Below are 82,716 nucleotides of genomic sequence, written 5' to 3' on the forward strand. Positions count from 1 at the left end.
AAACCGCTGCTCAGGGCCTATTCCATCGCCTCGCCTTCCTGGGATGAGGAGCTGGAATTCTACTCGATCAAGGTGCAAGACGGCCCGCTGACCAGCCGGTTGCAGCATATCCAGCCGGGCGATCAGATCATCCTGCGGCCCAAGCCCGTGGGGACGCTGGTCCATGACGCGCTGCTGCCGGGCAAGCGGCTGTGGCTCTTTGCCACTGGCACCGGGTTTGCGCCCTTCGCGAGCCTGCTGCGCGACCCGCAGACCTTTACCGATTATGACGAGGTGATCATCACCCACACCTGCCGCGAGGTCGGCGAGCTGGCCTATGGCGCGGCGCTGATCGACGAAATCCGCGGCGATGAGATGCTGGCCGAGCTGATCGGCGAGGGCTTCGCCGACAAGCTGCGGTACTATCCCACCACGACCCGCGAGCAGAGCCCCAAGATGGGCCGCATCACCGACCTGATGCGCGCGGGCGAGGTGTTCGCCGACCTGGGTGTCGCGCCACTGAGCCCGGAAACCGACCGCGCGATGGTCTGCGGCAACCTGGCCTTCAACCTGGAGATCAAGGAGCTGCTCGAAGGCTATGGCCTGACCGAGGGCGCCAATTCCAAGCCCGCCGAATACGTGGTCGAAAAGGCGTTTCTGGACTGACGGGCGACAGGCCAGCGGGGGCCAGCCCCCGCACCCCCGGAGTATTGCCGCCAAGAAGAAGGGGGCGGCGTTGCCCCGCGACGGGGTGTGGCCCATATTAGGCATATGCTGAAACTCGCCCCCTTCCTTTTGCTGATCCTTTACGGTGTGCTCATGTACCGGTTTTCGGCGTGGCGGACGGCGAAGATGCTGGATGCGCAATCGACCGAGCTGGCCGATCCGGTGCTGAAGCGCCTGACCGACCAGATGGCGCGGGCGCTCGACCTGCCGCGGATCAAGGTGCATATCTTCGAGATCGCGCCGGTCAACGGGCTGGCCGCGCCCGATGGGCGGATCTTCATCACGCGCGGGTTTTACGACAAGTACCAGCAGGGCGCCGTCACGGCCGAGGAACTGGCCAGCGTGATCGCGCATGAGCTGGGCCATGTCGCGCTTGGCCACAGCCGCAAACGGATGATCGACTTTTCCGGCCAGAACGCGCTGCGCACGGTGCTGATGCTGTTTCTGGGGCGGCTTCTGCCCGGGATCGGCGTCTGGCTGGCCAACCTGCTGACCACGGCGCTGGCCGCGCATCTGTCGCGCGGGGACGAGTACGAGGCCGATGCCTATGCCAGCGCCCTGCTGACGAAATCGGGCATCGGGACCGCGCCGCAGAAGTCGCTTTTCACCAAGCTCGAGGCGCTGACCCAGGGCCGTGCGGGGGCCATGCCCGCTTGGCTGCTGAGCCACCCCAAGACCGCCGCACGTATCGCCGCGATCGAGGCGAACGAGGCGCGCTGGCACTCTGCCTGATTATTTTGCGAGGCGCTGCCTCGCGCTCCGGAGTATTTCAGGAACAATGAAAGACTGATCTTCATTGCTCGACAAATACTCCGGGGGAGTCGCCCGGATGGGCGACGGGGGCAGCGCCCCCTACCCGGCCAGTGCCTTGCCCAGACGTGGCAGCCGGGCGCGTTTCAACAGCGCCCGCAGCGGCATGGTTTCCCCCGACATCCGCTGGGCCGTGGCGTGCACATCCCGCACCACGGTCTCGACCGGATCGGGCGTTGCCTGCCAGAATTCCATCAGCAGGGCATCGGGGGCCGCGCGGTCCAGCCCCTCGTCCTGCAGGGTCTTGCGCGGGAAATCCGTGGCGTTGAAGGTCAGGATCAGATCGGCGGAGCCCGCGATGGCGGCGGCCAGCACATGGATATCCGCCGGGTCGGGCAGCCACAGGCGGTCCTCCAGCCCCGGTTTCGGCGGCACCACGGCAGCGGGCCAGTTGGCGCGCAACAGGGCGATTTCGGCGCGCGCCTGTGCCTCGCCCGTGGGGCCGATCTTGCGGGCGGCGCGTGCCCATTCCTCCAGGATGCGGTCGGACCAGAGCGGGGTGTAAAGCCCCTGTGCCGCGACGCCGGTCAGGATTTCGCGCAGCACCGTGGGGTAAAGGACGCAGGCATCCAGCAGGACCTTCATGGGGCCAGCCGGAAGAACAGCGCCTTGAGGTAGCCGCTTTCGGCCAGTTGCGGCAGCATCGGGTGATCAGCGCCCGCGAACCCGGTATGCAGCAGCTGCGCCGACCGACCCGCGCGGCCGATGCCCCGGGTGCTGGCGCCGCGAAACTTTGCCAGATCGGCGGCATGCGAGCACGAGCACAGGCCCAGATATCCGCCCGGCGCCACCAGCGGCGCGGCCAGCCGTGCCACGCGTTCATAGGCGCGCAATCCGGCCTCCAACGCCTGTTTGTTCGGCGCGAAGGCGGGCGGGTCGCAGATGACCATTTCGAACTGCGCGCCCTCCTGCGCCAGCTCGGCCAGCACGTCGAACGCATCGCCGCGCCGCGTGGCGAAGCGGTCGGCCATGCCGCCGGCCTGCGCGCCCTGTTCCGCTAATTCCAGCGCGGCGGCAGAACCATCGACGGCCAGCGCCGATTGCGCCCCGCCCGCCAGCGCGGCCAGGCCGAAACCACCGACATGGGAAAACACATCCAGCACCCGCGCGCCCCGGGCCAGCCGGGCGGCGAAGGCGTGGTTGGGCCGCTGGTCGTAAAAGAGGCCGGTTTTCTGCCCCCCCAGAAGATCGGCCATATAGGTCGCGCCATTCATCGGCACGGGCACAGGGCCATCCAGCGCACCGGTCAGCAATGCGGTGTCTTCGTCCAGCCCCTCCAACACGCGGGCGCGGCCGGTGGCGTTTTTGATCACCGTGGTCACACCGGTCACGTCCTGCAACGCTTGCGCCAGCGGCTCCAGCAACACATCGGCCCAGGCCGCGTTGGGCTGGATCACCGCCGCATCGCCGAAGCGGTCGATGACCACGCCGGGCAGCCCGTCGGCCTCGGCATGGATCAGGCGATAGAAGGGCGCGTCGAACAGCTGCTCGCGCAGGGACAGCGCGGCGCGCAGCCGGGCGGCCAGCCAATTGGCATCGATACGCGCGGCGGGGTCGCGGTCCAGCATCCGGCAGATGATCCGCGAATTGGGGTTCACCGTGACCACGCCCATCGGGCTGCGCGCGTCGTCTTCCAACAGCGCCACCGTGCCGGGCGCCAGCGCCTTGGTCCGGCGGTCGGTCACCAGTTCGTTGGCATAGACCCACGGGAAACCATGGCGGATGGCGCGGGCATTGGCCTTGGGGCGCAGGCGGACGGTGGGGATATCGGAATGCGTCATGCCCGCCCTGTTACCCGCTTGACCACGCCTGCGAAAGGGGTTTCGCCGGGGTTTGCAATCCGGCCCCCGACATGTCACGCTGCAGGGGAGCGCGCCAGATATTTTTCCCTGCCCCTGTTTACATTGTTAGCGCTAACAGATACATCGCCCCCAAGACACCGCTCCTGAAGCCGAGGCCGCCATGTCGCTCCACCCCGTTGTTGCAGAGGTCACTGACCGGATCGTCACGCGTTCGCGCGAAAGCCGGGGGCTGTACCTGGACAAGATCCACCGCGCCGCCGATCAGGGCCCGGCGCGGGCGCATCTGACCTGCGGCAACCAGGCCCATGCCTATGCCGCGATGGGCGATGACAAGGACACGCTGGCCGCCGGACGCGCGCCCAATCTGGGGATTGTCACCGCGTATAATGACATGCTGTCGGCGCATCAGCCGTTCGAGCGTTTCCCGCAACTGATCAAGGACGCGGCACGCGCGGCCGGGGCCACCGCACAGGTGGCCGGTGGCGTGCCGGCCATGTGCGATGGCGTCACGCAGGGCCAAACCGGAATGGAGCTGTCGCTCTTTTCCCGTGACGTCATCGCACTGTCCGCCGGGGTGGCGCTGAGCCACAACACTTTTGACGCCGCGATCTTCCTGGGGGTCTGCGACAAGATCGTGCCGGGGCTGGTGATCGCGGCGGCCAGTTTCGGGCATATCCCGGCGGTGTTCCTGCCCGCGGGGCCGATGACCAGCGGGTTGCCCAATGACGAAAAAGCCAAGGTGCGCCAGCAATTCGCCACCGGAGAGGTCGGGCGCGACGAGCTGATGGCGGCGGAAATGGCCAGCTATCACGGGCCGGGCACCTGTACCTTCTATGGCACCGCCAATTCCAACCAGATGCTGATGGAATTCATGGGCCTGCACCTGCCGGGCGCCAGCTTCGTCAACCCGGGCACGCCGCTGCGCGATGCGCTGACCGTGGCGGGCGCCGAACGGGCGCTGGCGATCACCGGCGCGGGCAATGATTTCCGGCCTGCGGGCCATGTGCTGGACGAAAAAGCCTTCGTCAACGGGATCGTCGGGCTGATGGCGACGGGCGGGTCCACGAACCTGATCCTGCACCTGCCCGCCATGGCCCGGGCGGCGGGCGTTCAGCTGGATATCGACGATTTCGCGGCACTGTCCGAGGTCACACCGCTGATGGCCAAGGTCTATCCCAACGGGCTGGCCGACGTGAACCATTTCCACGCCGCCGGGGGCCTGGGCTATATGATTGGCGAGTTGCTCGACGCCGGCCTGCTGCATCCCGATACCGTCACGATCGCGGGCGACGGGCTGGCGCGCTACACCGAGGAACCCAAGCTGAAAGACGGTGTGCTTCAGTGGGAGAAAACCGATGGCCAGACCCGCAACGACAAGATCCTGCGCCCCGCCACCGATCCGTTTCTGCCCATCGGCGGGCTGAAAAGCCTGTCGGGCAATCTGGGCCGTGGGGTGATCAAGGTCTCTGCCGTCGCGCCCGAACGCCATGTGATCGAGGCACCCGCGCGGGTTTTCCACGATCAGGACAGCGTCAAGGCCGCGTTCAAGGCCGGTGAATTCACCTCCGATTGCGTGGTCGTCGTGCGGTTCCAGGGGCCGCGCGCCAATGGCATGCCCGAACTGCACGGGCTGACCCCCACCCTGTCGGTGCTGCAGGATCGCGGGCTGCGCGTCGCGCTGGTCACCGATGGCCGCATGTCGGGCGCCAGCGGCAAGGTGCCCGCCGCGATCCATGTCAGCCCCGAAGCCGCCGAGGGCGGACCGCTGGCCCGTCTGCGCGATGGCGATATCGTGCGGCTGGACGCCACTGCCGGAACGCTGACGGTTCTGGCCGAGGATTTCGAAGCCCGCACGCCTGTCGTGGCCGATCTGAGCGCCAACAACGATGGGCTGGGCCGCGAGATGTTCGATATGTTCCGCAACACCGTCGGCCCCGCGACCAGCGGCGCCGCGGTCGTGATCTGAGGGGGCCACCATGACACCGCAAGAGGCGAGCCTAAAATCCGCCGAAATCTGCCAGCTGGCGCCGGTCATCCCGGTGCTGGTCGTCCATGACGCGGCCCATGCCGCACCGCTGGCTGCCGCACTGGTCGCAGGCGGCCTGCCCGCGTTAGAGGTCACCTTGCGCACCCCCGCCGCGCTGGACGTGATCCGCGAGATGGCCACCGTCGCGGGTGGGGTCGTGGGCGCGGGCACCCTGCTGACGCCCGCCGATGTGGCGGCGGCGAAAGCGGCCGGCGCGAAGTTCGGCGTGTCGCCCGGCGCGACCGACCGTCTGCTGGACGCCTGCGAAGAGGCCGACCTGCCGCTTTTGCCCGGCGCCGCCACGGCGACCGAGGCGATGCGCCTGCTGGAGCGCGGCTATACCGTTCAGAAATTCTTCCCGGCCGAGGCCTCGGGCGGCGCCCCCGCGCTGAAAGCCATCGGCGCGCCCATCCCGCAGGTCCGGTTCTGCCCCACGGGCGGCGTCAGCCTGAAGAACGCCGCCGATTATCTGGGGCTGTCGAACACGCTGTGTGTCGGCGGCTCGTGGGTCGCGCCGCAAGCGATGGTCGAGGCCGGGGATTGGGACGGCATCACCGCCCTGGCGGCCGAAGCCGCCGCCCTGCCCCGCAGCTGATGATCGACCGGATCGATCATCTGGTTCTGACCGTGCGGGACATCGACGCGGCACAGGCATTCTATGCCCGCGTGCTGGGGATGGAGCCTGTTACCTTTGCCGGAACCCGCAAGGCGCTGCGGTTCGGGGATCAGAAGATCAACCTGCAAACACTCGGTCAGGAAACCCGCAACCACGCCTGTATCGGCGCGGGCGATCTGTGCCTTGTCACTCGCTGGAACCCCGACCGCGTCATCGCCCATCTGCGCGCCGAAAGGGTCGAGATTGTCGAGGGGCCGGTCGCCAAATCCGGTGCATTGGGGCCGATCACATCGGTCTATTTCAACGATCCCGATGGCAATCTCATTGAGGTCAGCAGCTATCCCTGATCCGCCAGAAGACGGCGGTAATCGGCAATCCCGGCCCTGTCGAACGCCGCGATAGCGGCGCGGCGGATCGGATTTTCCGTCTCTGTGTCAGGGACATGCGGCAAAGACTTCAACCGCGCGACATGATCCGCGCCCAGCCCATGCGCCTGCGCGCCCGCAATCACCAGCGCCAGATACCAGTCGAACGGGCGCAGCGCGGCATCCCGCTGCCGCGCGACATAGGTCGCGGCGATGCTATCGCCATCGGCCATCCGCACCGCGAACTCGGCATGAAAGACATAGCCATTGGGGTGACCCGCCCCCTCGGCCGCGTGCAAGGCAGGTTGGTCGGCCAGATCAATCCGATAAAGCACGCCCGGCACCGCCGCCCCCGGCGCGGGGTGCAGCGTGGCCTTGCCGGACCCGTCGCGGCCGGGCTTGGTGAACTCCAACCTATGATCGGGCGCCAGCGCGGGGCCGACCACCCGCGCACTGGGGCAGCGCGCCTGCAACCGCGCGGGCAACAGGTTCGAGCCATAGGCGAAGTACAGGAAACACACCCGCCTAGCGGTCCTGCCGCGCGCGGCTGCCCCCGCGACGGCGCGGCGCGGCAGCGGCATCCAGCCCCGCGCGCAGCACCGCCGTCATCGGGTGATCCGGCGCATCGCCCCCGTATTGCGTCAGCAAGGCGTCGATCGGGCCGCGCGTATCGGCCCCCGCCGGCAGGCTGAGCGCCCAGTCCAGAAAGATCGACCGGCATTCGCCTTCCGTGATGCCGTCGATGCGATAGCTTTCGCGGATCAGACCCTTGGGGTCGGCTGGGGTGTTTTCAGTCATCGGTGGCCTCTGTCTGTGGCGGGCGCATGGGCGCAAGCACGCTGTCGATGGTCTGTGCCGCATCGCGGGCGGCCTGTGCAAGGGTCTGTTGCAGGGTTTCGGTCGTGGCGCAGCCCGTGGCGCGCAACAGAAATTCCAGCCCCGCCTGCCCGATCTGGTCGATTTTCAGGGGGCTGTCGCTGATCAGGCGCACGGCGACCTGCAACCGGCGGAACAGGCGATAGCTGTCGGTCAGCACCCGCGCCTGTTCGCTGTCCAGCACCCCCGCCGCCACACCGGCCGCCAGCTGTCCGGCCACGTCATGGGCGGGCGCGGCCGCGATCAGGGCGGCGGCCTGGGCGATCAGCTCGATATCCTGCGCCCGGCCTGGACCCAGCTTGCCGTCCCAGACATCACGGGCGGGTTTGGCCTCGGCCAGACGCGCGCGCATGTCGATCACACCGGCCAGCACCTGTTCGGGGTCACCCTTTTCCTGCAACAGCACCTGCCGGAAGGCGTCGATGACATGGCCCAGCTCGGCCTCGCCCGCGACGGCCCGCGCGCGGGTCAGCGCCAGATGCTCCCAGGTCCAGGCCTCTTCGCGCTGATAAAGCCGGAAGGCCTCGAGCGAGGTGGCGACCGGCCCCTGATTGCCCGAAGGCCGAAGCCGCATGTCGACTTCGTAAAGCTTGCCCTCGGCCATCGGCGCGCTCAGCGCGGTGACCAGCGCCTGGGTCAGGCGCGCGTAATAGGCCCGCGCCGCCAGCGGGCGCTTGCCATCCGATGCCTCGACCCCCGCAGGGTCATAGATGACGATCAGGTCCAGATCCGACCCCGCGCTGAGCTGCCCCGCCCCAAGCGATCCCATGGCCAGCACCGTCGCGCCCGTGCCCGGCGGGTCCCCGTGTTTCAGCGCGAACTGCGCCACCACCACGGGCCAGACCGCCCCCACCACCGCCTGCGCCAGATCCGCATATTGCGCGGCGGCATCCGCGGGCGACAGCAGGTCGCGCAACAGGTGCACGCCGATGCGGAACCGCCATTCCTTGGCCCAGCGGCGGGCGGTGTCCAGCTGCCCCTCGTAATCGTCCAGCGTGGCCATGCGTTCGGCCAGATCGGCCTGCAACGCCGCCGCACCGGGCCAGGGCACGAAGAAATCCCCGCCGATCACCGCATCCAGCACGGCGGAATTGCGCGACAGGTATTGCGCCAGCGACGGTGACACGGCGGCGATATCGACGATCAGATCGACAAGCTGCGGGTTCGACTGGAAGAGCGAGAAAAGCTGCACCCCCGCCGGCAGCCCCTTGAGGAACCCGTCGAAGGACGCCACGGCCTCCTCGGGCCGGCCGGCGGCCATCAGACGGCGCAGCAGGTCGGGTTTCAGCCGATCAAAAATCTCGACCGCGCGGGCCGAGCGCAGCGCGGGATAGGTCCGCCAGCGCGCGGTGATGCGGCTGATTTCCTCGGGCAGGTCGCTGACCGGTTTCGTCCCGGCATCGGGCGGGGCAAAGAACCCCTCGGCCAGGCCCGCCACCCGGTCCAGCCGCTCGGTCAGTTCGGCGCGCAGCCGGTCGGTGTCGCCCTGCCCCATGAACCGCGCCAGCCGGTCGAAGCCCTCGGGCGTGGCGGGCAGCGCGTGGGTTTGCGCATCGTTGATCATCTGCAACCGGTGCTCGACCTCTCGGTGCGCGCGGTAATCGGTGGCCAGCTGGTCGGCCACGTCCGGCGGCACCCAGCCCTTGTCGGCCAGCCGCGCCAGCCCGTCGACCGTGCCGCGCACCCGCAACTCGGGATCGCGGCCACCGGCGATGATCTGGCGGGTCTGGGTGAAGAACTCGATTTCACGGATGCCACCCCGGCCCAGTTTCAGGTCGTGGCCGTCCAGCACCGGCTGGCCGTGCAGGCGCTTGTGGTCACGAATGCGCAGGCGCATGTCATGGGCATCCTCGATCGCGGCGAAATCCAGATGCTTGCGCCAGATGAACGGCGTCAGCCGTTGCAGATACGCCGCCCCCGCGTCCAGATCGCCCGCACAGGGCCGCGCCTTGATATGCGCCGCGCGCTCCCACGTGCGGCCGACGCTTTCGTAATACCGCTCGGCCGCCTCCATCGCCACGCAGACCGGGGTGACACTGGCATCCGGGCGAAGGCGCAGATCTGTGCGAAAGACATAGCCATCCCCCGTCAGATCCGACATCAGCGCGGCCATCTTGCGCGTCACGCGGATGAAACTGGCGCGCGCGTCATACAGGTCGTCGCGGTCGAAGCGGCTGTCATCATAGAGGCAAATCAGGTCGATATCGCTGGAATAGTTCAGCTCATACGCCCCGCCCTTGCCCATCGCCAGCGCCACCATCCCGCCCGCGCGGTCGATATCGTCCATCGTGACACCGGGCAGTTTCCGGCGTGCGATTTCCTGCCCGACCAACTGGCGCAGACAGGCATCGACGGCGGTATCGGCGCAATCGGTCAGCGCGCGCGTCACCTGTTCCAGCGCCCAGACCCCGCCCAGATCGGCCAGCGCCACGTAAAGCGCCATGCGCCGCTTGGCGATCCGCAGCCCGGGCTTAAGCGCCTCGCCCTCCAGCGCGCGGATATCGGCCAGCAGATCCGGCATGACCGCGGCGGGATCGGCGTGCAATGCCGCCTCCAGCCAGTCGGCCTCTTTCTCCATCGAGGTTTTCAGATAGGGGCTGCACCCCGCCGTGCCGATCAACAGGCCGCGCAGTTCGGGCGCCAGCCCGGCGAACCGGTCGTCCAGTTCGGCCCCGCGTTCGGGGTCAAAGGCGATGGGGCTGCGCGTCAGACGGGATGCAAAACTCATGCCCGATTGATGGCCTGCGGATCGGGTGGGGTCAACGGCCTTGCCTTCCGGCCCCGGCGCGGGAATAGTCCGCCCCAAGCAACCCAAAGGACACCGCGTGAGCAAAAGCATGAAACGGGTGCGCGCCGCATTGGACGCCGCCGGGATCACCGCCCAGATTGTCGAGGTCGGCACCGCCCGCACCGCGCAGGAGGCCGCCGAGGCCGCAGGCTGCCATCTGGACCAGATCGCAAAATCCATCATCTTCCGGGCCGAGGCCACGGACGAGGCGGTCCTGTTCCTGACCGCGGGCGGCAACAAGGTCTGCGCCGACAAGGCCAACGCGCTGGCCGACAGCCCTCTGGGCAAGGCCGATGCCGCCCTGATCCGCGCCCAGACCGGGTTTGCCATCGGCGGCGTGTCCCCCATCGGCCACCTGTCGCCCATCCGCGCCTGGATCGACCCGCGCCTGCTGGAATTCGATGTGGTCTGGGCCGCCGCCGGCACCCCGCGCCACATCTTTCCCATCGACCCGCAGCGCCTGCCGCCGCTGACCGGCGCGGAACCGGCCGATTTCACGCTCTAGGCTGTGAAAAACGGCCCCTGCCGCGGAAATGTGAAATTCTTTTACATCCACCCTTGAACCCGGCCGGTGCAATCCCGATCTATGATATGTGAAAGACATTCACATAAACGCAACCTGATCGGAGACTTCAATGACATCAGTCGCCACCTGGCCCTCTCAGGCCGAATCCTGGCTGGATCAGCGCGGCAAGGGCGCGTGGATCGCCGCCACGGTCCTGAGCTTCATCCTGTTCTGGCCGCTTGGCCTGGCCCTTCTGGCATACATGATCTGGGGGAAACGCATGTTCGGAAAATGCGCACACCGCAACACCAACCACTGGCACCGCGCCCACGGCTTCAAATCCTCGGGCAACAGCGCCTTTGACGCCTACAAGGCCGATACGCTGCGCCGGTTGCAGGAGGAACAGGAAAGCTTCGAAGCCTTTCTGGAGCGCCTGCGCGAGGCCAAGGACAAGTCGGAATTCGACCAATTCCTGGAAGAACGCGCCCGCAAGGCGCAGGACGACACGCCATCCGACGCCTGAGACCGCCGATAACGGGGCGCCCGCAAGGGGCGCCCTTTTCCCCTGCCCCAACGCTGCCTATATCATCCCCATGACACCCAGCATCACCGGATTGCCGGACCCGTATTACAACGCCGAATTCTATGCCGACACGCCGGTCAAGCGGCTGTTGGCCTGGGGGGTCGATACCGGCCTGATCCTGCTGCTCAGCCTGGTGGCGATTCCCTTCACGGCCTTTACCGCGCTGTTCTTCCTGCCGTTGCTGGTGACGGCGGTGGGCTTCGTCTATCGCGTGGTGACGCTGGCCAACAGCTCGGCCACACCGGGCATGCGGCTGATGTCGATCGAGGTGCGCACCCTGGGCGGCACCCGCCTGGATCTGGCGCGCGCCTTCATGCACACGCTGCTTTACTATGTGTTTTTCTGGACCTTCGTACTGCAGATGGCCTCGATCATCCTGATGCTGACCGGCGCCCGGCGCCAGGCGCTGCACGATCTGGTCCTGGGCACGGCGGTGATCAACCGCGCCGCCGGGGATCGATAACCAACCGCGAACCAAGGGCTTGGCGCATCGCCCCGGCTTTGCTAGCGTGGTGACAACAGGCATGGAACCCCGGATCATATGCGCCACACGCTCCCCATCGCTCCGCAATTCTACGTGACGGCTCCGCAGCCCTGTCCGTACCTCGAAGGCCGGATGGAGCGGAAGCTGTTCACCGCGCTGCAGGGCGACTATGCCGAAACGCTGAATGACGCGCTGTCGGCGCAGGGGTTCCGGCGCTCGCAGAATGTGCTCTACCGCCCGTCCTGCGCCGATTGCACCGCCTGCCTGTCGGCCCGCATCCGGGTGGCCGATTTCGAGCCCTCGCGCGGGCAGCGCAAGATCATCCGCCGCAATGCGGGCCTGAAACGCCAGGCCACATCGCCCTGGGCGACCGAGGATCAGTATGCCCTGTTCCGCCGGTATCTGGACGACCGCCATTCCGATGGCGGCATGGCGGATATGGATATCTTCGAATTCGCGGCGATGGTCGAGGAAACGCCGGTCCGCTCGCGCGTGGTCGAATACACCTCTGACCGCAGCAATGGCCAGCGCCTGCGCGATCTGGCCGCCGTCTGCCTGACCGATGTGCTGGGCGACGGGCTGTCGATGGTCTATTCCTTCTATGATCCCGATTACGTGCGCGACAGCCTGGGCACCTATATGATCCTCGACCATGTCGAAATCGCGCGCGAGGCCGGGTTGCCTTACGTCTATCTGGGCTATTGGGTGCCGGGCAGCCCCAAGATGGGCTACAAGGCCAATTTCTCGGCGCTCGAGATCTACAAGAACGGCAGCTGGCAGGATATCGGCGCGCCCGAGGATCACACCGGCGAAACTCACCCCCTGTCGGTCGATCCCATCGCCGAACAGGTGGCCCGCATCTCATTGCCCGACACCCGCGCCAAACGGGGCTGAGCCGTGGCGTTCATCTCGGCGGTGGCGCTGGTCGTCCCCGATTACGATGCCGCCATCGCGTTCTATGTCGGCACGCTGGGCTTCGATCTGATCTGCGACATCCCCCAGGACGGCAAGCGCTGGGTGCTTGTGGCCCCGCCCGGTGCCACCGAATGTCGCCTGTTGCTGGCGCGTGCGGTAACGGGTGACCAACGCGCCACCATCGGCAACCAGACCGGCGGGCGCGTGGGGTTCTTCCTGACCACCGACGATTTCGCGCGCGACCACGCCGCCATGCTGGCCGCCGGCGTCACGTTCGAGGAACCCCCGCGCGTTGAGCCCTATGGCATTGTCGCGGTCTGGCGCGACCCGTTCGGCAACCGCTGGGATCTGCTGCAACCGGCCTGATCCGTGCATCGGCGTACGTTTCCAGCCTAGCTGCCGCTTTGCGGACGGAGCGGTCATTGGCTTGCAGCCGCGTGGTGCCCGACCGCGGGTGGGCGTCGATCCGGTTGAGCGGTGCGCTTTATGGTGCAAAACACGTCTTCGCTCAAAGGTCGGCGCGCCGGTGAAAGGCGCCCGCCCGGGGGGCGGTCGGGCGCCGCGCGGCGGGGCTGACGCCCCTTGATCCCGCGCAAAAGCGCGTATGACCTTTGTCCGGTACCGGCTCAAACCGGACGTTCGCGGCAGTGGCACAAACTTCTAGATGGTCGTGTGCGGGACCGCTACACAAGCACGGGCCATATGCGCTCGGTTCCCGCTCGAGCGGGGCTGCCCAAGCAGCACCGCGAGACAAAACAGCAAAGCCGCGCCCGAAAGCGCGGCTTTTCATTTGATCAGTTGGGCAACAGGTTCGGCACGATCGTCACGATGGACGGGATGAACCACAATATCGCCAGCCCCACCACCTGGATCAGCACGAAGGGCACGATCCCGCGATAGATATGGCCCGTTGTCACCTCGGGCGGGGCCACCCCGCGCAGATAGAACAGCGCAAAGCCGAAGGGCGGCGTCAGGAAGCTGGTCTGCAGGTTCACCGCGATCATGATCGTCACCCATTTGGGATCGAACGTGCCGCCATAGATGACCGGCCCGACGATCGGGATTACGATATAGATGATCTCGAGGAAATCGAGTACGAAGCCCAGCACGAAAAGCACCAGCATCACGATCAAGAACACCTTCAACTCGCTGTCGAAGCTGCGCAGGAATTGCTGGATGTAATGCTCACCCCCAAACGAGATCACCACCAGGTTCAGCAATTGCGACCCGATCAGGATGGTGAACACCATCGACGTGACCTTGGCCGTTTCCCGCACCACCGGCGGCAGGACACCCGACCGCCACAGCACGAAACAGCTGTAGAAGACGCCGAAGATCACGAACAGATAGGCCGCCTGCGCCACCACATAGGCGATGTAATCCTCGGCCGGGACGTTGCCGCGGCCCAGGCGCAGGTCGAAATTGGTGCCCACGAGGATCATGATCACCAGCGCAAAGGCCGACCACAGGATCAGCTTGGCAGAGCGGTTTTCCTCCTGCAGCTTGCGGAAGGCGGCCAGCATGATCGCCCCACCGGCCCCCAGCGCGGCGGCGGGGGTCGGGTTGGTGATCCCGCCCAGGATCGAGCCCAGCACCGCCACGATCAGCACCAGCGGCGGAAAGACCACGCGCAACAGCTCGTTCTGGCCCAGCCGCGCCACCGCGTGACGGCAGCCGTAAAGCACCAGCGCCAGCGGCAGGATCATCCACAGGAAGCTGACGCCCGAACTGGTATCGGCGCGGATGAACAGCGCATCGATGACCAGCGCCAGAACGACGCCCCCCGCCCCGACCAGCAGCGGCCCGGCCGGCGCCGACGGCGCCACACCGCGTGCCGTGGTCAAGACAAGCGCCAGCAGCAGGAAACAGGTCGCGATATAGCTCGACACCGGTGCCGCGCCCGCGACCTTGGCCGCGCGGGCGGCGGCGATCTCTTCGGGGCTCAGCCGGGTGCTGGCCTGCGCCCCGCCCGCGGCATCGATCGCCTCCTGCTCGGCCACCGCATCGTCCCAGGCCTGTTGCCCGTGCAGGTCGATCATCGATGCCTGGCATTGTTCGGACACGTTGGTCCGCAGCGCCGCGGCCTGCGAGGCGTCGGAATAGCTGTCGACGGTGATGTTCTGGTTGCCCACCAGCCCCACCTGCATCGCCAGCACCAGCGCCGCGATCAGCCCCAGCGGCGCGAACAGGAACCAGGTCAGCCCCTCGCCCCGGGTGATGACCTCGCCCGTGCGATCCTCGCTGTGGATCGGGGGCGCCTTGTGCGGCCGCAGCATCGCATAGCCAAAGGCATAAAGCCCGTAAAGCAGCGCCAGCATGATCCCCGGCAGCAGCGCCGCTTGGAACAGCGTGCCCACCGACACCACCGCCGCCTCGCCCAGATAGGTCAGCGCATCGGTGCAGCCCGCAAGCTGCGCGCGCGTTTCCTGTGCCGCCGAATACAGATCCCCCGCCAGCGTGCCCAGCAGCACGATCACGATGGAGGGCGGGATGATCTGGCCCAGCGTGCCGCTGGCCGCGATCACGCCCGTGGCCAGTTCCGGCGAATAATTGTTGCGCAGCATGGTGGGCAGGCTCAGCAGGCCCATCGTCACCACGGTCGCACCAACGATCCCGGTCGATGCCGCCAGGAACGCGCCCACGACCACCACCGACACGGCCAGACCGCCGGGCAGCGGGCCAAAGACGCGCGCCATCGTGGTCAGCAGGTCATTGGCGATCTTCGAGCGTTCAAGCGTGATGCCCATCAGCACGAACATCAGCACCGCCAGCAGGGTCTCGATCGACTGCCCGGCCAGAACGCGTTCGTTCATCCGGTTGACGATGAAGCTGATATTGCTGTTCATCGCCTGTTGCCAGCCGCCTTCGAAGACATGCTCGGCCACCCGTGGCAATTCGGGATATCGGAAGGTCGATATGCTTTCGGGATGCACCCCCTGCGCCACCAGCGCGCGGAATGCCTCCGACCCTGTATCCACCGCCTGGTGAACCAACAGCCCCGCACTGTCCAGCGCGGCGATGATCGCAAAGGAAATCACCCCCGCGCCGCCAATGGCAAAGGCCACCGGGAAGCCGGAAAGAATACCCCCGAAGAGGCAGAGAAAAACGATGATCAGGCCGATTTCGACGCCATCAAGACCGAAAAACATGCGTGTCTGCCCCTGAGATTAATGCGTGCCTTCGAAGGCTTCTTCACCTTCACCCAGCGTGTCTTTGTCCAGATAACGGCCTTCCGACCCCTCGCCCTCGATCAGTTCCAGGTACGAGCGATAGAAGAACGCGATGGCCTGCAGGAAAATCATGCCGGCATAGAAGACCAGCAGCACCTTGAACAGGAAATAGGCGTTGAACCCGTTGGGCGAGAAGCCGATGGTTTCCACGTTCCAGCGCAGGGCACGGGATTTCATCAACAACCGCTCCAGCGTGTCGCTGGCCGACGGGTTGGGCACCACAAGATTGCGCCACATGAAATACCAGCCATACATCCAGGTCAGCACCGCGACCGGCATCATGAAGATCAGGCAGCCCACCATGTCGATCACGCGCTTGGTGCGATAGGACACCGCCGAATAGACCAGATCGACCCGCACATGCCCGCCCTGCACGAAGGTATAGGTCGCGCAAAGCGCCACGATCAGCGCGTTATAGAATTTCAGCCCCTCGGACCACCAGCTGATGTCGAACACCGCCAGCGTGCCCAGCCCGATCCCCATCTCGGACGCCGCAAAGATCCGCTGCACGAAGACGATGACGAATTGCTGCAGCACCATCACCAGCCCGGCCCAGGCCACGAAGCGGCCGACCGAATTGGCGAACCCTTCCAACAGCCGCACCGTGCCCCACAGGATCCCGTTGCGCCAGATCCCCAGACCGGTCAGCACCAGAAACGCGGTGAAGACCACGAAGAAGAATTCGACCGAGCCGCCGTAATAGATGAAGCGCATCAGCGCTTCCTTGTTCGCCCAGTCCAGCCAAAGCTGCGGATGGGTCAGCGCATATCCCAGATTGTAGAAGGCCATGCCGATATTCTGGACCAGCCACCAAAGGCCCTGCCCCAGCTCGACGAATGCGCCCGCGCCGCTTTGCTCTTCCATGGTTCCCCCCGAAGGCCCGTTCCGGTCATGCCATCCCCAACCGGGGCGCATGACCGATGCAAAGACGGGCCCCCCGCCGAAACGGGGCGCCCGAAAGTTCGCTCAATCGCGCTGGATCAGCCGCGCACCCGGTCGCGCTGCGCGCGATAGGCCACCGACGATTGCGCGATCCATTCCGACGAGGTTGCCATCGACGCGAAGTAGTCGTCGTGAATCGACTTGAACAGGTCGTCGCCCATGAACTCTTCATAGACCTTGCCGCTGGCTTCGCCGAACGCGTCCCAGACGCTGTCGGGGAATTCCAGGATCTTGACGCCGCCCGCCGACAGACGCTTGAGCGCATCGGCGTTGTTCATCAGGTATTGCGCCAGGTTCCAGACATTGGCGTGACCGGCCGAGATCTCGATCGCCTTCTGCTGGGCGGGGGTCAGGTCGTTGAACACGTCCAGGTTCACCGCGACCGACAGACCGGCGGCGGGTTCGTGGAAGCCGGCGGTATAGTAGAACTTGGTGATCTCCTGGAAGCCCACCTTCTCGTCCGACCAGGGGCCGACCCATTCGGTGCCGTCGATGGCGCCCGATGCCAGCGCCTGATAGATCTCGCCGCCCGGCAGGTTCTGCACCGACACGCCCAGATAACCCAGCGCCTTGCCGCCCAGGCCCGGCATGCGGAATTTCAGACCCTGCAGATCCTCGGGGCCGTTGATTTCCTTGCGGAACCAGCCACCGGCCTGCGAACCGGTGTTCCCGGCCAGGAAGGATTTCAGGCCAAAGATCTCGCCCAGCTCATGGTGACGTTCCATGCCGCCACCGTGATAGTACCAGTTGTTCAGCTCTTGCGCGGTCATGCCGAAGGGCACGCCGGTGAAGAAGGCAAACGCCGGATGCTGGTTGACGAAGTAATAATCGGCGGCGTGATACATGTCCGCCTGTCCCGAAGACACCGCATCGAAGCTTTCGAACGCACCGACCAGCTCGCCGGAATGCTTGACCTCGACCTCGAGCATGCCGTCCGAGATGGCGTTGATGTTCTCGGCGGTCTTGTCCGCGGCATCGGCCAGACCGGCAAAGCCGCGCGGCCAGGATGTCACCATGGTCAGCTTGCGCTTGCCCTGGGCATAGGCCGGCGCGGCCAGCGTGGTTGCAGCCGCTGCCGTTCCGCCAAGTGCAGAATTCTTCAGAAATGAACGACGATCCATATTGGTCCTCCCGTAACAAAGCCCGGCGCAGGCCGGGCGGATCGTTGATTGTTCGGGCACCGTATCCATCTGGGCCAGACGAGAAAATACCGGATTTTACGTAGACTGCGTATTTTTTGACAAAGCCCCCCGCCGGTTACGCCTGTTTTTCGCCAATCTTGTCTGTATGCTGCGGGATCAGAGGAATTCAGTTGACGACCGGCCGACCGGGCCGCTCCGGAATCATCCATGCGCAAACGGCTTTGGCCCGTCGGGGGCCTGAAATACGGACAGAAGCTTTTCCTGTGGGCCTCGCTGCCGCTGGTGCTGGCGGTGGCGGCCATTGCCGTGCTGGTGGCGCATCAGTCCCGGCAATTGTCCCAGCGCGAGATCGCCGCGCTGGAGGCACAGATGATCCTGGCCAAGCAGGCCGAGCTGAAGAACTATATCACCATCGCGCGCAAGGCGTTCTTCAACATCTATGGCCGCGCCGCCCCCGATGACGCCGAGGCAAAGCTGCGCGTGACGCAGATCCTGGCGGCGATGCTTTACGGGCAGGACGGGTATTTCTTCGTCTATGACTATGACGGCAACAACCTGGTCAGCCCGCGCCAGACCGAGTTCATCAACCGCAACTGGCTGGGCCTGACCGATTCGCAGGGCGTGCCGGTGGTCGACGAACTGCTGGAGATCGCGCGCACCGGCGGCGGCTATCACACCTATATGTGGACCAAGCCCTCGACCGGGGAAACCGAACAGATGGTGTCCTATGTCATCGGGTTGCAGGACTGGCGGTGGGCCGTGGGGACCGGCATCTTCATCGACGATGTGCGCCGCACCGTCGCCGCCACCCGCGCCGCGACCGAAGAACGCATCCGCCGCACATTTCTGTGGATCGGGGCGATCACGCTGGTGGCGCTGCTGGGGGTGTTCCTGTCGGGCGTTCTGCTGAACCTGCGCGAAAGACGGCTGGCCGATGCCAAGCTCAAGGCCCTGACCCAGCGCATCTTCGACACCCAGGAGGAAGAGCGCGGCCGCGTCGCGCGCGAGTTGCATGACAGCATCAGCCAGATCCTGGTGGGCGTGCGGTACAAGCTGGAACTGGCCCGGCGGCGGATGGAAAACGGCAGCGCGGGCGCGCAGGACGACCTGGACACCGGCATCTCGGGCCTGAACGGCGCCATACAGGAGGTCCGCCGCATCAGCCGCGACCTGCGCCCCGGCGTGCTGGACGATCTGGGGCTTGGCCCGGCGCTGCGGGTGCTGACCGAGGAATTCCAGAACCGCACCGGCATCGCGGCCGAGTTCGAGACCGTGGTGTTCCGCAACCGTCTGGACAACGAGGCCAAGAGCGCCCTTTACCGCATCGCGCAAGAGGCGCTGACCAATATCGAACGCCATTCAGGCGCCACGCAGGTCACGCTGAAGGTGCGCGGCGACGAACACGGCGCGGTGCTGCGGATCGACGACAATGGCCGCGGGCTGGCCGCCGCGGCCGAAGATGGCGGCCCCGGCGGGGGTCTGGGCCTGCGCAACATGCAGGAACGGATCGAACAGCTGAACGGCACGCTGCGGGTCCTGTCGTCGCGCAACGGTACGTTGATCGAGGCCCGCGTGCCGCTGGCCCATATGCTGTCCCCGGAAGAAAAGACAAAGGCAAGCGCATGACCACACCCATCCGTGTCGTGATCGTCGATGACCACCCGATGGTGGCCGAAGGCATTCAGGCGATCCTGGAAACCTATGACGACCTGAATGTGGTGGCCGCGCTGTCCAACGGCCAGGAGATCGTCGATCAGGTCGACACGCTGGCGCCCGATGTGATCCTGCTGGATCTGAACATGCCCAATGTGAACGGGCTGACCGCGACCGAGATGATCCTGGAACGCCGCCCCGACACGCGCATCCTGATCCTGTCGATGCATGACAGCACCGAATACATCAACTCCGCGCTCAGCCACGGCGCGCGGGGCTATATCCTGAAAGACGTGCCCACGGACGAGATCCGCGCCGCGATCCTGACGGTGATGGCGGGCCGGCAATACCTGTGCACCGGCGCGACATCGGCGCTGGAAACCAAGCCCGGCGGGATGCGCGACCAGCTGACCAACCGCGAACAGACGATCCTGCTGCAACTGGCGCAGGGCAGATCGAACAAAGAGGTCGCGGCGGCGCTGAACATCTCGGTCCGGACGGTCGAAACCCACCGCAAGAACATCAAGACCAAGCTGGGCATCAGCTCTACCGCCGGGCTGACGCGCTATGCGATGGAACACGGGGTGTTGCAGGGCACCGGCAGCCGGATCTGAGCCCGCGGGACAAGCTTGCGGTAGGGTGGGGTTTCACCCCACCTGCGCAGCGGGTCCGGCGTGGTGGGGTGAAACCCCACCCTACCCCCCCCGATCAGCGCGGCGCGCGCTCAGGCGTCGGGATTGGCCAGAGATTCCAGGATCGGGCAATCGGGGCGGCTGTCACCGGCACAGGATTTGACCAGCCCCGTCAGCGTGGCGCGCATTTCCGACAGATCCGCGATCTTCTGTTCGATCCGGTCCAGGTGGTGCAGCGCGATATCCCGCACCTCGGCGCTGGTGCGGTGTTCATCCTCGTAAAGCTGCATCAGGGCGCGGCAATCCTCGATGCTGAACCCCAGCGCCCGCGCCCGGCCCAGAAAGGCCAGCTTGTGCAGATCGCTGTCGCTGAACGCGCGATAGCCATTGGCGCTGCGCGCCGGGGTGATCAGGCCGATATCCTCGTAATACCGGATCGTCTTGGCGGGCAGGCCCGCGCGTTCCGCCACATCGCCGATATTCATGCCGCCCCCTGTTCCGCCGTTGCGGGCACCCAGCCCGATGCCTGTTGCGCCGCCTTGCCGCCGCCCGCGCGCCGCAGCCGCAGCGCGTTGGTCACCACGAAGACCGACGACAGCGCCATCGCGCCGCCCGCCAGCATCGGCGACAGCAGCGGCCCGCCGAACAGGTGCAACGCCCCCGCCGCCACCGGGATCAGCGCGACGTTATAGGCGAATGCCCAGAACAGGTTCTGCCGGATATTGCGCATCGTGGCGCGGCTGATGTCGTATGCCGTCAGCGTGCCCGCCAGATCGCCGGTCATCAGCACGATATCGGCAGCCTCGATCGCCACATCGGTGCCGGTGCCGATCGCGATGCCGGTATCGGCCTCGGCCAATGCGGGCGCATCGTTGATGCCGTCGCCCACGAAGATCACCGGGCCATGGGCCGTGCGCAGCCGCTTGACCGCCTCGGCCTTGTCGCCGGGCAGCACCTCGGCCTCGATGGCGTCGATGCCGATCTGTTGGCCGATCCGGGCGGCGGTCTCGGCGGTGTCGCCGGTGATCATCGCCACCTGCACGCCTTGGTCGCGGAAGCCCGCGATGACCGCCTCGGCCCCCGGTTTCACCCGGTCGGCCACGCCCAGCACGGCCACGGCGCGGCCATCCTCGGCCACGTAAACCGGCGTTTCGCCCCGCGCGGCAATCGCGTGGCCCGCATCGGACACCGGTGCCAGGTCGATGCCCGCGCCCGTCAGGTGCCGCGCCGATCCGGCCCGAATTTCGTGCCCGTCCACCATGCCCTGCAACCCGTGGCCGGGGGTGATCTGCACCTCGCTGGCCTGCGGGATGCCCGCGCCCTTGTCGCGCGCGGCCGCCACGATGGCCCGCCCCACAGGATGTTCCGAGGCGCTTTCCAACCCCGCCAGCCGCGCCAGAACGGCGTCGGCTTCGCCGGGCGCAACGGCCTCGAAACTGGCCAGAACCGGCTGGCCCATGGTCAGGGTCCCGGTCTTGTCAAAGGCGATGACGGCGGCCTTTTGCATCTGCTGCAATGCCTCGCCCTTGCGGAAGAGCACGCCCAGTTCCGCCGCACGCCCCGTGCCCACCATGATCGAGGTCGGCGTCGCCAGCCCCATGGCACAGGGACAGGCCACGATCAGCACCGACACGCCCGCCACCAGCGCCAGGCGCGGATCGGGGCCGAAGACCAGCCAGACCAGCACGGTGGCCAGCGCCACGGCGATCACCACCGGCACGAAAACGGAAGTGATCCGGTCCAGCAGCGCCTGGATCGGCAGCTTGGCCGCCTGGGCGGTTTCGACCATGCGGATGATCTGCGACAGGACGGTGTCGCCCCCCACGGCAGTCGCGCGCAGGCGCAGCGCGCCCTGCCCGTTCACCGTGCCGCCGATCACCTTGGCACCCGCATCCTTGGCCACCGGCATCGGTTCGCCCGTGATCATGCTTTCGTCGACGTAAGATGTCCCCTCGACCACCGTGCCGTCGACCGCGATCCGCTCGCCGGGGCGCAGTTGGATGATGTCGCCGGTCACGATCTCGTCCAGCGGGCGTTCGGCAAATGTGCCATTGCGTTCGACCATGGCCGTGGCGGGTTGCAACCGGACCAGCGCCGCGATGGCCGCGCCGGTGCGGCCCTTGGCGCGCGCCTCCAGCCACCGGCCCACCAGGATCAGCGCGGCGACCACGGCGGCGGCCTCATAGTAAACCTGCGCGGTGCCCGCGGGAAACAGCCCCGGCACCAGCAGCACCAGCGTGGAATAGGACCAGGCGGCCAAAGTGCCCAAAGCGACCAGCGAATTCATCTCGGGCGATCCGCGCAGCAGCGCCGGGATCCCCTTGCGATAGAACACCCGCCCCGGCCCGGCCAGCAGCGCGGTGGTCAGCACCCCCTGGATCAGCCAGCTTGCCTTGTGCCCGATGGTGCGCCCGATCAGCTCGGCCATGCCGGGCACCAGATGCGCGCCCATCGCCAGCACGAAGACCGGCAGCGCCAGCACCACCGCCCACAGCGTCGACCGGCGCAGCGTGGAAATCTCGGCCGCATGGGCGTCCTCGACCGCCTCGGGCGGCGTGTCACCGGCCGGTTGGGCGTCATAGCCGCCCGCCGTCAGTGCCGCCGCCAGATCGGCCAACCGCTGCGTACCCGACAACCAGCGCACCTGCGCCGTCTTGCCCGCCAGGTTGGCGGTGGCCGACACCACGCCCGGCTGCGCCAGCAGGATCTTTTCGATCTTCGCCACGCAGGAGCCGCAATTCATCCCCTGCACCGCCAGCTTGCCCTCGGCCATCGCGGCGGGATAGCCCGCGCCGTCCAGCGCCTCGGCCAGTGCCCCCGCCGATGCGCCATCGGCAATCTGCACCTGCGCCTTCTGGCTGGCCAGGTTCAGACTGACCTCGCTGACACCCGGCACCGCCTGAAGCGCCTTTTGCGCGCGCCCCACACAGGACGCGCAGGACAGACCGGTCACGGGAAACGACAACATCTGGGTCATGGCAGACTCCTTTGGATGGCTTGTTGCCCCTGACATAGGGCTTCCAGCAACAGGAAGGTCAACAGGGCGAAGATAGTCTTTTTGACAAGCAAGACAAATGCCAGGCCGCGCGGGAAACCGGGCCGGGATCGGGAATGTCTGGTAATCGGATGGGATTGTGGCGGAGAGACAGGGATTCGAACCCTGGAGACAGTTTCCTGCCTACACACTTTCCAGGCGTGCGCCTTCGACCACTCGGCCACCTCTCCGTGAGGACTGCTCCTACGCAAATCCGCTGCGGGACGCAAGGGCTGTCTGCGCGCGCCGGGCCGTCAGTCGGCCAGCACCAGATGCACGCGGCGATGGTCGCGGCCCTTGGCCTCGATCTTGCCCAGCCACAACGGGCCGATCTCGCCGGTGCGGCGGACATGGGTACCGCCGCAGGGTTGCAGATCGACCGGCGCGTCCGCGGGGCCGATCCGCACCATCCGCACGCGCCCGTCGCCGCGCGGCGGGGCCACGTCGCGGGTGCGGATCAGGTCGGGGCGGCTCAGCAATTCGTCATGGCCGATCCAGTCCTGCGTCACCGGCAGATCGCTTTTGACCAGCGCGTTCAGGCGGTCCTGAAGCCCCTGCTTGTCGGCGGGCGGGTCGGGCATCATGAAATCCAGCCGCCCGCGATCGGCCGACACCGCGCCGCCGGTGATCGGCAGCGGGATCACCGCCGACAGCAGATGCAGCGCGGTGTGCACCCGCATATGCGCAAGCCGGCGCGGCAGGTCCAGCCGCTGCAACACCAGATCGCCCGGTGCCGGCAGCGGGCGCGGCTCCATCGGGACCAGAACCGCGTGGCCGTCCGCGTCGCGCATGGTGGTGGCGATGGGAATTGCGTGGCGGCTGTTCCATTCCAGCCAGCCGCTATCGCCCGGCTGCCCGCCGCCCTGGGGATAGAACAGCGGCTGATCCAGCACGATGCCGCCTGCATCGGTGATCGCCAGAACCGTCGCGGGCGCCTCTTTCAGGTAACTGTCCTGATGATAGAGCGGGACGGTCATACGCCGTCCTCCGCGCCCTCCGCATCGGTATCTGTATCGGTGTCGGGTTCGTCGGGTGCGGGCTGCGGCGCGCGGGCCGGTGCGGGCGGCGGGGCCAGCGCCTCGGGGTTGCGCAGCCAGATATCGCGCTGCGCGAACGGGATCTCGATCCCTTCCTCGGCGAAACGCGCGGCGATCTGGTGGTTCAGCTCGGTCCGCGTGGGCAGGCCGAAGGTGATGTCGCGCAGGATCGCGCGGATCTCGAAATCCAGCGAATCCGCGCCGAAGCCCTGAAAGACGACCTGGGGCGGCGGGTTGACGATGACCAGCGGATGCGCCTCGGCGATCTCGCGCAGGATCGCTTCGACCTTGCGGGTATCGGTGCCATAGGACACGCCAACGGTCAGGATGATCCGCCCGGTCAGGTTCTGCCGGGTCCAGTTGGTGACCACGCCCGAGATCAGGTCGGTATTGGGCACGATCACATCGGTGCGGTCGAAGGTCTCGATCCGGGTCGAGCGGACCGAGATATTGCGCACCGTGCCCATGACATTGCCGACCTCGATCCAGTCGCCTTCGGACACGGGCCGTTCGATCAACAGGATGATGCCGGACACGAAATTCGACACGATGTTCTGCAACCCGAAACCGATGCCCACCGACAGCGCACCGGCCACGATGGCCAGCGAGCTGAGGTCGATCCCCGCCGAGGTGATGGAGATGACCCCCGCCAGGAAGATCCCGACATAGCCCAGCCCCGACACGATCGCCTTTTGCCCGCCGGTGTCGATCTTGGTCCGTGGCAGGACCTGGGTGCGCAGCGTGCCCTGAAACAGCCGCGTGGCGGTGTAAAGCACGCCGAAGACCAGCGCGAAGGTCAGGAAATCGGCGGGCCGGATGCGGCTGTCGCCCATCTGGAACCCGTCGGTAAAGGTCGTCCAAAGCTCGGTCAGGTCGGCCACCCGCGCGCCCCAGATCAGCGCCAGTAGCGGCAGCGCCGAAAACGACAGCACCAGCCCCAGCAGCACGGGGATGACGGAATCACCCGATTCCTCGTTCTGGGCGATCATCGTCCACAGATCGAAGATGAACCGCTGCAACAGCATCAGCAGCCCCAGAAGCCACAACGTCGCCATCGCGGGATAGACCAGCGCGGTCGCGGCCTCGGTATAGCCCAGGATCGCGGCCAGCGGCCCCACCACCGCCACCAGCAGCGTCAGCCGGATCACCAGACGGATGATCGAGTTGCGATAGACGCGCGTGTCCTCGGCGCTTTCGGTGTCCAGCCGCACATGCAGCCGCAGCAGCCGCGCGATCCGGTACAGCAACAGCCCCGCCGTCACCAGAAGCGGCAGGTTCAGCACCGCCCGCGCGGCGGGGGCGTAATCGTCGGCATCGGCCACCTGGTTCAGCATCCAGGCCAGCGCCAGCACCACCCCCATCAGGGTGGAATACCAGCGCCCCTCGGCCTTGCGCTCGGCCGGCAGCTCAAAGACCGGGCCGCGCACCGCCAGCTTGGGGAAGATGCGGTTGCCCAGCCACCGCGCCAGCAGCACGAACAGCGCCGCCGTGGGAACCATCCTGGCCACCTGCCCGCCCTGCGCCGACAGCAGGTCGGCCTCGTGCAGCGCCGCCAGCAGGGCCAGAACCCCCACCATCGGCACGATGATCTGCCCCAGCGATACCAGCGACACCAGAACCGACCGCTGCGCCTTGTCCGCCGATCCGACCAGCCCCAGCGTCAGGCGTTCGGCCCAGAACCGACCCCGCGCCAGCAGGACCAGCGCCACCAGAAGGAAAAAGCCGATCGCGGGCAGCGCGGCCTTACGCTCGGCCTGTTTGACGTTGTTGGTCCAAGACGACGTGACCTCGCCCGCGATGGTGCTTGTGGTGCCCTGCAACGCGGCGAACCCGGCCTGCCAGCTGTCGGGCAGCACCGGCGACGGGTCGCGGCGCGTCAGCCGGTTGGCCTGGCGTTCGCGCACGATGGTGTCGATTTCCGAAATCAGCCCGTCGGCCTGGATATAGGCCTCTTCCGCGCGCAGCACCGGCGCCCGCAGCACCCGCAATTGCTGGTTCAGCTCGACCCGCCGGGCGGCGATCTCATCGGTTTCGGTCTCGCCCTCGGCCGGGGCCGGTCCCAGCGCCGCGATCTGTTCGTTCAGATTGGCGATGCGGCTGGCATTCAGCCCCTGCGCGCTCAGGAACCGGGTGCGCCAATCGGCCAGCTCGGCCCGAAGATCCTCAAGAACCCCGGTCGAGGCCGCACCGGCCGTCACCGCGGCCTCGGCCCGTTCCGAGACCGATTTCCATTCGGTGTAATCCAGCCCCTCGGACGTGGTGGCGGTCTGTGCCCGCGCGGGCGCGGCCAGCGGACCGGCGATCTGCGCCGCCGTCAGGGCCAGCAGAACGACAAGAAGAAGCCGCCGGATCACGCCTCATAGACCTCGGGCAGCTGGCGCGGGGTCCGGTCCAGCCATTCGGGCACCGGTAACGCCTTTTCCTTCAGGAATTCGGGGTTGAACAGCTTCGACTGATACCGCGTGCCATAGTCGCACAGGATCGTCACGATGGTGTGACCCGGCCCCATTTCGCGCGCCATGCGCATGGCGCCCGCCACGTTGATGCCCGACGATCCGCCCAGGCACAGCCCCTCGTCCTGCAACAGGTCAAAGACCACCGGCAGCGCCTCGGAATCGGGGATGGTATAGGCCATGTCGGGGGTGAACCCCTCCAGATTGGCGGTGATCCGCCCCTGCCCGATCCCCTCGGTGATCGACGACCCCTCGGCCTTGTGCTCGCCGGTGGTGTAATAGTTGTAAAGCGTCGCGCCCTCGGGATCGGCCAAGCCGATCTTGACGCCCTTGGGTTGCAGCGCCTGCGCCACCCCCGCCAGCGTGCCGCCCGAGCCTACCGCGCAGATGAACCCGTCGACCTTGCCGCCGGTCTGTTCCCAGATCTCGGGGCCGGTGGTTTCGACATGGGCCTGGCGGTTGGCGACATTGTCGAACTGGTTGGCCCAGATCGCGCCATTGGGTTCGGTTTCCGCCAGTTTCAGCGCCAGCCGCTCGGAATAGCGGACATAGTTGTTGGGGTTGCGATAGGGGGCGGCGGGCACCTCGACCAGCTCGGCCCCGGCCAGGCGGATCATGTCCTTCTTTTCCTGGCTCTGGGTTTCGGGGATCACGATCACCGTCTTGAACCCCAGCGCGCGGCCCACCAGCGCCAGCCCGATGCCGGTGTTCCCGGCCGTGCCCTCGACAATGGTGCCGCCGGGTTTCAGCGTTCCGCGTTCGACCGCATCGCTGATGATGAACAGTGCCGCGCGATCCTTGACCGACTGGCCCGGGTTCATGAATTCGGCCTTGCCCAGGATCTCGCAGCCTGTGGCCGCGCTTGGCCCGTTCAGCCGCACCAGCGGCGTGTTCCCGATCAGATCCACCAGATCCTTGCGCTTGTCCATGTCAGCCTCCGCGTCTGTCCGTCATGCCTATCGGCAGCCGCGCGGGAACTCAAGCACCCGCGCGCAGCCGGTCACGGTTCATCGCCAGCCACATCACCGACAGGATCAGCGGCGCATTGTCCAGCTCGCCGCTATCCAGCAGGGCCATCAGCCGGTCGAAATCGACCACATGGCTGCGGATATCCTCGTGCTCGTCGGCCAGCCCGCCCAGCCGTGTGTCCCGCGACGGCAGATCGGCAATCCCGATGAACGAGGTGATGTATTCCGCCTGTGCGCCTGGCGACGGGTAATAGCCCTGAACCTTGTGCAGCGCGCCCAGCTCCAGCCCGGCCTCCTCCAGCGCCTCGCGCCGGACGGTGGTTTCCGGGCTTTCGCCGGGATCGAGCCGCCCCGCGATCGCCTCCAGAAGCCAGCATTGCGCGTCGCCCCGCGCCATCGGGCCCACGCGGAACTGTTCGATCAGCAGCACCCGGTCGCGCAGCGGGTCATAGGGCAGAACGGTCGCGCTGTCGGCGGCCAGAAACGCCGCGCGATCCATCGGTTCGCTCATCGTGCCGTCGAACCGCCGGTGGCGCAGACGGAAATCGCCGATGGCGAAGAAATCGGTATAGGGCTGGTCATAGTTCAGGATTTCCACGTCCCCCGGCCCGGCCGCATGGCGCAGAGTGACGGGAACGTGATCGCGCGCATTGACCCGCGCCGCCGCCCGCGCCCGGATCGTCGGCAGGCGCCCGGCGATGACCTGCGGCGGATGGGTGCCAAAGGCGGCCATCACCTCGTCCGCGGCCAGGATCGACAGCGCCGCCCAGTCGCGCGCCCAGGCGCCGGTGTCCCACGGATCGCCCGCGATCCCCGCGCGCAGCTCTGGCAGATAGGTGCGCGCGGTGCGCAGCCCGCCACCGGCGCGCACCGACATCTGGTGCGGTGCCAGCCCGTAACAGGCCTGGTGGAAATCCAGCGCCGCCAGCGCGTCATCGTCCAGCCCGGCGATCAGCGCCCCCGGCAGCGTGGCACCCGGCACCGCCGCCACCAGCGGCGCCAGCCCGGCCCCGTCGTCGAACGCCGCGAACCCCTCCAGTATCGCGGATTGCCCCGGCGCGACCTGTGCCCGGCGCAGAATGCGGGCCAGGAACGGCAGGTGCGCCAGCCGTCCATACACGAAAAGCTCTGTCATGGATCAGGGCCAGCGCTTCGAGGCCCATTCCGACAGCCACGCCGCCAGAATGCCCCCCACCAGCAGGATCGCGATCACATCGACCGCGCCCAGAATCGCCGCGCCATATTGCGAGACCTGGTCGAAAATGCCGGCCACCGCCTCGGTCGGGTTCTTGTAGCGCATGCGCACCGATTGGCGCAGCATCTCATAGATCGAAAAGACCAGCAGCACATAGAACAGCATCACCGCCGTGGTGCGGATGCCCTGACCGATGGCGGGGCGATAGCCGCTGCCCGCCAGCCGCCCCATGATCATCCAGCCCGACAGCGCGCCGATCACGACGCAGATCAGCACGAATTTGCCCGGATCGGACCCCTCGGGCATCGTCGCCTTGAAGGCTTCGGCGGCGAAGAAGGCCACGATGGCGAACCCCATGGCGGCAAACAATCTGGAGGCGGTCGGCATATCGTCAGTTCAGGTCTTGTCACGGTTCACGGTGTCGCGTCGCAGTTTCCGCTTCGAACCGGCGCCGCGCAAGAGGTCAGATGAAAATTCCCCATTCTGCGGACCCGCGCGCCAACGCCTGCCCCCGCGATTTCGTCTCGCCGCAGGCCGAAGGTTTGCTGCCCGCGCCGCAGCCTCCGGGTCGGACGGTCGGCAAGGCGCGTCGCCGCACGGATGGTAAGACCGGCCCGCGCCATCTGACCGCTGGGCGCCGCTGGGGTGGGTAGGACACCAGTATCAAAGCCATATTTTCAAATGAAATCCAATACTTTTAAGACCTTCTTAAACCAAACTCCCCTCGCAGCGCATATCTGAAACGCCGCGTGGCCACCTCGCCGCAGCCCGCGCCGCAGCCGGGCGAGCCGCCTCGGCCCCTGTGTTTCGCCCAAAGCCCCGAACATCACGATGCTGGCGATCCCGTCGCAGCAGCGCGTTTCATCGCGATAATCCTGCAACACTCTCACCGCCCGTTCGGACGCCCCGGCGGCCGGAATCTGCGCCCCTGTGGGGCGGTGCCGCGCCCGGCAGGGGATCGGCGCAGGCGGCGTCAGCCGGTGGATTTGTACCGCTCATAGGCCGCAAGCGCCCCCTCGCGCCCCTTGGACAGGGCCACCACCGGGTCGGGATAGGCATCCTTGGGCGACAGGTCCCAGGATTGCGGGATCGCGTCGAAATAGGACAACGCGGTATCGGTCGGCGTCTGGCGCCCCTCGGCGATCCAGCGGTCGCGATATGTGCCCTTGGGGTCGAACTTGTCGGCCTGGGTCTCGGGGTTGAAGATGCGGAAATAAGGCGCGGCATCGGGCCCGGAACCGGCGACCCATTGCCAGCCCATCGCGTTCGAGGCCGGGTCCCAGTCGATCAGGCAGTCGGCGAACCAGCGCTGCCCGATCCGCCAATCGGCCAGCAGGTGCTTGGTCAGATAGGATGCCACGATCATCCGCGCGCGGTTGTGCATGGTGCCGGTCACATACAGCTCGCGCATGGCCGCATCGACAAATGGTACGCCGGTTCGGCCCTGTTTCCAGGCCAGCACCTCGGGCCGGTCTTCGTCGGTTTTCCACGGGAAACCGTCCCAGCCGTCGCGCCAGTTATCCGTGAAGATGCGCGGCGTGTGATAGGCCAGATGCCAGGCGAAATCGCGCCAGACCAGCTCCTTCAGGAAATGTTCGGCCCCCGCCGCGCCGTCCGCCTTGGCCCGCTGACCGGCATGCCAGATCGCGCGCGGGCTGATCTCGCCATAGGTCAGGTTTTCCGACAGGCCCGAGGTCGCGGGCCGGGCCGGGAAATCGCGGTCGTCGCGATAGCCGTCGACCGGGCCGTCCAGAAACGCGCGCAACCGGTCCTGTGCGGCCCCCTCGCCCACCTGCATATGGGGTTTCAGCACATCCGCCCCGCGCCGCATATCCGCGCTCAGGTCCCAATCGTCCAGATCGTCCGAGGCGGGCCAGCTTTCGGGCGCCTTCAGCGCGTCGGGCGCGGGCAGCGGGTCGCCCGGATCGCGGTCGCGCACCGCGCGCCAGAAGGGCGAATAGACCTGATAGAACCCGCCCTGTTTGGTTTCGACAGTCCAGGGTTCGAACAGGACAAAACCGGCAAAGCTTTGCGCCGTGACGCCCTGATCCTTCAGCGCGGTCTTGATGGTGCTGTCGCGGTCGATACTGGCCGGGTCATAGGACCGGCTCCAGAACACTTTGTCCGCGCCGGTTTCCTTGATCAGATCGTTCAGGCACTCCTGTGCCGGGCCGCGCCGCAGGATCAGCCGGCTGCCGACCCCGGACAGGGCCGCGCCGAAGCGGTCCAGCGCCGCGCCCAGCCGAAACCGGGGCGCCGCGCCCATGTCTGCGACCTGATCGTCGTGGATGAACAAAGGGATGACCGGCTGGCCGGTCGCGACTGCCGCGCTCAGCGCCGGGTGGTCGCCCAACCGCAAATCGCGGCGCAACCAGAGTATGACGGGTTTCGTGCTCACAGCACCTGATCTAGCGCGCCGATCAGCTTGTCCACCTCGGCCGGCGATGTGTAATGCACGAAGCTCAGGCGCAGCACCCCGCGCGCCGGGTCGATCCCCAGCGCCTGAAGCGCGCGCACCGCATAGAAGTCGCCGCCCCCCGCCATGATGCCCAAGGGGGCCAGCCGCGCCGCGACAGTGCCCGCCGATCCGTCGACCTGCAGCGCCACGGTGGGCGCGCGCGCCGCCGCGTCGGCCGGCCCGACCAGCCGCACGGAATTCTTGCCCGACAGGTATTCCAGCAGCGGCGCCAGCAGCGCCTGTTCGTGATCGCGCATCAGGTCATGCACCGCCCGCCCCCGCGCCGCCGGGTCGTCATGGGCGGCGAAATGGTGGTCGTGCAGCGCATCCAGATAATCGGCAATCCCCGCACAGGCCGCCACCTGCGCGTGATCCGGCCCCGCCGGGGTGAAGCGTTTGTACAGCACATCGCCGTTGAAATAATGCCCCTGGTTCGGCAGCACCGCCCCCAACGGGCGGCGGATCACCATCGCGCCCTGATGCGGACCATAGGTCTTATAGGTCGAGAACAGATAGATATCGGGGCCGATATCGCCCACATGCGGCAACCCGTGCGGCGCATAGCTGACCCCGTCGACGCAGGTAAACGCCCCCGCCGCATGGGCCACGGCGCAGATCGTGGTGATGTCGTTGACCTCGCCCACCACGTTGGAACAATGCGGGAAACAGACGAGCCGCACATTTTCGTCCAGCAGATCGGCCAGGTCGGCAGGGTCCAGATGGCCGGTTTCGGGGTCCATCCGCCATTCGCGGATTTCGATCCCTTCGTCGGCCAGCCGCCGCCAGGGGCCGGTATTGGCCTCGTGATCCTGGTTGGTGACGACGATGGCCTCGCCCGGCTGCATCCACTGGCGAAAGGCCTGTGCCAGGACATAGGTGTTCTGCGTCGTCGACGGGCCAAAGGACAGCTCGTCCGGCTCTACCCCCAGGATCGCGGCCAGACGCGCGCGGGCCTCGTCCATCTCGGCCCCGGCCTTGCGGCTGGCGTCATAGGGGCCATAGGGCTGCACCTTGCGCTGGTGATAGAACCGCGTCAGCCGGTCGATCACCGGCTGGCAGGTATAGGACCCGCCGGCATTTTCGAAAAACGCCTGACCCCTCAACGACGGCTCGGCAAAGGCCGGGAACTGTGCCCGAACGAATTCCAGATCCAGCGCAGCCATGCCCATCCCCCTTGCAGCAAAAAGCCCCGGCGCAAAAGGTCCGGGGCTTTCAGTTAGGCCGGATCAGCGGCCCGGTTCAAGCGCTTATCGGTGCTCGGATGTCAGACCCTTGAAGATCGCCCAGCACATCAGCAAAAGCACCAGTGTGAACGGCAACCCGGTCGAGATCACCATCGCCTGAAGCGCGCCCAGCCCGCCGCCGATCAGCAGAACGATGGCCACCGCGCCCTCGAAGGTGCACCAGAACACCCGCTGCGGCACCGGCGCGTCGACCTTGCCGCCCGCGGTGATCGTGTCGATCACCAGCGACCCGCTGTCAGACGAGGTGACGAAGAACACGATCACCAACACGATGCCGATGACGGATGTGATCGACGCCAGCGGCAACCCTTCGAGCATCGCAAACAGCGACAGCGGCGGGTTATAGCTGTCGATCACCTCGGCCTTAACCGCGCTGCCGGCGGGATCGCTCAGGACCTGGTCGATGGCGGTGCCGCCGAAAACGGCCATCCACAGCACACAGACCAGCGAGGGGATGATCAACACGCAGATCACGAATTCGCGTACCGTCCGGCCCCGGCTGACGCGGGCGATGAACATGCCCACGAAGGGCGACCAGCTGATCCACCACGCCCAGTAAAACGCGGTCCAGCCCTGCATATAGCCGGTGTCCTCGCGCCCGAACGGGTTCGACAGCGGCACGATATCGGCGGCATAGGTGCCAAGCCCGGCCACAAAATCGCTGAGGATCGTCATGGTCGGTCCCGCCAGCAGCACGAACAGCAGCAGCAGCGCCGCGATCCCCATGTTGATCTCGGACAGGACCTTGACCCCGCCATCCAGCCCCCGCAGCACCGAAATCAGCGCCACGCCGGTGATGACCGAAATCAGGATGACCTGCACCGTGATGGAATTGGGGATGCCAAACACATGCTCCAGCCCCGCATTGGCCTGTTGCGCGCCAAAGCCCAGGCTGGTGGCCAGCCCAAACAGCGTGGCAAAGACCGCCAGAGTGTCGATGATATGCCCGGTCCAGCCCCAGACACGATCCCCGAAGATCGGATAGAATGCCGAGCGAATCGTCAGCGGCAGCCCCTTGTTGAACGTGAACAGCGCCAGCGCCAGCGCGACGATGGCATAGATCGCCCAGGGGTGCAGACCCCAGTGATAGATCGTGGCGGCCAGGCCCATGCGCTTTGCGGCCTCGACATTCGCGGCGATGATCGTGCCATCCTCGGCGATCGGGCTGGGCACGCCCAGGGGTTCGGAAATCGCCATGTGATAGACCGGCTCCAGCACGCCGAAGAACATCAGCCCGATGCCCATCCCGGCGGCGAACAGCATCGCGAACCACCCGACATAGGTATAGTCGGGCACCGCATCCTTGCCGCCCAGCCGTACCGCGCCCCAGGGGCTGACGATCAGGAACAGGCAGAACAGCACGAAGATGTTGGCCGAAATCAGGAAGAACCAGTCGAAGGTGCTGGTCAGCGCCGGCCGCAGCCAGCCGAAGAATTCGCCCGCCTGCTCCGGCAGGGCCAGCGCGTAAAAGACAAAGGCCACGATGGCCACGCCCGAGATCAGGAAAACCGGGTTGTGAATGTCAAAGCCGAAGGGCCCGATCTGGCCTTCGACATTGTCCTGTCCGATCTCGTAATCGGTATCGATCAGATCCGCCGGGCCGTCGGGCTCGGGGATGCCTTGGTTGGTGTCATCGGCCATGGCCGACCTCCTTGTTGGTTGTTTTTCTTGCGCGCGTTGGTGGGGCTGCGGCCCTAGTCGGGCCGGACGATCAGGACCGAGGCCCCGGAATGGCTGGCCATGCGCCCGCCATGGGACGGCAACAGGTAATCGGCCACCCCCGGCACGTGGCTGGCCATCACCACCAGATCGGCGCCGACCTGTTCCACCGCCTTGAGCAGGGAATCGTCCATGTCGACCGCCGGGTCAGGGGTGATCAGCGCCTTGGCCGTCGCGCTGTGACCGTGTTTGGCGGCCTGTTCGGCGGCAAAGGCGTCCAGCTTCTGCTGGAATTCTTGCGGGGTGTGGGCCAGCTTGCCCGGTGTCGCGGCGCCGACCGCGACATAGCAGACCGGCGCGCCGTAATGACGGGCCAGATCGGCGGTCACGCCCAACGCCCGCCCCAGCCTTTCGGCATGGGCCAGGTCGACGGGCGCCATGATTTGGGTGAACATCTCTGTCTCCTCTCTTTTCTGTCCCGCGGTCCGGCGGGGCCGCATGTCGCCATGGGCCGGCCGGATCACGCATTGGCGTCTTTTCGAGGCAGAACCCCCCAGAAGCCGGAAGGTTCCCATGGGTCAGCCTAACGCGGGACAGCCTGCCATGACACCCGTGGGCGGCGGATAAAGGGACAAACGCGACCTGATGGGTCGTTTTCGGGGGGCTTCGGGGCCGCCGCCACGGACCGGGCGGCGGCGATGCGCGAACGCGTCAGGCGTTCACATCGACGACGACGCGGCCCTTGACCTGACCGGCCAGGATTTCGGCGCCCAGCCGGGGCAGATCGGCCAGCGTGGCGGGCACGATCATCGATTCCAGCTTGTCCATCGGCAGATCGCGCGCGATGCGCTTCCACGCCCGCAGCCGGTGTTCATAGGGCTGCATGACGGAATCGATCCCCAACAGGTTCACCCCCCGCAGCAGGAACGGAATGACCGTCGCGGGCAGCGCCGCGCCACCGGCCAGCCCCACCGCCGCGACCGACGCGCCATAGTTCATCTGCCCCAGCACACGGGCCAGCATGGCGCCGCCCACCGCATCGACGCAGCCCGACCAGATCTCGGTCTCCAGCGGGCGCTTGACGGTCTCGTTAAGGTCATCGCGGGGCACGATCTGCTTGGCACCCAGCGATCGCAGGTAATCGGCGGTTTCGGGCCGTCCGGTCACACCGGCCACGTCATAGCCCAGATTGGCCAGGATCGCGGTGGCGACCGACCCCACACCGCCCGCAGCGCCGGTGACCAGAACCGGCCCCTGCCCCGGCGACAGGCCGTGCGCCTCCAGCACATCGACAGCCAGCATCGCGGTAAACCCCGCCGTGCCCACCGCCATCGCCTGACGCGTGCTCAGCCCGTCGGGCAGCGGCACCAGCCAGTCGGCCTTAACACGGGCCTTCTGGGCATAGCCGCCCCAGTGTACCTCGCCCACGCGCCAGCCGGTCAGCACGACCTTGTCGCCGGGCTTGTAACGGGCATCGGTGGATGTTTCGACCGTACCGGCGAAATCGATCCCCGGCACATGGGGATATGTGCGCACCAGCCCGCCGCCCGGACCGATGCACAGCCCGTCCTTGTAATTGACGGTGGAATAGTCGACCGCGACCGTCACCTCGCCCTCGGGCAGGCGGTCCTCGTCGATCTGTTGCACCGCGGCGTGGGTCTTGCCGTCGGCGTCCTTCTCGACGACCAGAGCGTTGAACATGTAAAGCCCCCCTTTCAGATATCGTCCGGCAGGCACCGCCGGTCCGTGATCCGGCCGGGTGGCCCCGCCGCCATCGGCATCGCGCGGATCGGGCCACGGCGAAGCGTCTGGTGATTGACCATCTGCATCACACAAACCGCCACAGGTAAAGAGCGCATCGCGCCCCCGCCCGCTAAAGCACCGCCGTGCCCAGCTGCATCGCCGCCGCCCCCAACAGGACCAGCCCCGTGGCCAGCGGCAAGCCCCGGTCGTCCGCCGCCATCCGTTCCAGGATGATGAACAGCGTCACCGCCCCCATCCACAGCAGCGACATCATCCCGCCCACCAATCCCAGCAGCATCAGCGCCCAGCAACAGCCGATGCCCCAAAGCCCCAGCCGCACCCCCAGCCACAGCGCCGTCAGCCGCCCCGGCGCCCAGTTTTCGGCAAAGACCACCAGCGGGTCGCGGCAGCGGTCCAGACAGGCCGATTTCGCGGGCGTCAGCTGATAGACCCCCGCCAGCGCCATCAGACCGGCATTGACATGGGGCGTCAGGCTCTGGCCCAGCGGCGTCACCAGCCCCGCCGCGACCAGCCCCGTCTGCGCCCCCGCCGCCAGCACTGCAAAGCCCAGCCAGGCCAGCAGATAGCCCGCCGTCAGATCCAGCACCGCACCCCGGCCCTGCGCCCCGGCGGTGGCCAGATCGTCGAACACCGCCAGCGACGGGCGCACGGCGGGCAGCATCATCGCCGCCGCCATCACCGCCCACATCATCACCAGCCGCAGATACCCCGTCAGATCCTGCGTCAGGCCGCACATCCCGGCCCAGACCTCGGCGCCATAGATCAGCGCCATCTGCCGCATCTCGCTGCTTTCGCCCAGCAGCAGCGCCGCCGCCCAGGCCGCCAGGATCGCCGCATGGATCACCAGCCAAGGCGCCGTTCCCAAACGATGCGCGCCGCGCGGTGGCGGCGTCGCAATCCCTTGGCTGTGGGGGGCCGGCGCGGGCCGGGCTGAATTCCGTGACGAAACCAATCAAATATGCCTTGTGGAACAATTTTGCGTATAAAACGTGGACAATCGCGGCCGATCCAGCCCGCTCTGCCGCACCAGCGGATTTCTGCTGATTTTGCGGTCGAACCCATCCCAAGCCGCCCGCATTCCAGGCCCCCGCCGCCCGCGCCGCGGGGGCATCGATTCCAGCTTGTCGGGCTGGCACAGTTCCAATAGCGTCGGTGCGATACCACTCTTGATGAAGGTGACGTGCATGACACTTCGTTCTTTCCTGATCGGCTCTGCGGGCTGGGCGGCGCTGTCCGTTGCGGCCCAGGCCGCCGATGGCGATCTGCTGGTCTTCGACTATTCGGGCTTCGAGGATCCGGCCTTTCACGGCAAATATGTGGAAACCCACGGCGACAGCCCGGCCTTCGCGTTTTTCGGCGATGAAGAGGAAGCGTTTCAGAAGCTGCGCTCGGGCTTCAAATCCGATGTCACGCATATCTGCGCGGATTCGGTGACCAAATGGGTCGAATCCGGCATTCTGGAGCCCTGGGATGCCAGCCGCATCACCGCGCTGGCCGATCTGAACGCGGACCTGACCGGCACCGATGTGACCGCCGACAGCACCGACCTCTATTTCCTGCCCAGCGATTTCGGCTCGACCGCCATCGCCTATAACCCCGACGAGGTCCCGGCCGAGGATGTCGCGTCGCTGAACGTGTTCCTGAACCCGAAATACGCGGGGCGCATGACCCTGCCCGACAATGTGGCCGACAGCTATGCGCTGGCCTATCTGGCGACCGGCACCACCGACTGGACCACCGCGACCGAAGAACAGTTCCAGGCCGCCAGCGACTGGCTGCGCCAGGCGCATCAGAACCTGCGCACCTATTGGACCGATCCGGGCGAGCTGGCGCAGCTTCTGGCCTCGGGCGAGGTTCTGGTCGCCTGGGCCTGGAACGAGACCCTGCCCACCATGGTCGAAGAAGGCTATCCCATCGGCTTCCAGCGCGAGGCGACCGAAGGCTCGTCGCTGTGGCTGTGCGGCTATGTCAACATGAAGGACAGCGACGGGGTCGAGGACAAGGCCTATGACTTCATGAACGCGCTGCTCGATCCCAGCTCGACCCAGGCGCTGCTGGAGGCAGGCTATGGCCATTCCAACGCCACCGCCATGGCCGGTGTCGGTGACGAGGCCCTGACCGACGTGGGCCTGGGCGCCATCGACGCCCCCGTGCTGGCGCAGCTGCCCATGGCGCAGGACCTGCGCGAACGGCAGAATGCCGAGTTCGAGAAGATCAAGGCCGGTTTCTGAGCCGGACATAAGAAACGCCCGGGCCATGACAGCCCGGGCGCCCGAATTCAGGTACCCGCCACTCACAGGCACCCCAACCGGAAGATCGGCGCGTAATTCGCCGAAAGGTCTAAAATTTCCTATCGTCAACGCGGCTGTAACGGCGGCCATGTCGGCCGGGAATCGGTATGGCCGTAATGTGCCGTCTGCCCGGTTGCGGGCATGAACCGCCAATCCGCGTGGACCAACAAGGACAAGCTATCCAGGGGCAGGTTCGCCGTCATACCCCATTTGGGGTAAAATGACGGTCACAGGTGTTTTTCCACCTCGTCCAGCACATCGCGCCAGTGGCGAAAGAACACCAGCTGCCCCGCATCGTGATGCACGCGGTAATCGATCCAGGGGTGGTCGTGCTGAAACTCCTGCAACGTCGCCAGCGGCACCTGCGGATCGTCGGCCCCGTTGATGAAGACCACCGGTAACCGCCCCTCGACCGCGCGCACGGTGGCCGACCAGTCCTGCAACTGCCCGCCCAGCATCATGCGCGAAAACGCCTCGTGCGCGACGCAATCGTCGGCCAGCGCCACGATCGAGCCGGTGACCATCGCCTCGAACACCTCGGGGTTTTCGAACGTGTCGATATCGGACTGGCAATTGCCATAGACCGCGTGGACAAAGCCCCGCTTGCCGATCTTGCGCGCCATGAAGAACCCGGCCTTGACCATGAAGGGCAACAGATGCGGCGTGTATTTCGCCCCCGCCACGATGAAGCGGTGCCATTTCTCCATCCGCTCGAACTGTTCCCGCCGGGTCAGCGGCAGCACACCGGCACAGGCGATCAACGCGCTGATCTGCTGCGGGAACCGCCGGGCCAGCTCGAACCCATAGAAACTGTCATCGCCCAGCGACACGATCGGGCAGCGCGTCACCTTCAGCGCCGCCAGAAGCTCTTGCAGGTCCTGGATGAAGGCCTCGTCGTAATCCACTGATTTTGCGACCATATCCGAACGCCCATATCCCGGGCGCACCGGCACGATGGCGCAGATCCCGCGCGCCCGCGCCATGGCCTCGGCGGCGGCGGGCCAGCGCACCAGCCCGAAATCCAGCGGCAGGAACAGAAGCGGCCGGCCATCGGGATCGCCCAGCCGCAGGTAATCCATCCCACGCCCGTCGCGCAGCGTCAAACGCTCGAACGGCAGCGGCTGCAACCCGCCATGGGTCGGCTCGACCACGCGCGGGCCGGGATCGACCGGGGGTGACAGCAGGCTCATATCCATCATCGACAGCGCCAGCCGCACCAGCTCGACCTGGGAATGGGTCTCGGTCTTGGACTGGATCGACTTGATCTGCGCCCGCACCGTGTCGACGGAGCGGCCGCGCTGTTCGGCGATTTCCTTGATCGAACAGCATTCAACCAGCGCCTGCACCACCCCCGCCTCGGCCGGGGTCAGGCCAAAGGCGCTGTTCAGCAGTTCGGGGAACCCGTCGGGGCAGCGCACCTCGGACGAGGCGGCCAGGATATAAGTGCCCTGACCGGCCAGTTGCACCGGCTGCAAGCGCAGGACCACGAAATGCCCGCGCGCGCTGGAACGCACGCGCAGCACCGCGGCCTCAGCCCCCGCGCGGGTGAAAATGGCACGGGCCGCACTTTTTATTTCCGTTATATCTTCGGCATTTACGGCAATATCTTCAACCGATCTGTCAGCATTCAGACGCAGGATGCTGTTGGCCGCCGGATTGGCCGCGGCCACCATCAGCCGGTCGTCCAGCAGAAACGCCGCCACCCGGTCGAACGGCGCCAGCGCCGCATCGAACGCCGCCCGCGTGCCGGTGCTGGACACCTTGTCCAGGATCTCTTCCGCGCGCTTGAAATGGTTCGAGATGACGGGATCGTCCAGCAGCATCACCGACTGCATCCCCACCTGTTCGCGCAGCGGTTTCAAGGCCGATTCCCACAGGTCCAGCAGCGTCTCAAATCGCGCCGGGTCCAGGGCAACATCATAAAGCCGTTCAATCGCCGCGTCGCGCGTATCGCCGGACAGGGTCCGGTCACGCGGCTGCGGTGACTTTCGGTGATAAGTCATTCGCAAAAATCCGATTCCTGACCGGATGATAAAGGAATTGCCGCCCCCTTGCACGCCCGGAAAACCTGTCTTTTTGATCGTCTGTCGATCACCGCTTGATCGCGCCGGAACGGGTCCTTATATTCGGTATGTCCTTCGGGACTATGGACATAAACGCGCTCGTAATAAGCGGATCGGACCCGGGGGCGGTACCCGGCGGCTCCACCAAATACCCTCGTTGGGGGATTCTGGGGCCGAAACAGGATCGACGAACGTCTAAAGGTGTTAGCTTTGTCCCGGTGAGATACCACCGTTATCGGTTCGCTAAGCATAATTGCCAACGACAATCGTGCTCCGGTTGCTCTGGCTGCGTAAGCAGTTCGAGGAATCGAAATCTTAAGCCCAGTCGTCTAGCAACGGCTGGCGGGGTTCGCAGGCACCTGGCAACAGAAGCCTGCACTTTTCCACATTCCTTTAGCGCTTGTTAACCCATCGCCCGTACCAAGGGGGCCGTGTTTTTGCGATCAGGGGATGCAAGATGACCAAATCCGAAATACTTCAGGCCTTTTATGAACGGGTCTGGCTCAAGGGCGATCTGTCGGCCGTTGACGACTTTTTCACCGCCGAAGCCGCCGCGGCGGGCTTCATGGCCAATGACGTGGTCGGCGCCACCGACATCAAGACCTTGGTCGAGGCGTTTCGCGGCTTTCTGGAGGATGGCAGTTTCGAACTGAGCCCGACCATGGAAAAGGACGACTGGCTGGCCACGGTGATCACGCTGAAGGGCACCACCCAGACCGGCCAGAACGTGAAGCTGCAAGGGCAGATCATGGCGCGGTTCGAGGGCGACAAGATCGCCGAGGCGTTCAACCAGTTCGACTATTTCGCCTTTTTCGAACAGGTGGGCCTGTTGCCCGAGGACGCGATGGCGATGTTCCTGACCGGTACCATCGCCGCTTGACAGCCGGGCGGCGCCGCGCTCTGATCGGGCCATGGGGTCGCTTGCGAACACCCCGTGAGGCGCCAGCCCAAGCTTCGCATCCCTATCCATGTCGATGGAGGATGCATCATGGCTGTCCTGAACGCGATTTCCGTTTCCCAACTGTCCCGGCTGATCGGCACCCCCGCCGCGCCGGTGATCGTCGATGTCTGCATCGACCCCGATTTCGACGCCGACCCGCGCCTGATCCCGGGGGCGCTGCGCCACGCCCATACCGACCTGCCCGGCCTGCGGGCGCGCCTGGGCGGCCGCGCGGCAGTCATTGCCTGTCAGAAGGGGCTGAAGCTCAGCCAGGGTGTCGTGGCCTGGTTGCGGGCCGATGGCACACCGGCCGAGTATCTGGACGGCGGCAAGCGGGCCTGGGCTGCGGCCGGGGCGCCGATGGTCAACGCCGCCGCGATCCCGGTCCCGCCCAGCGATGAGACGCTGTGGGTCACGCGCCACCGGCCCAGGATCGACCGCATCGCCTGCCCCTGGCTGATCCGGCGTTTCGTCGATCCAAGGGCGCGGGTCCTGTTCGTGTCCCCCGCCGCCGTGCGGGATGTGGCCGACCGGTTCGGCGCGACCCCGTTCGATGTCGAAGATGTCGCCTTCAGCCACCGGGGCGCGTTGTGCAGTTTCGACACGATGCTGGATCTTTTCGGCCTGCGCGACCCGGCGCTGGACCGTATGGCGACCGTGATCCGGGGCGCCGACACCAACCGCCACGACCTGGCGCCGCAATGCGCGGGCCTGCTGGCCCTTTCCGTGGGGCTTTCCCGCGCGTACAAGGACGATCAGGCGCAGCTGGGGGCCGGCATGGTCCTTTATGACGCGCTTTATCGCTGGGCCCGCGAAGGGGTCGACGAGGGCCATGACTGGCCCGGGCTACGGGGCTGAGCCATGGGCGCACCAGACTGGGGTCAGATGACCCGCATTTTCGGCCGGATCGGCATCCTGTCCTTTGGCGGCCCGGCGGCCCAGATCGCCGTGATGCACCGCGAACTGGTCGAGGACCGCCCCTGGCTGACCGAGGATCAGTACCTGCGCGCGCTCAGCTTCTGTATGCTGCTGCCGGGCCCCGAGGCGATGCAGCTGGCCACCTATGCCGGTTGGCGCCTGCGCGGGGTGCCGGGCGGGGTGCTGGCGGGCGCGCTGTTCGTGCTGCCCGGCGCGCTGGTGATGCTGGCGCTGGCGGCGCTTTACGCCACCTATGGCGCGCTGCCGCTGTTTCAGGCGCTGTTCCTGGGGATCAAGGCCACGGTCGTCATCATCGTGATCGAGGCGCTGCTGAAGGTCGCCAGACGCGCGCTGCACGGCCCCGACCGCTGGGCGATCGCGGGGCTGTCCTTTGTCGGGATTTTCGCGCTTGGGGTGCCGTTCCCGCTGCTGATCGGGCTGGCCGCGCTTTACGGCTATCTGACCACGGCGCCCGGGTCGACGGCCACCGCCCCTGCCCCCGCCGCGAAACCCAGACTGATGCGCACCGTGCTGATCTGGGGCGCGCTGTGGCTGGCGCCGGTGGCAGCACTGACCATCCTGGCGCCCGGTATCCTGCCGCAGCTGGCGCTGTTTTTCTCGAAACTCGCCGTGGTGACCTTTGGCGGCGCCTATGCGGTGCTGGCCTATATGACGCAAGAGGTCGTGACCATTCGCGGCTGGCTGAGCACGCCCGAGATGATGGATGCGCTGGGGCTGGCCGAAACCACACCCGGCCCGCTGATCCTGGTGACGGAATTCGTGGGGTTCCTGGCGGGGTTCAAGGCGGGCGGGCTGTGGCTGGGCACCCTGGCCGCGCTGGTCACGCTGTGGGTGACGTTCATGCCGTGTTTCCTGTGGATCTTCGCCGGGGCGCCCTTTATCGACCGGCTGGCCACGCTGCCCCGGCTGTCGGGCGCGCTGAACTGTGTGACGGCGGCCGTGGTCGGCGTGATCCTGAACCTGTCGATCTGGTTCGCGTTGCATGTCTTTTTCACGCAGGTGACCACCTGGCGCGCGGGGCCGTTGCGGCTGGCCCTGCCCGATCCACAGACGATCGAACCGCTGACCTTGGCGCTGGCGGCGGTGGCGGCGGGGCTGCTTTTGTGGCGCCGCTGGCCGCTTTTGCCGGTGCTGGCGCTGATGGCGGTGGCGGGGCTTTTGGGCGGCGTTCTGAGCTGAGGGATCAAATTCCGGCCTGCCCCTTTTCAACCCATCAGAATCGCCTATGCTGTGCGAAACGAACGGGGTCCGAGATGCCGAACGAAATCGACTATGGCAACCTGATGCACAATGCCATGCGCGGCCTGATCAAACAGGTCCTGCAGCAGATCGAGCGTGACGGCGAATTGCCGGGCCAGCACCATTTCTTCATCACCTTCGACACCACCCATCCCGATGTGCAGATCGCCGAATGGCTAAGCGCCCGCTACCCCGAGGAGATGACGGTGGTGGTCCAGCACTGGTTCGATAACCTGACGGTCGGCGAGGACGCCTTTTCGATCACGCTGAATTTCGGCGACCAGCCCGAGCCTCTGCACATCCCCTATGACGCGATCCGCACCTTTGTCGATCCGTCGGTGGAATTCGGCCTGCGGTTCGAAACCCAGGACGACGACGAGGATGACGCGCCCGAAGAGCCGCTGCCGCCCGAGGAACCCGACGCGCCGGCCCATGCCGACGCCGAGGTCGTCAGCCTGGACAGTTTCCGCAAATAAGCCGCCAGACCGGCCTGATAGCGCAAACCCCGCCCCGGCAGATTGTCAAGCCCGCGCCACCCGCTTATAGCCTTCTGCGACGCTATACCGGAGGATGGCCCTGATGACCGACACCCGCACCGAAACCGACAGCTTCGGCCCGCTGGAAGTTCCCACCGACAAATACTGGGGCGCGCAGACGCAGCGCTCGATCATGAACTTTCCCATCGGCTGGGAAAAGCAGCCCGTCGCGATCGTGCGCGCGCTGGGGGTGGTCAAGAAGGCCTGTGCGCAGGCCAACAAGGCCTCGGGCAAGCTGGACACCAAGCTGGCCGATGCCATCATCCAGGCCGCGGGCGAGGTCGTCGCGGGCCAGTTCGACGACAACTTTCCGCTGGTCGTGTGGCAGACGGGTTCGGGCACGCAATCGAACATGAACGCCAACGAGGTGATCGCCAACCGCGCGATCGAGATCCTGGGCGGCGTGATCGGGTCCAAGGATCCGGTGCATCCCAACGATCATTGCAACATGGGTCAGTCGTCGAACGACACCTTCCCCACCGCGATGCATGTGGCCGCCGCGATGACCGTGCGCGACGTGCTGCTGCCCGGCCTGACCAAGCTGGCCGAGGGGCTGGAGGCGAAATCGGCCGAGTTCAAGGACATCATCAAGATCGGCCGGACCCACACCCAGGACGCCACCCCGCTGACGCTGGGGCAGGAATTCTCGGGCTATGCCCATCAGATCCGTCAGGGCATCGCGCGCATCGAGGCCGCGCTGCCGGGTATCTATGAGCTGGCGCAAGGCGGCACCGCCGTCGGCACCGGGCTGAACACGCAAAAAGGCTGGGGCGAGACCGTGGCCGCCAACATGGCGGAAATCACCGGCCTGCCCTTCGTCACCGCGCCCAACAAGTTCGAGGCGCTGGCCGCCCATGACGCGATGGTCTTCATGTCGGGCGCCTTGGCCACTGTCGCGGGCGCGATGTACAAGATCGCCAATGACATCCGCTTCCTGGGCTCGGGCCCGCGTTCGGGTCTGGGCGAGTTGATCCTGCCCGAAAACGAGCCCGGCTCGTCGATCATGCCCGGCAAGGTGAACCCGACCCAGGCCGAGGCGATGACCCAGGTCGCCGCCCATGTCATGGGCAATGACGCGGCGATGAAATTCGCAGGCTCGCAAGGGCATTTCGAGCTGAACGTCTATAACCCGATGATGTCCTATAACCTGCTGCAATCCATGCAGCTTTTGGGCGATGTGGCTGACAGCTTTACCGAGCGGATGCTGCTGGGCATCAAGGCCAATGAGCCGCGCATCGACAAGCTGATGAAGGAAAGCCTGATGCTGGTCACCGCGCTGGCGCCCACCATCGGCTATGACAACGCCACCACCGTGGCCAAGACCGCGCACAAGAACGGCACGACCCTGAAGGAAGAGGCGATCAAGCTGGGCTTTGTGGACGAGGCGACCTTTGACAAGGTGGTGCGGCCCGAACAGATGATCGGCCCCAAGGACTGATCCGGCGTGACATCGGCAAGGGGCGGTCCGATCGGGCCGCCCTTTTGCTTGCGCGCGGGTGGGAATTGCCGTTGACTGGTGCCATGACGACGCCGATCAACCTGAACAAGCACCGCAAGGCCCGCGCCCGGGCCGACCGCAAGGCGCAGGCCGATGCGAACGCGGTAAAATTCGGCCGAAGCCGGGATCAAAAGGCGCGGGAAACGGCAGCAGATGAGCGGGCGCGGCGGCTGCTGGACGATCACCGGCGCGAGGACGGATAGCGACCAGGGGGGCGTTGCCCCCGTCACCGCGCGTGCCGCGCGGAGCCTCCCCCAGAGTATTTGTGGAACAATGAAGCGGCTGTTGCGGTGACAGGCCGGGCCCTGTCGTGCTAACCGGTCGTCATGACCGACCGGCCACGCAAGCATTCCCTGACCCTGAAGGGTCATCGCACCAGCGTTTCGCTGGAAGATCCGTTCTGGGAGGCGTTTCGGCAGATCGCCACCGCGCGCGGGCTGGCCTTGAACGAGCTGGCGGCGGAAATCGATGCGGCGCGGGGGCTGGAGGTTGGTCTGGCTTCGGCGATCCGGCTGTTCGTGCTGGATCATTACCGGGCCGAGGCGGCGCGGCTGTCGGAGTGATCAGCGCAGCGCCGGCTGCTGCATCTTGGACGAGAAATCCCGCACATAGCCCAGTTCGCGGGCGAAAAGATGCTGAATTTCGGATTTGGTCATTGGCACCTTTGCAGGCCGCGACGCGGTGGCTGCGGGTGCTTCGGGACCGCCGCCGAACAGCGCGCGGACAGAAAGGCCCCATAGACCGTTGTTTGCTCGTGTATTTTTCATGCCGGCTCTCCCCTTGAGATTCTGGCTCAACTGTGACGCTAGACACGTTGCGGTTGTTTTTCAACATGGTATCGCCATAAAGGCGACCGAAGGGTTAATTCTGGCGCAGGGCCGCGTGCAGGCGGGCGCTGCTTTCGGCCAGGCGGCGTTCTGCCACGCTAAGACGTTCTTCGCCGTGACCATGCGGGTTCAGGTCACGGGCAAAGGCCTGGCGGAATTCCTCAATCCGGCCCTTGCGGGTTGCTTCCGGCTCTGGCGGTGCCGGACGCGTGCGCCATCCGGGAATGGCGATGCGGATTTTGCTGCGACGTGTCTGAGTCATGTCTCCCCCACGAAACTGGCTACGGGGATCACGTTACCCGTTGCGGCGGGGAAACTTACGGGGAAAACCGGCCCGAAAAGCGTCACATTTTCGTCGTGATATTCTATAACATATTGTTTTTGTTACAATATATATAGGGAGCGACAGTTTCTGACGCGGCGTCACTTCGCCCGCCGACGCAAGGTCAGAAACAGCCCGTCGCGGGTACGCACGGTCAGATAGGCGACGGGAATCGGTGTTTCTCCGTCGACCGGGGCCAGATGAAAGGCGCGCAGGATCTCGGCCAGAATCAGCGTCCCTTCCAGCATCGCGAAGCCCGCGCCGGGGCAGACGCGCGGGCCGGCCGAAAACGGGTAATAGGCCTGGCGCGCGGCTTGTTGCCCGGCCTGAGTCGTGTAGCGGTCGGGATCGAACGCGTCGGGATTGGCCCAGTACCGGTCGTTGCGGTGCAGGTGCCAGGGGCTGATCACGATCTGGTCACCACGGCGCACGGACCGGTTGCGGAACGGGGTTTCGACGCCTGCGGCACGCACCATCATCGGCACCGGCGGATACAGGCGCAGCGCCTCGCGGAAGACATCGCGCGTCAGGCGCAGGCGCGACAGGTCGGAAAACGTGATCTCGGTCCCCAGCGCGGTGACCTCGGCGGCGGCGCGGTCCTGGATGTCGGGATGCGTGGCAAGCAGATAGAGCGCCCAGGACAGCGCCGCCGCGCTGGTTTCGTGCCCGGCCAGGAAGAAGATCGCGACCTGATCGACCATCTCTTCGGTGTCGAAGCATGCGCCCGTTTCAGGGTCGCGCATGGTCATGATCTTGGTCGCCAGATCGTCGGGCGCGGTGCCCGCGCGGATCGCGTCCATCCGGTCGGCGGTCAGGCGGGTGATCCGGTCGCGGATCAGGCGCGCCGCCGCGCGGGTCTGGCGCCGGTGGCCCCGGGGCAGCCAGCGCGGCAACGGCAGAAAGGCCGCCAGGTTCAGGATCGGCTGGCTGCGCTGATAGGTGCGGAAGGCGTCGAACACCTCGGCCGCCAACGCATGCTGGATCGGGATCGAAAACAGCGTGCGAAAGATCACATCGGCGGCGGCATGGCTGGCCTCGGCCTCGATCTCGATCGTGCCCTCGTACAGTCGGGCGACGGCGGCGCGGGCGGCATCGCGCATCGCCGGAAACGTGTCGCGCAGACGACCGCCTTCGAACGCGGGGCCGATGATGCGGCGTTGCCGCTGCCATGTCGCGCCATTGGTCAGAAAGACCGAATTGCCCAGAAGCGGGCGCAGCCCCTCGCCCACGCGGTTCGATTTCGGGAACTCCATCGGGCGCTCGCGCAGCACCTGGCGGATCAGATCCGGTTCGTTGATCAGGAACGACCGAAAGAACGGCGTGCGGTATTCGGCCATCTTCGCGCGATAGAGCTTTTCGGGCTGCGCCGACAGGATATCGGCGCGGAAAAGCCGCAGATAGCGCCAGAACGACACCTTTTCGGGGCGCGCGGCGGGTTTCGGCGGCAGGCTCATGCGCGGATCGACCGGTGCGGCGACAGCGGGGTTTCGATCCGGCTGGCCGAGGGTTTGCGCCCGGCAAACCGCGCCCCCAACGTCCGTGGCCCCGCCGTGATGCGGAAATAATCGTAATCGCCCGGACGATCGAACGCGCAGAGATACTGGAAATGCAGCCGGAAGAACCGCCAGCGCAGCGCGGCCCACCTTTCGGGGCTGAGCGTCTGGGTGAAGGCCGCCGAAATCACCAGCGGCCAACGCTTGTCGGGCGGCGCCACGCCGCTGACCGCCACGGGATCGCAAAGCGCAAAGGAACAGCCGTCGCCCGGCGCTGTCACATCCACCCATGTCAGCCGATCGCTGGCCGACAGAAACGCCAGATCGCCGCGCAGCCGGTCGGCCCCCGGCAGGAAGGACATCATCGGCACCACCTGCCCCAGCGACAGAAAGGCCAGCGCCGGGCCATCCGCTGGCACCTGCCCCGCGCGGATCAGATCGGCCAGCGCCGACACCGCCAGATGCGCGCCCGAGGAATGGCCGACCACCAGAACCTCGTCCACATCCGAGCGCAGCGCCCCGGCGATGCGGTCAGTGAATTCGGCCAGCCGGGCGTCCAGCGCGGGCGGGTTTGCCCCGCCCCAGCGCGCGGCAAAGGCATAATCATGCATCAGGTAATAGGCATAAAGCCGGCCATCCAGCCGCCGGAACCACGCCAGCACCGGCCAGACCGCCGCCAGCCCCAGCCAGCCCAGCCCCGGCACCCCGCCGCGTGCCAAGAGCGCCCCGGCCCCGCGCGCCACGGCCAGCGCGACGGCCAGTTGCAGCAACAGCATACCGATCGGATAAAGCGCGGCGATCACCGGCCCCTTGCGCAGCCGCATCAGCCGCCCCAGCGCGCCCGACCGGATATAGGTCCACGCGGTGCGCACAAGCTGGCCATAGGTCGCGGCGATCCCCTGCGCCATCGAGCCGCGCACGATATCGGACCAGACCAGCACCTCGACCTCGGCCTCAACGCGTTGGCCTTCGATCAGGGCGCTGACATGCCAGCCGAACCCGCCATGATCGATCTGCGGCGGCCCAAGCGTGATCTTGTGGCCCGAGATGTCGGCCTGCGCGGCGCCTTCGCGGCGGTACAGCTCGCGATAGCGGCGCGGCGGAATCGGGTCATAGCCGGGGATATAGAAAACCCGGCGCGATGTGACGGGCTGTGAAACCGCACCTGTCATCGACGACCCATTCCGACTGCTCTGGCGAAAACTCTAACCGGCGTTCAGGGCGAAAGTAAGGGGGCCTCAGCCCAGCTGCGCCAGCGCCGGGAACATCTCGAGCAGCCAATAGGAAAACGCGGTGAAGCCGCCGGTCAGCATCATCAGCCCGATGGTCCACAAAAGCAGGCCCATGATGCGTTCGATCCGTTCCATATGGCGTTTCATCCAGGCCATCAGGCCGCTCAGCCGCGGGAAGAACGCCGCCACCAGCAGGAACGGAATGCCCAGCCCCGCGGCATAGACCGCCAGCAGGACGGTGCCGCGGGTCAAGCTGGCCTCGGACGCGGCCATGGACAGGATCGCACCCAGTTGCGGGCCGATGCAGGGTGTCCAGCCAAAGGCAAAGGCCAGCCCCAGCACATAAGCGCCAAAGGCCGAGCCGCCCCGGTCGCCCGCGTCGAACCGTGCCTCGCGGTCCAGAAACCCGATGCGATAGACGCCGACGAAATGCGCGCCGAAGATCATCACCACCGCGCCCGCGCCCTTGATGAACCAATCCTGGTTTTGCAGGAAGAACGCCCCAAAGGCCGAGGCCGTGAAGCCCAGCAGCAGGAACACGGTGGACAGCCCCAGAACGAAGAACAGCGCCGCCAGCATCACGCCACGGCGCGCCTGGGTGTTTTCGGACATCTCGTTCATCGAAATCCCGCCCATATAGGCCAGATAGGGCGGCACGATGGGCAGAACGCAGGGCGACAGAAAGCTGATCAGCCCGGCGATCAACGCCACGGTCATGGCCGGGATCATCCCGGCGTCGATCAGCTCGATTCCAAACATGCGGTCTCCTTGCCTGACCCCAGATATCCTGTCCGGTGGGCGCCGTCACCTGCCGCGCGCTCACATTGCCGTGGAAAATTGTCACAACCCCGCCAATGACAAGGGCCGGGGAATACCCCCGGCCCTGTTATCGGTGTGTGTTGCCTGTCGGATCAGCGGCCCAGCGACCACCAGCCACGACGCTTGGGCTTGTCATCGTCGGCCTCGTCGCTCGTGACCAGTTCCGGCTCCGGTTCCGGCGCGGGTTCTGGTTCCGGCGCGGGTTCCGGCTCTGCAGTGGCGACCGGCTCGGGGGCCGGTTCCGGCTCTGCCGCAGCGACAGGCTCAGCCGCCGGTTCGGGCGCGGGCGTTTCCGCGGCCACCGGTTCCTCGGGCGCGGGTTCGGGCGTTACATCCGCCGCGGCCTCCTCGGGCTTTTTCTTGCGGCTGACACGCTTGCGCGGCGTCTTCTTGGGGGCCGGTTCGGCCTCGGGCGCGTCTTCGGTCGCCGCCTCGGCGGGCTCCGCAGGTTCCGCGCTGTCGGCAGTTTCGGCTTCTGCCTCTGCCTCGGGCTTGTCGGCGGTCTTCTTGCTGCGGGTGCGCTTGCGCGGTGCCTTCTTCTTCGGCGCCTCGGCGGATTCCTCGGCAGCGGGGGCCTCGGCCGCGTCGGCGGCGGGCGCTTCGACGGCATCGGTCGCGGCATCCGCCCCGTCGGTGGCGGGGCTGTCGTCGCCCTCGGCCTGTGCGGCATCGGCGTTTTCAGCGGCCTCGGCAGTGTTGCCCTCTGCCCCGTTGCCATCGGCACCGTTGCTGCTTTTCTTGCGGCGGCGGCGGCGGCGGCGCTTCTTGGGCGCGGGTGCATCGCCGGTCTCGCCGGTATCGGGCGCTTCGGCCTCGACCTCGACCTCCTCGGGCATGTCCAGATCCGAGGTATCGATGGAAATCACCGGCGCCGAGGGCGCGGGCACATGCCGGGTCGCGGTCTTGAACCGTTCGATGCTGAAATCGGGGCTGATCAGGTGACCGTCAGCCTCCAGCCGGATCGCCACGCCATAGCGCGCCTCGATCTGGGCGATATGTTCGCGCTTCTGATTGATCAGGTAGTTGACGATGCCCACGGGCGCCTTGACCAGCAATTCCTTGCTGCGGCCGCGCACGCATTCCTCTTCCAGCTGGCGCAGGACCGACAGGGCCAGGTTGTCATCCGACCGGATCAGGCCGGTGCCGTGACAGGCCGGGCACGGCTGCGTCGTCGCCTCGATCATGCCGGGGCGCAGGCGCTGGCGGCTCATCTCCAGCAGGCCAAAGCCCGAGATGCGGCCCACCTGAATGCGGGCGCGGTCGGTCTTCAACCGGTCCTTCAGGCGCTTTTCGACGGCGGCGTTGTTCTTCCGCTCTTCCATGTCGATGAAGTCGATCACGATCAGACCGGCCAGGTCGCGCAGACGCAGCTGGCGGGCGACCTCTTCGGCGGCCTCCAGGTTGGTCTTCAGCGCCGTTTCCTCGATCGAGCCTTCCTTGGTGGCCCGGCCAGAGTTCACGTCGATCGCCACCAGCGCCTCGGTCACGCCGATCACGATATAGCCGCCCGATTTCAGCTGAACCGTCGGGTTGAACATCGACGACAGATAGCTTTCGACCTGATAGCGCGCGAAAAGCGGCATCGGGTCGATATACTGTTTCACGTTCTTGGCGTGGGACGGGATGATCATTTTCATGAAATCCTTGGCCACGCGATAGCCGGCCTCGCCCTCGACCAGCACCTCGTCGATCTCGCGGTTATAAAGGTCGCGGATCGTGCGCTTGATCAGGTTGCCCTCTTCATAGATGGGCGCGGGCGCGATGGATTTCAGGGTCAGTTCGCGGATCTGTTCCCACAGCCGCATCAGGTATTCATAGTCGCGCTTGACCTCGGCCTTGGTGCGCTTGGCACCGGCCGTGCGGATGATCAGACCGGCGCCTTCGGGCACCTCGATCTCGGACGCGATTTCCTTCAGCTTCTTGCGGTCGGTGGCGTTGGTGATCTTGCGGCTGATCCCGCCGCCACGGGCGGTGTTGGGCATCAGCACGCAATAGCGCCCGGCCAGCGACAGATAGGTGGTGAGCGCCGCACCCTTGTTGCCGCGCTCTTCCTTGACGACCTGCACCAGCAGGATCTGGCGGACCTTGATGACCTCCTGGATCTTGTAGCGGCGCGCGCGGGGTTTGCGCGGGCGGATCTCTTCGGTCACGTCCTCGTCGGCGACATCCTCGATGGCGTCGTCGCGGGCCGCCGCGTCGGGCAGATCGCCCGCGGCTTCGGTGGTGTCGTCATCCTCGGACGCATCGTCGTCATCGGCCTTGTCGGCTGCCTGATCGGCGGTGTCGCGGGCGGTGTCCTCGCCGGTCTCGGGAGCCTTGGCCTCGGTCGCTTTGTCCTCGGTCGCCGGGGCCTCCTGGGGGGTGTCATCGCTGACCGCGTCGACCAGATCGCTGTCGGTCTTGTCCTCGTCCAGATCCACGACATCCATGCCGGGGATCGGATCGGTCACCTCGCGGGTTTCGACCGCATCCTTGGACTTGGCCGATGCCGCCTTGCTGCGCGACCGGCGCGAGCGCGACCGCTTGGGCTTGGGGCTGTCGTTTTCATCCTCGGCCGCGGCGCGGGCCAGTTCGCGTTCCTCGGCCAGCAGCGCCTCGCGGTCGGCCACAGGGATCTGATAGTAATCGGGATGGATTTCCGAGAACGCCAGGAACCCATGCCGATTGCCGCCGTAATCCACGAACGCGGCCTGAAGCGAGGGTTCGACCCGCGTTACCTTTGCCAGATAGATGTTGCCGGCGAGTTGCCGTTTGTTGACGCTTTCGAAGTCGAATTCGTCAACCTTGTTTCCGTCCACCACGACAACGCGGGTCTCTTCCGCGTGGGTGGCGTCGATGAGCATTTTCTTAGCCATATTGTCTCTTTGCACCGCGGCAAACCCCTGTGCCCGGTCGGGCGCAGGGGCTGCGGGTGGTGTCTTGTTCGGGCGATTGCGCAAGTCATGGGGCGCCCGGCAAAGGCATTCAGCCTGCCGTTTTCGTGCCTGTCCATGCTCACGCGTTCCATCGCGGTTTGTCTCCAATGCCCGTCGGGCATTTGTTTATGTCCCACCTGTAGGGGCGGAAATTCAGCGGCCCGGAGGCCATTCTCTGCAGCTTCTTTACACGTGACCCGCAAGCGGCCCACCGGTGCCAAGGCGCAGTAAAACTTTAAAAAAGGCGCGGTCGGTGTGAAACCGATATGCCTTCGAACAACCTTAGCGGCAGAAGCCGGGGGAATACAATGGCCTTTTTCGACCCGACGGTCAGAGATAGTCGGATCGGCTGAGGCCGTATTTCGCCATTTTCTCGTTCAGGGTGCGTCTTGGCAGGCAAAGTTCGTCCATCACATTGACGATCGAGCCCTTGTGGCGGCGCATCGTGTTGTCGATCAGCATCCGCTCGAACGCCTCGACATATTCCTTCAGCGGCTTGCCCTCGGTGGTCATCACCGGCTGGGTTTCCTCGTTATCGGCCATCAGCAGGCTGGCGATGGTGCCAGAGCCGCGCCGGTTCTGCAGCACCGCGCGTTCGGCCACGTTGATCAGCTGGCGCACATTGCCCGGCCAGGGGGCCTGCAACAGTTGGGCGGCTTCCTGCGCGCTGACCTCGGGGGCGTCGCAGCCGTATTCCTCGGCGAACTGGTCCGACAGGCGGGTGAACAGCGTCAGGATATCCTCGCCCCGCTGGCGCAGCGGCGGCAGGGTGATCCGCATCGCGGCCAGGCGATAGAACAGGTCCGGGCGCAGCACGTCCTCGCAGGTCTTGTCCTGTTCCTGCAGGTTGCTGACGGCGATGATGCGGGTTTCCGCCGGGCTGCCCTGTTCGTTGATCACGGTCAGAAGCCGCGCCTGCAACGTTTGCGGCAGCGCCTCGATATCCTCAAGACACAGCGTCCCGCCGCGGGCCTCTTCGATCAGCGGCAGGGTCGTACCATCGCTGATCGGACCGAACAGCTTGGCGGCCAGCGTATCCTCGTCATGGGCGGCACAGGACAGTTGCACGAATTTCTTGCCCGCCCGCGGCCCCACCGCGTGCAGCGCATGTGCCACCAGCGTCTTGCCGGTCCCGGTCTCGCCGTCGATCAGCACATGGCCGTCCGCCTGGCCCAGATCCAGGATATCCTCGCGCAGCCGCTCCATCACGGGGCTGGAGCCGATGAGCTTCTTCATCAGCACGGTGCCATCGGACAGCTCGCGCCGCAGCGCCCGGTTGTCCAGTTGCAGCCGGCGGGTCTGGCTGGCGCGTTTGGCCAGTTCGGTCATCCGGTCGGGGTTGAACGGCTTTTCCAGAAAATCATAGGCGCCCAGCTGCATCGCCTCGACCGCCATCGGCACGTCGCCATGGCCGGTGATCATGATGACCGGCAGCGTGCTGTCCAGGCTCATCAACTTCTTCAGGAACGCCATGCCGTCCATGCCCGGCATCTTGATATCGCTGACGACGATGCCCGGAAATTCCGGCCCGATCACCTTCAGCGCGTCCTGCGCCGAGGCATAGGTTTCGGTGTCGAACCCGCTGAGCGCCAGCCACTGGCTGATCGATTGGCGCATGTCCTGTTCATCGTCGACGATGGCGATTTTCATAGACCGTGACATCGGCCCCTACCCTTTCTTCACACGGCTTATTCAGCCGCTTCGATTTCTTCACCCAATATGGGAAGCTGAATTTCGAATACAGCCCCGCCCGACCGGCCGTTACGCGCAGTCAGACGTCCGCCCAGATCGCTGACGATCCCCGACGAAATGGCCAGCCCCAGCCCGACACCGTCGCCGGGCTGCTTGGTGGTGTAGAACGGCTCGAACAGGTCATCGAGGTTGTCGATGCCGTGGCCGTTGTCGCGCACGGTAAAGGTCGCCGTTTCGCCGGCCGACAGGATCAGGTCGATCTGTGCGTCCTCGGTCAGCTTGGTGGCGTCCAGCGCGTTGCGCAGAAGGTTGATGATCACCTGTTCCAGCCGCACCTTGTCGGCCATCACCATCACCGGCTCGCGCGGCAGGGTGCGGGTGATGTCGATCTTGCGCGATTTCAGCTGCGGCTCCATCATCGACAGCGCCGACGAGATCGAGGCCTTGAAATCCAGCGGCTCGAACGCCTCGCCGCCCTTGCGGGCATAGCTTTTCAGCTGCCGCGTGATGGCGCCCATGCGTTCGATCAGGTCGTCGATCCGCTGGAAGGACGACAGCGCCTCGTCCGAGCGTTTGCGCTGCAACAGCAGCCGCGCACCGGCCAGATAGGTCTTCATCGCCGCCAACGGCTGGTTCAGCTCGTGGCTGACCGCGGCCGACATTTCGCCCAGGGCCGCCAGTTTCGAGCTTTGCGCCAGGCTCTGCTCGGCCACTTCCAGGTTCTTCTCGGCCCGCTCGCGTTCCGCGATCTCGCGCTGGAGCCGGGCGTTCAGCTGGCGCAGCTCGGCCGATTCCCGCTGGAAGAAGGCCGACCGCGACTGCGCCCGCCGCGACAGCATGTAGAAGGTCAGCGCCAGCAGGATCGCAAAGGCCATGATTTCCAGCGCCAGAACGCCGTTCACCCGCTCGCGCACCGAGTTGTAGTTGGTGAAGGAAATCAGCTTCCAGCCCTGGAACGGGATCCGCGCCTCGTTCCGCATGACGGCCTGACCGGCGATATAGGCGTCGGGCGACGTGGTCCAATCCGAGGTCGCCGAAATCGCCCGGGTGATCGCGTTCGGCTCGGGCCGGGTGGCCAGCGCCTGGCTCAGGGTGCGGCCGCGCCAGGTGGGCTCGGTCGACAGGATGATCGTGCCTTCGCTGTTGGTGACGGTCACCGCGTCGGCGATATTGGCCCAGCTGCGTTCCAGCTTGGCCATGTCGACCTTGACCACGATCACGCCGATCCCCTGCCGGTCGCTGGTCAGCCGCCGGGAATAGGTGAATTCGTACCCGCCATTCTCGTGCGCGCTGGTCAGGAACACGGTGTCATTGGCGCGCTGCGCCTCGACGAAGTAGGCCAGGTTGCGCTGGTTGGCGCCGATCAGGTTGCGATCGGTCGCCGCCACGACCCGCCCGCTTTGATCCAGCAGCGTCAGCGACGCGGCGCCGATCTCGTCCAGATAGGAAATCAGCCGCTGCGTGGTGACGGTGAAATCGCCGGAGTTCAACGCCCCGATCAGGGTCGGGTCCTGCGACAGCAACAGCGGCACGACCGACGCGCGCTGCAGCTCGCTCAGCACGTTGCCGGTATACAGCGCCAGCCGCACCTCGGCGCGGTTGCGCGTCACCTCGGTGAAGCGCTGCGTCAACAGGTTGTTGGTGATCCAGACCAGCGCCACCGCGATAAAGATCAGCGCGATGACAAGCGTCCGGACACGCCACCCCAGGCTGGATTTCTTGACCGGCGCAGCGCCGGTTTTGTCAGTCTCCATCCGCTGACAATATTCCGAGCCCCCTAAGGGCTCAAGCGCCGCCCGTCACGCAATCGCCATCGCATCCAGCAATGAGCGGAAAACCACCGCCCCATCGGTGTTGCCATGGGCGGTTTCCAGCGCACGTTCGGGATGCGGCATCAGCCCCAGAACCCGGCGGTTTTCCGACAGGATCCCGGCGATGTCGTCCCGCGATCCGTTGGGATTGTCGACATAGCGGAAGGCGACGCGATCCTCGGCATTCAGCCGCGCGATCATGTCGTCATCGGCGAAATAATTGCCGTCGTGATGTGCCACGGGATAGGTCACGACCTGTCCCTTGCCATAGCCCGAGGTGAAGCCGCTATCGGTGGTTTCCACCGTCAGCGCAACGGGTTTGCAGACGAATTTCAGGTTCGCATTGCGCATCAGTGCGCCCGGCAGCAGCCCGGTTTCGGTCAGCACCTGAAACCCGTTGCAGACCCCCAGCACATAGCCGCCCCGTTTCGCGAAATCGACGATGGCGCGGGCAATCGGGGATTGCGCGGCAATCGCGCCGCAACGCAGGTAATCGCCGAACGAGAACCCCCCCGGCACCGCCACGATGTCCAGCCCGTCGGGCAGATCGTGATCCTTGTGCCAGACGGTTTCGACCTGGCCGTTGCCGGCCACCTGTTTCAGCGCCACCGCCATGTCGCGGTCGCAGTTCGATCCGGGAAACTGGATGACCGCCGCACGCATCAGGCGATCTCCACGTCGTAGCGTTCGATCACGGTGTTGGCGAGCAGCTTCTCGCACATCTCCTTGACCGCTTCCTCGCTGGTGCCCTCGGCCAGGTCCAGCTCGATCACCTTGCCCTGGCGGACCCCTTCGACGCCGCCAAAGCCCAGCGTGCCAAGCGCGTGGCGCACGGCCTCGCCCTGGGGATCCAGAACGCCGTCTTTCAGCATGACATAAACGCGGGCTTTCATCGGTCGGGTCCCTTTCAGTTGATCAGCGTGGGCTTGGTGGCGTGGGTGACGTTGCTGGGCATCACGCCCAGACGGCGGGCGACCTCGGTATAGGCGTCGGTCAGATTGCCCAGATCGCGGCGGAACACGTCCTTGTCCAGTTTCTGGCCGGTCTTGATGTCCCACAGGCGGCAGCTGTCGGGGCTGATCTCGTCAGCCACCACAAGGCGCATGAAATCGCCTTCCCAGATGCGGCCGATCTCGATCTTGAAATCCACCAGCTTGATGCCGACGCCATACATCACACCGGACATATAGTCGTTCACACGCAGCGCCAGCGCCACGATGTCGTCCAGATCCTGCTGGCTGGCCCAGCCAAAGGCGATGATGTATTCCTCGGGCACCAGCGGGTCGCCCAGGGCATCGTCCTTGTAGCTGAATTCGATGATCGGACGCGGCAGCGGCGTTCCCTCTTCCAGGCCCAGGCGCTTGGCCATCGACCCGGCGGCAAAGTTCCGCACGATCACTTCCAGCGGAATGATCTCGACCGATTTGATCAGCTGTTCGCGCATGTTGATGCGCTTGATGAAATGGGTGGGCACACCGATCTGGTTCAGCCCGTTCATGAAGAATTCGCTCAGGCGGTTGTTCAACACGCCCTTCCCTTCGATCGTCGCCTTTTTCTCGGCGTTGAACGCGGTTGCGTCATCCTTGAAATACTGGACCAGCGTTCCGGGTTCGGGGCCTTCGTACAGGATCTTGGCCTTGCCCTCATAGAGCTTCTTGCGGCGCGCCATGGGCTCTCCAAATTGGGAATCGGCCGGGAATCAGCTGCCCCAGCCTCGTGCGCCGGTACTTAGGCCATGCGGGCCAAAGGGGCAAGCTGCGCGGCATTTGCGTACCGCACAGCCATCGGGTCTGCCCAATTACGCGCCGCCCGATCCCGGGCCGCGCCCGGTTCGGGACGCGCGCAAAAGCTGTTTCAGGTGATCGGGGCGCGGCTGGATCCGGTTGTCATGGCCTTCGGGGGCCGGCCGGCTCTGGCGTTCGCCGAAAAGCGCCATCTCGTCCAGGCGGCAGCTTTTGTCCAGCAGCACCCAGGTGTCGGTCTGCGCGCGCGGACCTTCGGGCAGGAAACGCATCCGCGCCCGGGCCGGTTCGTCCTCGACCCCGAAGGTGTTGCCGTCGCCGAAGCTGTTGCCGCTGACCACCTGCAGCCACACCGCCCCCATCGCCAGCCCCGCGACATCGCCCGCCGGGATGCGGGCCTGCGGCACCAGGATCTCGCGGCCGTTGAACGCCGCCATCCCGATCGTGTTGCACGTCACCGGCGGCGGGCCGTCATCATCGGCGCCATAGCGGGTCAGCGGAAAGCTGATCCAGTGTTCGATGGGAAAATCGTCCGCCAGCGCCTTGTCCGCCGCCGCGACCCATTGGGACGGGGCCACGATACCGTCGCTGTTGGACAGATAAACCGCCGTGCAGATGGGCAGCTTGGCGAAAAGCGCCGCGAAACAGGTCATGCGCCGGGCGGCCCGGAACCGGTCCACCAGGTCGGGACCCGCCGAGCCCGCGCTGATCGACAGGTAGCTGCGATGGTCTGCCACCGCCTGTTGCGCGCCGGGAAACAGCAGGCTCTTGTCATAGTCGAAAGCCACCGAACAGCGCCCTGCCCCGGCAATCAGGCTGAGCCGCACCCCGTCGCCCCAGACCAGGCTGGTGCCCGCATTGGTGTCGAACGGGCCCGACGGCCCGGGAAAGGCCGGGTCGGGCCAGTCGAGCGTGGGGAAATCCTCGCGCAGGGCCGCCAGGATCTCGGCCACGTCGGCTTGCAGCGGCTCGTTCAGCAGCACATAGCAGGTGAAATCCTCGTTCACCCGCCGGTCGCTGTACCGTTCGGCCGCCGCCATGTCAGACGCCCGCGTGGCGCTGCATCATCACGACCACATCGAAGATCTTCTGGAACACCTCGGGCGGCACGTCCAGACGCTGTGCGGTGCCGATGATGGCGGTCTTCTCGCCCTCGTCAAGAACGCCGTCGGCCAGGGTCACGCGAATGGCAAAGCACAGCGCCGTTTCGCGCAGCTTCGGCGACAGCGCCTGTGCGCTTGCGTCGATGGCCGCGGCGGCGCCCTTGGTCTTCAGCTCATCCAGGGCCTCGTGGATCGCCTTCTTGGTCTGATCGGCCCCGATGGCCAGAAAGATCGGGCTGAACGCGCACATGTTCTGGATCTGGATCAGTTCGGCGTCATCCACCGACCCGTCGGCCACCATGGCCAGAACCGCCGGCGTGATCACCGCCTTGGCGGTCGCGTAAGCTTCGGAACCCTGCGCGCCACCGCCGCTGCGTAACTTCGAAAAAAGACCCATCTCAACACTCCTTTGGGAAAACCGTGCGGGCACGCTGACCCCGAACCGCGTCGAAACTGTGTCACGGTGGCGAAATGACTGTGGCAATCCCCGAAACAGTCCCGACGGCAGGGTGGCCAAATCTCTCCTTGCAGCACAGGGCGCGGACGGGCATATCAGTGAAGAACGCGAAAAGTGACCCGACGAGGACGACATGACCACTTTCGACGAACGCGAAAACGCATTCGAGAACAAGTTTGCCCATGACGAAGAGATGAAGTTCAAGGCCCAGGCCCGCGCCAACAAGCTGCTTGGCCTGTGGGCGGCCGGCCTGATGGGCAAGACCGGTGACGACGCGGCCGCCTATGCCGCCGAAGTCATCAAATCGGATTTCGAGGAAGCCGGCCACGAGGACGTCTTCCGCAAGGTGTCGGCCGATCTGGGCGAGCTGGCCGATGAAACCACCATCCGCACCAAGATGGTCGAGCTTCTGGCCGAGGCCAAGCAACAGCTGGTAAACGAGGTCTGAACAGACCCCCACCCTGATGCCGAATGCGCGCGCCCTGCGGGGCGCGCTTTTTCATGTGTGGCGCGGGGGGCGGCGGCGCCTAGGGTCAGGACCCTAGCAGATCCGCGGCAACTGCTCACCCACCAGCATGTCGACGATGCGGGCGCCGCCGAACAGCGTGCGCATGCTGACCCGTCCCGCGGGCCCTTCGATCACCTGTCCGATCACCGTGGCGGCCTGTCCTTCGGGGCGCGCGCGCATCGCCGCCAGCGCGGCGTCGGCCTGATCTGCGGGCACGAACAGCGCCAGCGTTCCCTCGTTGGCCAGGTAAAGCGGGTCCAGGCCCAGGATCTCGCACGTGCCCTTGACCTCGGGGCGCAGCGGCAGCGCGGTCTCGTCGATCTCGATCCCCACACCGGCGGCCTCGGCGACCTCGTTCAGGACCGATGCCACCCCGCCGCGTGTCGCGTCGCGCGACGCGCGCATGCCCGGGGCGGCGGCCAGCACGGCCTCCATCAGGTGGCCCAGCCCGGCGCAATCGGAGCGGATCGGCGCCGACAGCGCCATATCGCCCCGCGCCGCCAGGATCGCCGCGCCGTGATCGCCCAGCATCCCGTTGACCAGCACCAGATCGCCCGGGCGCACGCGGTCGGCGGCCAGATGCCGGTCGGGCGGGATGACGCCCACGCCCGACGTGGTCACGAACAGCGTATCGGCCATCCCGCGCCCGACCACCTTGGTGTCGCCGGTCACGATGCGCACGCCCGCCTTGTCGGCCTCGGCCCGCATCGAGGCGACGACCCGGCGCAGAAGCGCGATCTCGGTCCCCTCTTCGATGATGAAGGCCGCCGACAGCCACAACGGCCGCGCCCCGCCCACGGCCAGGTCATTGACCGTGCCGCAGACCGCGATCTTGCCGATATCGCCGCCGGGAAACTCCACCGGATCGACGACGAACCCGTCGGTGGTAAAGGCCAGCCTTGCGCCCGGCACCTGAAGCGCCGCGTCCATCAGCCGGGCCTGATCCTCGGTCCCGTCGGGTTCGAACACGGCGGTGAAAACGCTGTCGATCAGTTCGCGCATCGCCTTGCCGCCGCCGCCATGGGACAGGGTCACGCGGGTGTCGCGCATGGGCGGTGTCATCGCATTCATCGCCGCCCCCTATTCCGCCGCCGTGGCCGCGCGCGCGCCGCCATATTGGTAATAGGCCGCACAGGCCCCCTCGGAGCTGACCATCAGCGCCCCCAGCGGCATTTCCGGCGTGCAGCCGGTGCCGAAATTCGGACACTCCACCGGTTTCATCCGGCCCGTCATCACCGCGCCACAGGCACAGCCCTCGGGCTCGGCCACCGCGCGCGGCCCCGCGCCATAGCCGATGCCGAATTTCTCTTCGGCGTCAAACGCGGCGTATCGGCCCCGGATCCGAAGCCCGCTGGCGTCGATCTCGCCCAGACCGCGCCATTCGAAACTGGGCCGTTCCTCGTAGACATCGGCAATCGCGGCCAGCGAGACCGGGTTGCCATGTTCGGGCACCACGCGGGCATATTGGTTTTCGATCTCGGCCCGGCCATCGCGGATCTGTTCCAGCACCATCAGGACCGATTGCAACAGATCCAGCGGCTCGAACCCCGCCACAACCAGCGGCTTGCCATAGGTTTCGGCAATGAAATCATAAGGGTGCACGCCGATCACCATCGACACATGCCCCGGCCCCACGAACCCGTCCAGCGTCATGTGCGGATCGTCCAGCAGCGCCCGGATCGGCGGCGGCACGGTGATGTGGTTGCAAAAGACGCTGAAATTCTCCAGCCCCTCGGCGGCGGCCTGCTGGATCGACAGCGCGGTCGAGGGCGTGGTCGTTTCGAACCCCAGCCCGAAGAACACCACCTGTCGGTCAGGGTTGCGGCGGGCGATTTCCAGCGCGTCCAGCGGCGAATAGACCATGCGGATATCCGCCCCGTCGGCCTTGGCCTGCAACAGCGACTTGCGCGTGCCGGGCACCCGCATCGCATCGCCGAAAGTGGTAAAGATCACGCCCGGCTGTTCGGCCAGTTCGACGCATTCATCCACCCGGCTCATCGGCAGCACGCAGACCGGACAGCCCGGCCCGTGGATGAATTCGATCCCCGGCGGCGTCAGCTTGTCCAGCCCATAGCGAAAGATCGCATGGGTGTGCCCGCCGCAGATCTCCATGATCGACACTGGCCGTTCCGCCGTGGCGCCGATCTGGTCGACCACGACCGCGATCCGGTCCAGCAGGGCGCGCGCCGCCTTGGGGTCGCGGAATTCGTCAGCGTATTTCATGACCGTCCCTCCAATGCCGCGTCGCCCGCCGCCATCGCCTCGAGCGTTTCCTGCGCCTCGCCCAGACCGCGCAGGGCTTCCAGCGTCTTGGCGGCCTCGTCCTCGTCGATCTCGCTCATGGCGAAGCCCACATGGATCAGCGCCCATTTGCCGATCAGCCCGGCCAGCGGCCCCTGGGCGATGCAGGCCACGTTGACCTCGCGCCGCACGCCCGACACCTCGGCCATGGCCATCATGCGCGGCGCATCGGTGATCTCGACAATCTGTCCGGGGATTCCCAGGCACATGTTCAGTCCTCCTCCTCGCGGTCCGACACGGCGGTCTTGCCGGGTTCGGATATCCCATAGCGTTCGATCTTGGCCCGCAGGCCCACCCGGCTGAGGCCCAGCTCTGCCGCCGCCCGGCTCTTGTTCCATTTCAGCCGGGTCAGGGTCTCGCGCAGGATGCGCATCTCGATCTGTTCGACCCGCTCTTTCAGCGTCCCCTCGGACACCAGCACGCTGTCGACCGACCGGTCGGCCTCGGCCGTGTCGGGGCTGGCCTGCAGGATATGGCGGCTGATCAGCTCCGGTCCCAGAACGCTGTCCTGCGAAAAGATCAGCATCCGCACCATCTCGTTTTCCAGCTCGCGCAGGTTGCCCGGCCAGTCATAGCGTTCGATGAACCGCAGCGCGTCGTCCGACAGCCCATGTACCGGCTTGCCGTGCCGGTCGGCGGCCGCAAACAGCAGATGCTGCGACAGGATCGACAGATCCTCGACCCTGGCACGCAGCGGCGGCACCGAAAGCGTTGTCTGGCCAAGCGCATAGAACAGATCGGCGCGGAACCGCCCCTCGGCCACCGCCGTGCCCAGCGGGCGATCCGTGCCGCCCAGCAGGCGCACGTCGCTGCGCTCCATCTCGGGGCTGCCCAGCGGGCGAAACGTGCCCGCCGTGGCGAAACGCGCCAGCCGCCGCTGCATGTCCTGCGACAGCTCCGACACCCCGCGCAGGTACAGCGTGCCGCCATCGGCCTTGCGCAACAGACCGGTTTTCTGTGTCTGCCGCCCGGGCATCGCTCCGCGCCGTGCGCCGAAAAGCTCGACTTCGAGGATATCGTCATCGACCCCGGCGCAATTCACTTCGAAGAACGGCCGGTCGGACCGCAACGAGCTGTAATGGATCGCCCGTGCCAGCGCCGCCTTGTCGGTGCCCGGCTCGCCGGTGATCAGGACCGGCACATCGAAGCTGGCGAATTGCCGGGCCTGGGCGATCACGCCATTCATCGGCGAATTCGGCGCCCGCAGCACGTTTTCGAATCCCAACCCCTCGCGCAGGGCTTTACGTTGTTCCTCAACTTTGCTTTCCAAGCTGCGGGAAAGAAAGCGCATTTCCAGCGCCATGCGGTCATGTTCGCGGGTCAAACGGAACAGATCGGCGGCGTTCTTGGCGCTCATCACCAGATGGTCGGGATGCCAGGGCTTGGTCAGGAACTGATAGATCCCGGCATCGTTGATCGCGGCAATGATGTCATTGGTTTCGGTATAGCCGGTGATGATGATCCGCACGATATCGGGCCAGCGCTCGCGCACCTCGGTCAGAAAGGCGACCCCCGATTTCCCCGGCATCCGCTGGTCGCAGAAGATGACCTGCACGAACTGTTCTTCCAGCAGGCGCATCGCCTCGTCGGCGCTGGCGGCGGTCAGACAATCGAAATCATCCTCCAGCGCCATGCGCATCGACGCCAGCGAGTGGTGTTCGTCATCGACCAGCAGGATCGTGGGCAGGGCCGTGCTCATGGTCTATTCCGCCGCCGCCACGGCCCGCTTTCGTTGAAGAGATCCGCGCAACCAGTTGATCCAATTGTCAAAACCCGCTCCCGTCCGGGCCGAAACACGGATCACCTCGATCCCCGGATTGACCCGCCGCAGGTTCTGTTCATACAGGTCCAGATCCACATCGCAATGCGGCGCCAGATCGACCTTGTTCAGCAGCGCCAGCCGCGATGCGGTGAACATGTCGGGGTATTTCAGCGGCTTGTCCTCGCCCTCGGTCACGCTCAGGATCGCGACCTTGCAATCCTCGCCCAGGTCGAACCCCGCCGGACAGACCAGATTGCCCACGTTTTCGATGAACAGCATCGCGCCCGGTTGCAGGTCCAGATGCTCCATCGCGTGGCCGACCATGTGCCCGTCCAGATGACAGCCCTTGCCGGTGTTGACCTGGATCGCCTGCGCCCCGGTGGCGCGGATACGGTCGGCATCGTTGGCGGTCTGCTGGTCGCCCTCGATCACCGCCAGCGGCTGGTCCCCCAGCGCGGCGATGGTCTTGCACAGCAGCGTCGTCTTGCCCGAGCCGGGGGACGACACCAGGTTCACCGCAAACGCCCCCAGCCCCGCCAGAACCGCCCGGTTCGCGGCGGCGTAGCGGTCGTTCTTGGCCAGGATGTCGGTCTCGATCTCGATCAGGCGGTCCTGGGTCATGCCCGGCACCGCGACCCCTGCCGCGCCCTGCCCGAAATGCAGGTCATGACCGTGGCCGTGGTGATGGTGGTGGTGGGCGTGATCGTGGTCGTGATCATGCCCCTGGCCCTCGATACTGGCCGTTCCGCATCCGCATACAGTGCACATCAGATCACCTCCAGATCCTTGATTCTCATTTCATCCCCGGCCACCGGCATCAGCTTGCCGCCGCCGCAATCGGGACAGGGCGCCAGCCGGTCGGCGATCTCGACCTCGTGCGCGCAGTCATAGCACATGGCCCGCCCCGGCAGATCGATCATCTCCAGCGCGGCGCCCTCGGCGACCGAGCCGCGCATCACCACGTCAAAGGCGAATTCCAGCGCCGGTTTCTCGACCCCCGAAAACCGGCCGATTTCCAGGCGCACCCGGCGCACCGCCTTGATCTTGTGGGTGCGGGCCTGATCCTCGATCACCTGGCGAATGCCCTCGCACAGCGACATTTCATGCATCCCCCGGCCCTCCGCTGACCGTCACCGGGCTGCAGGGATCCAGGATGTCCAGCAGCAGCGGCAATCGAGCATGCGCGTCGACGGGCAGGCTGTCCAGACTTTGCCGCAGGATACCCCCCGGCGCCAGCAGGTGATCGGTCGGGGTCCGGCGGTCGAACGCCGTGACGTGGCCATCCACCGCTTGCGCCGACACGGTGTAAAGCCCGCGCGCGGCGGGCACGGCGGCCCAGCCCGCGCCCAGCTGTGGCGCTGGCAGATCGCCGACCAGCGCCGCCCGCAGATCCAGCGCCCGGCCCACCAGCCGCCAGAGCGGCCCGCGCCCGCGTGTCTGGGCCAGATGGCGCATCACCGGATGCCCGGCATGCCGCGCGGCGACCGAATTCTCGCACGCCCGCAGGGCGCCATCGGGCCGCGCGCCCACCGGCGGCAGCGCATCTGCCACCGCGACGCCGGGGGCAAACAGCCGGTCGACCGCCGCCAGAACCGGCGCGATGCCCGTTCCCGTGGTCAGAAAGCGCTGAAACCCGTCGGGATCGTCCGGAAAGCCGGCCACGCCAAAGACCTGCGCCAGATCGCCCTGCGCGACCGGCAGTGGCGCCAGCCCCAGCCGCGCGGGCAAACGCAGCCCCAGCAGCAACGCATGATCGCGCGCGATCTCTTGCGCCAGATCCCCCGTCCAGCCCGGCGGCAGGTCCAGACCAAAGGCCAGCCGCGCCGCGCCCTCCTGCGCCATGCGGCACAGGTTGAAGACCCGCGGCAGCAGCGCCACGACCTCGGAAACCGGACGGCCCAGCACCATCTGCCGGATCGGCAGCACCGGCCCCGGCACGATGCCAAGCGCGATATCGGCCCGGTCCAGCACGCCCTAGCCCGCGTCGCCGGTGATACCGGCGGTCAGCACCTGGCGGCGCGTCGGCTCGGCGGGCAGCGCGGCATCGGCCTCGGCGCCCTCGGCTTCGGCCTGTGCGGCCAGTTCGGCCTCGCGCGCGGCGCGGATATCGGCCGCGCGGTCGGTTTCGGCGCGGTGTTCCTCCAGGAACAGCGCCTGCATCACCGCATTGGCTACATCCACCGCCTGTTGCTGCGATTTGAAATCGTTCATCGGCGAGAACAGCGAACAGGCCTTGTAGCCGCCCGTCATCTCGCGCGTGTTGTGGATGAATTCGTAATCGCCCGATGGAAAGGCGATGACCTCTTTTTCCCCGGCGGTCAGGCCGGACCAGTCCTCATCCTCTGCCGGAAGCTGGATCAGGTTCATGAACCAGGGCGAGATCAGAACCCCCAGCGGGCGCCCGTCATGCACGCCCCAGCCCGCCGCCTGCACCTGCAAAAGCTTGTTGACGATGGGCACATCGCGCATCTTGGCGTGCCAGACCTCGGTGAAATCGGCGACCAGCGCCTTGGTCTTCTCGTTTAGCAGCGCGGCGGCGCGCATCGCGTCCGAGCCGGGATCCTCGGACACCAGGAACTGTTCCTTGGGCGCGCTGCAATTGGGGCAGCTCCAGTCGTCGGGCAGCGCCAGAAAGGGCGTGCCGGGCAGCACCTGGCGGGTATCGTCGCCCTCGGCCGGGTCATAGGGCGTCCAGCAGATCTTGCATTCCATGATCGCCTGCGCGCTGATCTTGTCGGTGGCGCCCAGGAACGAGCCTTCGAACCCGCTCATCGGATCGCCTCCAGCACCTCAAGGATACGCGCGCCGCTGTCGCCCAGATCCTCGGGCGCGGCGATGGCGACCTCGGGCATGCCGGTGACCTCGAACGTGTCCAGGATCAGCGTGTCCATCGAGTTGAAGAACTGCACCCGCCAGACATGGGCCTGTCCGGTGGCGGTGACCCGGCAATTGCCATAGCCGCGCGACAGGATGTCGACCGACCCCGTGCCCAGGGCGGCGTCGAGCCAGTCCAGATCCTGTTCGGTATGCGGCAACAGCGTCAGGTTGATGACATGCACCGCGTCACCCGCGCGATAGCCCGCCGATTTGTCCAGAAGCTCGCCCAGCAGCGGCGGGGCGTTGACCACGCCGGGTTGTTTCGGCGTCAGCCCGCCGGTCGCCGGCCGGCGCGAGACAAAGGCGCGCGCGCGGGCCATGTCTGGCACCGGGCCGACCTCGATCACATCGGTATCGGCCCCGCGCAGGCACCAGACCCCGGCGAACACGCTTTCCTGTGCGGCGATGGCGGGGATGCCATGCGCCCGGATCGCGACCTCGCCCTCGCCCATGGTCTCGGCGATCAGCGCGCGGTTCGCGGGATCGAGCGTCGACAGGTCGAACCGTGCATTCGCCCCGCCGGTCGCGGCCGCCTGTGCTGCAGCGGCGATCTCCTGCAACAGGCGCAGCGCCGGGGCCAGCGCCTCGTCCGGCGCGACATCGGGGATATGGGCCGAATAGGTGCGCATGTCCTGCGGCATCGGCATGTATTCCAGCTGCTGGCCATCCTCGTCCGCGGGTTGCGAGCCGGGGCCGTAGCCGGTCGGGGGCAGGTGAAAATTGTTGACCATCTGTCTGTCCTATTCCGCGGCGACGGGCTGGGCCAGGATCTGGGCGATCCGGGCCATGTAGTCGTCCCAGTCCCGCACCTTGGGGATGCCGCCGATCAGGGTGCCGTCGCGATAGAAGATCAGGCTGGGGGTTTTCAGAACGCCGGTCTGTTCGCGCAGCGCGGCCTCGACCGCGTCGCCCACGACGGCGCAATCGAACCGGCCCTGAAACGCCATGCGCAATTCGGGCAGGATCACCGCCACATCGGCGCTTTCCAGGTTGCGCCGGGGGTCGCCGGGCACGAACAGCACCTGAACGCCCGCGCGCGCGGTGAATTCCGCCAGCGCCGCCGCGTCGGCCAGGTGCGGCCAGCCCAGTTCGGACGTCAGCCGGTCGATAAGTGGATGGGTCATGCGCCTGTTCCTTTCCTCATGCCACCGGTTTTCCCTGATCCAGCGCCGCGCGCAGATGCGGCGGCAACCGGGGTTCGCCCTGTTCCAGATCGGCAAAGGCATCGCCCAGCCCCTCGCCCCGCATCAGCGCCCGCAGCCCGTCCAGCGCGCTGGCGATCTTTTGCGCCTCGTCGGGGTCCAGAACCTCGCGCGCGGCCCCCAGAAAGGTCAGCACCCAGGTGCCGGGCGCCAGCGGGCCGGTCAGCGACAGGTCGATCAGCGCCTCGGTCCGGCCATCGGTCGCCCGCGCGGCGATCCCGTCGACACCCAGGATCTGCATCGGTATGCCCAGGCACATCCGCTCAGTCCGCCGCCGGAAAGAACCGCGCGTCGCCGGTGCGACAGGCGGCATCCGCATCGGGGCGGCCGGATTCATAGGCATCGCGCAGGATCGCGGCATCGGCCAGCAGGGACTGATCGCCCTGCCCCCGGCGCGCATGCACCCCCAGATCCGCCAGCTTGCCAAGGGCGACCCGGATCGCCGGGTCGATCTGGGCGGCGACCACATCGCGCAGCCCGCCGCCGTAATCTTCCAGCTCTTGCGGCTGGCAGCCGATCAACAGAAGGGTTTCGGGGCAATAGCCCATCAGCCGGGCGGTGGCGATCACGTCCTGAAAGCCGGTCTGGTGCAGGCTCATCTTCTTGGCGCCCAGGAACTGCGGCACCGCGTCGTTTTCGACGATCTTCAGCGTGCCGGGCGCCAGCCCGTAATCGACCGCGTCGAACACCACCAGGATGTCGGCCTCTTCCAGGAACGGCAGCAGATAAAGCCCCTGCGTCCCGCCATCCAGAAGGCGCACATTGTCGTCGAAGGCATGGGCCCCGGCCAGGCGCTCGACACAGCGCACGCCGAACCCCTCATCCGCCCACAGGACATTTCCAATGCCCAGAATCAGCACGTTCGCTGGCATTTCCGGCCCTCCCAAACCCAAAAAAGCTGGCTGCTTGCTTTCCGATTTTCCGTTGCATCGAACGTAGGCCGCGCATTTCGCGCTGACCATCCCTTTCGTGAATACCATGGGATACCGCCCAGAACGTTGTTTTTCCTGATATTTGGCAGGGTTCTGGCCCAAAACGGCGCCAATGGCATGTAAGGTGATCAGCCAGTTTTGCGGAAATTCGGAAGATTATCAGACAGCAAAAGGGCGGGACATTGCCCCGCCCGTTCGATTCGTCCGGTTCGCGGACCCTAGTCCGGGCGGTCGTCCTTGAACGTCCGGTGCCCGGAAATCATCGTCGACACGATCGACTGGCGGCTCATGATATCCTCGCGGATGGCCACATAGATATGCACGATCATGAAGACCACGATCCACCACATGCCCAGATGATGGAAGGTGTGGACGTAATGCGGATTGTCGCCAAAGACGCCGAAGACCCAGCCGAACATCTTGAACAGCAGGCTGTCATGGCCCAGCCCCTCGGAATAAAGCGCAAGCCCGGTGACGATCATGAAACTGACGCCCAGGGTGATGAAAAAGAACATCGCCAGTTGCGCCAGCGGGTTGTGGCCCACGTATTTCTTGGGCTCGCGCGCCAAGAACAGATACCACTTGATCTCGTGCCAGACCTCGTCCCAAAAGGCACCGCTCCAGAACTTGATATAGAACAGCTGCCGGGCGTGGTGGTTGCCGAAGATCGCCCAATAGATGCGCCCCAGAAACCCGATGGTCAGGATCCAGCCCGCCGCGAAATGGGCGAAGCGGATATAGCCGAAGACGAATTGATGCGTGGCCTCGGCGATCTGCATCGAGGGCGGCGGCGACCCGATCAGATAGCCGCTGCCGCACAGCACCAGGATCGCCGCCGCGTTGACCCAGTGCCACAGCCGCACCGGCACCTCGTAGACGTAAACCGATGTCTGACGCGCGGCATTGGCCAGATCGTCGTGATCGGCATGGGTGCGCGCAAGGGGGGGTGTGTCCGTCATGACAGCGCCCCCCCTCAGGCCTCTTGCCGGCGGGCCCGGCGTGCGCGCAGCAGGCGCCGCACCCCCAGCCCCGCGGCCAGCACCGCCAGCCCCAGCACCACAAGGTGATCGGGCTGGCGCAGCCAATGGCCGGCCCCTTCGGTCACGGCGGCCTCATGCCCGCCATGGGCCAGCGCAGCGCCGGCCCCCAACAGATATGCGATTGTCGCGTGTTTCATCCGGTCTCTCCTCCTCAGCGCACCTTTACGGTCGTCAGCTCGTCGCCATCGGGCGACATGACATGGGTCGAACAGGCCAGGCAGGGGTCGAAGCTGTGCAGGGTGCGCAGGATCTCGACCGGCTCGTCGGGCCGTTCCATGGGCGTGTTCATCAGGCTGGCCTCGAACGCGCCGATATTGCCCGCCGTATCGCGGGGCGAGCCGTTCCAGGTGGTCGGCACGACGCATTGATAGTTTTCGATCCGGCCATCCTTGATCTTGATCCAGTGCCCCAGCGCCCCGCGCGGGGCCTCGGTCGCGCCGACGCCCTTGGCCTCTTTCGGCCAGGTGCTGGGATCCCATTTCTCGATATTGGCGGTGCTTTCGTCGCCGTTCTTGATGTTCTGCACCAGCTTGTCGAAGAAATGCCGCTGAAGCCGCCCGCAATATTCCGATTCAAGCGCCCGCGCCGCGGTGCGGCCCAGGGTCGAGAACAGCGCCGAAACCGGCAGGTTCATGTCGCGCAGGAACCCGTCGACCTGGTTCTTGATGTCCTCGTGCCCCTTGGCATAGCCCACGACATAACGCGCCAGCGGGCCCACCTCCATCGCGTGACCGCGCCAGCGCGGGGCCTTGATCCAGGAATATTTCCCGGCCTCGTCCAGCTCCTTGATGTCGGTCTTTGTGCCCTTGGCGTTCGGCCCCAGCTCGTAGTTGGGTTCGGTGATGCCGTCCCAGGGATGCAGGCCCCGGCCCGGCTCGCCATAGGTGTACCAGCTGTGATCGACGAATTCCTGCACCTGCTCGGGGTCGCGCTGGTCGACATCGTGCACCTCGTTCAGGTTGCCGTCGATGATCGCCCCGCGCGGCAGATAGAGCTGTTCGGGCGAGAAATCGTTGGGGTTTTCCGGAATGTCGCCATAGGCCAGACAGGCCTTGGATGACAGCCCGCCACCATAAAGCCAGTTCTTGTAGAAGCCGCCGATCGCCTTCACATCGGGCAGATAGACGTTCACGTTGAACTCGTGGCACTTGTCGATGATGGAGCTGACCATGTTCAGCCGTTCCATGTTGATCGCGCCGACCGCACCGGTGGAATGCACGTTGATCGGGCACGGCACGCCCCCCACCAGCCAGTTGGGATGCGGGTTCTTGCCGCCGAAGATCGTGTGGACCTTGACGATCTCTTTCTGCAGGTCCAGCGCCTCCAGGTAGTGGGTCGTGGCCATCAGGTCGGCCTCGGGCGGCAACAGATAGGCCGGATTGTCCCAATAGCCGTTCTTGAACAGGCCCAGTTGCCCGCTTTCGACGAATTTCTTCAGCCGGTTCTGCACATCGCGGAAATAGCCTGGGCTGGACAGCGGATGCGACGGCGACACCGCCTGTTGCAGCTCGCTCGTGGCCTTGGGGTCGGCTTTCAGCGCGTTGATCGGGTTCACCCAGTCCAGCGCGTGCAGATGATAGAAATGCACGACGTGATCGTGGATTTCCAGGTTCAGCTGCATGATATTGCGGATCGAATTGGCGTTGTCGGGGATGGTGATCCCCAGCGCGTCCTCGACCGCGCGGACCGAGGTCAGCGCGTGCGTGCCCGTGCAGACCCCGCAGATCCGTTCGGTAAAGGCCCAGGCGTCGCGCGGATCGCGGCCCTTCAGGATCACCTCCAGCCCGCGCCACATGGTGCCGGTGGAGACCGCGTTGCGGATGACGCCCTGGTCGTCCACGTTCACCTCGCAGCGCATATGCCCTTCGATGCGGGTGACCGGATCGACCACGATGCGGCGCCCGGTATTGTCGAGGTCGAACCCGTTCGGTGTCGTAACCATCTATCAGACCTCCTCTTTGCTGGATTGGGTGCGTTTCTGCGCGGCCTTCAGCGCGGTGACGGCGGCATGGGCGGCCACCCCGGCCCCCACGACCCCCGCCGCGGCCAGCCCGACCTTGTCGGCATTCGCCTCGACCCCGAACTGGGTCAGGTCCGTCACCCGGTCATAGAAGCTGCCCTGATCCCAGAACCCGTCCTCGGAACAGCCGATGCAGCCATGGCCCGACTGGATCGGAAAGGACGTGCCCTCGTTCCAGCGCACGGTGGAACAGGCGTTATAGGTCGTCGGCCCCTTGCAGCCCATCTTGTACAGGCAATAGCCCTTGCGCGCGTTTTCGTCGTCCCAGGCCTCGACGAACTGGCCGGCGTCGAAATGCGGCCGGCGATAGCATTTGTCGTGGATGCGCTGGCCATAGAACATCGCCGGGCGCCCCTGGCGGTCCAGTTCGGGCAGCCGGTCGAAGGTCAGCATATAGGTGATGACGCCTGTCATGACCTCGGCGATCGGCGGGCAGCCGGGCACCTTGATGATCGGCTTGTCGGTGATGACCTTGTGCACCGGGGTGGCGCGGGTCGGGTTGGGCTTGGCCGCCTGCACGCAGCCATAGGACGCGCAAGCGCCCCAGCTGATCACCGCCTTGGCGTGCTGGGCGGCGTGTTTCAGCTGGTCGACAAAGGGCTTGCCGCCGATGATGCAGAACATCCCGTCCTCGTTCAGCGGCGGGTTGCCTTCGACCGCCAGGATATAGTTGCCCTTGTATTTCTGGATGGTCTCTTCCAGCGCGGCTTCGGCCTGATGCCCGGCGGCGGCCATCAGCGTGTCGTCGTAATCCAGGCTGATCATCGACAGCACCACATCCTTGGCCAGCGGGTGGGCCGAGCGGATGAAGCTTTCCGAGCAACAGGTGCATTCCAGCCCGTGCACCCAGATGACGGGCGTGCGCGGCTTGGTTTCCATCGCATGGGCGATTTTGGGCACCATCGCGGGGCTGAGGCCCAGCGCCGCCGCCGTCAACGAGCAGTATTTCATGAAACTGCGCCGGGTGATCCCCTGTCGCCGCATCACGTCATAAAAGGTTTCGATCTGGCTCAAAAGCTGGCCCTCCCTCTGCGTCCGGTCCCGTGGAATGCCGTTGCATACATTCCCTCAGGCTGGATCAGAGCAGGCCCAGGTCGGCCATGCAAAGCAAAGCGGCGGCTTGGTGGATTGGCGAAATACTGTTCTATTTCATGTGCTTGGGCGGGAACAGGCGATCACGGGCCGGATATGCCCTATCCGCCCCGGCCACCAATCGGTTAGCGGCTTACCGCCCCATCCAGCCAGCGCGCCGCCGCGACCGCAGCCTGGCCCAGGGCCAGCCCGCCATCATTGGCCGGGGTCCGGGTGTGGATCAGAACCGGGGTGTCGCCCAGCCGCGCCAGCGTGTCCGACAACAGCCGCGCGTTCTGGAAACACCCGCCCGACAGGGCCACGGCCCGGGCTGCGCCGCTGTCGACCAGCGCCCGCGCGCGGTCGGCAAAGGCCCGGGCCAGACCCGCATGGAACCGGCCCGCGATCACGTCCGCGCCCTGCCCCGTTTGCAGGTCGTCCCGCAGCGCGGCAAAGACCGGGCCGGGGTCGATCTCCGGCCCCGTCCCGCCGAAAGCGTATCCGGTTTCGGCGGTGTCGGCGGTCAGCGCCTCCAGCCGCATCGCGGCCTCGCCCTCGAAGCTTTGGCTGTCGGGACAGATCCCAAGACAGGCCGCCACCGCGTCGAACAGCCGCCCGGCGCTGGAATTCATCGGCGCGTTCAGACCCCGCTCCGCCGCCTGACGCGCCAGCGCCAACGGCTTGTCGGCAAACAGCCGGTCGGCCCAATCCGACAGCCCCGCCTGATCCAGCCGCGCCAGCGCGTTGCGCCACGGGTCGCGCGCAGCACTGTCGCCACCGATCAGCGGTGCCGGGCGCAGCCATGCCCGCCGGTCGAAGCCGCGATAATCCCCCAACAGCAGCTCGCCGCCCCAGACCGTGCCATCATCGCCCAGCCCGACCCCGTCCAGGATGATCCCCGCCACCCGGCCCCCGTCCAGCGGCCAGCCGTTTTCGGCCAGACAGGCGGCCAGGTGGGCATGGTGGTGCTGCACCGCAACCAAAGGCAGCCCCTTCGACGCGGCATGGCGCGAGGCGCGGAAATCGGGGTGGCGGTCACAGGCCACAAGCGCGGGCCGGTGATCGAACAGCGTGGCATAATCGGCATCGGCCTGCAAAAACGCATCCCATGTCAGCGCGGCGTCCAGATTGCCCAGATGGTGCCCCAGCAGCGCCTGCCCGCCCTTGACCAGGCAGATCGCGGCTTTCATCTGCCCGCCATAGGCCGCGATCTGCGGCGCGTCGGCGAACCCGTCGGGCAAGGGCAAGGTCCCCGGCACCCGCCCCCGCGCCCGCCGCAGGACCATCGGCCCGACGGGTGTGATCCGTTCCACGCTGTCATCCAGCCGCCGGGCGATATCGCGGTCATGCATCAGCATCGCGTCGCAAAAATCACGCAGCTTGGCGCGCGCCTCGTCATTGCCGATGACCTGCGGCTCGCCCGACAGGTTGCCCGAGGTCATGACCAAAGGCAGGTTCACCGCCTGCAACAACAGGTGGTGCAGCGGCGTATAGGGCAGCATCCAGCCCAACCGCGCCTGCCCCGGCGCGATGGCGTCGGGCAAAGCGCAACCCCGCCGTTCCAGCAGGACGATGGGCGCCGCGGGGTCCTGCAACAGCGCCTCTTCGGCATCGCAAACGGTGGCATGGGCGCGGATCATGTCCAGCCCGCCCATCAGTGCAAAGGGCTTGGTCGGGCGGTGCTTGCGCTGGCGCAGGGTGGCCACGGCCGCCGCATTGGTGGCATCGACCGCCAGGTGAAACCCGCCCAGCCCCTTGATCGCCAGCACCGCGCCATCCCGCAGCCGCGCGGCAGCCTCGGCCAGCGGATCGCCGCCCGCCGAAGGCTCCAGCCACAGGCGCGGACCGCAGGCGGGACAGGCCACGGGTTGCGCGTGAAACCGGCGGTCGCCCGGATCGGCATATTCGGCGGCGCAATCGGGGCACATCGCGAACGGGGCCATCGTGGTCTGCGCCCGGTCATAGGGCAGCCCCCGCAGGATCGTGAACCGCGGCCCGCAATGGGTGCAATTGGCAAAGGCATAGCCATGCCGCCGGTCGGCGGGATCGGTGATGTCGGCCAGACAGGCGGCACAGGTCGCGGCATCGGGGGTCACGCGGGTTTCCGCCCCGGCCCCTTGCGAGGCGACGATGCGGAACCCCTCGCCATCCAGTTCGAACCGCGCCGGGGCGCCCTCGACCGCGTCGATACGCGCCAGCGGCGGCGCCTCGGCCCGCAGCGCGGCCTGGAACGCATCCAGATCCGCCCCGGCGGCATGGATCAACACGCCCTCGGGGTCGTTCAGCACCTGCCCCCGCAGGCCCAGACGGTTCGCCAATTGCCAGACAAAGGGCCGGAACCCGACACCCTGCACCTGGCCACGCACCCGGATGCGGCGCCCCTGCACCATGCGCGCCATGATCAGTGCACCGTGCAGACCATGCAGGGATCGAAGCTGCGCACGATATGCTGGACGCTCAGCGGGGTCTGTTCGCCGGGCTGCACCGCCGCGCCGACCAGGGCGGCCTCGACCGGGCCGGGCACGCCATTGGCGTCGCGCGGGCTGAAATTCCAGGTGGTCGGCGCAATGATCTGATAGGACGCGATCGCGCCGTCCTCGATCGTGATCCAGTGGCCCAGGGCGCCGCGCGCGGCCTCGACCAGGCCGCTGCCCTGACCGGTGTCGGGCAGGTTGACCCGCGTCATGAAGGGCTGGTCGGGATCGATCGAGGCCAGGATCTGTTCCAGCGCGATCTGCGTGCGGGCGATTTCCAGCAGCCGACCGACGATGCGGGCGCGCACGCTGCCCTCGGCCGCCAGGGCCAGCGCCAGCGGATGGCCATCGACGATCTGGCGGGCCAGCGCGCCGGTTTCGAAATCGCGCCCGCCCAGGCGCGGCGCCTTGCACCAGCTATAGGCGCTGTCGCGCATCGCCTCGTCCGGCAGGGTCTGTCCCTGTTCGGGATGCCCGCCCGCGCCCAGCATCCAGGCATGGCTCAGATCCTCGGCAATGGCGGCGGGGTCCAGCGCGCCCGGCCCGTTTTCGTCATGGATGCCGGGCCGGAACATGTGCCCGCCCCCGCGCGGATAGGCCCCGAAGGACAGGTAACGCCCGCCTCCCCGCCCCGACCGGGACAGGTCCAGATCGCGCGCGATCCGCAGGAACAGACCCGCATCGCCGCCTTGCCATGCCTCGAGCGCGGCCAGATCGCCCAGCTCGGCAAAGGCCTCGACCGGGGCGCTGAAAAGCTGATCCTCAAGGTGCCGCCGGAACGCCCTGAGATCGGCGCCCATGCGGATCTTGTCGCGCGCGCTGGGGGCACGGGTGGCGCCGCCGGGCTGGATCGCCAGCGTATGCGGCCACTTGCCGCCCAGAAGACCCACAATGTGAAAAAGCTGCGCGCGCGCCTCGGTCGCGCGCCGCAGCGACGACCCCTGAAGCGCGGTGAACCGCGCCACCGCCTGATCATGCCAGTCCCGCTCGCGATAGGCGGGCCGCGCGAAATCGGGCATGAAGAACAGGTTGAAATGGGTGATGTGATCGGCCAGGTTTTCGACCGCATGCAGCAGCGCGGCGACCTTCTCGCCCTCGGGCGCGGGGGCGGCGCCGGCGGCATCGGCCAGCGCCCGGGCCGCCGCGACCGACTGGCTGATCGAGCAGATGCCGCAGATCCGCGGCGTGATCGTCAGCGCCTCGGTCGGGGGTTTGCCCAGCAGGATCCGTTCGAACCCGCGAAAGAGCGGCGAATTGGCATAGGCTGCCGTGACCTGACCATCGGCGATCTCCAGCCGGATCTCCAGATCCCCCTCGACCCGGTTGAACGGCCCCACAAGCAGCGATGTCTCGCTCATGATTTCGGCGCCTTCAGGCTGGGGGGCACCGTGATGCGGTCGGATTTGGCGTTGACCTCGATCCGGCGGGGCGTGGCGGCCTTGGACAGGCTGGCCAGCGCCATGAACCAGGCCTTGGGCATGTCCGATGGCAGGCCGATGGGAATGCCCGCGAATTTCGGGGTTTCGGTGAATTTGTGGCCCGGCTCTTCGAATTCCGGGGCGGTGCAGTTGATACAAGGGTATCCCGCGCGCGTGCAGCTCCCCTCGCCGTTCCAACTGCGGATGTTGCAATCGCCCGCCGCCTGGGTGCCGACACAGCCCAGATGTTCCATCATGCAGCCGATCTCGGACAGTTGGGTCGCGCTGGCCTTGTACTCATAGAATTCGTTCTTCGGACAGGCATGATGCACCAGATGATCGGCATAGAACCGGGGCCGGCCATAGCCGTCCAGCGCGTCCTGGCGCAGGTCGCCCGCCGCCAGCAGCAACAGCGTCTCGGTCACCCAGTCGGGATGGGTCGGGCAGCCCGCCACGTTGATCACCGGCAGCCCCGCGCGGCTGCGGAAATCGGCGGGCAGCGCGCCGCCCTTATGCGCGCCGTCATACTGGACCCCCACCGCGTCGGCGGGATTCTCGCCCGCCGAGGTGATCCCGCCATAGGTCGCACAGGTGCCCACCGCGACCACATGCCCCGCCAGCGGCGCCAGGCTCTGGACCCAGTCCAGCATCGCCCGCCCCGTCCCGGCCAGCACGTGATAGCGGCCCGTCCCGTTCGGCCCGCGCACGATCGACCCTTCGACGCACAGGATATCCAGCGTCAACGCGCCGCTTTCGATCTGTTCCAGCATCTGGCGCACCTCGGCGCCGGTTTCCACGCTCAGGGACGGGTGCCACAGGAACGACAGCCCCGCGCCGTCCAGCAACTCCATCACATTGGGGCTTTCGGCACACAAAAGGGACATCGTGCAACCGCCACAGCCGGCCGATTGCAGCCACAGGATATTCAAGCGCGCTCTCCTTTCGGCAGTGCCAGGCGGAAACAGGCCCCGCCCTGCTGCGACGGCACCAGCGTCAGGCTGCCGCCATGCTCCTCGGCGATCTTGTACGAGATCGACAGGCCCAGCCCCGTCCCTTCGCCCACCTGCTTGGTGGTGAAGAACGGATCGAATATGGTGGTTTTCAGGTGGTCGGGAATGCCGGGGCCATTGTCGCACACCCGCAGCACGGCAAACGCGCCCTCGTATGACAGATCCAGCACGATCGAGCCGCCCGCCTGCCCCGCCAGCGCATCGACCGCGTTCTGCACCAGGTTCATCACGACCTGCTGGATATGCCCCGGGCGGCCATGTGCGGCACAGGCCGCCTCGCCGGTAAAGGTCACCTTCAGATCGGGTTTCGTCCCCCGGCGGACCCAGTTGGCGGCGATCCCGGCGGTCTCGGTCAGGTCGAAACCGATGGTCTCGCCGGTGCCATCGGCCGACAGACGGCGCAGATCCTCCACAATGCTGCGCACCCGTTCCGAGCCGTCGCGCGCCCCCTCGATCGCCGTGCGCAGGTTGCGCAGGTTGCGCTCCAGCTTCAGCTCCTGGCGCAGCTCCACCAGCTCCTGGCGCGGGGCGCCGCCCTCGACCCGCTCGAAATAGGTCTCGAACCGGTCCAGGTATTTTTCCAGCGCGTGGGTGTTGGCATAGACGAAGCTGATCGGGTTGTTCAGCTCATGCGCCACGCCCGCCAGCAACCGACCGAGCGAGGCCAGCTTTTCGTTCCGCACCAGCTGGCCTTGCGCCTGTTTCAGCTCTTCGTGGCTCTGCTCCAGCCTGGAGAAGGCGCGCCGCACCTCGCCCAGGGTCCGCCCGGTCAGCACCACGCCGCTGACCCGCCGGCGCCGGTCCAGCCGCGGGGCGATCTTGAATTCCACCGGGTCGGCGCCGTCGACCGTGGCCAGATCGGCCTCGACCGTGGCGCCGCGCTTGAAGCTGAAGGTCTGTTCGATCGTCGCCAGAAGATGCGCCCGATGCGCATCGACGATGAACGCGCCGATATCGCGCCCGATCAGGCTGTCGATATCGGCCCCCACCGCCGCGCAGAACGAGGCGCTGGCATCGGTGATCCGGCAATCGCGCCCGGTCACCACCAGGAAATCGCTGATCGACGCCATGATCGACGACAGGAACGCACGCAGCTGCATCAACTCGACATTGCGCGCCTCCAGCTGCTCCTGATAGCCGACCATCTCGGCATAGGTCTTGTCGACGGCTTCCAGCACGTCGACCCAGGTCTGCTCTGCGACCTCGACTGCCTGCTCTGCCATCCGATCCTCCTTGCAGATCCCCGGCCCCCAAGCCTACGCCATTCCGTGGGAATTGCAAAAGCCCTTGTCGGCACACGCGTTCGTGCACCACTCGCTTATTGACGGGAAAGTGGTGCAAGCCTACCTTCGGCTAGGATTTCAGTACAGCGCAACAGCATCATCGGGGTGGCAGGTGGCCGTTTTTTACAGGTATGACGATGCCATTCTGGGCACACAATCGACCGTTAACGGGGCAGCATTCAACTATAATTTCGGCCCGCCCAATGGCAGCACGTGGCAATGGAGCGGTGGAACCAACGGGTTCACAGTGCGCGAAAACGATGGCGCAACCAATTTCAACGGCGATCCCACGAATGAAACCATCTCAACCCAGGAACAGATTGGTGGCCCGTGGGAGCAGGTCGTCGCAATCGATGGCGTGTTTCGCCAGACGATTTATGATTTTACCTTCTCCGTCACCGACGGCACCACAACCTATCAGATCGCGGTCATCGACGTTGATCTGAACAACGATGACGATGTCAACGACGTCGTGAACGGAGACAACGAGGACGGATATTATCTGGTCTTCACCAATGGCATCCCCCCACAGAACACCCCCCTTACCGTCTCCGGGATCGTCGACAATTCAACATCTATCGCACATGCGACATTGGGCGGCGAAGTCGTCTGTTTTGCCAAGGGAACGCAAATTCTGACGCCTGACGGCCCGATGCCCATCGAAACGCTCGAGATCGGCATGCAGGTCACGACGCAGGATCACGGAAATCAGCCGCTGCGCTGGATCGGCAGAACCACCGTACCATGTATCGGAAAGCTTGCACCGATCGTGTTTCAGAAAGGCGCGCTTGGCAATCACCGCGACCTTGTCGTGTCGCCCCAGCACCGTATGCTGATCAGCGACTGGCGGGCGCAGCTTTATCTGGGCGTCGACGAATGCCTGATCGCGGCCAAGGATCTGGTGAACGGCGATACCATCTATCGCCGCCCCGGCGGTCTCATCAGTTATTACCACCTTCTGCTGGACAGGCACGAGATTCTGCTGGCCGAGGGCATCCCCGCGGAAAGCCTGTATCTGGGCCAGATCGCGCAAAATGTGATCGACCTGCATTATGACAGCGACTTTGCGGACATATTCGGCCATCTGCCGGATCATCTGGTCAGCCACACCGCGACAGCCCGTCGCTGCATGCGCTCTCGCGAAGGATCGGTCGTCGGGCTCCTGCCGGCACAAACGACCAGCAGCGCCGCCACACCCTGTAAACACCGACGTCCAGCCGCCTTAAGGCTTCTGATCTCAAGGCATTTGAAGACCAAGTGACGCGTCACGTCCCAAGCGGCAGCCAAGAAATCGAGCGGCCGAGAATGGCACATCATCATTCAAGGCAGGACATTTATTTTCAGCTTGTTAAATGGTGCCCGGGGGCGGAATCGAACCACCGACACGAGGATTTTCAATTGGTCTGTTGATCCGCGCAAACTGCCTCAAGCTTGTTAAACCCATAACGTAGCTGACTGAAAACCTTGATTTTCGGGCATGGCAAATCGCTTCGACCCGTTGCGCTTGGTTGCATTCAAGTAAGCTGCTACTGCTACCCGAGTGATACCCGGGAGCGGAATTGCGCACTGTCAACCGATCCATGGGAGGTCGGACAAAGCGGCAGATTAGTCTTCGTGCCAAATGACGGCATTGAACTCAACCAGACCATCTTGACCTTGCTTTCCGCGCGCTCGCGGCACTGGTTTGTGTTACGGAAGCATCATTGTCAGTCAGGCACTGCGGCGTGAAGACCGGTTATTCGTATCAGTTGAACCAAGATCGCCTCCTGCAATGAGTAATTCGCGGATGACCTGAGACCCGACTTCCCTCCAGCGTTTGGGAGAATCCGTCGGTTGATTTCTGGCCTTATGCAGCCTTGGTTTCCAGTCTCGATTTCAACGCAAATTCCCGCGGCGTGAGATTGCCGAGCGATGAGTGGGGTCTGTGTCGGTTATAGTCGTCCTTCCATGCTGTGATCTTCTCTCGGGCTTCGGCGAGCGATGAGAATAGGGTTTCATTCAAGAGTTCGTCGCGGAAGCTGCCGTTGAAACTTTCCACGAATGCGTTCTGCATAGGCTTTCCCGGTGCGATATAATGCCAGTCGATCCGTGTCTCCTGGCACCATCTGAGCACCGCCATACTGGTCAGTTCCGTCCCGTTGTCGCTGACAATCGTTCTGGGACGTCCACGCCGCGCCATGATCGCCGTCAGTTCACGCGTGACACGCAGACCGGAGAGCGACGTATCGGCGACGAGCGCCAAGCATTCGCGGCTGAAGTCGTCTACGATGGCGAGCACCCGGAACCGTCGCCCATCTGTGAAGGCGTCAGACATGAAGTCCAAGCTCCAGCGTTCATTGGGGCGTTCCGGCATCAGCATTGGCCTTCGCGTTCCGAGAGCACGCTTTCGACCACCTCGCTTGCGGACTTGCAGCTTCTCTTCACGATATAGCCGCCTCAGCTTCTTTTGGTTCACCTGCCATCCTTGACGCTCGAGCATGACATGGACATGGCGATATCCGAACCGGCGACGCTCAGCAGCCACTGCCTTCATTGCCTTGCGCAGACCCGCGTCGTCCGGGCGCACGCTTTGATACCGCACACTCGACCGATCAACGCCAAGAACAGAACACGCCCGCCGCTGGCTTACCTCGTGCTCTTTGCACAAGTGCGCCACAGCATCCCGCTTCGCGCCGGGCGTCACCACTTTCGCGAGGCGACATCCTTCAACATCGCGTTGTCCAGCATCTGCTCGGCCAACAGCTTCTTCAGCTTCGAGTTCTCGTCCTCCAGCGACTTCAGCCTCTTGGCGTCCGACACTTCGAGGCCGCTGAACTTCGCCTTCCATTTGTAGAACGTGGCCGAGCTGATCCCATGCTCGCGGCATACATCAGCCGTCGAAACGCCGCCCTCCTGCTGCTTCAGGATCGCGATGATCTGCTCTTCGTTAAACCGTGATCTCTTCATTCTGTTCGTCTCCTTTGTTGGGGCGAACTCTACCTCAAACTGGAGGAGAAAACGGGTCTCAGGTCAC

Annotated in this window: 79 protein-coding genes, 1 tRNA gene and 1 other RNA gene; 23 read left to right on the forward strand and 58 right to left on the reverse strand. The window is 66.0% G+C overall.

Annotated elements, in window-relative coordinates:
• Both CLM60_RS19525 and CLM60_RS19530 read left to right on the forward strand, forming a co-directional pair.
• On the forward strand, window positions 1-645 hold a 645-nt coding region (locus CLM60_RS19525), incomplete at its 5' end, for a ferredoxin--NADP reductase (RefSeq protein ID WP_095590799.1).
• A 105-nt stretch (window positions 646-750) separates the two neighbouring features.
• Complete coding sequence (locus CLM60_RS19530) at window positions 751-1,437, forward strand: M48 family metallopeptidase (protein WP_095590840.1); 687 nt, start codon at window positions 751-753, stop codon at window positions 1,435-1,437.
• 120 nt (window positions 1,438-1,557) lie between these two features.
• Here the strand turns inward: CLM60_RS19530 and CLM60_RS19535 are convergent, their stop codons facing one another.
• Window positions 1,558-2,100, reverse strand: coding sequence for an RSP_2648 family PIN domain-containing protein (locus CLM60_RS19535; RefSeq protein ID WP_095590841.1), 543 nt, complete (start codon window positions 2,098-2,100; stop codon window positions 1,558-1,560).
• A complete protein-coding gene (locus tag CLM60_RS19540; RefSeq protein ID WP_095590842.1) occupies window positions 2,097-3,296 on the reverse strand; it encodes an RSP_2647 family RNA methyltransferase in 1,200 nt (399 codons plus the stop codon). The genes CLM60_RS19535 and CLM60_RS19540 overlap by 4 nt, the downstream gene beginning before the upstream one ends.
• A 181-nt stretch (window positions 3,297-3,477) precedes the next feature.
• Between CLM60_RS19540 and edd the strand changes: the two genes are divergently transcribed.
• Genes edd through CLM60_RS19555 form a run of 3 tightly spaced genes read left to right on the forward strand, consistent with a single transcriptional unit; the run spans window position 3,478 to window position 6,306 of the window.
• Window positions 3,478-5,283, forward strand: coding sequence for a phosphogluconate dehydratase (gene edd, locus CLM60_RS19545; protein ID WP_095590843.1), 1,806 nt, complete (start codon window positions 3,478-3,480; stop codon window positions 5,281-5,283).
• A 10-nt stretch (window positions 5,284-5,293) separates the two neighbouring features.
• A complete protein-coding gene (eda, locus tag CLM60_RS19550; RefSeq protein WP_095590844.1) occupies window positions 5,294-5,938 on the forward strand; it encodes a bifunctional 4-hydroxy-2-oxoglutarate aldolase/2-dehydro-3-deoxy-phosphogluconate aldolase in 645 nt (214 codons plus the stop codon).
• Entirely contained in the window at window positions 5,938-6,306 is a 369-nt protein-coding gene (locus CLM60_RS19555) for a VOC family protein (protein WP_095590845.1), read from the forward strand. Before eda ends, CLM60_RS19555 begins: the two co-directional genes overlap by 1 nt.
• On the opposite strand, the gene CLM60_RS19560 is transcribed toward CLM60_RS19555, so the two are convergent.
• The 3 genes from CLM60_RS19560 to CLM60_RS19570 are packed head-to-tail and all read right to left on the reverse strand — an operon-like array spanning window position 6,297 to window position 9,928.
• Window positions 6,297-6,845 carry a gamma-glutamylcyclotransferase family protein gene (locus CLM60_RS19560; protein ID WP_176473938.1) on the reverse strand — a complete coding sequence of 183 codons (549 nt, stop codon included), beginning with the start codon at window positions 6,843-6,845 and terminating at the stop codon, window positions 6,297-6,299. The genes CLM60_RS19555 and CLM60_RS19560 overlap by 10 nt on opposite strands.
• 4 nt (window positions 6,846-6,849) lie before the next feature.
• Window positions 6,850-7,122, reverse strand: a complete 273-nt coding sequence (locus CLM60_RS19565; protein ID WP_095590847.1) for a hypothetical protein — start codon at window positions 7,120-7,122, stop codon at window positions 6,850-6,852.
• Window positions 7,115-9,928, reverse strand: a complete 2,814-nt coding sequence (locus CLM60_RS19570) for a bifunctional [glutamate--ammonia ligase]-adenylyl-L-tyrosine phosphorylase/[glutamate--ammonia-ligase] adenylyltransferase (protein ID WP_095590848.1) — start codon at window positions 9,926-9,928, stop codon at window positions 7,115-7,117. Before CLM60_RS19570 ends, CLM60_RS19565 begins: the two co-directional genes overlap by 8 nt.
• A gap of 97 nt (window positions 9,929-10,025) precedes the next feature.
• Here CLM60_RS19570 and CLM60_RS19575 point away from each other — a divergent pair, with 97 nt between their 5' ends.
• From CLM60_RS19575 to CLM60_RS19595, 5 genes are all read left to right on the forward strand, one after another.
• Window positions 10,026-10,493: a YbaK/EbsC family protein gene (locus tag CLM60_RS19575; protein WP_095590849.1), complete on the forward strand. Its 468-nt coding sequence runs from the start codon at window positions 10,026-10,028 to the stop codon at window positions 10,491-10,493.
• Window positions 10,494-10,623: 130 nt separating this feature from the next.
• Entirely contained in the window at window positions 10,624-11,016 is a 393-nt protein-coding gene (locus CLM60_RS19580) for a DUF2852 domain-containing protein (RefSeq protein ID WP_095590850.1), read from the forward strand.
• Window positions 11,017-11,086: 70 nt separating this feature from the next.
• Window positions 11,087-11,539 carry an RDD family protein gene (locus CLM60_RS19585; RefSeq protein ID WP_095590851.1) on the forward strand — a complete coding sequence of 151 codons (453 nt, stop codon included), beginning with the start codon at window positions 11,087-11,089 and terminating at the stop codon, window positions 11,537-11,539.
• A gap of 78 nt (window positions 11,540-11,617) precedes the next feature.
• Window positions 11,618-12,454 (forward strand): arginyltransferase, encoded by an 837-nt coding sequence (locus CLM60_RS19590; protein ID WP_095590852.1) that lies wholly within the window; start codon window positions 11,618-11,620, stop codon window positions 12,452-12,454.
• A 3-nt stretch (window positions 12,455-12,457) separates the two neighbouring features.
• Window positions 12,458-12,841 carry a VOC family protein gene (locus tag CLM60_RS19595; protein ID WP_095590853.1) on the forward strand — a complete coding sequence of 128 codons (384 nt, stop codon included), beginning with the start codon at window positions 12,458-12,460 and terminating at the stop codon, window positions 12,839-12,841.
• A gap of 428 nt (window positions 12,842-13,269) precedes the next feature.
• Here CLM60_RS19595 and CLM60_RS19600 read toward each other — a convergent pair whose 3' ends face one another.
• From CLM60_RS19600 to CLM60_RS19610, 3 genes are all read right to left on the reverse strand, one after another.
• The gene (locus tag CLM60_RS19600; protein WP_095590854.1) at window positions 13,270-15,624 is read right to left on the reverse strand and encodes a TRAP transporter large permease; all 2,355 of its coding nucleotides are present in this window, start codon (window positions 15,622-15,624) and stop codon (window positions 13,270-13,272) included.
• An 18-nt stretch (window positions 15,625-15,642) separates the two neighbouring features.
• Window positions 15,643-16,569, reverse strand: a complete 927-nt coding sequence (locus CLM60_RS19605) for a TRAP transporter small permease subunit (protein ID WP_095590855.1) — start codon at window positions 16,567-16,569, stop codon at window positions 15,643-15,645.
• Between the two features lie 116 nt (window positions 16,570-16,685).
• Window positions 16,686-17,768: a TRAP transporter substrate-binding protein gene (locus tag CLM60_RS19610; protein WP_095590856.1), complete on the reverse strand. Its 1,083-nt coding sequence runs from the start codon at window positions 17,766-17,768 to the stop codon at window positions 16,686-16,688.
• Between the two features lie 228 nt (window positions 17,769-17,996).
• Here CLM60_RS19610 and CLM60_RS19615 point away from each other — a divergent pair, with 228 nt between their 5' ends.
• Both CLM60_RS19615 and CLM60_RS19620 read left to right on the forward strand, forming a co-directional pair.
• Window positions 17,997-19,415 carry a cache domain-containing protein gene (locus CLM60_RS19615; protein WP_095590857.1) on the forward strand — a complete coding sequence of 473 codons (1,419 nt, stop codon included), beginning with the start codon at window positions 17,997-17,999 and terminating at the stop codon, window positions 19,413-19,415.
• Window positions 19,412-20,056 carry a response regulator transcription factor gene (locus CLM60_RS19620; protein ID WP_095590858.1) on the forward strand — a complete coding sequence of 215 codons (645 nt, stop codon included), beginning with the start codon at window positions 19,412-19,414 and terminating at the stop codon, window positions 20,054-20,056. Before CLM60_RS19615 ends, CLM60_RS19620 begins: the two co-directional genes overlap by 4 nt.
• Window positions 20,057-20,166: 110 nt before the next feature.
• Here the strand turns inward: CLM60_RS19620 and cueR are convergent, their stop codons facing one another.
• The 15 genes from cueR to CLM60_RS19695 all read right to left on the reverse strand — a co-directional run bounded on the left by cueR (window position 20,167) and on the right by CLM60_RS19695 (window position 36,751).
• Window positions 20,167-20,559 (reverse strand): Cu(I)-responsive transcriptional regulator, encoded by a 393-nt coding sequence (cueR, locus tag CLM60_RS19625; protein ID WP_095590859.1) that lies wholly within the window; start codon window positions 20,557-20,559, stop codon window positions 20,167-20,169.
• Window positions 20,556-23,051 carry a heavy metal translocating P-type ATPase gene (locus CLM60_RS19630; RefSeq protein ID WP_095590860.1) on the reverse strand — a complete coding sequence of 832 codons (2,496 nt, stop codon included), beginning with the start codon at window positions 23,049-23,051 and terminating at the stop codon, window positions 20,556-20,558. The genes cueR and CLM60_RS19630 overlap by 4 nt, the downstream gene beginning before the upstream one ends.
• Window positions 23,052-23,209: 158 nt before the next feature.
• A tRNA-Ser gene (locus CLM60_RS19635) sits at window positions 23,210-23,299 on the reverse strand.
• Between the two features lie 63 nt (window positions 23,300-23,362).
• On the reverse strand, window positions 23,363-24,085 hold the full coding sequence (locus CLM60_RS19640; RefSeq protein WP_095590861.1) for an alanyl-tRNA editing protein: 723 nt from the start codon (window positions 24,083-24,085) through the stop codon (window positions 23,363-23,365).
• Window positions 24,082-26,499 carry a DUF3772 domain-containing protein gene (locus CLM60_RS19645; protein ID WP_095590862.1) on the reverse strand — a complete coding sequence of 806 codons (2,418 nt, stop codon included), beginning with the start codon at window positions 26,497-26,499 and terminating at the stop codon, window positions 24,082-24,084. Before CLM60_RS19645 ends, CLM60_RS19640 begins: the two co-directional genes overlap by 4 nt.
• Window positions 26,496-27,527: a cysteine synthase A gene (locus CLM60_RS19650; RefSeq protein WP_095590863.1), complete on the reverse strand. Its 1,032-nt coding sequence runs from the start codon at window positions 27,525-27,527 to the stop codon at window positions 26,496-26,498. The genes CLM60_RS19645 and CLM60_RS19650 overlap by 4 nt, the downstream gene beginning before the upstream one ends.
• Window positions 27,528-27,576: 49 nt before the next feature.
• The gene (locus tag CLM60_RS19655) at window positions 27,577-28,701 is read right to left on the reverse strand and encodes an NUDIX domain-containing protein (RefSeq protein WP_095590864.1); all 1,125 of its coding nucleotides are present in this window, start codon (window positions 28,699-28,701) and stop codon (window positions 27,577-27,579) included.
• A 3-nt stretch (window positions 28,702-28,704) separates the two neighbouring features.
• Complete coding sequence (locus CLM60_RS19660; RefSeq protein WP_095590865.1) at window positions 28,705-29,148, reverse strand: TrgA family protein; 444 nt, start codon at window positions 29,146-29,148, stop codon at window positions 28,705-28,707.
• Between the two features lie 586 nt (window positions 29,149-29,734).
• Window positions 29,735-31,159, reverse strand: coding sequence for a cryptochrome/photolyase family protein (locus tag CLM60_RS19670; RefSeq protein ID WP_095590867.1), 1,425 nt, complete (start codon window positions 31,157-31,159; stop codon window positions 29,735-29,737).
• Entirely contained in the window at window positions 31,156-32,382 is a 1,227-nt protein-coding gene (locus tag CLM60_RS19675; protein ID WP_095590913.1) for an aminotransferase class V-fold PLP-dependent enzyme, read from the reverse strand. The genes CLM60_RS19670 and CLM60_RS19675 overlap by 4 nt, the downstream gene beginning before the upstream one ends.
• A gap of 84 nt (window positions 32,383-32,466) precedes the next feature.
• Complete coding sequence (locus tag CLM60_RS19680; RefSeq protein WP_095590868.1) at window positions 32,467-34,104, reverse strand: BCCT family transporter; 1,638 nt, start codon at window positions 34,102-34,104, stop codon at window positions 32,467-32,469.
• A gap of 53 nt (window positions 34,105-34,157) precedes the next feature.
• Window positions 34,158-34,577 (reverse strand): universal stress protein, encoded by a 420-nt coding sequence (locus tag CLM60_RS19685; protein ID WP_095590869.1) that lies wholly within the window; start codon window positions 34,575-34,577, stop codon window positions 34,158-34,160.
• Between the two features lie 256 nt (window positions 34,578-34,833).
• The gene (gene acuI / locus CLM60_RS19690; protein WP_095590870.1) at window positions 34,834-35,823 is read right to left on the reverse strand and encodes an acryloyl-CoA reductase; all 990 of its coding nucleotides are present in this window, start codon (window positions 35,821-35,823) and stop codon (window positions 34,834-34,836) included.
• Window positions 35,824-35,837: 14 nt separating this feature from the next.
• On the reverse strand, window positions 35,838-35,981 hold the full coding sequence (locus tag CLM60_RS21035) for a hypothetical protein (RefSeq protein ID WP_176473939.1): 144 nt from the start codon (window positions 35,979-35,981) through the stop codon (window positions 35,838-35,840).
• A 14-nt stretch (window positions 35,982-35,995) separates the two neighbouring features.
• Window positions 35,996-36,751, reverse strand: coding sequence for a DUF2182 domain-containing protein (locus CLM60_RS19695; protein WP_141246565.1), 756 nt, complete (start codon window positions 36,749-36,751; stop codon window positions 35,996-35,998).
• A 319-nt stretch (window positions 36,752-37,070) separates the two neighbouring features.
• Here CLM60_RS19695 and CLM60_RS19700 point away from each other — a divergent pair, with 319 nt between their 5' ends.
• Complete coding sequence (locus CLM60_RS19700) at window positions 37,071-38,117, forward strand: extracellular solute-binding protein (protein ID WP_095590914.1); 1,047 nt, start codon at window positions 37,071-37,073, stop codon at window positions 38,115-38,117.
• Window positions 38,118-38,404: 287 nt separating this feature from the next.
• On the opposite strand, the gene CLM60_RS19705 is transcribed toward CLM60_RS19700, so the two are convergent.
• Window positions 38,405-40,180 (reverse strand): bifunctional helix-turn-helix transcriptional regulator/alpha/beta hydrolase, encoded by a 1,776-nt coding sequence (locus CLM60_RS19705; protein WP_095590872.1) that lies wholly within the window; start codon window positions 40,178-40,180, stop codon window positions 38,405-38,407.
• A gap of 91 nt (window positions 40,181-40,271) precedes the next feature.
• On the opposite strand from CLM60_RS19705, the gene ssrA reads away from it, so the two are divergent.
• From ssrA to CLM60_RS19745, 8 genes are all read left to right on the forward strand, one after another.
• Window positions 40,272-40,620: a transfer-messenger RNA gene (ssrA, locus tag CLM60_RS19710) on the forward strand.
• 77 nt (window positions 40,621-40,697) lie between these two features.
• Complete coding sequence (locus CLM60_RS19715; protein ID WP_095590873.1) at window positions 40,698-41,120, forward strand: ester cyclase; 423 nt, start codon at window positions 40,698-40,700, stop codon at window positions 41,118-41,120.
• 108 nt (window positions 41,121-41,228) lie between these two features.
• The gene (locus CLM60_RS19720; RefSeq protein ID WP_095590874.1) at window positions 41,229-42,038 is read left to right on the forward strand and encodes a chromate resistance protein ChrB domain-containing protein; all 810 of its coding nucleotides are present in this window, start codon (window positions 41,229-41,231) and stop codon (window positions 42,036-42,038) included.
• A 3-nt stretch (window positions 42,039-42,041) separates the two neighbouring features.
• Window positions 42,042-43,298, forward strand: a complete 1,257-nt coding sequence (gene chrA, locus CLM60_RS19725) for a chromate efflux transporter (protein ID WP_095590875.1) — start codon at window positions 42,042-42,044, stop codon at window positions 43,296-43,298.
• Between the two features lie 74 nt (window positions 43,299-43,372).
• Window positions 43,373-43,834, forward strand: a complete 462-nt coding sequence (locus tag CLM60_RS19730) for an SspB family protein (RefSeq protein WP_095590876.1) — start codon at window positions 43,373-43,375, stop codon at window positions 43,832-43,834.
• A gap of 103 nt (window positions 43,835-43,937) precedes the next feature.
• Window positions 43,938-45,332 (forward strand): class II fumarate hydratase, encoded by a 1,395-nt coding sequence (gene fumC, locus CLM60_RS19735; RefSeq protein ID WP_095590877.1) that lies wholly within the window; start codon window positions 43,938-43,940, stop codon window positions 45,330-45,332.
• Window positions 45,333-45,415: 83 nt separating this feature from the next.
• Window positions 45,416-45,595, forward strand: coding sequence for a DUF4169 family protein (locus CLM60_RS19740; RefSeq protein ID WP_095590878.1), 180 nt, complete (start codon window positions 45,416-45,418; stop codon window positions 45,593-45,595).
• A 123-nt stretch (window positions 45,596-45,718) separates the two neighbouring features.
• On the forward strand, window positions 45,719-45,955 hold the full coding sequence (locus CLM60_RS19745; protein ID WP_095590879.1) for a ribbon-helix-helix domain-containing protein: 237 nt from the start codon (window positions 45,719-45,721) through the stop codon (window positions 45,953-45,955).
• Here CLM60_RS19745 and CLM60_RS20765 read toward each other — a convergent pair whose 3' ends face one another.
• From CLM60_RS20765 to CLM60_RS19805, 13 genes are all read right to left on the reverse strand, one after another.
• A complete protein-coding gene (locus CLM60_RS20765; protein WP_141246566.1) occupies window positions 45,956-46,189 on the reverse strand; it encodes a hypothetical protein in 234 nt (77 codons plus the stop codon). It abuts the gene before it with no gap.
• A 64-nt stretch (window positions 46,190-46,253) separates the two neighbouring features.
• Complete coding sequence (locus CLM60_RS20770; protein WP_141246567.1) at window positions 46,254-46,481, reverse strand: hypothetical protein; 228 nt, start codon at window positions 46,479-46,481, stop codon at window positions 46,254-46,256.
• A 161-nt stretch (window positions 46,482-46,642) separates the two neighbouring features.
• On the reverse strand, window positions 46,643-47,995 hold the full coding sequence (locus tag CLM60_RS19755; protein ID WP_095590881.1) for a cytochrome P450: 1,353 nt from the start codon (window positions 47,993-47,995) through the stop codon (window positions 46,643-46,645).
• Window positions 47,992-49,206 carry a hypothetical protein gene (locus tag CLM60_RS19760; protein ID WP_095590882.1) on the reverse strand — a complete coding sequence of 405 codons (1,215 nt, stop codon included), beginning with the start codon at window positions 49,204-49,206 and terminating at the stop codon, window positions 47,992-47,994. The genes CLM60_RS19755 and CLM60_RS19760 overlap by 4 nt, the downstream gene beginning before the upstream one ends.
• A 66-nt stretch (window positions 49,207-49,272) precedes the next feature.
• Entirely contained in the window at window positions 49,273-50,025 is a 753-nt protein-coding gene (locus CLM60_RS19765) for a cytochrome c biogenesis CcdA family protein (RefSeq protein WP_095590883.1), read from the reverse strand.
• A gap of 152 nt (window positions 50,026-50,177) precedes the next feature.
• Window positions 50,178-52,940, reverse strand: a complete 2,763-nt coding sequence (locus CLM60_RS19770; RefSeq protein ID WP_095590884.1) for an Rne/Rng family ribonuclease — start codon at window positions 52,938-52,940, stop codon at window positions 50,178-50,180.
• A gap of 390 nt (window positions 52,941-53,330) precedes the next feature.
• Complete coding sequence (locus tag CLM60_RS19775; RefSeq protein WP_095590885.1) at window positions 53,331-54,662, reverse strand: sigma-54-dependent transcriptional regulator; 1,332 nt, start codon at window positions 54,660-54,662, stop codon at window positions 53,331-53,333.
• 26 nt (window positions 54,663-54,688) lie between these two features.
• Window positions 54,689-56,446, reverse strand: coding sequence for a sensor histidine kinase (locus CLM60_RS19780; protein ID WP_095590886.1), 1,758 nt, complete (start codon window positions 56,444-56,446; stop codon window positions 54,689-54,691).
• A 45-nt stretch (window positions 56,447-56,491) separates the two neighbouring features.
• The gene (gene purQ, locus CLM60_RS19785; RefSeq protein ID WP_095590887.1) at window positions 56,492-57,166 is read right to left on the reverse strand and encodes a phosphoribosylformylglycinamidine synthase subunit PurQ; all 675 of its coding nucleotides are present in this window, start codon (window positions 57,164-57,166) and stop codon (window positions 56,492-56,494) included.
• A complete protein-coding gene (gene purS / locus CLM60_RS19790) occupies window positions 57,166-57,396 on the reverse strand; it encodes a phosphoribosylformylglycinamidine synthase subunit PurS (RefSeq protein WP_095590888.1) in 231 nt (76 codons plus the stop codon). The genes purQ and purS overlap by 1 nt, the downstream gene beginning before the upstream one ends.
• A 14-nt stretch (window positions 57,397-57,410) precedes the next feature.
• Window positions 57,411-58,172, reverse strand: a complete 762-nt coding sequence (gene purC, locus CLM60_RS19795; RefSeq protein WP_095590889.1) for a phosphoribosylaminoimidazolesuccinocarboxamide synthase — start codon at window positions 58,170-58,172, stop codon at window positions 57,411-57,413.
• A gap of 129 nt (window positions 58,173-58,301) precedes the next feature.
• On the reverse strand, window positions 58,302-59,285 hold the full coding sequence (locus CLM60_RS19800) for a hypothetical protein (protein WP_095590890.1): 984 nt from the start codon (window positions 59,283-59,285) through the stop codon (window positions 58,302-58,304).
• 1 nt (window position 59,286) lies between these two features.
• Complete coding sequence (locus CLM60_RS19805; protein ID WP_176473940.1) at window positions 59,287-59,745, reverse strand: tellurite resistance TerB family protein; 459 nt, start codon at window positions 59,743-59,745, stop codon at window positions 59,287-59,289.
• A gap of 193 nt (window positions 59,746-59,938) precedes the next feature.
• Here CLM60_RS19805 and CLM60_RS19810 point away from each other — a divergent pair, with 193 nt between their 5' ends.
• On the forward strand, window positions 59,939-60,253 hold the full coding sequence (locus CLM60_RS19810; protein ID WP_095590892.1) for a DUF1476 domain-containing protein: 315 nt from the start codon (window positions 59,939-59,941) through the stop codon (window positions 60,251-60,253).
• A gap of 93 nt (window positions 60,254-60,346) precedes the next feature.
• Here CLM60_RS19810 and hypE read toward each other — a convergent pair whose 3' ends face one another.
• The 20 genes from hypE to CLM60_RS19910 all read right to left on the reverse strand — a co-directional run bounded on the left by hypE (window position 60,347) and on the right by CLM60_RS19910 (window position 79,643).
• Complete coding sequence (gene hypE / locus CLM60_RS19815) at window positions 60,347-61,384, reverse strand: hydrogenase expression/formation protein HypE (protein WP_095590893.1); 1,038 nt, start codon at window positions 61,382-61,384, stop codon at window positions 60,347-60,349.
• A gap of 9 nt (window positions 61,385-61,393) precedes the next feature.
• Window positions 61,394-62,536 (reverse strand): hydrogenase formation protein HypD, encoded by a 1,143-nt coding sequence (hypD, locus tag CLM60_RS19820; protein WP_095590894.1) that lies wholly within the window; start codon window positions 62,534-62,536, stop codon window positions 61,394-61,396.
• Window positions 62,533-62,823: a HypC/HybG/HupF family hydrogenase formation chaperone gene (hypC, locus tag CLM60_RS19825; RefSeq protein ID WP_095590895.1), complete on the reverse strand. Its 291-nt coding sequence runs from the start codon at window positions 62,821-62,823 to the stop codon at window positions 62,533-62,535. The genes hypD and hypC overlap by 4 nt, the downstream gene beginning before the upstream one ends.
• A 2-nt stretch (window positions 62,824-62,825) precedes the next feature.
• Entirely contained in the window at window positions 62,826-64,313 is a 1,488-nt protein-coding gene (locus tag CLM60_RS19830; RefSeq protein WP_095590896.1) for a sigma-54-dependent transcriptional regulator, read from the reverse strand.
• Between the two features lie 3 nt (window positions 64,314-64,316).
• Window positions 64,317-65,144 carry a hydrogenase nickel incorporation protein HypB gene (hypB, locus tag CLM60_RS19835; protein ID WP_095590897.1) on the reverse strand — a complete coding sequence of 276 codons (828 nt, stop codon included), beginning with the start codon at window positions 65,142-65,144 and terminating at the stop codon, window positions 64,317-64,319.
• On the reverse strand, window positions 65,144-65,485 hold the full coding sequence (gene hypA, locus CLM60_RS19840) for a hydrogenase maturation nickel metallochaperone HypA (RefSeq protein WP_095590898.1): 342 nt from the start codon (window positions 65,483-65,485) through the stop codon (window positions 65,144-65,146). Before hypA ends, hypB begins: the two co-directional genes overlap by 1 nt.
• Window positions 65,478-66,347, reverse strand: coding sequence for a hydrogenase expression/formation protein HupK (locus CLM60_RS19845; protein ID WP_095590899.1), 870 nt, complete (start codon window positions 66,345-66,347; stop codon window positions 65,478-65,480). Before CLM60_RS19845 ends, hypA begins: the two co-directional genes overlap by 8 nt.
• A gap of 3 nt (window positions 66,348-66,350) precedes the next feature.
• Complete coding sequence (hybE, locus tag CLM60_RS19850) at window positions 66,351-67,148, reverse strand: [NiFe]-hydrogenase assembly chaperone HybE (protein WP_095590900.1); 798 nt, start codon at window positions 67,146-67,148, stop codon at window positions 66,351-66,353.
• A complete protein-coding gene (locus CLM60_RS19855) occupies window positions 67,145-67,984 on the reverse strand; it encodes a hydrogenase expression/formation protein (protein ID WP_095590901.1) in 840 nt (279 codons plus the stop codon). The genes hybE and CLM60_RS19855 overlap by 4 nt, the downstream gene beginning before the upstream one ends.
• A 9-nt stretch (window positions 67,985-67,993) precedes the next feature.
• Window positions 67,994-68,377 carry a thioredoxin domain-containing protein gene (locus CLM60_RS19860; RefSeq protein ID WP_095590902.1) on the reverse strand — a complete coding sequence of 128 codons (384 nt, stop codon included), beginning with the start codon at window positions 68,375-68,377 and terminating at the stop codon, window positions 67,994-67,996.
• A 16-nt stretch (window positions 68,378-68,393) separates the two neighbouring features.
• Window positions 68,394-68,714: a HypC/HybG/HupF family hydrogenase formation chaperone gene (locus CLM60_RS19865; protein WP_095590903.1), complete on the reverse strand. Its 321-nt coding sequence runs from the start codon at window positions 68,712-68,714 to the stop codon at window positions 68,394-68,396.
• 4 nt (window positions 68,715-68,718) lie between these two features.
• Window positions 68,719-69,327 carry a HyaD/HybD family hydrogenase maturation endopeptidase gene (locus CLM60_RS19870; protein ID WP_095590904.1) on the reverse strand — a complete coding sequence of 203 codons (609 nt, stop codon included), beginning with the start codon at window positions 69,325-69,327 and terminating at the stop codon, window positions 68,719-68,721.
• A 278-nt stretch (window positions 69,328-69,605) separates the two neighbouring features.
• Window positions 69,606-70,346, reverse strand: coding sequence for a Ni/Fe-hydrogenase, b-type cytochrome subunit (gene cybH / locus CLM60_RS19875; RefSeq protein WP_095590905.1), 741 nt, complete (start codon window positions 70,344-70,346; stop codon window positions 69,606-69,608).
• Between the two features lie 14 nt (window positions 70,347-70,360).
• Window positions 70,361-70,564: a hypothetical protein gene (locus CLM60_RS19880; RefSeq protein ID WP_095590906.1), complete on the reverse strand. Its 204-nt coding sequence runs from the start codon at window positions 70,562-70,564 to the stop codon at window positions 70,361-70,363.
• Window positions 70,565-70,578: 14 nt separating this feature from the next.
• Window positions 70,579-72,369, reverse strand: a complete 1,791-nt coding sequence (locus tag CLM60_RS19885; RefSeq protein ID WP_095590907.1) for a nickel-dependent hydrogenase large subunit — start codon at window positions 72,367-72,369, stop codon at window positions 70,579-70,581.
• 3 nt (window positions 72,370-72,372) lie between these two features.
• On the reverse strand, window positions 72,373-73,461 hold the full coding sequence (locus CLM60_RS19890) for a hydrogenase small subunit (protein WP_095590908.1): 1,089 nt from the start codon (window positions 73,459-73,461) through the stop codon (window positions 72,373-72,375).
• Window positions 73,462-73,664: 203 nt separating this feature from the next.
• Window positions 73,665-75,908, reverse strand: a complete 2,244-nt coding sequence (hypF, locus tag CLM60_RS19895) for a carbamoyltransferase HypF (RefSeq protein WP_095590915.1) — start codon at window positions 75,906-75,908, stop codon at window positions 73,665-73,667.
• A gap of 11 nt (window positions 75,909-75,919) precedes the next feature.
• Window positions 75,920-77,350 (reverse strand): nickel-dependent hydrogenase large subunit, encoded by a 1,431-nt coding sequence (locus CLM60_RS19900; RefSeq protein WP_095590909.1) that lies wholly within the window; start codon window positions 77,348-77,350, stop codon window positions 75,920-75,922.
• On the reverse strand, window positions 77,347-78,339 hold the full coding sequence (locus CLM60_RS19905) for an NADH-quinone oxidoreductase subunit B family protein (RefSeq protein WP_095590910.1): 993 nt from the start codon (window positions 78,337-78,339) through the stop codon (window positions 77,347-77,349). Before CLM60_RS19905 ends, CLM60_RS19900 begins: the two co-directional genes overlap by 4 nt.
• On the reverse strand, window positions 78,336-79,643 hold the full coding sequence (locus tag CLM60_RS19910; protein WP_095590911.1) for a PAS domain-containing sensor histidine kinase: 1,308 nt from the start codon (window positions 79,641-79,643) through the stop codon (window positions 78,336-78,338). Before CLM60_RS19910 ends, CLM60_RS19905 begins: the two co-directional genes overlap by 4 nt.
• 10 nt (window positions 79,644-79,653) lie before the next feature.
• On the opposite strand from CLM60_RS19910, the gene CLM60_RS19915 reads away from it, so the two are divergent.
• Window positions 79,654-80,964 carry a Hint domain-containing protein gene (locus tag CLM60_RS19915; protein ID WP_141246568.1) on the forward strand — a complete coding sequence of 437 codons (1,311 nt, stop codon included), beginning with the start codon at window positions 79,654-79,656 and terminating at the stop codon, window positions 80,962-80,964.
• Between the two features lie 585 nt (window positions 80,965-81,549).
• On the opposite strand, the gene CLM60_RS19920 is transcribed toward CLM60_RS19915, so the two are convergent.
• Window positions 81,550-82,649, reverse strand: a protein-coding gene (locus tag CLM60_RS19920; protein ID WP_095587531.1) for an IS3 family transposase whose coding sequence is annotated in 2 segments (ribosomal slippage) — window positions 81,550-82,388 and window positions 82,388-82,649 — 1,101 coding nt in all. Because the reading frame shifts where the segments join, the coding sequence is not laid out codon by codon here.
• Between the last annotated feature and the right edge of the window lie 67 nt (window positions 82,650-82,716).

This window comes from Actibacterium ureilyticum (genome assembly GCF_002285435.1).
In the GTDB taxonomy this organism is placed as follows: Bacteria; Pseudomonadota; Alphaproteobacteria; order Rhodobacterales; family Rhodobacteraceae; genus Actibacterium_C; species Actibacterium_C ureilyticum.

What these genes read in the sequence shown, in the direction of transcription:
- CLM60_RS21035 (WP_176473939.1), bottom strand. Translation starts at nt 35,981, where the DNA reads ATGCGCTCTTTACCTGTGGCGGTTTGTGTGATGCAGATGGTCAATCAC.
- cueR (WP_095590859.1), bottom strand. Translation starts at nt 20,559, where the DNA reads ATGAATATCGGCGATGTGGCGGAACGCGCGGGCCTGCCCGCCAAGACG.
- hypD (WP_095590894.1), bottom strand. Translation starts at nt 62,536, where the DNA reads ATGAAATACGCTGACGAATTCCGCGACCCCAAGGCGGCGCGCGCCCTG.
- CLM60_RS19775 (WP_095590885.1), bottom strand. Translation starts at nt 54,662, where the DNA reads ATGTCACGGTCTATGAAAATCGCCATCGTCGACGATGAACAGGACATG.
- CLM60_RS19700 (WP_095590914.1), top strand. Translation starts at nt 37,071, where the DNA reads ATGACACTTCGTTCTTTCCTGATCGGCTCTGCGGGCTGGGCGGCGCTG.
- CLM60_RS19760 (WP_095590882.1), bottom strand. Translation starts at nt 49,206, where the DNA reads ATGACAGGTGCGGTTTCACAGCCCGTCACATCGCGCCGGGTTTTCTAT.
- CLM60_RS19570 (WP_095590848.1), bottom strand. Translation starts at nt 9,928, where the DNA reads ATGAGTTTTGCATCCCGTCTGACGCGCAGCCCCATCGCCTTTGACCCC.
- CLM60_RS19800 (WP_095590890.1), bottom strand. Translation starts at nt 59,285, where the DNA reads ATGGCGGCGGCCGAACGGTACAGCGACCGGCGGGTGAACGAGGATTTC.
- CLM60_RS19585 (WP_095590851.1), top strand. Translation starts at nt 11,087, where the DNA reads ATGACACCCAGCATCACCGGATTGCCGGACCCGTATTACAACGCCGAA.
- CLM60_RS19715 (WP_095590873.1), top strand. Translation starts at nt 40,698, where the DNA reads ATGACCAAATCCGAAATACTTCAGGCCTTTTATGAACGGGTCTGGCTC.
- CLM60_RS19565 (WP_095590847.1), bottom strand. Translation starts at nt 7,122, where the DNA reads ATGACTGAAAACACCCCAGCCGACCCCAAGGGTCTGATCCGCGAAAGC.
- CLM60_RS19605 (WP_095590855.1), bottom strand. Translation starts at nt 16,569, where the DNA reads ATGGAAGAGCAAAGCGGCGCGGGCGCATTCGTCGAGCTGGGGCAGGGC.
- CLM60_RS19655 (WP_095590864.1), bottom strand. Translation starts at nt 28,701, where the DNA reads ATGACAGAGCTTTTCGTGTATGGACGGCTGGCGCACCTGCCGTTCCTG.
- CLM60_RS19805 (WP_176473940.1), bottom strand. Translation starts at nt 59,745, where the DNA reads ATGGGTCTTTTTTCGAAGTTACGCAGCGGCGGTGGCGCGCAGGGTTCC.
- hypB (WP_095590897.1), bottom strand. Translation starts at nt 65,144, where the DNA reads ATGTGCACTGTATGCGGATGCGGAACGGCCAGTATCGAGGGCCAGGGG.
- CLM60_RS19770 (WP_095590884.1), bottom strand. Translation starts at nt 52,940, where the DNA reads ATGGCTAAGAAAATGCTCATCGACGCCACCCACGCGGAAGAGACCCGC.
- eda (WP_095590844.1), top strand. Translation starts at nt 5,294, where the DNA reads ATGACACCGCAAGAGGCGAGCCTAAAATCCGCCGAAATCTGCCAGCTG.
- CLM60_RS19870 (WP_095590904.1), bottom strand. Translation starts at nt 69,327, where the DNA reads ATGCCAGCGAACGTGCTGATTCTGGGCATTGGAAATGTCCTGTGGGCG.
- CLM60_RS19640 (WP_095590861.1), bottom strand. Translation starts at nt 24,085, where the DNA reads ATGACCGTCCCGCTCTATCATCAGGACAGTTACCTGAAAGAGGCGCCC.
- CLM60_RS19680 (WP_095590868.1), bottom strand. Translation starts at nt 34,104, where the DNA reads ATGGCCGATGACACCAACCAAGGCATCCCCGAGCCCGACGGCCCGGCG.
- CLM60_RS19885 (WP_095590907.1), bottom strand. Translation starts at nt 72,369, where the DNA reads ATGGTTACGACACCGAACGGGTTCGACCTCGACAATACCGGGCGCCGC.
- CLM60_RS19675 (WP_095590913.1), bottom strand. Translation starts at nt 32,382, where the DNA reads ATGGCTGCGCTGGATCTGGAATTCGTTCGGGCACAGTTCCCGGCCTTT.
- CLM60_RS19730 (WP_095590876.1), top strand. Translation starts at nt 43,373, where the DNA reads ATGCCGAACGAAATCGACTATGGCAACCTGATGCACAATGCCATGCGC.
- CLM60_RS19910 (WP_095590911.1), bottom strand. Translation starts at nt 79,643, where the DNA reads ATGGCAGAGCAGGCAGTCGAGGTCGCAGAGCAGACCTGGGTCGACGTG.
- chrA (WP_095590875.1), top strand. Translation starts at nt 42,042, where the DNA reads ATGGGCGCACCAGACTGGGGTCAGATGACCCGCATTTTCGGCCGGATC.
- fumC (WP_095590877.1), top strand. Translation starts at nt 43,938, where the DNA reads ATGACCGACACCCGCACCGAAACCGACAGCTTCGGCCCGCTGGAAGTT.
- CLM60_RS19540 (WP_095590842.1), bottom strand. Translation starts at nt 3,296, where the DNA reads ATGACGCATTCCGATATCCCCACCGTCCGCCTGCGCCCCAAGGCCAAT.
- CLM60_RS19590 (WP_095590852.1), top strand. Translation starts at nt 11,618, where the DNA reads ATGCGCCACACGCTCCCCATCGCTCCGCAATTCTACGTGACGGCTCCG.
- CLM60_RS19810 (WP_095590892.1), top strand. Translation starts at nt 59,939, where the DNA reads ATGACCACTTTCGACGAACGCGAAAACGCATTCGAGAACAAGTTTGCC.
- hypC (WP_095590895.1), bottom strand. Translation starts at nt 62,823, where the DNA reads ATGTGCCTGGGAATCCCCGGACAGATTGTCGAGATCACCGATGCGCCG.
- CLM60_RS19880 (WP_095590906.1), bottom strand. Translation starts at nt 70,564, where the DNA reads ATGAAACACGCGACAATCGCATATCTGTTGGGGGCCGGCGCTGCGCTG.
- CLM60_RS19745 (WP_095590879.1), top strand. Translation starts at nt 45,719, where the DNA reads ATGACCGACCGGCCACGCAAGCATTCCCTGACCCTGAAGGGTCATCGC.
- CLM60_RS19855 (WP_095590901.1), bottom strand. Translation starts at nt 67,984, where the DNA reads ATGGTCAACAATTTTCACCTGCCCCCGACCGGCTACGGCCCCGGCTCG.
- CLM60_RS19865 (WP_095590903.1), bottom strand. Translation starts at nt 68,714, where the DNA reads ATGTGCCTGGGCATACCGATGCAGATCCTGGGTGTCGACGGGATCGCC.
- purC (WP_095590889.1), bottom strand. Translation starts at nt 58,172, where the DNA reads ATGGCGCGCCGCAAGAAGCTCTATGAGGGCAAGGCCAAGATCCTGTAC.
- CLM60_RS19660 (WP_095590865.1), bottom strand. Translation starts at nt 29,148, where the DNA reads ATGCCGACCGCCTCCAGATTGTTTGCCGCCATGGGGTTCGCCATCGTG.
- CLM60_RS19740 (WP_095590878.1), top strand. Translation starts at nt 45,416, where the DNA reads ATGACGACGCCGATCAACCTGAACAAGCACCGCAAGGCCCGCGCCCGG.
- CLM60_RS19600 (WP_095590854.1), bottom strand. Translation starts at nt 15,624, where the DNA reads ATGTTTTTCGGTCTTGATGGCGTCGAAATCGGCCTGATCATCGTTTTT.
- hypF (WP_095590915.1), bottom strand. Translation starts at nt 75,908, where the DNA reads ATGGTGCAGGGGCGCCGCATCCGGGTGCGTGGCCAGGTGCAGGGTGTC.
- CLM60_RS19620 (WP_095590858.1), top strand. Translation starts at nt 19,412, where the DNA reads ATGACCACACCCATCCGTGTCGTGATCGTCGATGACCACCCGATGGTG.
- CLM60_RS19720 (WP_095590874.1), top strand. Translation starts at nt 41,229, where the DNA reads ATGGCTGTCCTGAACGCGATTTCCGTTTCCCAACTGTCCCGGCTGATC.
- CLM60_RS19650 (WP_095590863.1), bottom strand. Translation starts at nt 27,527, where the DNA reads ATGGACAAGCGCAAGGATCTGGTGGATCTGATCGGGAACACGCCGCTG.
- CLM60_RS19685 (WP_095590869.1), bottom strand. Translation starts at nt 34,577, where the DNA reads ATGTTCACCCAAATCATGGCGCCCGTCGACCTGGCCCATGCCGAAAGG.
- purQ (WP_095590887.1), bottom strand. Translation starts at nt 57,166, where the DNA reads ATGCGTGCGGCGGTCATCCAGTTTCCCGGATCGAACTGCGACCGCGAC.
- CLM60_RS19535 (WP_095590841.1), bottom strand. Translation starts at nt 2,100, where the DNA reads ATGAAGGTCCTGCTGGATGCCTGCGTCCTTTACCCCACGGTGCTGCGC.
- CLM60_RS19900 (WP_095590909.1), bottom strand. Translation starts at nt 77,350, where the DNA reads ATGAGCGAGACATCGCTGCTTGTGGGGCCGTTCAACCGGGTCGAGGGG.
- CLM60_RS19630 (WP_095590860.1), bottom strand. Translation starts at nt 23,051, where the DNA reads ATGACCCAGATGTTGTCGTTTCCCGTGACCGGTCTGTCCTGCGCGTCC.
- CLM60_RS19530 (WP_095590840.1), top strand. Translation starts at nt 751, where the DNA reads ATGCTGAAACTCGCCCCCTTCCTTTTGCTGATCCTTTACGGTGTGCTC.
- CLM60_RS19860 (WP_095590902.1), bottom strand. Translation starts at nt 68,377, where the DNA reads ATGACCCATCCACTTATCGACCGGCTGACGTCCGAACTGGGCTGGCCG.
- CLM60_RS19615 (WP_095590857.1), top strand. Translation starts at nt 17,997, where the DNA reads ATGCGCAAACGGCTTTGGCCCGTCGGGGGCCTGAAATACGGACAGAAG.
- hypA (WP_095590898.1), bottom strand. Translation starts at nt 65,485, where the DNA reads ATGCATGAAATGTCGCTGTGCGAGGGCATTCGCCAGGTGATCGAGGAT.
- hypE (WP_095590893.1), bottom strand. Translation starts at nt 61,384, where the DNA reads ATGAATGCGATGACACCGCCCATGCGCGACACCCGCGTGACCCTGTCC.
- acuI (WP_095590870.1), bottom strand. Translation starts at nt 35,823, where the DNA reads ATGTTCAACGCTCTGGTCGTCGAGAAGGACGCCGACGGCAAGACCCAC.
- cybH (WP_095590905.1), bottom strand. Translation starts at nt 70,346, where the DNA reads ATGACGGACACACCCCCCCTTGCGCGCACCCATGCCGATCACGACGAT.
- hybE (WP_095590900.1), bottom strand. Translation starts at nt 67,148, where the DNA reads ATGAGCGGGTTCGAAGGCTCGTTCCTGGGCGCCACCGACAAGATCAGC.
- purS (WP_095590888.1), bottom strand. Translation starts at nt 57,396, where the DNA reads ATGAAAGCCCGCGTTTATGTCATGCTGAAAGACGGCGTTCTGGATCCC.
- CLM60_RS19705 (WP_095590872.1), bottom strand. Translation starts at nt 40,180, where the DNA reads ATGACTTATCACCGAAAGTCACCGCAGCCGCGTGACCGGACCCTGTCC.
- CLM60_RS19755 (WP_095590881.1), bottom strand. Translation starts at nt 47,995, where the DNA reads ATGAGCCTGCCGCCGAAACCCGCCGCGCGCCCCGAAAAGGTGTCGTTC.
- CLM60_RS19765 (WP_095590883.1), bottom strand. Translation starts at nt 50,025, where the DNA reads ATGTTTGGAATCGAGCTGATCGACGCCGGGATGATCCCGGCCATGACC.
- CLM60_RS19555 (WP_095590845.1), top strand. Translation starts at nt 5,938, where the DNA reads ATGATCGACCGGATCGATCATCTGGTTCTGACCGTGCGGGACATCGAC.
- edd (WP_095590843.1), top strand. Translation starts at nt 3,478, where the DNA reads ATGTCGCTCCACCCCGTTGTTGCAGAGGTCACTGACCGGATCGTCACG.
- CLM60_RS19580 (WP_095590850.1), top strand. Translation starts at nt 10,624, where the DNA reads ATGACATCAGTCGCCACCTGGCCCTCTCAGGCCGAATCCTGGCTGGAT.
- CLM60_RS19830 (WP_095590896.1), bottom strand. Translation starts at nt 64,313, where the DNA reads ATGAGCACGGCCCTGCCCACGATCCTGCTGGTCGATGACGAACACCAC.
- CLM60_RS19610 (WP_095590856.1), bottom strand. Translation starts at nt 17,768, where the DNA reads ATGGATCGTCGTTCATTTCTGAAGAATTCTGCACTTGGCGGAACGGCA.
- CLM60_RS19780 (WP_095590886.1), bottom strand. Translation starts at nt 56,446, where the DNA reads ATGGAGACTGACAAAACCGGCGCTGCGCCGGTCAAGAAATCCAGCCTG.
- CLM60_RS20770 (WP_141246567.1), bottom strand. Translation starts at nt 46,481, where the DNA reads ATGACTCAGACACGTCGCAGCAAAATCCGCATCGCCATTCCCGGATGG.